General features: G+C 33.1%; 86 protein-coding genes, 9 rRNA genes and 5 pseudogenes (2 of these 100 cut by a window edge). 77 read left to right on the forward strand and 23 right to left on the reverse strand.

The window, feature by feature from the left end; translation table 11 throughout:
• The 9 genes and pseudogenes from G9F70_RS05235 to G9F70_RS05275 form a co-directional block, all read left to right on the forward strand.
• Positions 1-765, forward strand: partial view of an ATP-dependent DNA helicase gene (locus G9F70_RS05235; RefSeq protein WP_224617428.1) — the 3' portion only. 1,194 nt of this gene lie to the left of the window's left edge; 765 of the gene's 1,959 nt are visible here — the last part of the coding sequence; its start codon lies off the left edge, out of view; it ends in the stop codon at positions 763-765.
• 426 nt (positions 766-1,191) lie between these two features.
• Positions 1,192-1,602: pseudogene (locus G9F70_RS05240) on the forward strand (peptide deformylase).
• 132 nt (positions 1,603-1,734) lie between these two features.
• On the forward strand, positions 1,735-2,523 hold the full coding sequence (locus tag G9F70_RS05245) for a tryptophan-rich sensory protein (protein ID WP_164947819.1): 789 nt from the start codon (positions 1,735-1,737) through the stop codon (positions 2,521-2,523).
• Between the two features lie 257 nt (positions 2,524-2,780).
• On the forward strand, positions 2,781-3,362 hold the full coding sequence (locus G9F70_RS05250) for an RQC-minor-1 family DNA-binding protein (RefSeq protein WP_164947818.1): 582 nt from the start codon (positions 2,781-2,783) through the stop codon (positions 3,360-3,362).
• A 278-nt stretch (positions 3,363-3,640) separates the two neighbouring features.
• Positions 3,641-5,023 carry an AAA family ATPase gene (locus tag G9F70_RS05255; protein ID WP_164947817.1) on the forward strand — a complete coding sequence of 461 codons (1,383 nt, stop codon included), beginning with the start codon at positions 3,641-3,643 and terminating at the stop codon, positions 5,021-5,023.
• Positions 5,010-5,708 (forward strand): hypothetical protein, encoded by a 699-nt coding sequence (locus G9F70_RS05260; protein WP_164947816.1) that lies wholly within the window; start codon positions 5,010-5,012, stop codon positions 5,706-5,708. The genes G9F70_RS05255 and G9F70_RS05260 overlap by 14 nt, the downstream gene beginning before the upstream one ends.
• A gap of 391 nt (positions 5,709-6,099) precedes the next feature.
• On the forward strand, positions 6,100-10,017 hold the full coding sequence (locus tag G9F70_RS05265; protein WP_164947815.1) for an AAA domain-containing protein: 3,918 nt from the start codon (positions 6,100-6,102) through the stop codon (positions 10,015-10,017).
• A gap of 534 nt (positions 10,018-10,551) precedes the next feature.
• On the forward strand, positions 10,552-11,778 hold the full coding sequence (locus tag G9F70_RS05270; protein ID WP_164947814.1) for a MerR family transcriptional regulator: 1,227 nt from the start codon (positions 10,552-10,554) through the stop codon (positions 11,776-11,778).
• A 276-nt stretch (positions 11,779-12,054) separates the two neighbouring features.
• Entirely contained in the window at positions 12,055-13,071 is a 1,017-nt protein-coding gene (locus G9F70_RS05275; RefSeq protein ID WP_164947813.1) for an alpha/beta hydrolase, read from the forward strand.
• Between the two features lie 245 nt (positions 13,072-13,316).
• Here G9F70_RS05275 and G9F70_RS05280 read toward each other — a convergent pair whose 3' ends face one another.
• On the reverse strand, positions 13,317-13,778 hold the full coding sequence (locus G9F70_RS05280) for a Fic family protein (RefSeq protein WP_164947812.1): 462 nt from the start codon (positions 13,776-13,778) through the stop codon (positions 13,317-13,319).
• Between the two features lie 284 nt (positions 13,779-14,062).
• Here G9F70_RS05280 and G9F70_RS05285 point away from each other — a divergent pair, with 284 nt between their 5' ends.
• On the forward strand, positions 14,063-14,434 hold the full coding sequence (locus G9F70_RS05285) for a hypothetical protein (RefSeq protein ID WP_224617429.1): 372 nt from the start codon (positions 14,063-14,065) through the stop codon (positions 14,432-14,434).
• A gap of 208 nt (positions 14,435-14,642) precedes the next feature.
• Here G9F70_RS05285 and G9F70_RS05290 read toward each other — a convergent pair.
• Positions 14,643-14,894: pseudogene (locus tag G9F70_RS05290) on the reverse strand (FliB family protein); the annotation flags it as partial.
• A 90-nt stretch (positions 14,895-14,984) separates the two neighbouring features.
• Here G9F70_RS05290 and G9F70_RS05295 point away from each other — a divergent pair.
• On the forward strand, positions 14,985-16,238 hold the full coding sequence (locus G9F70_RS05295; protein WP_224617431.1) for an ATP-dependent DNA helicase: 1,254 nt from the start codon (positions 14,985-14,987) through the stop codon (positions 16,236-16,238).
• A 144-nt stretch (positions 16,239-16,382) separates the two neighbouring features.
• Positions 16,383-16,883 (forward strand): hypothetical protein, encoded by a 501-nt coding sequence (locus G9F70_RS05300; protein ID WP_164947726.1) that lies wholly within the window; start codon positions 16,383-16,385, stop codon positions 16,881-16,883.
• A gap of 927 nt (positions 16,884-17,810) precedes the next feature.
• Here G9F70_RS05300 and G9F70_RS05305 read toward each other — a convergent pair.
• The 3 genes from G9F70_RS05305 to G9F70_RS05315 all read right to left on the reverse strand — a co-directional run bounded on the left by G9F70_RS05305 (position 17,811) and on the right by G9F70_RS05315 (position 23,851).
• A complete protein-coding gene (locus tag G9F70_RS05305) occupies positions 17,811-20,810 on the reverse strand; it encodes a helicase C-terminal domain-containing protein (RefSeq protein WP_164947727.1) in 3,000 nt (999 codons plus the stop codon).
• A gap of 277 nt (positions 20,811-21,087) precedes the next feature.
• On the reverse strand, positions 21,088-21,756 hold the full coding sequence (locus G9F70_RS05310; protein WP_164947728.1) for a hypothetical protein: 669 nt from the start codon (positions 21,754-21,756) through the stop codon (positions 21,088-21,090).
• Between the two features lie 697 nt (positions 21,757-22,453).
• Complete coding sequence (locus G9F70_RS05315) at positions 22,454-23,851, reverse strand: DUF4317 domain-containing protein (protein ID WP_164947729.1); 1,398 nt, start codon at positions 23,849-23,851, stop codon at positions 22,454-22,456.
• A gap of 642 nt (positions 23,852-24,493) precedes the next feature.
• On the opposite strand from G9F70_RS05315, the gene katG reads away from it, so the two are divergent.
• Positions 24,494-26,695 carry a catalase/peroxidase HPI gene (gene katG, locus G9F70_RS05320; protein WP_164947730.1) on the forward strand — a complete coding sequence of 734 codons (2,202 nt, stop codon included), beginning with the start codon at positions 24,494-24,496 and terminating at the stop codon, positions 26,693-26,695.
• Between the two features lie 101 nt (positions 26,696-26,796).
• Here katG and G9F70_RS05325 read toward each other — a convergent pair.
• Both G9F70_RS05325 and G9F70_RS05330 read right to left on the reverse strand, forming a co-directional pair.
• Positions 26,797-26,928, reverse strand: a pseudogene (locus G9F70_RS05325) (DUF5661 family protein); the annotation flags it as partial.
• 38 nt (positions 26,929-26,966) lie between these two features.
• Positions 26,967-28,241 (reverse strand): M28 family metallopeptidase, encoded by a 1,275-nt coding sequence (locus tag G9F70_RS05330; RefSeq protein ID WP_164947731.1) that lies wholly within the window; start codon positions 28,239-28,241, stop codon positions 26,967-26,969.
• A 319-nt stretch (positions 28,242-28,560) separates the two neighbouring features.
• Here G9F70_RS05330 and G9F70_RS05335 point away from each other — a divergent pair, with 319 nt between their 5' ends.
• From G9F70_RS05335 to G9F70_RS05405, 15 genes and pseudogenes are all read left to right on the forward strand, one after another.
• Complete coding sequence (locus tag G9F70_RS05335) at positions 28,561-29,142, forward strand: RQC-minor-1 family DNA-binding protein (RefSeq protein WP_164947732.1); 582 nt, start codon at positions 28,561-28,563, stop codon at positions 29,140-29,142.
• A 44-nt stretch (positions 29,143-29,186) separates the two neighbouring features.
• Positions 29,187-29,729, forward strand: coding sequence for a DUF6155 family protein (locus tag G9F70_RS05340; protein WP_164947733.1), 543 nt, complete (start codon positions 29,187-29,189; stop codon positions 29,727-29,729).
• Positions 29,730-30,143: 414 nt separating this feature from the next.
• A complete protein-coding gene (locus G9F70_RS05345) occupies positions 30,144-30,371 on the forward strand; it encodes a DUF3791 domain-containing protein (protein ID WP_224617432.1) in 228 nt (75 codons plus the stop codon).
• Positions 30,368-30,883 (forward strand): DUF3990 domain-containing protein, encoded by a 516-nt coding sequence (locus G9F70_RS05350; RefSeq protein WP_164947734.1) that lies wholly within the window; start codon positions 30,368-30,370, stop codon positions 30,881-30,883. The genes G9F70_RS05345 and G9F70_RS05350 overlap by 4 nt, the downstream gene beginning before the upstream one ends.
• Positions 30,873-31,103: a hypothetical protein gene (locus G9F70_RS05355; RefSeq protein WP_164947735.1), complete on the forward strand. Its 231-nt coding sequence runs from the start codon at positions 30,873-30,875 to the stop codon at positions 31,101-31,103. The genes G9F70_RS05350 and G9F70_RS05355 overlap by 11 nt, the downstream gene beginning before the upstream one ends.
• A gap of 753 nt (positions 31,104-31,856) precedes the next feature.
• A complete protein-coding gene (istA, locus tag G9F70_RS05360) occupies positions 31,857-33,404 on the forward strand; it encodes an IS21 family transposase (protein WP_224617433.1) in 1,548 nt (515 codons plus the stop codon).
• Between the two features lie 3 nt (positions 33,405-33,407).
• The gene (gene istB / locus G9F70_RS05365) at positions 33,408-34,151 is read left to right on the forward strand and encodes an IS21-like element helper ATPase IstB (protein WP_164948088.1); all 744 of its coding nucleotides are present in this window, start codon (positions 33,408-33,410) and stop codon (positions 34,149-34,151) included.
• Positions 34,152-34,393: 242 nt separating this feature from the next.
• Positions 34,394-35,686: pseudogene (locus G9F70_RS05370) on the forward strand (DUF3427 domain-containing protein); the annotation flags it as partial.
• Between the two features lie 626 nt (positions 35,687-36,312).
• Complete coding sequence (locus G9F70_RS05375; RefSeq protein ID WP_318011012.1) at positions 36,313-36,435, forward strand: nuclease-related domain-containing protein; 123 nt, start codon at positions 36,313-36,315, stop codon at positions 36,433-36,435.
• A gap of 66 nt (positions 36,436-36,501) precedes the next feature.
• Positions 36,502-36,888 (forward strand): topoisomerase DNA-binding C4 zinc finger domain-containing protein, encoded by a 387-nt coding sequence (locus tag G9F70_RS05380; RefSeq protein ID WP_224617434.1) that lies wholly within the window; start codon positions 36,502-36,504, stop codon positions 36,886-36,888.
• 399 nt (positions 36,889-37,287) lie between these two features.
• Entirely contained in the window at positions 37,288-37,551 is a 264-nt protein-coding gene (locus tag G9F70_RS05385; protein ID WP_164947452.1) for a DUF5050 domain-containing protein, read from the forward strand.
• A gap of 628 nt (positions 37,552-38,179) precedes the next feature.
• On the forward strand, positions 38,180-39,007 hold the full coding sequence (locus G9F70_RS05390) for a hypothetical protein (protein ID WP_164947451.1): 828 nt from the start codon (positions 38,180-38,182) through the stop codon (positions 39,005-39,007).
• Positions 38,974-39,843: a hypothetical protein gene (locus G9F70_RS05395; protein WP_164947450.1), complete on the forward strand. Its 870-nt coding sequence runs from the start codon at positions 38,974-38,976 to the stop codon at positions 39,841-39,843. The genes G9F70_RS05390 and G9F70_RS05395 overlap by 34 nt, the downstream gene beginning before the upstream one ends.
• Before the next feature lie 428 nt (positions 39,844-40,271).
• Complete coding sequence (locus G9F70_RS05400; RefSeq protein WP_164947449.1) at positions 40,272-41,192, forward strand: DUF5655 domain-containing protein; 921 nt, start codon at positions 40,272-40,274, stop codon at positions 41,190-41,192.
• Between the two features lie 109 nt (positions 41,193-41,301).
• Positions 41,302-44,202, forward strand: a complete 2,901-nt coding sequence (locus G9F70_RS05405; protein WP_164947448.1) for a DEAD/DEAH box helicase — start codon at positions 41,302-41,304, stop codon at positions 44,200-44,202.
• 8 nt (positions 44,203-44,210) lie between these two features.
• On the opposite strand, the gene G9F70_RS05410 is transcribed toward G9F70_RS05405, so the two are convergent.
• Positions 44,211-44,609, reverse strand: coding sequence for a (deoxy)nucleoside triphosphate pyrophosphohydrolase (locus G9F70_RS05410; RefSeq protein WP_164947447.1), 399 nt, complete (start codon positions 44,607-44,609; stop codon positions 44,211-44,213).
• Positions 44,610-44,768: 159 nt separating this feature from the next.
• Here G9F70_RS05410 and G9F70_RS05415 point away from each other — a divergent pair, with 159 nt between their 5' ends.
• A complete protein-coding gene (locus G9F70_RS05415) occupies positions 44,769-45,194 on the forward strand; it encodes a helix-turn-helix domain-containing protein (RefSeq protein WP_164947446.1) in 426 nt (141 codons plus the stop codon).
• An 80-nt stretch (positions 45,195-45,274) separates the two neighbouring features.
• Here G9F70_RS05415 and G9F70_RS05420 read toward each other — a convergent pair whose 3' ends face one another.
• On the reverse strand, positions 45,275-46,630 hold the full coding sequence (locus G9F70_RS05420; RefSeq protein ID WP_164947428.1) for a homing endonuclease associated repeat-containing protein: 1,356 nt from the start codon (positions 46,628-46,630) through the stop codon (positions 45,275-45,277).
• A 549-nt stretch (positions 46,631-47,179) separates the two neighbouring features.
• Between G9F70_RS05420 and G9F70_RS27230 the strand changes: the two genes are divergently transcribed.
• The 18 genes from G9F70_RS27230 to G9F70_RS05510 all read left to right on the forward strand — a co-directional run bounded on the left by G9F70_RS27230 (position 47,180) and on the right by G9F70_RS05510 (position 59,731).
• Positions 47,180-47,884: a DUF2357 domain-containing protein gene (locus G9F70_RS27230; RefSeq protein ID WP_164947445.1), complete on the forward strand. Its 705-nt coding sequence runs from the start codon at positions 47,180-47,182 to the stop codon at positions 47,882-47,884.
• A gap of 32 nt (positions 47,885-47,916) precedes the next feature.
• Positions 47,917-48,306 carry a transposase gene (locus tag G9F70_RS05430; RefSeq protein ID WP_224617435.1) on the forward strand — a complete coding sequence of 130 codons (390 nt, stop codon included), beginning with the start codon at positions 47,917-47,919 and terminating at the stop codon, positions 48,304-48,306.
• Between the two features lie 41 nt (positions 48,307-48,347).
• Positions 48,348-48,557: a hypothetical protein gene (locus G9F70_RS05435; RefSeq protein ID WP_164947443.1), complete on the forward strand. Its 210-nt coding sequence runs from the start codon at positions 48,348-48,350 to the stop codon at positions 48,555-48,557.
• 89 nt (positions 48,558-48,646) lie between these two features.
• Positions 48,647-48,892: a nucleotidyl transferase AbiEii/AbiGii toxin family protein gene (locus tag G9F70_RS05440; protein WP_164947442.1), complete on the forward strand. Its 246-nt coding sequence runs from the start codon at positions 48,647-48,649 to the stop codon at positions 48,890-48,892.
• Positions 48,893-49,149: 257 nt separating this feature from the next.
• Positions 49,150-49,380 carry a hypothetical protein gene (locus G9F70_RS05445; RefSeq protein ID WP_164947441.1) on the forward strand — a complete coding sequence of 77 codons (231 nt, stop codon included), beginning with the start codon at positions 49,150-49,152 and terminating at the stop codon, positions 49,378-49,380.
• Positions 49,346-49,612: a hypothetical protein gene (locus tag G9F70_RS05450; RefSeq protein WP_224617436.1), complete on the forward strand. Its 267-nt coding sequence runs from the start codon at positions 49,346-49,348 to the stop codon at positions 49,610-49,612. Before G9F70_RS05445 ends, G9F70_RS05450 begins: the two co-directional genes overlap by 35 nt.
• Entirely contained in the window at positions 49,584-52,730 is a 3,147-nt protein-coding gene (locus G9F70_RS05455) for an HI_0552 family protein (RefSeq protein ID WP_164947439.1), read from the forward strand. The genes G9F70_RS05450 and G9F70_RS05455 overlap by 29 nt, the downstream gene beginning before the upstream one ends.
• A 14-nt stretch (positions 52,731-52,744) precedes the next feature.
• Complete coding sequence (locus G9F70_RS05460; RefSeq protein WP_268036564.1) at positions 52,745-53,215, forward strand: nuclease domain-containing protein; 471 nt, start codon at positions 52,745-52,747, stop codon at positions 53,213-53,215.
• A 92-nt stretch (positions 53,216-53,307) separates the two neighbouring features.
• Entirely contained in the window at positions 53,308-53,556 is a 249-nt protein-coding gene (locus tag G9F70_RS05465; protein ID WP_224617437.1) for a hypothetical protein, read from the forward strand.
• A gap of 51 nt (positions 53,557-53,607) precedes the next feature.
• Positions 53,608-53,877 carry a hypothetical protein gene (locus tag G9F70_RS05470; RefSeq protein WP_224617438.1) on the forward strand — a complete coding sequence of 90 codons (270 nt, stop codon included), beginning with the start codon at positions 53,608-53,610 and terminating at the stop codon, positions 53,875-53,877.
• A 790-nt stretch (positions 53,878-54,667) separates the two neighbouring features.
• Positions 54,668-54,829 (forward strand): hypothetical protein, encoded by a 162-nt coding sequence (locus tag G9F70_RS05475; protein ID WP_164947436.1) that lies wholly within the window; start codon positions 54,668-54,670, stop codon positions 54,827-54,829.
• Positions 54,830-55,043: 214 nt separating this feature from the next.
• Entirely contained in the window at positions 55,044-55,643 is a 600-nt protein-coding gene (locus tag G9F70_RS05480) for a type 1 glutamine amidotransferase family protein (protein WP_164947435.1), read from the forward strand.
• Positions 55,644-55,795: 152 nt separating this feature from the next.
• The gene (locus tag G9F70_RS05485; RefSeq protein WP_164947434.1) at positions 55,796-56,038 is read left to right on the forward strand and encodes a hypothetical protein; all 243 of its coding nucleotides are present in this window, start codon (positions 55,796-55,798) and stop codon (positions 56,036-56,038) included.
• 209 nt (positions 56,039-56,247) lie between these two features.
• Complete coding sequence (locus G9F70_RS05490; protein ID WP_164947433.1) at positions 56,248-57,183, forward strand: aminoglycoside phosphotransferase family protein; 936 nt, start codon at positions 56,248-56,250, stop codon at positions 57,181-57,183.
• Positions 57,184-57,291: 108 nt separating this feature from the next.
• A complete protein-coding gene (locus tag G9F70_RS05495; protein WP_164947432.1) occupies positions 57,292-57,759 on the forward strand; it encodes a VOC family protein in 468 nt (155 codons plus the stop codon).
• Between the two features lie 214 nt (positions 57,760-57,973).
• Positions 57,974-58,507: a flavodoxin domain-containing protein gene (locus G9F70_RS05500; RefSeq protein ID WP_164947431.1), complete on the forward strand. Its 534-nt coding sequence runs from the start codon at positions 57,974-57,976 to the stop codon at positions 58,505-58,507.
• 458 nt (positions 58,508-58,965) lie between these two features.
• Positions 58,966-59,484 (forward strand): hypothetical protein, encoded by a 519-nt coding sequence (locus G9F70_RS05505; RefSeq protein WP_164947430.1) that lies wholly within the window; start codon positions 58,966-58,968, stop codon positions 59,482-59,484.
• 64 nt (positions 59,485-59,548) lie between these two features.
• Entirely contained in the window at positions 59,549-59,731 is a 183-nt protein-coding gene (locus G9F70_RS05510; RefSeq protein WP_224617439.1) for a hypothetical protein, read from the forward strand.
• A 68-nt stretch (positions 59,732-59,799) separates the two neighbouring features.
• On the opposite strand, the gene G9F70_RS05515 is transcribed toward G9F70_RS05510, so the two are convergent.
• Positions 59,800-61,122, reverse strand: coding sequence for a replication-associated recombination protein A (locus G9F70_RS05515; RefSeq protein ID WP_164947429.1), 1,323 nt, complete (start codon positions 61,120-61,122; stop codon positions 59,800-59,802).
• 181 nt (positions 61,123-61,303) lie between these two features.
• Here G9F70_RS05515 and G9F70_RS05520 point away from each other — a divergent pair, with 181 nt between their 5' ends.
• Positions 61,304-62,695 (forward strand): transposase, encoded by a 1,392-nt coding sequence (locus tag G9F70_RS05520; protein ID WP_164948120.1) that lies wholly within the window; start codon positions 61,304-61,306, stop codon positions 62,693-62,695.
• 436 nt (positions 62,696-63,131) lie between these two features.
• Positions 63,132-64,010 carry an SPL family radical SAM protein gene (locus tag G9F70_RS05525; protein ID WP_164948084.1) on the forward strand — a complete coding sequence of 293 codons (879 nt, stop codon included), beginning with the start codon at positions 63,132-63,134 and terminating at the stop codon, positions 64,008-64,010.
• Between the two features lie 111 nt (positions 64,011-64,121).
• Here the strand turns inward: G9F70_RS05525 and G9F70_RS05530 are convergent, their stop codons facing one another.
• Complete coding sequence (locus G9F70_RS05530) at positions 64,122-64,331, reverse strand: hypothetical protein (protein ID WP_224617440.1); 210 nt, start codon at positions 64,329-64,331, stop codon at positions 64,122-64,124.
• Positions 64,325-64,720, reverse strand: coding sequence for a MarR family winged helix-turn-helix transcriptional regulator (locus tag G9F70_RS05535; protein ID WP_164948082.1), 396 nt, complete (start codon positions 64,718-64,720; stop codon positions 64,325-64,327). Before G9F70_RS05535 ends, G9F70_RS05530 begins: the two co-directional genes overlap by 7 nt.
• A gap of 865 nt (positions 64,721-65,585) precedes the next feature.
• Between G9F70_RS05535 and ltrA the strand changes: the two genes are divergently transcribed.
• From ltrA to G9F70_RS05560, 5 genes are all read left to right on the forward strand, one after another.
• Positions 65,586-67,208: a group II intron reverse transcriptase/maturase gene (ltrA, locus tag G9F70_RS05540; protein WP_224617424.1), complete on the forward strand. Its 1,623-nt coding sequence runs from the start codon at positions 65,586-65,588 to the stop codon at positions 67,206-67,208.
• Between the two features lie 174 nt (positions 67,209-67,382).
• On the forward strand, positions 67,383-68,180 hold the full coding sequence (locus G9F70_RS05545) for an Rpn family recombination-promoting nuclease/putative transposase (protein ID WP_411956012.1): 798 nt from the start codon (positions 67,383-67,385) through the stop codon (positions 68,178-68,180).
• A gap of 299 nt (positions 68,181-68,479) precedes the next feature.
• A complete protein-coding gene (locus tag G9F70_RS05550) occupies positions 68,480-68,770 on the forward strand; it encodes a nucleotidyltransferase domain-containing protein (protein ID WP_164947760.1) in 291 nt (96 codons plus the stop codon).
• Positions 68,757-69,152, forward strand: coding sequence for a nucleotidyltransferase substrate binding protein (locus G9F70_RS05555; RefSeq protein ID WP_164947761.1), 396 nt, complete (start codon positions 68,757-68,759; stop codon positions 69,150-69,152). The genes G9F70_RS05550 and G9F70_RS05555 overlap by 14 nt, the downstream gene beginning before the upstream one ends.
• A gap of 38 nt (positions 69,153-69,190) precedes the next feature.
• A complete protein-coding gene (locus G9F70_RS05560; protein ID WP_164947762.1) occupies positions 69,191-69,952 on the forward strand; it encodes a serine hydrolase domain-containing protein in 762 nt (253 codons plus the stop codon).
• A 120-nt stretch (positions 69,953-70,072) separates the two neighbouring features.
• Here the strand turns inward: G9F70_RS05560 and G9F70_RS05565 are convergent, their stop codons facing one another.
• Complete coding sequence (locus G9F70_RS05565; protein ID WP_224617441.1) at positions 70,073-70,273, reverse strand: hypothetical protein; 201 nt, start codon at positions 70,271-70,273, stop codon at positions 70,073-70,075.
• A gap of 140 nt (positions 70,274-70,413) precedes the next feature.
• On the opposite strand from G9F70_RS05565, the gene G9F70_RS27235 reads away from it, so the two are divergent.
• From G9F70_RS27235 to G9F70_RS05595, 6 genes are all read left to right on the forward strand, one after another.
• Positions 70,414-71,634 carry a DUF4272 domain-containing protein gene (locus G9F70_RS27235; protein WP_164947763.1) on the forward strand — a complete coding sequence of 407 codons (1,221 nt, stop codon included), beginning with the start codon at positions 70,414-70,416 and terminating at the stop codon, positions 71,632-71,634.
• A gap of 215 nt (positions 71,635-71,849) precedes the next feature.
• The gene (locus G9F70_RS05575) at positions 71,850-73,604 is read left to right on the forward strand and encodes an ABC transporter ATP-binding protein (RefSeq protein ID WP_164947764.1); all 1,755 of its coding nucleotides are present in this window, start codon (positions 71,850-71,852) and stop codon (positions 73,602-73,604) included.
• 251 nt (positions 73,605-73,855) lie between these two features.
• Positions 73,856-74,338 (forward strand): hypothetical protein, encoded by a 483-nt coding sequence (locus tag G9F70_RS05580; RefSeq protein WP_164947765.1) that lies wholly within the window; start codon positions 73,856-73,858, stop codon positions 74,336-74,338.
• A 602-nt stretch (positions 74,339-74,940) separates the two neighbouring features.
• Complete coding sequence (locus G9F70_RS05585; RefSeq protein WP_164947766.1) at positions 74,941-75,819, forward strand: SEC-C metal-binding domain-containing protein; 879 nt, start codon at positions 74,941-74,943, stop codon at positions 75,817-75,819.
• A gap of 18 nt (positions 75,820-75,837) precedes the next feature.
• Positions 75,838-77,031 carry a plasmid pRiA4b ORF-3 family protein gene (locus G9F70_RS05590; protein ID WP_164947767.1) on the forward strand — a complete coding sequence of 398 codons (1,194 nt, stop codon included), beginning with the start codon at positions 75,838-75,840 and terminating at the stop codon, positions 77,029-77,031.
• A gap of 123 nt (positions 77,032-77,154) precedes the next feature.
• The gene (locus G9F70_RS05595; RefSeq protein ID WP_164947768.1) at positions 77,155-78,852 is read left to right on the forward strand and encodes an oleate hydratase; all 1,698 of its coding nucleotides are present in this window, start codon (positions 77,155-77,157) and stop codon (positions 78,850-78,852) included.
• Positions 78,853-78,954: 102 nt separating this feature from the next.
• On the opposite strand, the gene G9F70_RS05600 is transcribed toward G9F70_RS05595, so the two are convergent.
• Complete coding sequence (locus G9F70_RS05600; RefSeq protein ID WP_164947769.1) at positions 78,955-79,512, reverse strand: TetR/AcrR family transcriptional regulator C-terminal domain-containing protein; 558 nt, start codon at positions 79,510-79,512, stop codon at positions 78,955-78,957.
• 529 nt (positions 79,513-80,041) lie between these two features.
• Here G9F70_RS05600 and abc-f point away from each other — a divergent pair.
• From abc-f to G9F70_RS05665, 13 genes are all read left to right on the forward strand, one after another.
• Positions 80,042-81,694 (forward strand): ribosomal protection-like ABC-F family protein, encoded by a 1,653-nt coding sequence (abc-f, locus tag G9F70_RS05605; protein WP_164947770.1) that lies wholly within the window; start codon positions 80,042-80,044, stop codon positions 81,692-81,694.
• A 423-nt stretch (positions 81,695-82,117) separates the two neighbouring features.
• Positions 82,118-83,650 (forward strand): 16S ribosomal RNA (locus tag G9F70_RS05610).
• Positions 83,651-83,966: 316 nt separating this feature from the next.
• Positions 83,967-86,908: ribosomal RNA gene (locus G9F70_RS05615) — 23S ribosomal RNA — on the forward strand.
• Between the two features lie 114 nt (positions 86,909-87,022).
• Positions 87,023-87,139, forward strand: a 5S ribosomal RNA gene (rrf, locus tag G9F70_RS05620).
• Together the 16S, 23S and 5S rRNA genes form the textbook arrangement of a ribosomal RNA operon.
• A gap of 257 nt (positions 87,140-87,396) precedes the next feature.
• The gene (locus G9F70_RS05625) at positions 87,397-87,636 is read left to right on the forward strand and encodes an HD-GYP domain-containing protein (protein ID WP_224617801.1); all 240 of its coding nucleotides are present in this window, start codon (positions 87,397-87,399) and stop codon (positions 87,634-87,636) included.
• Positions 87,637-87,859: 223 nt separating this feature from the next.
• Positions 87,860-89,338: a methyl-accepting chemotaxis protein gene (locus tag G9F70_RS05630; protein ID WP_164948069.1), complete on the forward strand. Its 1,479-nt coding sequence runs from the start codon at positions 87,860-87,862 to the stop codon at positions 89,336-89,338.
• A 476-nt stretch (positions 89,339-89,814) separates the two neighbouring features.
• Positions 89,815-91,333: ribosomal RNA gene (locus G9F70_RS05635) — 16S ribosomal RNA — on the forward strand.
• A gap of 316 nt (positions 91,334-91,649) precedes the next feature.
• Positions 91,650-94,603, forward strand: a 23S ribosomal RNA gene (locus G9F70_RS05640).
• Positions 94,604-94,660: 57 nt separating this feature from the next.
• Positions 94,661-94,777 (forward strand): 5S ribosomal RNA (gene rrf / locus G9F70_RS05645).
• A 491-nt stretch (positions 94,778-95,268) separates the two neighbouring features.
• Positions 95,269-95,958, forward strand: coding sequence for a response regulator transcription factor (locus tag G9F70_RS05650; protein WP_164947985.1), 690 nt, complete (start codon positions 95,269-95,271; stop codon positions 95,956-95,958).
• A 20-nt stretch (positions 95,959-95,978) separates the two neighbouring features.
• Positions 95,979-97,022: a sensor histidine kinase gene (locus G9F70_RS05655; protein ID WP_164947987.1), complete on the forward strand. Its 1,044-nt coding sequence runs from the start codon at positions 95,979-95,981 to the stop codon at positions 97,020-97,022.
• A gap of 198 nt (positions 97,023-97,220) precedes the next feature.
• Entirely contained in the window at positions 97,221-97,910 is a 690-nt protein-coding gene (locus G9F70_RS05660; RefSeq protein WP_125006558.1) for an ABC transporter ATP-binding protein, read from the forward strand.
• Entirely contained in the window at positions 97,903-100,407 is a 2,505-nt protein-coding gene (locus tag G9F70_RS05665; RefSeq protein ID WP_164947986.1) for an ABC transporter permease, read from the forward strand. Before G9F70_RS05660 ends, G9F70_RS05665 begins: the two co-directional genes overlap by 8 nt.
• 765 nt (positions 100,408-101,172) lie before the next feature.
• Here the strand turns inward: G9F70_RS05665 and G9F70_RS05670 are convergent.
• A complete protein-coding gene (locus tag G9F70_RS05670; RefSeq protein ID WP_164948111.1) occupies positions 101,173-102,543 on the reverse strand; it encodes an ISNCY family transposase in 1,371 nt (456 codons plus the stop codon).
• 393 nt (positions 102,544-102,936) lie between these two features.
• Between G9F70_RS05670 and G9F70_RS05675 the strand changes: the two genes are divergently transcribed.
• The 3 genes from G9F70_RS05675 to rrf (G9F70_RS05685) all read left to right on the forward strand — a co-directional run bounded on the left by G9F70_RS05675 (position 102,937) and on the right by rrf (G9F70_RS05685) (position 107,897).
• A 16S ribosomal RNA gene (locus G9F70_RS05675) occupies positions 102,937-104,454 on the forward strand.
• A 319-nt stretch (positions 104,455-104,773) separates the two neighbouring features.
• Positions 104,774-107,699, forward strand: a 23S ribosomal RNA gene (locus tag G9F70_RS05680).
• Between the two features lie 81 nt (positions 107,700-107,780).
• Positions 107,781-107,897, forward strand: a 5S ribosomal RNA gene (gene rrf / locus G9F70_RS05685).
• 79 nt (positions 107,898-107,976) lie between these two features.
• On the opposite strand, the gene G9F70_RS27240 is transcribed toward rrf (G9F70_RS05685), so the two are convergent.
• Positions 107,977-109,383, reverse strand: coding sequence for an ATP-binding cassette domain-containing protein (locus G9F70_RS27240; RefSeq protein ID WP_224617803.1), 1,407 nt, complete (start codon positions 109,381-109,383; stop codon positions 107,977-107,979).
• A 358-nt stretch (positions 109,384-109,741) separates the two neighbouring features.
• Between G9F70_RS27240 and G9F70_RS05695 the strand changes: the two genes are divergently transcribed.
• A complete protein-coding gene (locus tag G9F70_RS05695) occupies positions 109,742-110,308 on the forward strand; it encodes a GNAT family N-acetyltransferase (RefSeq protein WP_164947121.1) in 567 nt (188 codons plus the stop codon).
• A 42-nt stretch (positions 110,309-110,350) separates the two neighbouring features.
• Here the strand turns inward: G9F70_RS05695 and saoL are convergent.
• The 7 genes and pseudogenes from saoL to G9F70_RS05750 all read right to left on the reverse strand — a co-directional run.
• A pseudogene (gene saoL / locus G9F70_RS26910) lies at positions 110,351-111,081 on the reverse strand (MerB-like organometallic lyase SaoL).
• A 70-nt stretch (positions 111,082-111,151) separates the two neighbouring features.
• Complete coding sequence (gene saoA / locus G9F70_RS05715; protein WP_164947118.1) at positions 111,152-111,922, reverse strand: ABC transporter ATP-binding protein SaoA; 771 nt, start codon at positions 111,920-111,922, stop codon at positions 111,152-111,154.
• Positions 111,922-112,740, reverse strand: coding sequence for an ABC transporter permease subunit SaoP (gene saoP / locus G9F70_RS05725; RefSeq protein WP_263484253.1), 819 nt, complete (start codon positions 112,738-112,740; stop codon positions 111,922-111,924). The genes saoA and saoP overlap by 1 nt, the downstream gene beginning before the upstream one ends.
• The gene (gene saoB, locus G9F70_RS05730; protein WP_411955993.1) at positions 112,680-113,522 is read right to left on the reverse strand and encodes an ABC transporter substrate-binding (seleno)protein SaoB; all 843 of its coding nucleotides are present in this window, start codon (positions 113,520-113,522) and stop codon (positions 112,680-112,682) included. The genes saoP and saoB overlap by 61 nt, the downstream gene beginning before the upstream one ends.
• On the reverse strand, positions 113,482-114,606 hold the full coding sequence (gene saoX / locus G9F70_RS05740; protein ID WP_164947115.1) for an ABC transporter substrate-binding subunit SaoX: 1,125 nt from the start codon (positions 114,604-114,606) through the stop codon (positions 113,482-113,484). Before saoX ends, saoB begins: the two co-directional genes overlap by 41 nt.
• Before the next feature lie 177 nt (positions 114,607-114,783).
• Positions 114,784-115,260: a Cys-Cys-COOH (seleno)protein SaoC gene (gene saoC, locus G9F70_RS05745; RefSeq protein WP_164947114.1), complete on the reverse strand. Its 477-nt coding sequence runs from the start codon at positions 115,258-115,260 to the stop codon at positions 114,784-114,786.
• A 43-nt stretch (positions 115,261-115,303) separates the two neighbouring features.
• Positions 115,304-115,343: the 3' end of a permease gene (locus tag G9F70_RS05750; RefSeq protein ID WP_164947113.1), read on the reverse strand. 884 nt of this gene lie beyond the right edge of the window; only the last 40 of its 924 coding nucleotides appear in the window; its start codon lies beyond the right edge, outside the window; its stop codon occupies positions 115,304-115,306.

Here is a 115,343-nt window from a genome sequence, read left to right on the forward strand (position 1 = left end):
GTTCCTCGGAATTTGAGCAATATGCTAGATAAACATTTATTTTTGAAAAAATTGCCTGTGGTGTTTACTTCAGGAACTTTAAGTGATGAGGGGGATTTTGGTTACCTTATGAGGACTCTTGGTTTAAAAAATCCAGCAATATCAACGGTTGGAAGTCCCTTTGATATTGAGCAGCAGGTGGTGGTTTATTTACAACAGCCATCCTTTGAGGAAACTGACAGTGCCAAGTTTTCACGCAAAATTAAACAATTACTATGTTTGCTGAAAGAAAATGGAGGAAGAGCGCTGATACTTGCGAGCTCTTTGAAGGAAGTCAGGAAAATAAGAAAAGAAATTAGTGGATACGCGCTACCTTTTGAAGTTTTATGGGAGGATAAAGGTGAGCGAGGATACCTTGTCCAAAAGTTTCGTGCGGAAGTTACATCTGTATTAGTAGGTTCTACCTTTTGGGAGGGAATTGATGTGCCCGGGGAGTCTTTATCTCTTGTTGTAGTTTGGCAGCTTCCCTTTCCGTCCCTAGACCCTTTGATTGAAATGAGGCGCAAAGAAGCAGAAGAAGAGGGGATGAATCCACTTATAACCGTTGATTACCCTGAAATGGGATTGAAGTTAAAACAAGGTTGTGGCAGATTAATTAGAACAAAGGATGACCGTGGAGCAATAGCTGTCATGGACCAAGTAATAGGAATGCCATGGGAAAAGGTGGTTATGAGGGCTCTACCTAGAGGATCGAAAATCAAAACTTTGGAACATATGGAGATTTAAAATACCACACCTTCTTCAACAGAAGGATCTAACCAGAATTGCGCTGAACAACTATACGATTTGTCGGGTACAGAGTAGAAGATAGTAAGGTATATCTCTAAGATTGGCTCTATTAGCATTCGTGCTTATATTCTTAAGAAATAAGCCAATGATATTAAAAGTGTCATTGGTTTATGTTATAAATTTTTTGAGACAATAAGAACTTTCCTCCATATGATAACAATGATTACTGTTATATTAAAAAGTAAAAAAATTTCCGATTTATGTAATAACTTCGGGGGACATAGCCATCATTTTATCTGGAAGCATTTTTTATTATATAGTAGAAAGTAAAAACTTATAGCTTTTACTATGACCACGTATTAATATGTTGGTAGGTATAGAATAGAACATAATAAAAAAGACAAATATTAAAGGAGATAACATATGGTTAGATCAATTATGAAAGACATATTCTTTCTTAATCAAAAATCAGAACTTGCTACAAAAGCAGATGCTCAGGTGATACAGGATTTGCTTGATACGCTTAAAGCAAATAAAGAAGGCTGTGTAGGAATGGCAGCTAATATGATTGGTGTCAAAAAAAGAATTATTGTGATCAGTATGGGGGATATGAACGTTCCGATGATTAATCCTATGATAGTGAAGAAATCGGGTCAATATGAAACAGAAGAAGGATGTCTTTAACTTATAGGTGTTAGAAAAACTAATAGATTCAAAGAGATAGAAGTAGAGTATTTTGATTCGGGATTTAAGAAGCAAAGGGGAAAATACTCAGGATGGATTGCTCAAATTATTCAACATGAAGTAGACCATTGTGATGGGATAGTAATATAGAAAAAGGGTAGATTGCGGCTAAAGGTGGAATCACAGTCCAAAAGCTAAAAAGCAAGAAGGATATTTATGGTATATTTAAGTAAAATAAGAGTAAAATTATAGATAATAACAAAATTGGAAGGTGAGTTAATAATGTCACAAGAAACATACGTAAAAGTTCTAAAAATTTTCACTGTGCTAAGTTTTATTCTAATGGTTACTGTTAATGCATTAGCAAACATTTTACCCATTAATGGTATAACAACTGGTGGAGTTTCAGATTCATATCCTAATCTATTTGCACCTGCTGGAATTACCTTTGCAATATGGGGACTAATATACCTATTGCTTGCTGGATTTGTAGTTTATCAGCTAGGTCTTTTTAAGGGGGCTGATACTAAAGCTATAGTTAAGCTTATTGGCGGTTATTTTATTATATCTTCAATAGCCAATATAGCCTGGATATTCAGTTGGCAGTATAAAATCATTCCACTTTCTATGATTTTAATGATTGTAATACTGGTTTGCTTAATTAAAGTTAATATTAAAATAAACTCCACACAACTAACATTGAAGGAGAAATTATTTGTAAAACTTCCTTTTAGCGTTTATTTTGGGTGGATAACTGTAGCAACAATAGCTAATGCCTCCACACTGCTTGTTAGTTTAGGCTGGAATGGTTGGAGCATATCTGAACAAATTTGGACAATTGTTATTTTATTTGTTGGGCTTATTATTGGTATGACTACAACATTAAAAAATAAAGATATCCCATATGGCATAGTTATATTTTGGGCTTATTTAGGTATACTCATCAAACATGTTTCCTCAAGTGGGTTTGCAGGTAAGTATCCTGGAATTATAACTACGCTAATCATTTCATTAGTTGTTATTTTCATATGCATATTATATGTTGCAAAGAAGGTAAGGGATATTGCATAACTGTTTTGACCATAACAATTATAATATAGTTTAACATATCTTATTTGAAAAAAAAATATTTATTTGTAGAATAGTTCAGCCTGCATATGTATTTGGACAATAGAATAATTACCACCATTGACTTTAAAAGGGGGAGACTGACTTCTATCCTTTATGGTGAGCCTATGTCCATTAGGCTAGAACTTATTCACTGTTTTTACCATGTTGCAGTTATCTTAATGATGGTTAAAAAAATGTTTTTATAGAAAGGAAATAGTATGAGCAGAAGAGTGCAAAAAGTTAGAGTTAACATTGATAGTAAAGATGTAAGAGAAATACCTATGGAAGATATTAAAGCAATAATTAGGGGAGCGGATGACTTAATTATGAGCGGTGGCAGAAACTTACTTGCTAGAATTTTAAAAGGTTCTAAAGAAAAGAAGCTGTTAGAGTTAAAGCTAAATGAAAGCCCTGTATATGGATATTTCAAGGAATTAAAAATAGATAATATTTTAGCTAGGGTGGATTGGTGTATTGAAAATGAGTACCTGGATATTGAATATGATTATAGACTTCCGCTATTGATTTATACTAAAAAGGGATGGGAAATTGAAAAAGACATATATTCTGATGAATTTCTTCAAAAAATAAATGAAGTATGTTTTACTAAAAATTATGATTTTGTTTTACAACTTAAAGATAGAAATCGAGAATTGATAGTTATGCTTCTTGATAAAATAGTAGCAACAGGGAGTAGACAATACATACCAGTACTTGAGGCTTGGGGAAAGATAGAATATAAAAAGGTACAAAATAAGATTAATGGTATCATTAAAAAGCTTAATGAAAATATTATGTAAAGTGGCCACTTGCCATGTGGGTGGAAGCTCAGTGGATGAATGGGCTGTAGATCAAGTACTAATATAAGAAATAAATATAACTAACTGAAAAATATGTAAAATCACTAGATAGATATAGAGAAAGTTTTATTAAATTAAAAATAAATATCAGTGTGATGAATATAATGAATTTAAATATGGTACAATATAAATATAAGAACATTTTGTATCGATTTAACTAAAAACATTGAATTTTTACAAGGTCTATTATATAATTTGCTCATATGGGAGTTGATTTTATGAAAAAAACAATTATTAGAATACAAAGTATTGAATTAGAAGGTTTCAAGAACATCCAAAAGGGATCTATTGACTTATTAAGTTATAGACAAAAAAAATACTATAGCTCTAAATCAGATATAATTGGAATTTACGGTCAGAATGGCTCAGGGAAAACAGCCATAATCGAAGCATTTAAATTATTTAAAACAATTGCCAGTGGTAATAAATTACCCGAGGATATTAAAAATTATATTCACCAATTAGAAGATATAGCAACATTGAAATTTATCTTTTATATTGAAAGGGAAGAAAAAAAGTTCTTAGTATATTATGATTTTTCTTTAAGAAAAAAAGAAGGTCAAGCTGAATTATATAATGAGAAATTAAGCTATTCCCAAATAGATGAAGATAATAAAAAAAGAAAAATTGATATAATAGAATATACTATGGATTCGAAAGATGCCTCTATTTCTCCTAAATTACGTTATAATGAATTAATAAAAAATAAAAAAGAAAATGAATTTGATATAGAAGTATGCAAAAGGCTATCAATTAAGGAAAAAACTTCATTTATATTTAATGATAGCTTAGAAGAAATTTTTAAAAGCAATTCTAATAATCTTGATTATTTCACTATTATTACTTCTATAAAACATTTTGCAAGAGTGAATTTATTTGTAATAACAAATGAACATTCAGCTACTATTAGCCTTAATTTTATGGCATTAAGTTTTAGAATGGAAAACAATGATGGCGTAACTAGTGGAGATATTGCAATTAACTTATTAGGTCCATCTAACGTAGATAAAAGAAGTTATGATATAGTTATTCAAATTATGAAACAGTTAAATATTGTACTAAGTACAATTATTCCTAATTTACAATTAGAAATTAAAAATTTAGGGAATGAATTATCAGAAAATGGAGAAGAGACTACCAAAATAGAGTTACTTTCTATTAGAAAAGACATAAAAATTCCCCTTAAATATGAGTCAGAGGGTATAAAGAAAATAATTTCTATTTTAAGTACATTGATCTCAATGTTTAATAACCCATCAATTTGTTTAATTGTCGATGAACTTGATGCTGGTATATTTGAGTATTTATTAGGTGAATTGTTAAAAATAATTGAGCAAAGAGGAAAAGGACAGTTTATCTTTACTTCTCATAATCTGCGTGCTTTAGAAATGCTAGACAAAGAGTCATTGGTATTTAGTACTGCAAATCCCAAAAATAGATTTATGAGATTGCCTAGTATAAAAACTAATAACAACCTTCGAAATGTTTATTTACGCGGGGTTGATTTAGGTGGACTTAGTGAGTGTATTTACGAAGAGACTAATAGTTTCGAGATTGCTCATGCCTTTAGAAAAGCAGGTGACATTTTTGGGGAAGAGTAGTAAAATAATTTTATTTATCGTTGAGGGGATTACAGATGAAATATCATTATCTTTGGTTCTTTCTAAAATCATTGAAAAAAATAAAATCTTAAAATTTAAAATTATAAATGGAGATATTACGACGCAAAATGGTGTGGATACAAGTAACATACTTATGAAAATAACAGAAAATATAAAGGAGTTTGTTGCGAGAGATATTTATAAAAAAAGTGATATTTTGAATGTTATTCATTTAGCAGATACAGATGGGGCATATATTGATGATGATTTGATTTTAGAAAAAGATATTGAAAGTATTGAGTATGACACACAAAATATATTTGCTAAGAATGTAGCATATATTAAAAAAAGGAATAAACAAAAATCACAGATACTGAGCAAATTAGCTAATACAAATACCATATATAAAGATTTACCATATAGAGTATATTTCTTTTCTTCTAACCTAGAACATGTGTTGCATAATCGGCAATGTGTTAAAGAAGCAGAAAAGAGCAAATATGCTGATAAATTTGAAGATAGGTTTGACACCAATCCAATTAGGTTTATTGAATTTATGAATAGTCCAGAATTCGCATTAACTGGAGAATATAAAGATACTTGGGATTTTATAAAAAAAGATACTAATTCGTTAAAACGATACACTAATTTTAATCTATATCTCAACAAAATAAAAACTGAATAATCTAGCTAGACACCGTAAATGAAAAGAAAAGGATTAAGGCATAAATATAATGCCGTAATCCTTTTATTTTTATTAGCAATAGATATTGTGCGCTTCACTACCAATATCTAAAAGGTGAGAGGAATCTTTTGAAAATTGGAAATGAATTTCCGGCTTTTGTTGATATTGCTCCGTACCCTGAGGTGGTAGTAATAACAGTGAGTTTTTCCTTTTTAATATTAGCATAGTGAGTGATATCTACTTAATTAATGTACAAAGTAAAATTGAATTTAGAATAATGTAAAATGATTGCAATTAATAAGAACAAGATATAAGATTAAACGGAAGAATTCATATAACAATGATAAAGAATGCCTAGACAAATAAATTGGATTCTAAAATAGGAGATGAAATGAAAGAAATATTAGAGAAATATAGTACACGGTTAGTTAATATTAGTGCAAGAAACCGAAGTCTGGTTCTTAAAAAGCTCTATAAAAAAAGATCCTTTGATATTATGAGACTTAGTGAATTTAATGAGAAAATTAGTGAAGAATTAATTGAATTCTTAAGAGTTAGAAGTAATAAGGAAATACAGATATCAGAAGATCCATATGAATGGTATAATACGGAGTTAAAAAAGCTAAAGGAAGAACATAAGAAAACCAGTGAGAAAGCAGAATGCAAGATAAGGGAATTAGAAGATTTTTCAGAAATGAAATTAATGGAACACCAGCAAAAACATAATGATATGTTTCAGGAATCAGAGCAAAAGTTAAGCAGAAAACAGGAAAGACTAACAGGATATTCTAGTAGCATTAAAACACTTATGAAAGAGATTAAAAGTACAGAAAAAGAAACAGGAAGATATGAATTATATATAGGATATCCTTTTGTAGAAGGGTATTTTAAAGATAAGACCTATACAAAAGCACCAATATTTTTATTCCCTATAGAGGTTAATAAAAAGGGTGATAAATGGTATATAAAAAATAAAGTAGATAGTCCAGTGATTTTAAATAAGGTATTCTTAATAGCATATGCAAAGTTTAATGAAGAAAAAATAGCGGATATTGAAACTGAATATAGCGATTTACTTAATTTTGGGGATGACTTAATCAAAGGTGTAATTGAAGAATTAAAAAAAGTTAATATTATTATATCCTTCGAGGAGTCTGAGACAATTAGGTTTAAAGAGATTTTAAAGGACACTGAGCTTAATTATAAGTTAGGAGAACTTGTAACTAGAAATAATATTGTAATGGGTCACTTTAATATAGCAAACTCTATTTATAATGATTATAAAGAGATGGAAAGTAAGGGTTTAAGCAATGACTTAATGTGTAAGTTGCTTAAAAATGAAGAAACTAGTGAAGCCAACGTAGACGTAGAAATTAATTGTGAAAGTGAAAGAAAAGATATCCTAGAAAAGGATTATTATTTTATTTCGGATTTGGACTATAGTCAAGAAATTGCAGTTAAAAGAGCAGAAGAAAATTCCCAGTTAGTTATTTATGGACCGCCAGGAACAGGTAAGTCTCAGACCATAGTAAATATAGTTTCACAATATTTAAGTCAAGGAAAGAAAGTACTTATGGTTTCTCAAAAGAAGGCAGCTTTAGATGTAATCTACAATCGCTGTGCTAAAATCAATTCAAAAATGATAATGTTCAATAAAGATGTGGATAAAAAACGATTTTATTCAACTGTTGCAAGTAGAATTGAATCCTTAGAAATGAAGAATTTAAACTCAGAGGAAATATTAGCTATGGCAGAGGTTATAGATAAAAGATTAGAAAAACTTGAAGCCTTAGGAAATGTATTAACTAAAGAACAAGCCTTTGGATTAACACTGCAAAAGATGTATAGTACTAATAGAATTGTAATGGAAAAAGAAGATAATTTAGATAAATTCTTTAGGGATTTTAGAAAATCATATCCTTTTGAAAAGCTTGGATATAAAGAGTTAGTTAATATATGCAATTCTTTACTGGTAGAGGAAAAAGCTCATAAGTTCTATAGATTAAAGAATATAGCAGGAGATAATAAATATTCACTATACATAAAAGACAATATTGATATTTATGATTTAGAAGATTCCATACATGAGATAGAAAGTTTATTAGAATTATACGAAAGTTATTTAAAAGAATTAAAAGATAAGGTTAAGTATTTCTCTCATTCAAAGGACTTAGCCATTAATAATAGCTCACTAAATGAAAGTGCTAGAAAGATAAATGAAGGTGAGAATGGTCAACTACTAGAAAAGCTAACTAATGGTTCGAAATTCAGAATAAGCTATTGGTTAAACTTAAAGAAAAATAAAGCTATTGAGGAAGAAAACTTAAGACTATTTGAAGAAAAGCAAAGAGAGATTGTTAAAAAACTTGAAGCTGAAGTTGCCAGCATAAAAAAGGTAACTGAAAAATTTGAATTTTTAAAGACTGTAATAATTTCAGATGAGTTTGATAAAATAGTCTCAAATTTTGATAATAATGTAGAGACTTTAGTGAGTTTAAATTTAATATTTAATATTCTAAGTAAATATGATGAAATAAGTTCATTAAAAGGTACAGTTAACGATATTAAAGAGAATCAAATAATAGTATTAGATTATATTTATTCTAAGGAAGATAAATTTGAAAAGGCCTACGAAATATTATCTAAATTACCTGCACTAGCTACTCAGGTTCATATTTCGAGACTACAACGTGAATATGCTAGAGAACTAGAAGGAATAGAAAATTTTGAAACTATAAGGAAAGAAATATCTGAGGCTATGATTAATAAGAGAAAAGCTGTGCCGCAGTATATAAATCAAAAATGGGATAATATTGCTTTAGAAAATAAGCTGTGTAATGAAAAGCTTTGGAAAGAAATGTACAGACAGTGTACCAAGAAGAGTCAGCTCCTTCATATTAGAGAGTTTGTATCAAGATTTTCTGATAGTATCTTTGAGCTGTATCCCTGCTGGTTATTATCACCTGAGTCAGTTTCAGAGGTATTACCCTTAGTAAATGGTTTATTCGATATAATTATATTTGATGAAGCTTCTCAAATATTCATTGAATCTGCAGTGCCCACAGTATATAGAGGTAAAAAAGTAGTAGTTGCAGGAGATGATAGGCAGCTAAGACCATCATCAACATTTAGTGGCAAATATGATGAGGAAGAAGAAGGCGAGGATATAGAAACTGCTGCAGCATTAGAGGTAGAAAGTCTCTTAGACCTAGCAAAATATAGCTTTGTATCAACGTCGCTCTATTATCACTATAGGTCAAAATATGATGAACTGATTAATTTTTCTAACTATGCCTTCTATGGTGGAAAGCTTGAGGTTTCACCAAATACCTCTAAGACAAATAAAGAAGGAGTTTGCCCTATAGAGAGAATTAAAGTGACCGGTAAATGGATTAATAGAACAAATGCTGAAGAGGCAATGGAAGTTGTTAGATTAGTTAAGGATATTCTTAATAATAGAAAAGAAAATGAAACTATTGGTGTAATTACTTTTAATATTACTCAAAGGGATTTAATTGACGATCTTTTAGAGATAGAAGCAGGCAAAGATCCTGACTTTGGTAAGATGTATTATGGGGAGAGTGACAGAGTAGAAAATAATGAGGACTTTAGCTTATTTGTAAAGAATATTGAAAATGTGCAAGGAGATGAAAGAGACATTATAATATTCTCTACGGCTTACGCAAAGAATGAAAATGGAAGAGTAGTGGCTAGCTTTGGTTCCTTATCTCAAGATGGCGGAGAAAATAGATTAAATGTTGCTATCAGTAGAGCTAAGAAAAAGGTTTATCTTGTTACTTCCATAGAACCAGAGGATTTAAATGTTGATTCATCAAAGAACAATGGACCTAAATTATTTAAAAAGTACCTTCAATATGTAAAAGCAGTTTCAGAAGGTAATGAAAAACAAGCACAGGGGATACTTTATAGCGTATGTGATTCTGGAACTTCAAGAAATGAAGAAGATCATTTTGATTCAGATTTTGAAAACCAAGTTTGTGATGCTCTTAAGAAAGAAGGCTTAATTGTTGATACTCAAATAGGGGTATCTGGTTATAAGATAGACTTAGCAGTATATGACAGGTTAAGTTCTAAGTATATTCTAGGGATTGAATGTGATGGTGCAGCCTTCCACTCATCTAAGTCTGCCAGAGAGCGGGATATTTATAGGCAGCGGTATCTTGAAAGTAGAGGGTGGAATATTATTAGAATTTGGAGTAAAGATTGGTGGACAAGTCCTCAGAGGGAAGTTGAGAGAATTGTGAATAGAGTTGGTGAAATAATGGAGGGAATAAGAATTAACAGGTAATTTTGTATCTTTGATATATTTAAGTATAATGAAAGGCAGTCAATATTATGGTTGGTGCCTTTTGTTATTATTAAGGCGGTTTAGGAAGAGGATATAACGACTCTATTTAAATAGAGTTAATGAAATAATAGAGAGCATAATAACCATCAGGCAACATTAGCAAAACGTGAAAGTAAGTAATGGTATTACCATACTAGATGATACTTCTATTTTAGATAGGCTTATTAACAATGGTGGTCATCTTATGTCTATTAGACTAGAATTTTTTTGCTATTTTTTCCAAGTCACAGTTACCTTAGTGGGTCACATGTTTAAATTAAGACCTTAAAAAGCAAAATAATATTGAAATAACCGTCTAGGGCTAAGATGGCTATTTCTTTTGGCTCAATATAGTTTATAATTATGTTGTATGGGGGTTACTTGTTAAAAATTGGTAAATATAAAGATTTTTTATATAAATTTTTGCTGGCGCTACCTAATTTTTAATATTTCTTATAGCTTTTATAAAATTTTAACTTATCAAAGGAGGAGAAAATGAAAATAGGTAAATTCACTATGCAAAATAATATAACTATTGATGCAGTGAGATACTACATAGAATTGGGGCTAATAATACCTGAAAAAAGTGGAGGACAGTATGACTTTGATGAAAGATGCAAGAGTGATCTTGAAAAAACAATTAAACTTAAAGGCCAAGGGTTTACCCTAAATGAAATTAAAGCAATATTCGTACTTAAGAGGATTGGTAAGCTTACCACATATCAAGAGAATGAATATTATAGGGACATTTATTGTAACAAGAAAATTGAACTTTCTAGTAAAATTAAAGAATTGGAAAGGTTTAGAGATAAATTAGAAGAAACGATAGAGGATCTATCTAAAATAAAATGTATGGATAATTTTAAAATTGGTATAGATATTGAAGCTTTAAAACTATTCACCTGCCTGAAATGTGGAAAAGAGTTGATACTTTCTGATGGAATTATTACAAATAATCAGGTGATGGAAGGCAATCTTAAATGTACTTGTGGTGAAGATTATAAAATTGAAGATGGAATTTTACTAGTTGGAAGCGTACAATCTGAAACTAATTTAAGTGCACAATCTGAAACTAATTTAGATATAGTAGATTATGTTAATTCAACTGATTCAGAATACCTAGATAATGTTTACTCTGGGCTTGAGTATATGAATAAAAAAATACAATTTGAGGAATTAAATAATAAAATTATATTGGAGATAGGTTCTGGTGCAGGTTTCTTTCTAAGGAGTATATATATTGATTTGCCGGATGATTCCTTATATATTGCAGTAGATAATGATTTGAATAGGCATAAATTTTTAAAGTCAATGCTTCAAAAATCTGAGTACAACAAAAGGGTGATATTTTTATGTTGCGATTTTTTAAAAATGCCATTAAAAGATAATTTAGTTGATGTTTTGATAGATTTTAATGGTACAAGTAATTACTCATTTGAACATGAAGAGTTTTTGCTAAATTTAATTGATAAGTCTTTAAAAAGAAAGTTGATTATGATTGCTGCATACATTACATTCAATAATTTTAGCATTGACAGCAGCATTATAGAAAAAGTAAGGAAAAATTTTATTTTAAAAAGTATAAAAAATAATATTTTAAATTTACAATACAATATAATCGATGAAAAAACATCTAAATCAATATCTAAGGGCGGTAAATATGAAAATTATTTTAAGTGCAATGAAGGAATTTCTTCATATATTGTATATGCAAAAAGGTAGCCTTTACACCATGTTTTATTTAAAAAAATGAAAAATTAAGTAAATTAAGCTATTGACGTGGTGTAAAGCCCCTTATCTAAAATATAGATAGGGGGTGTTTTCTATGTTTAAGATATTTTCTTAAGATTCAATTAATAAAAAAGAATTATCTAATTTGTTGATTTTTTCCGGCGCAAAGCTTGTTTCATTATTTGGGAGCGCAATATACGCTTTTGCACTGGGATTGTATGTATTGAAAACTACCGGTTCAGGATTATATTTTAGGGAGGTTATCAGATGGAAATTTACTTTATCTTAGTAATACTAATACTTGGCTTAATATTGACAGGGGCACTTTTCCCAACTTGGACACCTACTATTAAGGGCAAAAACAGTGTTAGGGTATATGAGCAAGTTTCAATAAAAGGCGCTAAACATCAACTTATGATACGAGGTGTAGATAAGAATAACCCTATTTTAGTTTTTGTACATGGTGGGCCAGGGTGTTCGGAAATTCCATATGTAAGAAAATATCAAGATATTTTGGAGCAGAAATTCACCATAGTTCACTACGACCAACGTGGAACTGGCAAATCATATCATTTTTTTGAGGACTACTCAAATTTATCTCCAGAATTACTCGCAGATGACTTAATAGCAGTAACTAGATATATTCGTAAAAGATTTGGAAAGGATAAGGTGCTGTTAGCTGGTCATTCCTTTGGATCTTATATTGGAATGGTGGCTGCTGCAAAAGCACCAGAAAATTATATTGCCTACATCGGAATTGGACAAGTATCAAATTTTAATGAAAGTGAAACAGATTCTTTAAATTATTGCATTGAAGAGGCAAACAAAGCAGCAAATAAAGACGATATTGCAAACCTTGAAAAAATAAGAAGCCAAGTTGAAAAGGGAGATATTTTCGTTCCACGTAATTACATAGGAAAATATGGTGGTGGTTCACGCCTTATTGATGAGGATGGCCTTTATACCAAAGGCCATCTTACAAATCGGGAATACAATTTACTTGACAGAGTTCGTCTTAATTTAGGCGTAAAAAAAAGTGAGGTTATGATTGGTGACTTACTTCAGAATCCTTTGCCAAGTCTTGTTAAAAAGCTTGAAATACCATGTTACTTCCATATGGGACAGTATGATTATAAGGCTTCATCAAAAGCCGCAAAGAATTATTTTGATTCTATTACATCACCTGAAAAAGAATTTATACTATATTTGGAATCAGCGCATTATCCACAATTTGAAGAAAAAGAAAAATTTGCTGAGTGGCTTATTAAGAAATTCTCAAACTAACATATCTTATAAATAATGAGGACTTTCGGTAACTTGAATATATAGAGATATGGGTAGATAGCAAAGAATAACTTCTAGTTATTGTAACGTCCCCCAAGCTAAGATGATTCAAAGACTCATCACAAAATTATGAAAATACAAATTTGGTTATACTTTTAATAAGCTAGGGGTAGCAGTATATTTTAGTTCGATAATAATATAATGTTTCTATTAACGGTTGAGTTTGCTAATTAATTATAAATGCCTTATCTTTTTTCAGAGTAATATTTCTGTTTTGGGCTTGTAGGTTTATCTGGAATTGTTAATTTTAACAAACTACCTTTAATCAAAGGATTCAAAATCGTTGTTCTAAAATATCCTCTATTGTTTAGATTCATAAATGCTTGCATTTCCTCTCTGTTTCTTGGTACTTTACAAAACTCTAAAAGTTTCTTTATTTCATCGGTAGCTTGGTTGGTAACTTGGTTGGCAGCTTGATCATTGACTTCTGAAGTTAATGGAATAATAGTCTTAAACACATCACCCTCAATAAAAGTAGGATCAGCTCCGGAATAAATTTTACTATACTTATATGTATTTCGTACACCCGATCCCAATTCATCCGCCCAGCCTATGTCATTGAAGAATTTTGCTAATGTTGGGTTTTTAGGATAAGGCGAGAAGCTATTAGGATCAATAACCCCGATTTCACGTGCCCTATTATTCATATCCTAATCTATTTGCACCTGCTGGAATTACCTTTGCAATATGGGGACTAATATACCTATTGCTTGCTGGATTTGTAGTTTGTCAACTGGGCCTTTTTAAGGGGGCTGATACTAAAGGTATAGTTAATCTTATTGGCGGTTATTTTATTATATCTTCAATAGCCAATAGGGCCTGGATATTCAGTTGGTAGTATAAAATCATTCCACTTTCCATGATTTTAATGTTTGTAATACTGGTTTGCTTAATTAAAATTAATATCAAAATAAACTCCACACAACTAACATTGAAGGAAAAATTATTTGTAAAACTTCCTTTTAGCGTTTATTTTGGGTGGATTACTCTAGCAACAATAGCTAATGCCTCCACACTGCTTATTAATTTAGGCTGGAATGGTTGGAGCATATCTGAACAAATTTGGACAATAGTTATTTTATTTGTTGGGCTTATTATTGGTATGACTACAACATTAAAAAATAAAGATATCCCATATGGCATAGTTATATTTTGGGCTTATTTAGGTATACTCATCAAACACGTTTCCTCAAGTGGGTTTGCAGGTATGTATCCTGGAATTATAACTACGTTAATCATTTCATTAGTTGTTATTTTCATATGTATATTATATGTTGCAAAGAAGGTAAGAAATATTGCATAACTGTTTTGACAATAACAATTATAATATAGTTTAACATATCTTATTTTAAAAAATTATATTTATTTGTGGTATAGTTCAGCCTGCATTTGGACAATAGAATAATTTCCAGGATTGACTTTAAAATGGGGGTGAAAGGGACAATATTTGTTGCTAGCAATACTTACTCTACTTTTATGAGTGTAGCTAATTTGCTGTACACTAGTCTTTTTTATAGAAGTTTTTTAGCAAATTCCATATTATCCAATTTATTTTCTTTTATATAATTTAGCGAATCAACTAAATATGTTCTATGATGTTCTATGGTCTTTGAGAAAGACTGGACAAATTCAACCATATCTTTTTTGTTATCTTCCTTATTATATAGATATTTCCCAACTAAATAAAATCTAATAAATGAGTATCTTACTAAAAGCAAAATATATCCATCAAATATTGATTCCGATTCATTAAATGGGAACATTACAGATCTTCCAAGGATTTAATTATCGCAGATCATAGTATCTTTTTTCAGGACCTGTGGACAAGGGATGAAAGAATTGCAGATGGTAAAATGCCTATACTTCCAGATTACTCGCTGGTGATTTTTGATGAAGGGCATAAAGTCATACTGCCGGCAGCCATGGGTGCTGGAAGACAAATTCATAAAGAGGATATTGATAATATTATCCTTTCCATAGAGGAAATCCAGGGAGCAAGAACTTCACTGGGTGTAAGTGTAATTGCCTTGGAACAGGCCACTTCTAACTTTTTCGAAAAACTTAATCAAAACGTAATAGATGATGAGCAATCAGAGCGTCTGGCGGTTCGCACCGATGATATACTTCTCAAAGCAGCTGATACTTTTCATAAGGCACTAGATCGGTTGCTCTTAGAGATACAAATCGAGGAAGAGCTATACATAGACGGGCTACCGGAAAGCACGTTACATACCTTTGAAATTCAAATAGAACTATCAATTACAGCCTTAGCTAGGTTTGGTAGGAATAAAGCTAGAGAGGTTATTACTTGGGTAGATAGGGCAGACGGCAGCTTTTGGGTAGTTCCCCGGAATTTGAGCAATATGCTAGATAAACATTTATTTTTGAAAAAATTGCCTGTGGTGTTTACTTCAGGAACTTTAAGTGATGAGGGGGATTTTGGTTATCTTATGAGGACTCTTGGTTTAAAAGATCCATCAATATCAACGGTTGGAAGTCCCTTTGATATTGAGCAGCAGGTGGTGGTTTATTTACATCAGCCATCCTTTGAGGAGACTGACAGTGCCAAGTTTTCACGCAAAATTAAACAATTACTATGTTTGCTGAAAGAAAATGGAGGAAGAGCGCTGATACTTGCGAGCTCTTTGAAGGAAGTCAGGAAAATAAGAAAAGAAATTAGTGGATACGCGCTACCTTTTGAAGTTTTATGGGAGGATAAAGGTGAGCGAGGATACCTTGTCCAAAAGTTTCGTGCGGAAGTTACATCTGTATTAGTAGGTTCTACCTTTTGGGAGGGAATTGATGTGCCCGGGGAGTCTTTATCTCTTGTTGTAGTTTGGCAGCTTCCCTTTCCGTCCCTAGACCCTTTGATTGAAATGAGGCGCAAAGAAGCAGAAGAAGAGGGGATGAATCCACTTATAACCGTTGATTACCCTGAAATGGGATTGAAGTTAAAACAAGGTTGTGGCAGATTAATTAGAACAAAGGATGACCGTGGAGCAATAGCTGTCATGGACCAAGTAATAGGAACCCCATGGGAAAAGGTGGTTATGAGGGCTCTACCTAGAGGATCGAAAATCAAAACTTTGGAACATAGGGAGATTTAAAATACCACACCTTATTCAGCAGATTCAACAGAAGGATCTAACCAGAATTGCGCTGAACAACTATACGATTTGTCGGGTACAGAGTAAGCCTGGCTCCTTTTTTTCTTTTTGTTGGACGCGGGGTTATACAGGGGAGGTATTAATATGTTATATATTGATTTAGAACAAAAATGGAAGCTTAGTATCAGTGGTAGTATGACTACTACGTTAAAAAGGATTTCTGAGGATGAGGATTTTGGTTCTGTGTTTGACTCATGGTACACGGATAAATTTGAAATGAACGATGGAAAGCTACAGTTTGTTAAGAGAATTACTGATGAAAGATTTAATGTAGAGGAGGAGCTCTTAGAGGATATTAAGAAAGTGTTTGAAGAGAGGTACCTTAAAAAGATAGAGAAGTTAAAGGGTAATACTGTAGAGAGGGTTAAAAAGCAAAAGGTGCAGCCAGCTATAGATAAACAGATGAAGTATGCGAGGAAGCTTTACAAAAAGGTTTATGGAGAAGTAAAGGGCTTTGATGATAAAGAGTATAGTGAGCATGAGATGGTTTTGATAATTGGGGATCTAGTGGAAAGAGTGGATAAGATGCAACAAGAGAATTGTGAAGAATGCGCGGTTATAGAGTTGAGTAATTTTAGGAATTAACAAAAGACATTGAGTTACCGATTTTTGCGTGTGTCTCGATATCTTTTATTATATATAGGAGTTTTTAAATCACACCAAACGTAGTTTAGGGCATGTTTTTTGCCCTAAACTACGTTTGGTAGTAGGGGTAAGGAAACGATTTGTGCAAGAAACAGTCATAAGACATCATTTTTTATTTTTAATAAACTGTAAAACAAAAAAGGGTTGTAAGCCTTACTCCCCAAAATTCTTGAATTGTAAACATATTCAAATTAAATGTGCAAAAATAATATAATATTTTCTTATCAAAAATCTTAGTATATAAGATTTAAATTGCTCATAAATACCGTTGGAAAATCCATTAAAATGGTTATTAAAATCAAATTTTGAATGTATAAAATAAGTTTTAATCCGAAAAACCTATAGTATGAATTCTAAGTCAGAATGTTTTGATAAAAAAAATTGGTAATAACTGTATTAACGTATATTTTCCGCGTTTTGCGAGCACTACCCCATTAAGCAATTATATTTACTAGAATCCGTTCATTTGTATTTAATTGATTGAGTACTAGTAAATTGGTACAATGAGTAACAAGCTTAGGCTAGTGACCTTCCTATAATGCAGTAAAATTAATTAAATTTTTGAGTTTACTTTTAGCATGATATTGATATAGTATATATAGAAGTTATATTTTATAACTTGAGGAGCTAATGGATGACGCTCTTTTCCCTAGTGAGGGACAATAATACCATGATCGCTTGACTGTTGGGCGATACACAGTCTGTTATCCCATTATATTGCTTTTAGCAAACAATAACTTCTAGTTATTGTAACGTCCCCCTTCTTGAGGATGTGGTAAAAACTGTAAATTCTTATTTTCTACAAACAAAATATAAATGCAATTATAAAAATGCAAATAATTACTATAAATACTTTGTGGTTTAAATTTATATAATATCTTTAAAATACTGATTTATTTTAGTACTATTTCCTGCATCCAATTTTAACTCTTTACCATTAATATAAATACTTATTTCTTGGGCTAAATAAATATTCACATCATACTTCAAATTTCTTTTGCTATACTCAAAGGCCATAAATTCATTTATAAAATTCTCAATTTCCTTAAGTGATTTAATTTCCTTAAACTTCTTCTTTTCTGAAATAGATTTTTTTAAATAAGGTTTAACTTCCTTCATTATCTTATAAAGATTTATTTGTTTCCATCTTGTTACCCTTGATTTTAAATCCCTAAAGATATTATCGCCATCTTTTCGTATAATAGGCACTCCATGAAGCTGAGTGGCAAGTTTTTTTACTGTGGAGTTATCACTATGGAATTTACTCATAATAAATAGAGAACCATAATCATATTCAGTTCTTATAATTCTTCCATAAATCTGCTTTAAATCAATTGATACAATGGGGAAATTCACCTGGGCATAGGACTGCCAATAAGTTTTGCCCTTTTCAATCATATTATCTATTAATGACTTATAAAAGGGTTCACTACCATTAATATTAGGAACTTTATCTAAAATGACTGTGGTCATAGTGTCCCCTGGAATATCTATACCTTCAAAATATCCCTTTGATCCAAGTAAAATATATCTTTCATCTCTAGATTTTAATTTTTCAATGTCTTTTTTTCCATCCACAACTCTTACTCTAAGGGACAACAAATCTTCTGTAGCAGCTTTCTTAAATGCCATAAGTCTTTTTCTGCTTGTAAAAAGCATAATAATATTACCTTCAACATTATGCAAAAGTTCTAAAACAAAATTTTTCAGTTTTTCTGAAAAAACTTCTACATTATTAGGATCAATATTTTCTATAGAATAAATGGCACTTTTACCTTTATAGTTAAAGATAGGTTCTATAGGAGGCACCTCTACTATTTCTTTGTTGTGGGACTTAGCAATATTAATTCCCAAAGTGTTTTTAAAACTATTATAGCTATCCTCCGTACTTAAAGTAGCCGATACAAAAAGGCAGCTTTTAGCTCCACTTAGCACTTTTTCATAAAAAGCACCTGATACATCTAAGGGGATACTGGATATCTTCCACCACTTAAAGTATTTGTCTACTTCAAAGTAAAAGCAATAATTTTCTTTGCTTTGAATAACCATATCCTCTAGCAAGTTAATATAGCTATTTATAACTTCAACTTTTTCAACTAATATTTTAAAACGTTTATCCTTTTCAATAGTAGAGGTATCCCTTAAAATTGAAACAGATTTATCCAAATTTATATTTAAGCGAGTCATGCCATCTTTAAGATACTCTAAATATTTTATTACCATTGACAAGTTAGGATTGTTTTTATTTACATGCTCTTTAATATTGTACTCCCTACCTATTCCGCTGGTAACTATATAGTTTTCAAAGGCAGCTTTAATATTATTAATACTATTGTTACACTGTTCTATATTTAGTGCTACTTCACTTAGGGGTAAAGCATTCTTTTTAGTTCTTATAGATAAAAAATATAGGTATCCACTCTTTTCTGTGATGTCATATATATCCTTTAGAAATCTTGTGAATTCATAAGAAATCAGAGTGCTTTCAAAGGCGTCATATACTTCATCAGTGAGATTATGAGCTTCATCTACCACAATATTTTCAAGAGGTGCCATACTTTTATAGGGCCACTTTAATAATAAGGAATGATTTATTACAATAACCTGTGCTTCCTTTAGTGATTCAACCTTTGAAGCATAATAACATTGCTCCTTATACTTACAGCTACTCACATCACAAAGTTCTGAGTCACAGCAGCATTGTTCTATTAGGTAGTTTAAATTAAACTTCTCTTTTAGGTCATAGTTTATTCCTTCCACCTCTCCAATTCCCTTTTCTGTTATCAATCTTTTTAAATAAACATATCCAATAAGAGTTTTCATGTCCCTAGGATATTCTATATCTTTAAATCTATCAAAACATAGATAATTGCTTTTCCCTTTTATTAAGGTATAGTTTATATCTCCTTTTAGATTTAAGGTCTCTAGAAGACTCGGAATATCCTTATCCACCAGTTGATTTTGTAATCCTTTAGTGTTAGTAGATATAATAATTTTTTCTTCTTTGAGATAAGTATATATAGAAGCCGGAAGCAAATAAGCCAAGCTTTTTCCGAGACCCGTTGGTGCTTCCATTATTGTGATTTTACCGCCCTCTAGTCCTTCTCGTATAAACTTTGCTGCATCCCTTTGCTGCGGTCTTAAGGTATAACTCCTGCCATTTCTTCTCCAAAGGTCTTTATGCTCAAAAAGTTTTTCATAGTCCTTGAGGGCAAAAATAGGATAAGGTTCATCTGCATTATTTTTAAATACAATAGGTTTATTTTCTAAGAAACCTTTTACATCATCCATATTTACATTTGTAAGATACATGTACCAGTTCCAAGATTCCAGCTCTGTAATGCTCATTGGAAGAGTATAACCATTTTCACAATAAAATTTACTGATTGCATAATTAAGTAGTTTTATTGCATTTTCTGCATCACTAAACCGTGCATGGTTTTCTTCTTTATAATGAGGAATAAATTTATTAAATAAATATTGAAGATTAAATTCTGTAAGTTCCGGAAAAAGTATAGCGAAAAGATCCAATAAATCTAAAAACGCATTGCTTACCTTAAGAGAATTTTCTTCAAAATTTGTATTAAGACAGACTAAAGGTAGGTCTTCAAAAAAAACTAATAGTTCTTTCATAACCTCATTAATCTGTGGGGAGATAGCTAGGTCCTCTTGAGTAATTTCTCTACCGAGAACAAATATACTTAGTGGCATTAATCTATTTGGATTAACTAGAGTGTTAAACTTAGTAACTAACTTATCTTTTATTTTAACAGCACTGATTGCTACAATTTTATCATTTTTACTATCAATGCCAGTGGTTTCTATATCTAAAAATATTAAATTATCTAATATACTGTAGGGTTTCATAAATTCTCCTTGACAAGTCCTTGATTATTAAATTATTTCGATTTAATTATATCATAACTACTTATAAAATAATAAAGAGGAATTAATATTGCTTAGATGATATAGTCATAGTATCTAAGAATAATGGAAAAGAAGCTCCAGAAGAATTTAGCAAAGTCTTATTATAAGATCACATAAGGAGACATAAGACCATGGATTTAGTATAGACTAAAATCCATGGTCTTATATTATATAAAATGATGAAATAAAAATACGTTTTATATTGATTTAATATTTGTTATTTACCAGTAAAATTAGCCATTCCATTATCTCCAGTGTAAGGAGGTGCTCCTTTAACTGTTACATAACAAATTATTAGCATATACTCTGCTCCTCTAGGAATAGCTCTATTGAAAGTTAATATAAATGTTTTTGCTGAGCCATTTTTTGGCTCTATTCTAACCATACTACTGGTAAGGGAATTTCCAGCGTTCACACTATCATTTTTACCAAGAGTACCAATACCTTCAGGGCGAGCATTCATTGTATCTTTGACCCAGTAATTAGTTGCCTTCATTGCTAACCTTACATCAACATCTCTATCGTAGCTAATTTGAATTTGATTAGGTGAAAGTTGTTCCAAGCTTGTTAGCATTGGAATAGGAAATTTCATAGACATAGGATTCATTTGACTCATTTCATCCGTACCCATCATGGAATGCATTCCTTGCATATTCATCATTTGGCACATGCCGTGCATACTCATCATAAGGTACATACTTTGCATACTAATCAAATGATGCATACTCTGCATCATTTCATACATACTCTGCATATCTATCATCTGCGGAGTTCCCATACCACACATCATTGGATACATGTTTTGCATACCCGTCATCTGGGGCATATTGTACATGCCACTCATTTGTGGCATACCTTGCATAGGATTATCTAAATATGTTTTCAATAATTACACCTCATCAATAATTTTTATTTACATAATATTGTATGCATTGAGGTAAAACTTGTGTTAGAGGGAAGTGAAAAATAATGGACATAAAAGTTGTTCTTCATTAAATTTAGGCAGTTTTTTAACTGTATGTAGTGTCATGTATTCATTAGATTATTGCTTATTTACTGTTTTTAACAAGTCACAGTTACCTTAGTGGGTCATGAAGTGGCCCACTTGCTACTAACTGATTTAGGAAAGGAATTCGAGCCAGTATTGAAACAGTTTAGAGTCTGGGGAGATAAATATATTGGATCTCTTAATAAGAGACTATAATAAAATTACAGGTTAAAAAATTAGTAATAATGTGCGGTTATGTTAGTCAACTTCTGTTATGCAATTCTAAGATATTATGCAATTTGTAGATTTGACGTAGTGAATAATAAAACCACTTTTATAATGAACGGCAAATATTGAAAACTACCTTCACTTAAACTGGAGTTATTCTCTAAAATCATAGGATCGTTTTAATTTTCAATATTCCTCCTACGGTTACCAAGAGGTAACTAATATTGCAAATTGTTCGCTATCGCACTTTTTAGCAAGAAGAAACTGTTTCCAGTTTCTTCTATGGGATCAGGTCCAAAGCAAATAATTATAAATTTAATAAGAGGTTATTAAAATGCCTCCGGATAAAATAGTTAATAAAGTTGTTTTAAATCAAATTATCTATGCCATTAACCGTAGTTTGTTCATTGTCATTAATAGGAATAACAATGCATTTTTGGCCATTAATTATTTGAGATTTTATTTGAGATATTTTTTCGGGTTTTACTTGAAGTATAACATCATAATGAGGGGTAACATTATTATCTTCTGAAAATGCATCTGGAACTTTCTCTAAATCAGTTTCTAAAATTTCTTCTAGATTAGCTTCTAAAGTTTCTTCTAAATCAGTTGCTGAAGCTTCTTCTAAAACCACATTATCATCATTAACTGCTGTAGACAGTTGAGTTCTATTATCTATAGTATTCTCTTGTTTAACTTGATCAAGTCTAGCTTGAAGCATTTCTACTTGTTTGTGAAGGCGGTCTTCCTTTTTTCTTTGCACATTTGCCTTAAGAGCCTTTGCGTCAATTAATTTTTTTGCTAAAGGGATATCATCACCAAAGTTTTCTACATAAGAGTTTTCAATCTTAGTAGTAATTTCTTCGGGAACTTCACTTTCTATTAAAAGGTTTTGTATATCCTTCTTTGTTAAGCTTATAGGTTCACAATCTGGATCATCATTTAGAGCATTGTATTCTTCTATCATAGTGCTTAGGTTTTCTTGTATGTCCATAAAAATTTTATCAGCTTTATTTTCATCAGAACTAAAAGAATCTTTAATAATTGATTGGAATGTTTCCTTTTGCACCGTAGCAGTTTGTTTTGAAGGACAACCTAAAGCATTTTCCATTAATTCAGTATGTGTATCCTTTGCATTTTTTGTGTAATACATAATAGAGTTAACATCTGAACTACGATCAATAAAAGCAGGAAATACAAAGCCATTAGTTGGGTACTCAACTACCCAGTCTCTAATACGTGCCTTTATTTTGTTTTGCTCTTCAAAGTATCTAAGACCAGGCTCTGAAAGTGAAACTGGACATATTGCACATAACACATATTCATATACTTCTTCAGATTCATCTATCTTTACATTATCTTTGGTTTTGGTAATAACATCATAAGCATCATGGAAAAAGAGTATTAAAAAATTACCAGTGTAATCATAATTAGATATAATCAAATCATAAAAATTATCGAGAAGAGTATCATCTTTTAATTGACTGTTTTTAAGCTGCATAAGAGAAATTTGTCTTTCATTTATAAAATCTTCATTAGCTTCAAAGTTAAGTTCTAAAATATTATTCCCAATAGTTCCAGACAGTACTTTTTTAGCAATTTCTAAGTATTTAAAGTATTCGTCATCATCTAAATTTAGAAAGCTTTCTCTAAATTTTAAAATAGTATGTTTTTCTCCATTAACATAGCAGCCACACATTTTAGTGAAGGTGCATTGTTCTTTTTTTAAACGTCTTTTTAACTCAAGTATATCTTTTTTTCTCATGTATAAACTCCTCAATTTATAGACAAACCTTACGTGAATTTATATTTGAAGTGGTTTGCCTTTAGTATTTTTTATTTGTAGCTATAATTAATATATTATCGTTATTAATTATAGTATTTTTTTTACATTAAATAAAGGGTTTATATATTAATCAATTTTTTAAATGGTTTCTATCGTATTATGAAAAGAGTACACCCATCTTCTATAAGTGGGTAGTGAATTTTCATTTGGCGTTAGCCAACCTTGTAGTAACCTCTTTTATTATCTTTTTATAAATAAAGTAGATAGCTATATTTTTTTGATATAGTAAATAATATTATTATGAATATTCAAGAGCGGAGGATTCATAATGACTAAAAAAATTACTAAAGCAATCTTATTTGGTGTTCAAAAACAACAGCTTAAACATTTAACTTCTAGTAATTGGATATATAAAGGTAAATTAGATTAACGGATTTTAAAGAAAAGTTATTTAACAAAACTTACCCAATATTATTTATCAATTCACTCATAGTACTAGTTATATATTTATATAATTTACAGTAATAGTATTTATATGAGAAAGGCTACATTACCTTTATGTATATATAAATTAAGTAGTTGTGCAGGTAGGTAAAGAAGAAGGGGAAGGAGGATAGTGTTATGTTAGAAGGGAAATGTCCAATGACAGGAAGAACAAGCAAAGCAGTAGCAGGTGGGGGAACAACTAATGAGTATTGGTGGCCAAAGCAGCTTAAGCTTAATGTTCTTCGTCAAAACTCAGAACTAAGCAATCCTATGTCTAAAGGTTTTAACTATGCTGAAGAATTTAAAAAATTAGATTATTATGGACTAAAGAATGATTTATATAAGTTGATGACAGATTCTAAGGAATGGTGGCCTGCTGATTATGGTCACTATGGACCATTCTTTATTCGTATGGCTTGGCATAGTGCTGGAACTTATAGAGTTGGTGATGGTAGAGGAGGTGGAGGGCAAGGATTGCAACGTTTTCCACCACTTAATAGCTGGCCAGATAATATAAATTTAGATAAAGCACGTCGTTTACTTTGGCCAATTAAAAAGAAATATGGAAATAAAATATCTTGGGCTGACCTTATGGTATTGACAGGTAACTGCGCATTCGAATCTATGGGATTAAAGACAATTGGTTTTGGTGGTGGCAGAGTGGATGTTTGGGAACCACAGGAGGATATTTACTGGGGTAGTGAAAAAGAATGGCTTGGAGATGAGCGTAATAAAGATGATAAAGAACTTGAAAATCCTCTTGCTGCAGTACAAATGGGCTTAATTTATGTAAACCCACAGGGACCCAATGGAAACCCTGACCCTAAGGCATCAGCCAATGATGTAAGGGAAACATTCTCTCGTATGGCAATGAATGATGAGGAAACTGTTGCTCTTATAGCGGGTGGACATACTTTTGGTAAATGTCATGGAGCTGCATCACCTTCATATGTTGGGCCAGAGCCAGAAGCTACACCTATGCAGCAGCAAGGGTTGGGGTGGCAAAATAGCTATACAACTGGTAAGGGCCCAGATACCATAAGTAGTGGGCTTGAAGGTGCATGGAAAGCAGAGCCTACAAAGTGGACAATGGGTTACTTAAAAACATTATTTAAATATGAGTGGGAATTAGTTAAAAGTCCTGCAGGAGCATACCAATGGTTAGCTAAAGATGTAGATGAAGAGGATATGGTAGTTGATGCCTCTGATCCATTAAAAAAGCATAGACCTATGATGACCACAGCAGATTTAGCACTTATTTATGATCCTATTTACAAACCAATAGCAAAGGATTATCTAGAAAATCCAGAAAAATTTGCTGAGGATTTTACCAGGGCTTGGTTTAAATTAACCCATAGAGATATGGGACCAATATCAAGGTATCTCGGACCAGAAGTTCCAACAGAAAGCTTTATTTGGCAAGATCCAGTGCCAAAAGTTAACTATAAATTGATTAATAAGAAGGATATTTTAGAGATTAAGAAAAAGATTCTAGATTCAGGCTTGTCAATATCAGAACTTGTTACAACAGCTTGGGAATCTGCATCAACATTTCGTGGTTCAGATAAGCGTGGAGGGGCAAATGGGGCAAGAATACGCCTAAAACCACAAAGACAATGGCAAATTAATGAGCCGGAAAGGCTTAGCGAGGTTTTAAATACCCTAGAAAGAATTCAAATAAGTTTTAATAGGTCACATTCAAAGGGGAAGAAGGTTTCTTTAGCTGATATTATTGTATTAGGTGGATGTGTTGGTATTGAACAAGCTGCAAAAAATGCAGGGGACAACATTACTGTTCCTTTTACTCCAGGACGAACTGATGCAACCCAAGAGGAAACAGATATAAAGGCATTTGGTGTTCTTGAACCTAAGGCAGATGGATTTAGAAACTATATAAAAGATCTATATGCAGTAACATCAGATGAAATGTTAATTGATAGAGCACAATTATTAACACTAACTATTCCAGAAATGACAGTATTAATTGGTGGTATGCGTGTGTTAAATACTAATTATAGACAATCAAAGGATGGGGTGTTTACAAAGAGGGAAGAATGTCTTACAAATGATTTCTTTGTAAACCTTCTTGATATTAATATCCTGTGGAAGGTGTTACCTGAATGTGAGGAAAAATTTATGGGTTTTGATAGAGAAACAGGTATGAGGAAGTGGACAGCAACAAGAGTTGATCTTATATTTGGATCAAATTCACAACTTCGCGCAGTTGCTGAGGTATATGCATCTAATGGCAACGAGAAAAAGTTCATACAAGATTTTGTAGCTGCATGGAATAAGATAATGAATGCAGACCGTTTTGATGTTGAAGAATATTATTAAATAAAATAATCAGGTCAGTAGATAGTAGTATTAAAACCTCATTACACATTAAGTATCACCTACCTACATAAAAGAGGTAAGTGATACTCTCAATAAATCCTCTAAACTTTCTTACTCCAATACTTCTCAGCCTCAACTTCAAGTTTTTTTAGTCGCTCATAATAATCAGGAAATTTCTTTAAATGTGCATAAGCAATTTTTCCAGATAAAATAGGATCATTATTTGTTATATTGAGCAAGTAAATAAATGGATTTCACTTCGTTACATCCATTATTTAACTGCATCCCCTTTTTCAGGTTCTTTACCAAAGTATTTATCTAATTCCTTTTTCATGTTATCTGGAATCTTTCTTTCCATTGGAAATACTACTGAATTTACAATGGATTCGCTGAATTCTTTTGTTATTATGGTAGTTTTTTCTAAGGCCTCAGCACTTAAAAAATCCATAATATCGTTACGACTGTGGATGAATGCTCCACCCATAGGTGCAAAACGGCAGAATGTAAGAGACGGAATTCCTGCATTTGCAAAGGCTGTGGAATCACTTGAATATATGCTCTGTTCTACCATAAGCGGGAAGCCTTTAATTTTAGCCATATGATCAATATAATCAATCAAGCTTTGCTGCGCGGTAACTAGGGCCTTCTCTTTTCCGAGAATGGAGCCTGCAACGTCTACATTAATCATTAGAAGATGTTTTTGTAGTTCTTCCTCATGAGCCTTTAAATAAGCTTTACTACCAAGAAGTCCAACCTCTTCAGAACCATACCATACAAATTTTAAAGTTCTAATTGGCGGATTTTCTTTAAAATGTCTAAGAAGTTCCATTATAATAACTGAGCCAGCACCATTGTCATATACACCAGTACTGAAAGGAGTACTGTCATAATGAGCACCGAAAGATATTATCTCATCAGGGTATTTTGTGCCTTCTAAGGTTACAACAACATTATGTGAAGTAAGTTCTATATCTTCAGTAATTAGTTCTACTTTCACCATAGAAGCTTTGTTTTGAACCATATGGAAGCCGTCTTTCATACGCATATTTATAGCAGGTACTTTTCCGTGCTCCGTATTCTTTTCACGCATTCTACTTACAGTAATATCAGTTTTATCCTCTTCATCCATGGCAGTACCACACATGGTTATATAACCAGCGATACCAGTTTTTATAAGCTTTTTATAAAGCTTAGGATCTGGACCCATATTTATAAGTACAAATTTTCCTTTAAGGTCTATTAAATTTGCATCAAGCCCATCTTCTATATATACAAAATCTGTAGTTATTCCACCTTCAGGTGTGCTAATTGAGCAGTTATATGGTGTAATGTCATATTCTTTTTCATAAGGTTCAACTACCGTAAGTGTTGCTTTCTTAATATTAGAAGTAGGCACTTTAAAATATTCTAAGTGTCCCGTGCAGCCTATTGAAGATATTTCCTCAATTAGAAGGTTTGCAGCTTTTAATTCCTCTTCTGAACCACTGGTTCGTACAAAACCAATTTTCTTTAAAAGTTCGAATTCTCTTTGACTATTGATTGACATAACGTTTCCCCCTTCGTGTATGTAATTATATATAGTATACCAAATTTAGAAGAAAACTCAAAATGTGGAGAGGAGTACCATAAATAAATGTGAAATCTATGATATTAATTGGTTACGGTTAGTTTTTAATAAAAATTGGGAGTGGAGCTTTCAATCTTTGTTGCTAATTGATACGGAAATATATTCTTGGGGTCTTAATCGCTACTTACAGACGGTGGTGTTTTTGATTAGCAAAACACCATGAAGGTGAAGACGTATTATTATTTATCTATAAGAGATTATCTAAGGTTAAAAAATGTTTTTATAGAAAGGAAATAGTATGAGTAGAAGAGTGAAAAAAGTTTGTGTTACTCTTGATAGTAAAGATATAAGAGAAATGCCTATGGAGGATATTAGAGCAATAGTTAGGGGAGCAGATGACTTAATTATGAGCGGTGGTAGAAATTTACTTGCTAAAATTTTAAAAGTATCTAAAGAAAAGAAACTGCTAGAATTAAAGTTGAATGAAAGCCCTGTATATGGATATTTCAAGGAATTAAAAATAGATGATATTTTAGCTAGGGTGGATTGGTGTATTGAAAATGAGTACCTAGACATTGAATATGATTATAGACTTCCACTTTTGATTTATACTAAAAAAGGATGGGAAATAGAAAAAGATATATATTCTGATGAGTTTCTTCAAAAAATAAATGAAGTATGTTTTACTAAAAATTATGATTTTGTTTTACAACTGAAAGATAGAAATAGAGAATTGATAATTATGCTTCTTGATAAAATAGCAGCAACGGGGAGTAGGCAATACATCCCGGTACTTGAGGCTTGGGAGAAAATAGAATATAAAAAGGTGCAAAAGAAAATTAATGGTATCATTAAAAAGCTTAATGATAATAATATATAACTTTGCCACTTGCCATGTGGGTGGCACCTTCAGGAGGAATTTAAATGGGAAATCTAAAGATTATAGATTTAAAAAAGTATTTAAAGAATAAAAATGAAGAAGAATTGATGCAAGAAATTTTAACTCTTGCAAAGACTTTTAAAGATGTTAAAGAATATTACAATTTAAAGATAAATCCGGAATCAGAAAAAGAAATCTTGGAAAAGTATAAAAAAATAGTAAATAATGAGTTCTTGCCAGATAGAGGCTTTGGAAAAATGAGATATTCAGTAGTTAATGATGCTATAAAAGAATTTCAAAAGATTTCAAGCACACCAGAGAATATTGCTGAATTAATGATATCTTATGCAGAAGTAGGTGTAGAATTTACTAATACATATGGTGATATAGATGAAAAATTCTATAATAATATTGAAAAGGCTTATGATAATGCTCTAGAATATATTCAAAAAAATAATCTAGAGGATATGTTTAAGGAGAGGGCCTCACAAATTCAATATGAGGCGAGTGATATTGGATGGGGATTTGGAGATTATATGAGTGAATTATATTGCAATTATTATGGGTGGGAGGATGAAGAAGAGTAAATAGAGTTATCTAAATTAGGTTAGTAGATAGATTAGTACACACCTAATACGCCTAATATGCATAAGCGCGTAAGAAAATCTTGTAACTCTTGTGAATTGTAACAAAAACGCTATTAAGTAGAAATGAATTTGTAGTAATGAAAGTGCTAGGAAGACAAATGAAGGTGAGAATGGGTAGCTACTAGAAAAGCTAACTAATGGTTCAAAATTTTGATAATAATGGAGAATAGTTAAATGTTGAACTTTTCCTATTTTTAGATGGCTGTCCAGACCCCATAGGAGTTGACTGGAAGTCAACTCCTTGCTAATAGGTCAGTAATTTTCATACGAATTGAATTTTTATTAAAATGTTTCTTTTAATAAGAAAATTGACTATAATAATAGTAGATAAACTAATAGTGGAGAGTGATTAAGGTGTTAAGAGAAAGAGATCTAAATATAGTTAGATATATGGTAGCTTGTGTTAATGAATTTGCAGATAGATTTAATATAAATGGAAAAGAAGCTTTTAATTATCTTAATGAGCATAAAGCTATTAATTTCTTGCTAAATAATTATGAAATAGAGCATACTTTAAGTATTGATGATGCTGTAGATGATATAGTCATAGTAGCTAAGAATAATGGAGGTACTGTACAATGATTTTATATCACGGTTCTAATATTATCATTGAAAACATTGATTTAAATAAATGCAGACCTTATAAAGATTTTGGGAAAGGCTTCTACTGCACAACAATAAAGAGCCAAGCTGAATTGATGGCTAAGAGAGTTGCAGCTATTTATGGAGGAACTGCAGCAGTTACAGAGTTCTGTATGTCAGATAATATTTTCCTAGATGAAAATTTATCTATAAAGGTATTTGAAATCCCATCAAAAGAATGGGCATTATTTGTATTAAATAACAGAAGCAGAAGTTTCTCAGAATTTGATAGTAAAGAATGCAACCATGATTGTAAATATGATATGGTAGTTGGTCCAATAGCAGATGATGCTCTAGCATTACTGTTTAGAAGCTTTTCCAATGGGCTAATAGATATAGATACTTTGGTTAAAGATATGAAATTTAAGAAATTTACAAATCAATACTCTTTTCATACAGTAAAAGCAATTGGGCACCTTAAGGTCATAGGAGGTAGTGTGTATGGAGATTAAAAAGATATTAATGGAAGGCATTATTCAGGATTTGATTGGCTACTTATGTGATGATAAAAAAATTTCTATCCACCAGTCAATGTCTATAGTTTATAATTCAATAGTTTATGCAAAACTATGTGATGAAGATACAGGTCTTTATAGAGAAAGTTCTTCCTATATATATGAACTCTTAAAAGATGAGATTGAAGATGGGTGTCTACATCAGAAAGAGATATAAGTTTAATATATATGATAATACAGAGATGTTTAGAGAAATAATTTTTATAAAAGATAGTAACCTTATATGGAAATATAAAAAATGCCAAGCTTAGCAATGAGTATATTAAGTGAGTAGCTAGTAGAACTAATTATAGTTTACTAGCTATTTTTATCGTATATGGTCTCTTGAATACACTAAAAGGAGCCTGTGCCCTTTCGTAGGAGATTGCTGAAAGTATTCTCCTTGCTAATATTTTCTGGGAATCCGAGGTGTTAATGAGGATTGATGACATTTTTGATATTTACTGTTTTTGCCAAGTAACAGTTACCTTAGTGGGTCACGAAGTGGCCCGCTTGCTACATTGAAACCTAGTAAACAAGCCATTCGCTGAGAGGACAGCCTAAAAAACAAGACTATAGTAGGCTAGAAAGTCAACTTTGAAGCATAAGTAAATATAATTGTTACAAGTGTTACAAGAATTCTATATAGAGTTATTGAAATTAGGTAGATTTAGTATAGGGAATACGCCGAATACGCCTAACACGCATAAGCGCGTAAGGAAATCTTGTAACTCTTGTAACTTGTAACAAAAACGCTATTAAGTAGAATTGAATTTGTAGTAATGAAAGTGCTAGGAAGATAAATGAAGGTGAGATGTAAGTGGTAAACTAAAACCATGAGATTTAGGAAAATAAGAACCCGGAATAATTTCCAAATAACCACAAAAACAAACACCTTTTCTGTACAATAGAATTGAAGAGGTGATGAGAATTGAAAAGATTGAAGGGCTGGAAATTGTTTGGTGAAATTAAAGAAATGAAGGAGAGAGGATTTAATAAATCTCAGACATCAAGAAACTTATTGATTGATTTTGAAACGGTATCAAATTATTGGAATATGACACCTGATGAATATGCTAAATTACTGGAAAAGAGAAAAAGTAGAGTTAAAAAGCTAGACCAATATGAGGAAGAAATTATATCGTGGTTGAGGGATTATCCAGATATGAGTACTTCGCAAATATTTGACTGGTTGGAAGAAAAGTATGGAAGTATGGATTGCACTGATAGGAGTGCTAGAAACTTTTTAAGCTGCATAAGGACTGAATATAAGATTCCAAAAATAAAGCATATACGGCAGTATGAAGCGGTTGCTGATCTCCCAATGGGATATCAAGCACAGGTAGATTTTGGACAAATATGGCTTAAGACAGATAAGGGCAATAGAATTAAACTTTACTGTTTCACGATGGTTCTTTCCCATTCTAGATACAAATTTGCATTATGGATGGATAGGCCATTTACAAGCATAGATTTTGTACAAGCTCATGATATGGCTTTTAAACACTTAGGAGGTATGCCTATTGAAATTGTGTATGACCAAGACAGAATTCTAGCGGTGAATGAAAATTATGGTGATATCATATTTACTGAAGAATTTCAAAAATACATAGACATAATGAAATTCAAAGTATACTTATGCAGAGGATTTGATCCAGCTAGTAAGGGCCGAATTGAGGCCGTGGTTAAATTTGTTAAATATAACTTTGCTGAACATAGAATATTTTCTGACATCGCTACATTTAACGAAGAATGCCAATCATGGCTTGAAAGGACAGGAAATGGAAAGATACATGGAACAACAAAAAAGATACCAAGAGAAGTGTTTGCTCTAGAAAAGGAACATCTTCTTCCGATACCTAATGTGGTTAATGAATTAACATCTAATACAAGTTTAACCTATGTTGTAAGGAAAGACAATACTATTTTGTACAAACAAAACAGGTATGGTGTTCCTAAAGGGACCTACTCACCAGGCAAAAGCGTTAAGCTTGAAATAGATAGTGATTTAGTAATAATCACTGATATAGAAACAAAAATATTGATTACAAAACATAAATTAAGCAAAGAAAAAGGCAAGCTGATAAAGATAACTCATCCAGAAAGAGAGAGGGATACAAAGCTTGAAGATATGTATAAAGAGGTTTTAGTTCTACTTGGCAGTGGTGATGATTCAATACAGTTTTTAAATAGCATAAAAGAGCTAAAACCTAGATATATGAGGGATCAACTAAGTGTTATTAAAAAATCTGTTGCAGCTACTTCCGCAGCAATAATAAGGGACTCTTTGGATTACTGTATTAAAAGAAATCTATTTAGCGCTACTCTTTTTAATGACACAATATTATTTATGAAGGATAAACAAACTACCTCTGAACATGTTAAACAGCCTCAAAGTAATCCTATACCTGAAAAGTACAGAAATATTAAGACACAGGTTAGAGATACCAATGAATACAAACAGGCAATGGAGGGATAAAAAATGAGCAAAATAGAGGATTTAAAGCAGCAGGGACAAACACTTAAGCTTTACAATCTATGCGAGTGTGTAGAGGCATTAATAAAGGATGCGGAGCTTAAGGATAGCTCTTACCAAGAGTTTTTGGAAACAGTGCTTGAAGGGGAAATAAAGACTAAAGAAAAGAGGGCACAAGAGATACGTTTAAAGAATGCCTGTTTCCCAACTATAAAGACTTTGGATAATTTTGACTTTGATTTTCAAAAATCAATCTCTAAGAAAAAAATCAATAGACTTCTTGATATGGATTGGATAGATGACATCTTTAATTTGATTTTTTTAGGGCCGCCAGGCGTTGGTAAAACTCACATTTGTCTTGCTCTTGGATACAAAGCTATTGAGATGGGATATAGAGTTACGTACACTACGATGGATCATCTAATGTACGCGCTGAAGACCTCTGATATATCAAGGAAAAGTAAGAGCAAAGTAAATAAAATTCATTCCTCAGAACTCGTAATTATTGACGAAGTCGGGTATCTCCCTATAACACGTGATGAAGCCAATCTGTTTTTTAAACTTGTATCAGAGCTCTACGAGCAAACATCCATAATTATCACATCAAATAAAGGATTTGAAGACTGGAATGAATTATTAGGTGACCCTGCTTTAACCACTGCAATACTAGATAGACTGACTTATAAATGTGAACTTTTCAACATTACTGGCAAGAGTTATAGATTGGAACATAGACAATTATTGATTTAAATGGGAATTATTAACTGGAAATTATTCAAGGAAATTATTTTCCTAAATTTCACGGAAAGTACTTGCCATTTACAATAGAAGTATCATCTAGTATTGCAGTAATAGAAATACCATACTACTTACTTTCACGTTTTGCTAATGACACCTGGAATTTGTAGTTTCCAAGTTATTAGCAAATTCGCTTCGCTCATAAAAACCCCCGGGGGACGTGAATAAATTGCAAATACAATTTGTTTTGCTAATTAGGACATGGCCTTAGAAAATATAATAATAAAGAATTTGTTGTAATCATAGACTTCGTAGGAAACTATGATAGTAACTTTTTAATTCCTATAGCACTTTCAGGAGATCGAACCTATAATAAGGATACTATTAGAAGATATGCTATGGAAGGGAATAGAATAATTCCTGGTTGCTCTACTGTGAATTTTGATGAAATTTCTAAGAAACGCATTTTTGATTCTATTGATAAAGCCAATTTTAATGATATTAAACTTATTAAAGAGAATTACAATAGTTTAAAACAAAAGTTAGGTAAAATGCCTCGATTAAGTGATTTTAATTTACATGACTCAATTGACCCTATAAGAATTTTTGATAATAATAGCTTAGGTTCATATCATAAGTTTTTAACAAAGTATGAAAAAGAATATATGGTGCAGCTTAGCTCCATCCAAGAATCTTTTATAGAATTTATTTCTAAAAAGCTTGCTTCTGGAAAAAGAATCCATGAGTTAGAAATGATAAGATGTACAATAAATTATAAGGTTGATTTAACATATAAGCTAAGATGTATCCTAAAAGAACAATATGATATAAATTTTAAGCATAGTACAGAGACCTCTATAGTAAATGTGCTTACAAATCAGTTTGCTAGCGGAACTGCTAAAGCAACATATAAGGAGTGTATTTTCTTAGAAAAATATGGTCTAGATTATAAAACCTCCGAGGTTTTCATTGAAAATTTGAAAAACAAAGAGTTTAAGGAAATGATTGAAGAACTGATTCAGTTTGGTATAGATAGATATAAAAAGTTTTATAGTGGCCGTTATATGAATACAGGCTTTGAATTATATCAAAAATATACATACGAAGATGTGTGTATATTATTGGGATGGGAAAAAGGTGAAGTAGCCCTTAATATTGGAGGTTATAAGTTTGATAAAAACACTAAACCCTATCCAGGGTTTATTAATTATAATAAATCTCAAGATATTAGTGATTCTATAAATTATGAAGATAGATTTGAGTCCTCCTCACAATTAATTGCAATATCTAAACAAGGGAGAACAGAAAAGTCTCCAGATGTTGTACAAGCATATAGTGCTGAAAAAGATGGAGTTGAAATGAATTTATTTGTAAGAAAAGATAAGAATGATAAAACCTCTAAAGAATTTTATTATCTAGGGAAAATTAAGGCTATAGGAACCCCTAAACCTATTATTATGGGAAATACTAATAAGACTGCTGTGGAAATTAAATATCAATTATATACACCTGTAAGAGAAGATATTTATGAGTATATTATTTCATGATTTTTATAGCAAACATGCAATTTAATATTTATTCCGTTGCATCAAAAAAAAACAATAGGTACCTCAAGCCATTGAGGTACCTACCTTTGTTATGGGGTGTGGGATAGGAGGCGAACCTGCGACCAACTGGTTCGTAATGTGATGTTTTAAGCAATTTTTAACAGTCCCCAAAGTGGCTTAAATGCTCACTTTGTTTTTTAAACTATACTTGTCTATCCCTATTTATTTTAAACTATAAGGGGCAAAAAAAGGGGCAAAACTTTTCATATACTATAATGTTATTGCAAATTCTTTTATGTCTGTAGTCAGAATTTATGTTATTAGAACCCATTTACCTATAAATGTAAAGAGTGCATTCAGTATAACTAAATGCACTCTTATACTAACCCCTGCCTTTACACTTATTTAAAAGGATCTTGGTATCGCCCTCAGTTAATGACCTGTGTTGTCTTGTCTTGTTGGATATTATTCCGGATTCTTATTTTCCTAAATCTCATGGTTTTAGTTTACCACTTACATCTATCCTTCATGGTGAGCCTATGTCCATTAGGCTGGAACTTATTTACTGTTTTTACCAAGTCACAGTTACCTTAGTGTAGTGGGTCATGAAGTGGTCCACTTGCTAAATAGAAAATAAAACAACACAGATAGATCATGTAATAGTATCTAACTATGGTATTTTTGTTATAGAAACTAAGAATTATAAAGGTTGGATTATTGGGAATGAATTTGATGAAAATTGGAAGTAGGTAATTAATAAGCGTAAAGAAAAACTACATAATCCAATAAAACAGAATTATGGACATATACAAGCTTTGAAAGAGATTTTAAAGGAATATAAAGATATAAATTACATTTCAATAGTAGCTTTTACAACAAAGGCGGAGTTAAAAGTAACCGCTGAAACAGATGTGGTGTACACTATTAAATTACCGAAGACAATAAAGAAATATAATGTAGAGAATATTAGTGATTTAGTCAAAGAAGAAATATATACAAAGCTTCTTTCGTTAAATGTTGATAGTAAAGAAACTAGAAAAACACATGTAAAAGCAATTCATAATACTTTAGTTGAAAAGCGTATCAAAATTAATAGTGGTATCTGCCCTAAATGTGGAGGACTATTGGTATTAAGAAATGGGAAGTATGGTCAATTTAAAGGATGCAGCAATTTTCCTAAATATAGGTTTATCGAAAAATAACAGACAGCTTCATTTAAAACACCTTTTTTAGTTTTTTGTAATGGAATATTTGAATTGGTAATTTTCTGGACCTCGGAGGTGTTAGATGGGACTATCTTTCTATTCGACATATTTAGCTTACCCCTAGGGGTCATTGGCGGAACCAACGGGCCGCCTTGCTATTAGTTCCTAGAGAAAAATTGTATTTTGAAACGGAAAAAATATATGATATAAGCAACAAAACAAAGGATATACGGTTAGGGGTTAAAACGGATAAATTTATTATTTTAATGAATATATTTTTGAAAAAGTTGGGATGATTCATATTTTAAGATGCATATTGCTCATCCAGAAGCAAGAGATATTGTACGCTTCACTACCAATATCTGAAAGGTGCCTGTCACCTTTCAAAAATTGGAAATGAATTTTCGATTTTTGTTGCTTGTTGCTTATGTCTCATATATAAATAATGATAAACAACATATTTATTTTATTGATAACAATAAGAATTGTGCTTTGTATAAGGTTAATATAGAAAATTTTGAAATAAAAGTATTAGAGGATTGTTTTGCGAGCAATATACATTTAATTAATGATTTTATCTACTATTTAAGCTTTAAAGAAGATGAAGATATTTTATGTAGGATACGTAAAGATAGAAATGATAGACAAGTAATTGTATAATGAATTAGTAATTCGATATAACCTCCTTGTTTTGAGGTTATTTACTTTATGTAGCATAAGCTGATCATCTACTAGTACAGGTGAAGTAGCTTAGTAAAAGGGAGTCAGTAGATTTATTTACTGGCTCTATTTTTTATTGTAAATAGCAACAAAAACTGTTCCAGTTTTTGTAGGGGGATAGACCCTCTACAAAGATTGGAAGTGAAGCTTTCAATCTTTGCTGCTGTTTATAGAATACATTCAATAAACACGAATATTAGCAAGCGAAATCTCTTCTCATACGCTTCCCTACTGTTTTAAACGACAAATTAGTACTTATTTACAAAAAAAATATTGCTTTATATAAAGGGAATTGAAAATTAGTGTAGAATTATAATTTATGTAAGTTTAAGTAATTAGGGGGAGTATATTTATGGATGATTTAAAACTAAAAAATATGAAAAATAGTATTAATCAGTTGAAGACCATATGGTAATCTTTATCAAAATAGATTGCGGTTATAAATTGTTTGAGTAATCCGGAGGTTTTTATGAGTGAAGCCAATTTGCTATGATATTTAACGTAGAAATAATAAGACGTAATGGGTTTACAGGCTTTTATTATTAGACTATATAGGGAGGACTATTGTATGAATTTGAGAGCTGTAACGTATAAAATATCATTGAATAGTAGTAATATATTTAATTTAAGAAGAAATCCCACTGAGCTAAAAAAATTAGTATTTAAAAGTATTAATCAGAAACATTCACAGATATTTAAAAAAGGTAAGTTTCAGTATGCAATGCAAGTTATTGAAGATAAACAGTATAATGATAAAAACATAATGACGGGAAGAATAATAAAATACATAGCAATAGATGGAAGTGAAAAATGGCTAGAAAAGGAGCAAATGATAATAAATATAATTGAAGAAAACAGTATAATAGAAAAAGTATATTTTGTTTATGAGGAGAACTCCGAGTATTTATTTATAGAGGAAAGGAGTAAATTGGACATAGATATATTTAAAGATGCTTTTGCTTATATCATTAATTACAATAACATGGAATTGAGTATTGATTTGAATCCAATATTACATGAAGAAGAAATAAACAAAAGAATAAAAAAAATTAAAAAGATAGTATGGGCACATTTTGAAATAATTCCGAATAACCCAGATCAAAGGGCTTGGAGTATGTTTGAAACAATTAATGAGCGAATTGGCTCAACTAGTAGTATATATGAGTTCAAGAATAATGATGGTTTGAATTATTCAGAAGAAATAGATGAACTTATAACAGATGTCAATAAAGGTAAAAGCAGAAGATATTTAATAGGTGGATACAATGAGGAGGATATATATGATGAGGTCAGATCCCATGAATTTATTAAAAGAAGCTATAGAAATGTAAGTCCCACGGATGAAGGGAGAAAAAGAGGAATATGGATGATAATGAAAGAAGTACTGGATTTATAAAGAATAGAGACTTAACTTTTTTTAGCTTGTATAAGAAATATACTAGCGAACAGGAGATTATTTCGATAGTTCACTTGCTAGTTTCATTATTAACAAGTTGTTTTTTTGTGTTTTTATTAAAATATGTTAATGATACAAGTGAATCTATGTCATTTATATTTAACAGCATTCTTTCAGCTTCTATAGGTATTTTGGCGGTGCTAATAGCTGCATTTGGTCTTTTTGCTGCAATAACTGATATAAATTTTTCGCGAAAAATTTATAAGCTGGGGCAATTAAGAAATATATTATTTCCTTTTTGGTTTTGTTCATCAATGTGGGTAATAAATATATTTACATCTATCATATTTATTTTACTGCAAAAAATTACAAATATTAATCCTTGTTATTTAAAAATAGTATTCTATTTATTTTTCGTTTTATTTGTTATTACTATAGGATATACTCTCGCACTTATAGGCGATATTTTAAAGTTATCAATACATAGAATCCAATTAGATATTATTGAAAGTTCTACACATGATAAAAATATAATAGAATTAGGCTTTGGTGAGGTTGAAAATATAAATAAAGATTATTTTAAATTGTATGGTTTTCTTAAAATCATATCATTAGTAGCTACATTTTATTTTTTTATTTGGTTTTATTTATTAAAGAAATATGTAGTAATTACTTTTATTACTGGTGCAGGAGTTTTATTTTTAGCTTATTGGTTTTATAAGTTTTTCATAAAATTAAAAGAAAACAAGCAAAAAACTATTTTGAAAAAATTAAACAACTTAGTTAAATTAGTTATATTTACGTTTTTTAGTTGGATAACGATATTAGTTATATAGTTATGATAGTTAAATTAGTAAGATTAAAGAAAGTCTTTCACAATTAACAATGGGTGCACAATAAAGCTAGTACATGTATTAGCAAAACAAATTGCATTTCATATTTTAATAGAAAATTGATAGTTATCCTACTAAAACAGATAAACGGCTGTTTTAAATTCCTATTTTAAAATGGGTATGAATATTTATGCAACCTATTTGTTAAAATATCTCATAAAAATAGTTTTCGCTCGACCTGCCGGGGATTTCTATAAAAGAAGTGAATTTGCTATTAGTAGTGATCATGGAGATTTTAAAATATAAATAGCTAATATACTATCATTGGTAGATAATGAAATTAAGTAATATACCAGAAAAAATTAAAAAGGTTAATGGAGTGACTTTTAGTTTGAAGGCCAAGAGTTGTGTAAGTGGAAGGGGTAGTCGGTATGTTTTTATATAAAATAGATGGCAGTAATTTAGAAGAAATTAAGGAGAAAACTTTTGCAAAGGAAGTGGAACTTCATAAGTTATGTGAAAGTAATTTGGAAGACATATTCGGGTTAAGGTTTGTTAAGAGAGAATTTTCTTTTAATAATTTTAGGCTTGATACGTTAGCCTTTGATGAGAGTAGTAAATCCTTTGTAATCATTGAGTATAAAAATACTAGTAACTTTAGTGTTATAGATCAAGGTTATGCTTATCTTTCTCTAATGCTTAACAATAAGGCCGAGTTTATACTTGAGTATAATGAAAACTGTAATAGTATCTTAAAGAGAGATGATGTGGATTGGTCTCAATCAAGGGTCATATTTGTATCTCCAGTTTTCAATAATTATCAAAAGGAGTCTATTAATTTCAAAGACTTACCTTTTGAGTTATGGGAAGTAAAGAGATTTACTAATGATACAATGTATTTTAATCAAATTAAATCATCAAAAAATAGCGAGTCTATAAAGACCATATCTACAAACAGTACTGTAGTGGATATTGTAAATACAGAAGTTAAGGTATATACAGAGGAACAGCACTTAAGTAACTCTAGTGAAGATATTGTAGAGCTATATGAAAAAATAAAAGATTTTATATTATCATTAGATGATAATATTGATATAAAGGCTAAAAAATTAGAAGTAGGTTTTTTGTATAATAAAAAGGTAATGCTAGATATACATTTGCAAAAGAAAGGCTTGAAAATGTGGTTTAATACCAAAGCAGGAACTTTAAATGATTCTAGAAATATTGCGAGAGATGTTTCAAATACAGGACATTGGGGCAATGGGGATTATCAGATACAAATAAGTAATGACGAAGATATTGAGTATATATTTAGTTTGATAAAGCAGTTATATAAAATGAAAAATCAATAATTTTATTAGTCTTTTAAATTTGAAGAGTAACTAAATTAGACAATTGAAAAATAACAGTCCAAGGGTCAATATATATTTTTAAAAGATACGTACCAAATTGGGGGACAATATGAATTCAATACTTGATAATATAAATATCAAAGAAGAACAACAACTTAATCTCGTTGACCTTAAACATAAAGAAATAGAAAACACCGAATTTCTAGTAAATAACAAGCTCATAGTGAATTCAGAAAAAGGAAATTTATTAGATGAACTTAAGCGCTGCTTAAGCGAGTGTGAAAAGTTTTATTTTAGTGTAGCATTTATTAATTTCAGTGGACTTCAACTTTTATTAGATAGTTTTAAGGAGCTTGAGGAAAAAGGTGTGAGGGGTAAGATATTAACATCTACCTATCTTAATTTTACTGAGCCAAAGGCACTTGAAAGGATAAATAAGTTTAATAACATTGATTTGAAGATTTTTGTGGCTACCAATGAGAAGGGGTTTCATACCAAAGCCTATATTTTTGAAAATAAAGATGAATATAAAATAATTATAGGATCTTCTAATATAACTCAAAGAGCTTTAAAGAGTAATATAGAGTGGAATGTCAGTGTTATTTCTAAAAAAGATGATAGCTTTACCCGTGAGGTACTAGAAGAGTATTTAAGTATATGGGAAGTAACTTCTATTGTGGATGATGACTTTCTTGATAGTTATAGTAGTTTTCTAAAGGAGATTAAAAAAACTCAAGTAAACAAAAGCTTAGATTTTAGTAGCTATGAATTAATTAAGCCTAACAATATGCAAAAGAGGGCTATGGAAAATTTAAATAGACTAAGAGCTTCTGGTGAAGATAAAGCCTTGGTTATTGCTGCTACTGGTACAGGGAAAACCTATATGTCAGCCTTTGATGCTGTAAGTTATAAACCTGAAAAGTTGCTTTTCTTGGTTCATAGAGAAGAAATATTAAGAGATGCAGAGAGGACCTTTAAGAAATTAGTTAAGAATAAAGATATAACTACAGGACTTTTAACTGGTACAAGTAAAGAATTAAGTGCAGATTATTTATTCTCAACTATACCATCAATGAGTAATCAGCTGGAGAATTTCAAGCAGGATGAGTTTGAATATATAATTATAGATGAGGCTCACCACGCTTCTAGCCCATCTTATGAAAAAGTTATGCAGTATTTTAAACCAAAGTTTTTGCTGGGTATGACTGCAACGCCAGAAAGATGTGATGGAGGCAATATATTTGATATTTTTGGTAATAATGTGGCTTTAGAAGTAAGACTTAGGGAAGCTTTAGAGCTAGAACTAGTTATTCCTTTTCATTATTTTGGTATAACCGATATTCAGGGGATTGACCTAAGGGATGTAAAGCCTCAAGATACGGATGAAATAGCTAAAAGGTTAAAGGTTAATGAGAGAGTTGACTTTATTGTCGATAAGATGGAGTTTTATGGCTATGATGGAGAGAAGCGCAAGGGAATAGGTTTCTGTGCTAGTATTGATCATGCTGAATATATGGCAGCTGAATTTAATAAAAGAGGGATAAACAGTATATGCTTAACAGCAGATAATTCCGTTGATGAAAGAAAAGATTATATAAAGAAACTAGAAGCAGATGAGGATGACTTAGAAGTTATATTCACTGTAGATATTTTCAATGAAGGTGTGGATATACCAGCTATAAATTTAGTTTTAATGCTTAGACCAACTAATTCTCCTATAATATTTATACAACAGCTTGGTAGAGGCCTTAGAAAGCATAAAGAAAAATCTTTTTTAACTGTATTAGATTTTATAGGAAATCATAAAAAAATATTTTTAATAGCCATAGCTTTAAATGGTTCAAGATATTATGATAAAGATAGCTTAAAGGTGGCTGTAGCAACTCAGTTTGGTAATATACCAGGATGTACCAATATTCAAATGGATAGAATTGCCCAGGAAAGAATATTAGAACAGCTAAACGAAGAAAATTTTAATTCCATGAAATACTTAAAGGAAGAATATTTAGAGTTTAAGAACATGAATAGTGGAAAAACTCCGTATTTTCTTATGGATTATATAAAGTATGATGGAGCTCCAGATCCTTTGAGATTTTTAAATAAAGAAAAAACTTATATTGGCTTTGTAGCTAAGATGGAGAATGATGAAGCTTTAAAAAGGTTATTGGAAGAGGAAGTTTTCCTAAAAATCCTTAAAGAACTTTCAGGGAAGTTACCAATAAAAAGAGTATATGAATTTAGTATATTTAAATATTTATTTAACCATGAAGAAATAAGCCTAAAGCAAGCAAAAAATGAAATATTAAAGTATATTGAGGATGTAGATGAAAATAGTATTATTCATGCCTTTCAGTGTTTGAATCAAAACTATTATGATTCAGCTCAAGTTAAAAATAATATTAAATGCTTTGATCTTAATGATGAAGTCTTGAGCAGTACATGGGACTTTAAAAAGGTAATACAGAATAAAAAATATAAACTGTACATTGAAGATGTTATAAATTATGCTCTTATAAGATATGAAAAAGAGTTTGAAAGTAAGTATTATGGAGTGCCATTCTTTAAGTTATATGAACAGTATCAAATGATAGATGCAGCACTACTTTCTAATTATACTAAAATCCATAGCTCATTTAGGGGAAGTGGACTTATAACAAATGGAAAAGAATATTTTCTTTTTATAGATTTACATAAGGAAGAAGATATTAAAGAAAGTATAAATTATAAAGATAAATTTATAGATAGCAAATACTTTCAATGGCAAAGTCCAAATGCTACCTCTCAAAGTTCAGACAGAGGACAAAATATTATACTTAATAAACAAAAGGGGATTAATCTACATATTTTTGTAAGAAAGTATAGAGAAATTGACGGAGCTACAGAGCCTTATATTTACATAGGTAAAGGTGATGTAGTAGAATATGAAGGAGAAAAACCTATAACTGTTAAAATGAAATTAGAAAATGAAATGCCAGTAGGCTTATATACAGAATTCACAAAAAAGGTATAGCAATTTTGCTATACCTTTTCTGCTATAAGCTGCTCTACAGCTTGAATATCCGCTGGAGCCCATTTTAGAGAAAGTAAATTATCTCTATGTAACCATATCAATTTTGAATGTTCGCTTATGGTAGGAATACCAGTTATTAAGCGGCATTTAACAGTAATTAAATTTACTATAAATTTATCATATTCATGAGTATTATCATTAAAGCTATCAATAAATTCAACCTCGCAAGCAAGCTCTTCTTTAATTTCTCTTTCAATAGCCTCTTTTAAAGTTTCACTACCTTCTATTTTACCACCAGGAAACTCCCACATGTTTGGAAGGGACATTTTTGGAGAGCGAAGAGCACATAAGATTTCATTTTTTTCATTTTCTATAATAGCTCCTACAACTTTAATTAATTTCTTCATATAAAACACCTCTAAATAAGTTTAGCATAAAAGGGTAAATTGTAAAGGTAAGGGGTTAGGTTTAATTACTCTCCTTGAATATAATAATAAACTACTGAGTAGATAAGTGGATGTTTGGCCATAATTTCAAATAAGGTTATAGTTATGGAGGAGTTTATTTTGAATACTTTTGGCGAGAGATTTAAGAGTATAAGGTTGTCTAAGAATTTAACTCAGGAACAATTAGTAGATGAAGTTAATGGGCGATATGGATATGCGTTTACAAAAACAACTATTAGTCAATATGAAAATAACAAAAGAATACCAGAGATGAATGCTATTAGAAGGTTTGCAGAATACTTTAATGTTTCATTAGATTATTTGTTGTGTAATGATACACATGTTATTAAAGAATTAGCACAGGGATATTATATGCATAATGATTCTCAATTTATTGAATTAGAAAAAATAGTAACTTTAATAAAAAGTTTAGCTGAAGACAAAAAAATAATTCTTAATGATAAAGAATTAAATAGTGAGCAAAAAAAAATAATATCAAATGGTATTGATATTATTTTTGGTTTAGTAAAAAGGGAAGTAGAGTAGCTATGATAAAATAGTACACATTTAATTTGTGGACAAGGGTGCTATTTTATCATAATAGTGTGGATGAAATGGTTTAAATATTAGATCTTAGTGTCTATAGGATTTTCTAAATGGCTTTTAAAGTTTTCATAACTCCCAAAATGGTCATTGACCCAGTGATAACTAGGAAGGTTGTTTTTAGTGCCAAGCTCATTAATTTCGGGTAAGCGGCTGTGAATAGTTTTAAACTTTATTATAGAGTCAAGTCTTAATGTGACGTTGTTGGTAATAGATAAACTCCTTAATTTTAAATAATCAAGTCCAAGGGAGTTAACACAATCTTCAATACCACGCCAATATTTAAAATAAACTTTTTTACTATAAGTGGTATTAGGGGGACATAAATCTCTCCATAATGGCAACCGTCCAAGTTTATTAATAAGATTTAATAAATCTTCCTTAGCTACTTTTTCATCAAAAGGTAAGTTTGCTAAAGTATTTATATCTAATCCAGCTGCATTTAATGCATTATTAAATGTTCCAAACAGTATAGTGATAGTTGTTGAAGAGGGGTAGTCTGGATTACCTAGAAAGTCCCTAGTACAAGGAGTTCTACCAATTTTAATGTGAAACTCTTTTAACTTTTTAATCACATAGTCTTTTTTATGTTCTATATACGCATCATTGAAATCTTTATACACTAAATGAAGATTTTTGATATCATAACATAATTTATGATAACCTAATGCTGATAATCTCATAATTATTTCATCAGCAAAAACATATTTCAAATTTGGCAAGTTTAAGCCCGGTTTGTTATTTTTATTTAAACACCAATATTCTACTGATGCACCTTTAGCAGTAGCTTTTTTATATTGCTTTTTTTTGTGTTCACAAGCATAGTTTGAAGTGGCTGCATCAATTACTTTATTCTTAAGAGGAATATAGATATCTGGTTTAAAATCTAAACCGAATCCGCAATATTGAAACAAACAGTCACCCTCTAAAATTGATGCTGATATTTCAACTAGATACTGCCATGCAGGCCAAAAGTCTCTATAATCTAAAGGGGATACACCTGCTAATTTTAAAATGCCATTCCAACTAGATACTTTAGTATCAGATTTATAATAAATAAAGTGCCTATAATATGTTTTAAAATGAGGATATTTATCAGTATTTTCGAAATCAGAGGTTGTTGGTGCTCTTTTAAATTCATTAAAGAAATCTTTTATTATTTGTAATAATTCCTCATCACTTACAGTTGAGTATTGCTTGGATTTATAAGGGAGCATCACTTTACCTTCTCTAGAAGCCTTTCTTTCTTTATATCTCCTATTAAGATATTTGTTGCATTCCTTACAGTATTTTTGGTGTCCATCTTTGGAAGAGTTATTTAAATTAAACTCAAGTAGTTCTTTAGTTTTTCTGCAGTATTTACATTGTTTATATTCCATAGTAACTCCAATCTTATTTTATTAATATTTCAAGGTTAGTATTTGCAACTAATTATTTAGTATTCATTAATGTAGTACTAAAATATAAAAGTTTACTTTTAAGTTAACAGAAGTGATATTATTCACATATATGTGAAAACATTCTATCGATTGGGATTTGGCAACTCAGCCTCTAAATAAAGTTAGAAAATATAAGAAGGACGAAAATACTTTAAGGTTATTTTAGGTTATAAAATTTAGAGAAAACATAAAAACAACCTTTAATCTTGTATAATAGAATGAGAAAGAAAAGCTGGTGGATGTATGATGTGTAGTTTGTCATAAAAAACTTCATCATGTGGATTTAAATGGAAAAATGGATATGTTAGATACTTTATTTAAAACAAGAGAGAAGAGATTAAAAATGTGTGGGGTATCTATAAGTTTTGATGAATTACTAGAATTATATAAATAGTGTATTTTAATAGGCGGAAATCCAGAGAAAAAACTTTTGAATTGAAATCAACACAACCCATACTTCATTTATCTTGATGAGATGAACATAGCTAGGTGGAGCATTATTTAAGCGATTGGCTAAGTCTTATTGAGTCTCGTGAAAAATTTTTAGAGATAAATTGTAGTGAATTCTCCTTAACCTTTAGTGGTGAAAGTATAAATAAGAAAGCCAGAGATTTGAGCATTAATATAAATACTACTGCAACGCTTACTGTAGGTTTCGAATATAAAGAAAAAGTTACAGTGAAAACTATTTCAGATAATGGTGAGCTTGTAAATGTTAGTGGAACTCAATTTAAACCCTGCTTTTATGAAAATGGTAAATATAAGATAATATTAGAAGTTAAAGATGAGAGTAATTATGAAGTAATTCACATGGGTAGTAATTTTAATAATAGATTTCAGAAAATAAGTAATTGTTATATTGGAATAGTTGATTTTTCTTCGGATATTGGATTATCTAATTTTATAATTACTAAAGACGGAAAGAATATATTATCTATAAACATAGAGGTATTTCCGTCGAAAATTGATTATCAAAAGGATTATAAAGATATAATTAATGAGGTAAATGATGAGATATATTCTTTAGCTTTTGGTCTTATGGGTAAAACTTATTTGGAAACTAAGTTAGTGGATACTGAGCATCAAACGAGTATAGAATTTATTAATATTTTGAGATGTATATTTGAGGCCCTAGAAAAAGCTATTAAAAGAATTATAAGAAATCCTTGTCGTGTTGTTAGGGGAAATAACTAAAGATAATGAGCATAATCTGTAGCTATAGTAAAATGAATGGAGAAAGAACTATGGCTAAGAAGAAATTAACATGGTATTTAAGAGCAATGTATCATGTCACCAGCAGAGGCAATCGAAGAAGTGATATTTTTAAGGATGAAGATGATTATTTAACTTATTTAGATGTTTTAAAAGAAGCAATAGAATATTATAAAAATAGTCATGAAGTTATAGCATATGCTTTGAGGACAAACCATGTTCATCTACAAATAAAAACTAAAGATAATCATATATGGCAACTAATGAGTAGGATAAATAAAAATTATAAGGGGAGTAGTTATTCTGTGTATTTAGGAAAGAAAAAAGAAAATATTGTCCGTAGTGAAACACTACTAATTAGCGACTTCTTGTCGCATCATTATATATTACCAGGGGTCACCTGAGCTAATAGTATTATATCATAAGCTAGTAAATTTAAAGGGTTTTGCATCCTTTAACAGAAGTTATAGAAAAGACAATATGTGATTGCATAAGATACAGAAATAAAATTGGAATTGATATTGTGAAAGAAGGAATCAATGAGTATTTAAAAAGGAAAGATAGAAACTTTAACAAATTAATGAAATATGCTGAGATTTGTAGAGTTCAAAAAATACTAAAACAGTATTTGGAGGTGATTGTAGAAGTAAGCTAATAAAAGACATTACTGTATCGGTAAGAGAAAGACTTGCGATTATAGCAAAAAAGAAACAAAGAAGTTTTGATTCAGTATTACGGTTATACATGCAAGAAAGAATATTATATAGATTGTCTATTTCAAAGTATTGCGAGCAGTTTATATTAAAGAGTGGACTATTAATATTCATGTTAACAGAGTATAAGGGAAGACCTACAAATAATATAGATTTTTTAGCGGAGCAAATATCAAATGATATAGAAAATATAAGAAAAGTATTTTCAGAAATATGTAATGTTCAGTGTGAAGATGATGGACTAGTTTTGATGGAAGGAAGCTGCAGGATGCTGTAGGTAAAACCTTGCAAACAAGGCACGCAGTGATTGAAAGAGAAAATATTATTTTCACAGAAGACTTTATGAAAGATGTGAATAGAATACAAGAGGAAAGAATGTACTGAAATTAAAGCAAGCGTTGGTACTGAGTATAATACATATTTATTGAAAAGCATTTGAACGACAAATTATTATCTTAGAAAGCATCGCAGCAGTGTTGTAGAGTAATCAAATATTAATATCCTAATAATAACAAAGGAGTAAGATGTAGAATTATGAATAATAAAAGAGTAGATTTTAAAATAGGGGATTATGTTAAGGTGAAAAAAGGGGTTCTAGAACCAGAGAATGCTAAATATAGAATTGGAGATTGGCAAGGGATAATAATTGGAGAATATATAAGCATGGAGAATGAACCTTTAATTGCAATTAAATGGGAGCAATATCTGCTTAATAATTTACAATTTTCATTTGAAGCAGCAAAATACCATGATATTAGAAGTTAAGGCAATAGATAGTATTACCAAAAATCAAATAGGTGTTATATTTTTAAAAATAAATAATGATGATGATTACAAATTAATTAAATATATTAATATTAAAGCTGATAATAGTGGCGAATTAGGATGTCAGTTTACTGAATTAGGTTTTCATGTGTATTATAGCTGTAGTGAAAGTATTGGGGACACATTAACACTAGAAATTAATAATGAGCGAAGCTACTGTAAACAAAAATAGCAACAAGAAATTCTCACTACATTCCAATTTATTGAAGTTCCTCGGGGGAAGTTACAGAAGTTGGAAATGTAATGAACAAATTCTTTTTGCTATAAAACATCATTTGAAGAATTATGGTGGTCAAATATATAGAGCAACGGAAGGAAAGGCTGGATACGATTCAGTGCTACATCCTAAGATGAAAGATTCGGGGCAAAAGGCATTTGAATATTTCAAAGAAATATGTGGTGTAATTAATAAAAAAATAGATAATTCAAAAAAACTACAGTTTAATCAATGGCAAAACTCTGGGAATATGATTGAATATTTTTGGTGTCAATACAAAGATACTTCAAGACTTGACTCAGCATCAAGTATAAGTTTATTTGCAAAGCCAAGTTGTTTTTATTTGTGCATAGAATGGGATTCTAAGAAAGGTACGTCCTCAACAAATAAATTAAATCAACATAATTTATTCATTGATAAAGTACAAGAGTGGGTTAAATTCAAAAATATAGATACTTCGCAATATATAATTGAAGAAGTTAAGCTAGAAATGAATGGGAATGATAAAGAATATCCTTTAGAAAAATATCTAGATGAAAAGATTATAGGTAAGCAAATAAATAAAGGGTGGGTTAGGCTAGGAAAAAAATTTAATGATGAGAATGAAGAAGAGTTGGTTAGTTATATAAGTAGAATGATTAATGAATTGGAGTATTTATACAACCTTACTGATAATGTAGATAAGAGTGAATATAATAAGCAAATAATTGTAGGAAATAGCGTTGAGGAATCATTAAATGAGGAGATTGCCATGGTTGAAATAATAGAAAATATAAAGAATTATATAAATTCAAAGAGTTATATTTATACCAATGAAAGGTTATGCAACTTCTACCTCTCCCTAAAAACAAAACCCTTTGTCATCCTAGCAGGCACAAGCGGAACAGGTAAATCCAAACTTGTAAGGCTATTTGCAGAAGCAATTGGTGCAACCAAAGACAATGGAAGATTCAATATGATCTCTGTTAAACCAGATTGGAATGATAGTATAGAGCTTTTAGGTTACAAAAATATAAATGAAGAGTTTGTACCAGGAAAACTTACTAAAATTATTTATGAAGCTTCTAAGGCTGAAAATAAAGACAAGCCCTATTTTATTTGTCTTGATGAAATGAATTTGGCTAGGGTGGAGTATTATTTAAGTGATTATCTAAGCCTTATTGAGTCTCGTGAAGTTAGCGAAAATGGTGAAATTATAACGGATAAATTATTCTCAAAGGATTATTTAGGTGAGAATAATCCGTATAGTTATCTTTGCATTCCTGAAAATATTTATATCGTAGGGACTGTAAATATGGATGATACTACTTTTGCCTTTAGTAGAAAGGTTTTGGATAGGGCTAATACTATTGAGTTTTCTGATGTTAATCTACAAAGTCTTGATTTTTCAGATGAAGATATTCAGTGTAATGTTTTAAAGAATAACTTTTTAAAGACTTCATTTTTAACTATTAAGGATGCTGTAAGATATGATAAGGATTATGTAAATGAAATCAATAATAAAATTATAGCTATAAATGATATTTTAAAGATAGGAAATAAGCATTTTGGGTATAGGGTTCGTGATGAGATAGTTTTCTATATGCTTGAAAATAAAATTGCTGGGTTACTTTCAGAGGATAATGCCTTTGATTATCAAATTATGCAGAAGGTGTTACCTATAATTACTGGTAGTGAATACATAGTAAAAGAAATACTTATTCAGCTTTTTAATTTTCGTAATCCAAGTTGTGAAATAGCTGATGGTACAGAATATTTAGAAGCTGCTGAGAAGTTTAAAGAGAATGCTTTATATATTGAAAGTGCAGATAAAATTATAAAGATGTTAAGAGGTTATGAAGATGGTTTCGCTCTTTCTGGGGATAATGTAAATATAATTTCTATTAGAACAGATGATTTTACACTAAATTTTATGGGTAGTATAAGTAATAAAAAAGCTGAGGCAATTAAGGCTAATTTAAATATTCCAGCTTTTATAAAGGTCATAAGTGATGAGTATTTAGACGTAGAAACAAGAACACTATGCACAAATGGAGAGCTTGAAGTAAAGGATGGGTATAATATGTTTCCTTGTTTTTTTGAGGATGGAATTTACCAAATTTGGCTGGAGAAAAATACTGAAAGTAGTATTGAGATATACCACATTAGCAGTGACATAAGAAAAAAAATAACCTCTATTGGGAAAAATCTTATAGGGGCTTTCTCCTTTAGTGGAGAGATTGGGTATACTACTTTTAAAATTAAAAAGCAGGGCAGAATAGTCTTAGCGCTGACCATTGAAGTTTTTCCAACAAAAGTGGATTATAGAAAGGATTATTTTGAAATCATGAATGATGTAAATGAGGAAATTGCTTCTTTAGCTTTTGAATTCTTAGGTAAAACCTATCATAGTTCGGGCCTTTCTGATGTTAAACATCAAACGGCAGCAGAGTTTGTTAATATCTTAAAGATTATATTTGAAAACTTGGAGAGGGCTTTAATTCGTATTGAGAGAAATCCAAAGCATATTATGTTAAACAGCGATATGGTTAATAAATTTGAAAAGGCTAAGAAACCATCTAGAAATTCATTGAATTATTTAAGGAAGCATCCTCATGTATTAGTAAAAAGTAGTAGGGGTTTTATAAATATTAGTCAAGATAAGTATATACCTATGCAGTTACTAGAAAATAAGAAGATCACCACCATAGACATATTTGAGAATAGGTATGTAAAATATATTTTAAAATCTATAATAAAAAGGCTCTCTATAATTAGAAATACTGTGCAAATTAATTATGGAGTAGATAATGAATATTATACTTTAATATGTAATTTGAAAAAGAAGCTGGAGTTTCATTTAAATTCATTTTTCAAAAATATAGGCGAGTTAACTGGAAGAAAGAGCATGAGCTTAGTATTTCAGATGGCTCCTGGATATAAACAAGTTTATTATAATTATATGCTTTTGAAAAAAGGGCTTACTCTAAGTGAGGATATTTATAATATAACGCCTAAAAAGCTTTGGAAGCTTTATGAAATATGGTGTTATATGAAACTGCATAATATTTTAAAGAATATGGGTATGAAGTAGAAAACTATGGAATTATTAGAGAAAGAGATAATGGATTATCTCTTTCTCTAATTCAAGATAAAGAAGCGGGTATGACTTATTCTAATAATGAGGGAAAGAAAATAGAACTATGGTACAACAAAAGTTATTCAAAGCTGCCAACTGCAAGCCAAAGACCAGATACGGTTTTGTGTCTTAAAAGTTCAGACAATGATGAAAGAATTTATATATTTGATGCTAAATATAGGCTGTGTGTAGAGAGCAACGGTGATATAGGACCTATGGAGGATGACATTAATGTAATGCATAGATATAGAGATGCAATTGTTGAAGAAATGGGTGAAACTATGCAATTTAAATATAAAACCTTTGGTGCTTATGTTATGTTTCCGTATAGTGATGAGAGTAAATTTTCTCAACATAAATATTATAAAAGCATTGAAAGTGTTAATATAGGAGCATTTCCTATGCTACCAGGTAGCACAAATTTAATTAAAAGCATTTAGAGAAAATATTATGTTTATCAACCATTGAGGCAAAGCATGAGAGGGTTGCAGTTGATGAATTTGATGATTATGCAAGGTTTAAGCTTGAAAATGTGATGGTGGTTAATGTGAAGGATGAAGAGCATTTAAAGGCTTATGTTAAAAATAAGTTTTACCATATCCCTGCAAGTAGATTATCTAATGTTAGGCTGGGCGTTGAGTATTTAGCTTTTTATGAATCTAAAAAGTCCTTTAGTGAAGGTAGCGGCATAAATTTCTACGGCAAAATAAAAGAAATTAAAAGATATAAACGTTGCATGTGCACAGAAATCCCAGTTAAAAGGGGTAATGAGGAAGAGTAATATTTAAGGTTTGAATTAGAAGAATTAACTGAAATTAATAATATTAAACCTGTGGAATATGGAATGCAGCTCATTACATACACCACACTTTATTTGCTTAAAAATGCAGGGAATATCCATGAGCTTAAACTTAAAAATAGGGACGAGATTGAACTTTATAAAATTTTGAAGAAAATATCAAAAGAAAGGGGACTGAAACTTCTGAGGAAGAGGGATTGCTATGTTATTGATGGCAAAGATATTGAAATGCTTGAAAATAGAAAAGTTAGAGTTGATGGGAGGATAGTTGGGTTTGGGGAATTTGATGGTGAGTGGGTGTAAATGCAGCACTTAATTTTCTCGGACAGGCTTGTTTTAATTCAGAATAACTCAAATTTATGCATTAGCACATAATCGAAAGATAAGAAATAGGAGAGAACGATGTAAAAATAAATGTATTGCTTGGGAAATAAAGAATAGATCAAGTATAAGTGATAAAGATGGAGGCCTTACGAATAATAGATTTATAATTTGGGCTATGTTTAAGAAAGATATTAATTATGACAATTTTTAAGAGCGGTCATAAGTATAGGCTTCCCTTAGTTGCTGTGTCTTCATCATCACCAGTAGCCCTACTATTACTACAACCAGTAATAATTAGAAATAACAATCCAAGTACAATACATAATAGTTTTTTCATAGTAAATTACCTTCCTTTCTCTATTCTATAAATTAGACGGGTATATGGGAGAAAAAATTTTTCATAAAGCGAAAGTATTAAATCTATAATACTTGGTCATATGCACAACCACTTTGTCTTATTCAATTATATATCATATACATACAATAATTCAAAATAATGTATTATAAATTTACTTTGTGAATTTAATTTTTTATTTTTGTAGTTCTACTATCTTTTAATAACCATATGCCAATATCTGAAAGGTGCCTGTCACCTTTCAAAAATTGGAAATGAATTTTCGATTCTTGTTGCTTTTATTTGTAAAATATAGAAGATGTGTTATAATTTATTGTAAAATATGCATAATCTAGAAACACAATACACACAACATTGTAAAATATTAAAAATAATTTATATGATTATAGGTATTATTAAATTTAAAAGGGGGAAATGTCAAAGGACTTACAGGTTGGGACAAGCGTGTCGCTTAATTCAGATCTAGTACTGTTGGTTAAGGACAAAAATATTAGTAAGTTTCAAATATTAGGAGCTGTCATTTCGATGCTAGGTGGATTAGGATTGATAATAAGTTTTAAAGATAACACTATATAGTCATAACATTCTTAAGTTGCGTCACAACTGTTAAATATAGCAAAACACTAAAGGGGCAATTTTTATGGATTTAAAAGAAAGAGAAGCGGTTACTGATGAATTAAATTTAGCTTTGATTGCAGGTTTTGAGATTAAAGAGAAATATAGATGTTATAAATGTATACTTAATTATTATTTGTTATAACTAATAAAATTTTAGAAAAGAGGTTATGTAATGAAAAAAACTGTATTATTTGTTATTTTGGATAAGTATGCTGATTGGGAAGCTGCTTATGTATCTTCGCTAATTCTTGCATTGGGTCAAGAGGTATATTCTATAAAAACCGTTTCCTTGACGAAAGATAGTATTAAATCACTAGGTGGATTTACTGTTATTCCAGATTATGATATTAAATCTGCTCCAACTGATTTTGAAGGCTTAGTTCTAATTGGTGGAATGTCATGGAGAACTGAGGAAGCTCAGCAGGTTAAGCCTTTAGTAGAAAACGCTCTGAATAACAAAAAAGTTTTAGGTGGTATTTGTGATGCTTCAGTTTTTTTAGGTGAAATGGGTATTCTAAACAATGTAAAACATACTAGTAATGATTTAAATGATTTGAAGCAATGGGCTGGGGATTCTTATATGGGCGAAGAAAAGTATATGATGCAACCGGCAGTGAGCGATAATAATATTATTACAGCAAATGGCACAGCACCTTTGGAATTCGCTAAAGAAGTAATGATTGCGTTAGAAGTTGCACCTGAAAAAAGTATTCTTGAATGGTACAATTTTTATAAATATGGTTGTTATGAAGCACCTATGCCACATATGTAGATTTTAATAGAGTTATTACTGTATGAAACTGACAAATTCAAGTTTGTAGATTTGATGTAACGTAATTTTATATTCAGTTCTGTCGTATCTTTCATAAGTTGCATCACAACTGTAATATATTGTTCATTCATATAAAGAGGGGGAGAAGTTAAATGAATAATACAAAAAACATAAAATTAATTTGCTGTATTTTAGGTGGTTTTATGCTTACATTACTACAGAGTCCATCTTTTTTTAAGGCAACATATTCAATGTTTGGGGGCGGTTCAGGTGCAAATACATTTACACAGATGATTTATAGACTATTTGGAGTTATTTCTTTTGTTGGAGTTATATTGGTAATAATATTTTCATGTATTCTAATTATAAACAATATGAATTTCAAAAATAAATAATTTAATAAAAGTTATAAAATTGTAACTTCAAATTATATAGTTAGTGAATAATATTCTAATATTGGTTAACAAGTAAAGCACTTTATGGAATTAATATTCAGACTGTGGACGATTTTTACACGTATGTCGGCTGCACTCGAAAATTGGATGTGGGTTCACTTCCAAATGCAGTTGTGTAGGTTCATTTTGATTGCAAAGGAGAAAATCAAATGGAAAATAGAATAAGTGATAACAGTTTTATAGATATACCATCATATTCTGAATGGATTAGCATTGAGCAGATTAATAAAGGTTGGTCGAAAGATAAAAAATATTATATAAAGAATAATATTGACGAAAAATTTTTACTTCGCATTTCAGATTTTGATGTTTATGATATCAAGAAAAAAGAATTTGAAAGCATGCAGGAAGTATACAAATTAGGAATAAATATGTCAAAACCAATTGATTTTGGGATATGTAATGAAGGAAAATATACATATTCTCTTCTATCTTGGATAGATGGACAGTCAGCAGATGAAGTGATATTAAATTTTTCTTATAAAGAGCAGTATAAATTAGGAGCTGAAGCAGGAAAGATACTTAGAAAAATGCACAGTATAGTAGCACCTATTGGTCAAGAGGATTGGGAAAAAAGGATGATTAATAAAATAAGTAATCATCAAATAAGATACGAAAAAAGTGGAATTAAAGTTAGAAATGATGAATTTGCTATAAAGTATATCAGTAATAATTTACATTTATTAAAAAATCGCTCTCAAGGATATCAGCATGGCGATTTCCATATAGGCAACCTTATAATTACACCCAATAATACTATAGGTGTAATTGACTTTAATCGTTGGGATTATGGTGACACAGTTGAAGAATTTTATAAAATGATACTATTTAGTAGAGAACTTAGTATACCATTTGCAACTGGTCAAATTAATGGATATTTTGAAAATAAAATTCCTAAAGATTTTTTTGAAACATTAGCATTATATGTTGCAGATGTAATATTATTTTCAATAGTTTGGGCAATTCCATTTGGTAGTGATGATGTAGATGGGATGATAAAGCGTGCTGAAATGGTATTAGATGATTATAAAAATTTTAACTCAATTATTCCTAAGTGGTTCGATAATAAAGAGAAATACGATTAAAAAACTTACTATAGAAATACTAGACTGGATGTATATACTTAGGACGTCTTAGTAAAAAACAGCGAAGTGAAGATTATTTTTATAATCCCTATGAGGAGGATAAGAAAGATGAAATATACAAGTACACTGATTGTGGTGAAAGATATTGAAAGAGCCAAGCAATTTTATCATGATGTATTAGGCTTAGATGTTATTGCCGACTTCGGAGCAAATGTGACTTTGACAGGTGGTATTGGATTACAGACTGTTGATACTTGGAATGATTTTATCCATAACCAGGATAGTGAAATTGTTTTCTGTAACAATGCGAGTGAACTGTATTTTGAAGAAGATGATATGGATGGATTTGTTGAAAGGTTGAAGGATATAAAAAATATTGACTATGTACATCCACTGATTGAACATTCATGGGGACAGAGAGCGGTGCGTTTCTATGATTTGGATAAGCACATCATTGAGGTTGGCGAAAATATGGTTATGGTTGTTAAACAATTTTTAAATAGTGGTCTTTCTATCGGAGAAACTGCTGTCCGTATGGATGTACCTGTTGATTATGTCAAATCCTGTTTAGAGTAGGAAATGAGCAATATCTGTAATTGAGTTAATTCGCTTTTTTCATTTATTGTTTAACAAGCAAAACACGTACTGGAATTAATATCCATAATGTGGCCGGTTTTTGCACGTATGTCGGCTGTGCTTGTAAAAGGGATTACAAAATTCATTTGCTTTGTTACGGAATCGTAGAATGTTGTGACACATTCAACAATAAATTGGTTAGGGGTTAAAAAGTATGAATACTATTGTAATTTATAAATCTAAAACAGGGTTTGTAAGGAATTATGCAGAATGGATTGCAGAAAAACTATCAGCGGACATTTTTGAGGTTTCAAAAGTTAGTATCAATATGTTAACTAAATATGATACCGTGGTTTATGGTGGTAGTTTGCATGCAGTGGGTATTAATGGTGTCAATTTCATTACGAAAAACATTGATAAACTCAAAGATAAAAAGTTAGTTGTTTTTGCTTCGGGGGCTTCTCCATCAAGCGAAAATGTAATAAATGGAGTTATAACCAATAACTTTACTTCTGACCAACAAAAATATATTAAGTTCTTCTATTTACGTGGTGGATTTAACTATAATAAACTGCCAACTTTTGATAAAGTGCTTATGACACTATTGAAATGGAAAATAAAGAGTAAAAAGAAACAAAAAAAAGAATTAATGCCTGATGAAATAGGTATGCTTGCTGTATTAGAGAACCCAGCAGACTTTACACGAAGAGAGAATATAAATGAAATAGTTATTTATGTTAATTCGTAATGTTCATATACGTCGTCGTAACTACTAAAAATAATAACAACAAAATTTATTATATATGGCACTATTATATTTGAGTATACAAGCCTTAAAAATATATATTAAAAAAAATAAATAAAAAGATTTGATAATGGGGTAAAGTAACGATATTGATATTACTCGATTTAATGTCAACTTATTTATAGGAAAGTAAAAATAAAGTTTAAGAGCTAATATTCATAGCTGGAGACACAAGTAGAATCATAAACCGTATTTCTGAAATATTCAAATAATTGTAAAAAATGCGAAATAAATTATTAATGTGGGTTAAGTTATGGATAATATTATTAATTCTATACCAAGTAAAAATATAGACTATAATTAAAACATTACTATAGACGATGTTGAAAACAATATATTAAAATATAAGGAAGACCATTTATATGAATATCAAATGAAGCTGGAGCATCTAGGAGGCTTATATGCAAAGAAAATGGAGTAAAGTTAAAAAAAATTTAGAAAGTTTTATATGTGAGGCACTTAAAGACAGAGTGAACTTTTTTGTTGTAAATTACAAGAAAGCACATGATGGGTTAGGAAGAGCATATATAACTGTTGATAAAAAAGAAATATTAAGTATGTGTACATATATAGCGGAGGGTAAGCAGAATATCAAATATAATGAATTAAGATTTTCAGATGCCAATTATAATATGGATAACTATGATGAAAACAGAAGAATTTCAGATGAAGCACATGAATTACTTAAAAAAGAAGGGATTTTTGGACAATATGATTTCTTTAACGCATTAGAAATTTATTTTAGTGCATCAATTGAACAATCGCTAAATTCAGACAATATGCTTATTAAAATTTTTGCACTAATTGATAAGCGAACAGGAAAAAGAACGTTAGAGAAATTAAAAGACTTAATTAAAAACGAGTCAGAACTTGTTAACTATTTCTATAAGTTAAGATGTGAAGCCGAGGGGATAATATAAAAGTAAAAATATCGAAGCAATAATAATTCAAAAGAAGAATACAAAAAATTACCATCAGTAAAATTTGACTCAAAAACAATTAGTAGATGAGTTTAATGGGCAATATGGTTATGCATTTACAAAAACAACTATTAGCCAATACGAAAATAACAAGAGAATACCAGAAGTGAAATTCAAGATATTCTATTCTGAGGCAGGTATTCCTGCCTCTTTTATTGTTCCAAATACAAAATGGCATCGAAGATAGAACAGCTGAGGCGTAATCAGTGATTATTCCTCCGACCATGCGAGTTACCATGCAAGCTGATGAAAAAACTACAACTTTGCTTTTACAGTGTTTATATATTCTAACTTTTCATAAACTTTCTTTTCAAGACCCTCTTGGGTGGGCTTATAATACTGTCGGTGTTTCAAATTATCAGGCAGACACTGCATGTTAGTAAGTTTTTCATCTGCGCTATGAGCGTACTTGTAGTCCTTTCCATAGCCAAGGGAATTCATAAGTTTTGTAGGGGCATTTCTTAACTGAAGAGGTACACCCTCGGCAATGGTATTTAAGGCATCTTCTTTTGCACTTTCATAAGCAGTATAAAGAGCATTGGATTTTGGCGCCATTGCAAGGTAAACTACAGCTTGGGTAAGATTTACTGTACATTCTGGCATTCCAATATAGTGAGAAGCTTCATAGGCTGAGACTGTAATTTGAAGAGCATTAGGGTCCGCGAGTCCAACATCTTCAGAAGCAAATCGAATTAATCTTCTCGCAACATACAAGGGATCTTCTCCACCCTCTAACATGCGGGCAAGCCAGTAAACAGAGGCATTGGGGTCACTGTTTCTCATAGACTTATGGAGAGCTGAGATTATATTGTAGTGTTGGTCTCCTTTTTTATCATAAAGGAGAGTTTTTTTGCTTAGACATTCTTCAATTATTTTTTTAGTTAAATTTAGTTTACCTGACTCCATAGGCGTACTACTAATTGCCAATTCCAACAGATTGAGCGATGTTCTAGCATCTCCGTTTGAAAAAACTGCTATAATCTCAAGGAGAGAACTCTCAACAAATATTGGTAGCCCCGCATACCCTCTTTGGTCCAATAGTGCATTCTTTAAAACCTTGATTATGTCATTAATGTCTAGAGGGTTCAAAACAAATACCCTAGAGCGTGATAATAAGGCTGAGTTAACCTCGAAGGAGGGATTTTCAGTGGTCGCACCAATGAGAACTATATTACCTTTTTCTACATGGGGAAGAAAAGCATCTTGTTGAGACTTATTGAAGCGATGGATCTCGTCAATAAACAAAATAGTTCGGATACCTTGTTGTCGATTTTCTGTTGCTTTTGTCATGACTTCTTTAATTTCTTTTATTCCTGAAGTAGCCGCACTAAAGGTAATGAAATTAGCACAGGTAATTTCTGCAATAATCATAGCAAGAGTAGTTTTTCCAACCCCGGGGGGACCCCATAAAATCATGGAAGAAACATTATCAGATTGTATAATATTTCTCAAAACCTTGCCATTTCCTATAATATGCTCCTGACCCACATATTCCTGAAAAGTTCTAGGACGGACTCTATCAGCCAGTGGAGCCTTATGTAACATCTTATCAAATATTGAATTTTGCACATAATCCATTTTAACACCTTCACTTTTTATTAATAAAATACAAGTCTCAAACTTCGCACATAAAAACATGACTTAGACCATTGAAAAATCAAGGATCCACAGTGTTTTAATATAGAAAAATCCTCTCAAAAATGATATAATGTAAGTAGTGACAAATACAAAAATATCATATTTAGGAGGATTCATTCATATGAACAATATACCACAAAACAGTCAAAATGAAAATGATTTTATGAAGTCTATAATGAATTTTATTAAACAATTTAAGGTTATTAGTGCTTTAAAAAAAGCAAATTGTTATAAAGAAAAAGGTATATGTGTTCGTGATATTTTTTGCTATTTACTTCAGATTGTTTATACAGGCAAAAGCATGTATATGAGTTATCAAACTGAAAGTAATGCTCCTAAATTTGGTAAAGATGTAGTATACAGATTCTTAAATTCAATGTACATAAACTGGCAATCATTCTTGTTAAAATTATCAGGAACTATTATAAATGAGAGTTTAGTAAACCTTACTTCTGAAAAACGTATCAACGCAATAGTTGTTGATGATTCTTTTTATGGTAGACTTAGAAGCAAAAATGTTGAATTACTTTCTAATGTAAATGACCATGCAAGCAAAGGTCAAAAATATAAAAAAGGATTTAGAATGCTTACTCTTGGATGGACTGATGGTAATACATTTTTACCTATTTTATTTAACTTACAAAGTTCAGAAAAGCAAAAAAATAGATACTGCGAAATGAAAGAAGGTTTAAACAAGAACACAATTGCATATAAACGTAGAAAACAAGCAATATCAAAGTCTACAGATGTTATGATTGAAATGCTAGAAGCTACTGTAAAGGCTGGCATTCCAGCAAAACATGTATTATTTGATAGTTGGTTTTCTTATCCTGTTACCATAATTAGAATATTTAAGCTTAAGCTACATACTGTAGGTAGGCTTAAAAACACTACAAAAATAAAGTACATTTTTGAAGGTGAAAGAAAAACTTTAGCTCAGATATACAAAGAAAAAAGAAAACGTCCAGGGAAATCAAAATATCTTTTATCAGTAATGGCACAAATATATGATGCTAACAATAATACATTGGATGTAAAAATAGTATTTGTGCGTGACCGTAATAATAAAAAGAAATGGATAGCAATTATTTCTACTGATTTAAGCTTATCCGAGGAAGAAATTATAACACTTTACGGTAAACGTTGGAGCATTGAAGTTTTCTTTAAAGTATGCAAATCCTATTTGAATCTTGGAAAGGAATTTCAAGGTCTTTCTTATGATTCAATGATTGCACATACTTCAATTGTGATGGTTCGATATATGATGCTTGCTGTTGAAAACAGAAATAATAAGGATTCACGTACAATGGGAGAAATATTTTTTCTAGCTTTTGATGAGCTTAAAGATATTCAATTTTCAGAAGTATTAGAAATAATCTTCAACATTCTACAAGAAACGCTGCAAGAATTATTGTTTTTAACTGTGGCGCAAATAGATAGTTTTATTGCCGCTTTTATTATAAAACTACCTAAATATATTTCAAGGAAATTCACTGCTAAAAAGATAGCTTAAAATCAAATTTTATCACTGTTTTAAGCCATCTTACCATTGATTTACAAGGTGTTATAGCTGTTTTTTTCCTGCGAAGTATGAGTACAAGTACATAAGCTAAGTTATTTTTCATTATAACGCTATATTAACTTAATTAGCAAGTGGAAAAATGGTCTCCGCTATGCTATACATATTTTTTTATAAAGACTCCAGATAGACTGAGCAAAAGGGTGTTACTCAGTTAAAAATTTAGAGGGAAGGCCTATTAAAGTCTATGGCAAGGAAAGGATTATTTGCAATATTAGAGTATAATATGAAAATGGAGTTTACTCAGTTGTTTACAATAATGCAGGCAAATGAAAAAAATAAAATATATGGATTAAAAAACACGTAGATAGGAAGTGAAAGACCTGAAACATCATTTAACAAAAAGTATTTCAACAACAAGGAGAACATTATGCATGAAACAGAGGTAAAAGGTATCTTATCGGCTCAAAATGGAATAAATATATATCGTGGATGTACTCATGGCTGCATTTATTGCGATTCAAGAAGCAAATGCTATCAGATGCATCATGATTTTGAAGATATAGAGGTAAAGCTTAATGCACCGAAGGTTTTAGAGGATGGCCTCCGAAGGAAAAGGAAGAAATGTATGATAGGCACTGGGGCAATGAGTGATCCATACATTCACCTGGACGAAAAACTGGGGAATACTAGAAAGTGTATTGAACTTATTCATTCCTATGGATTTGGACTGGCCATACAGACCAAGTCCGCAAGAATTTTAAGGGATCTGGATTTACTCAAAAAAATTAATAAAAAGACAAAGTGTGTAGTCCAGATGACCCTTACGACTTTTGATGAAGCACTGTGTAAAATCATAGAACCCAATGTCAGTACTACAAGAGAACGGTTTGAGGTGTTAAAGATAATGCGTGATAACGGGATTCCTACGGTAGTTTGGCTCAGTCCTATTTTACCATTTATTAATGATACAGAGGAAAATATTCGGGGAATTCTGGATTACTGTATAGAAGCAAAAGTACATGGAATTATTTGTTTTGGCATGGGATTAACCTTACGAGAAGGAAACAGGGAATATTTCTATAAAATGCTGGATGAGTATTTTCCAGGAATGAAGACCCGATATATAGAAAGATATAACTATGCATATCAGTTACCAAGTCCTAGTAACGACAGGTTGATGAATATTTTGAAAACAACCTGTAAATCCCATGGTATATTGTGTGATATTGATGAATGCTTCAATTATCTTCATAAATTTGAGGAAAGAAATGAGCATGAGCAGTTAATGCTGCCTGGACTAGATTAGCTTATAAAACCCACGAGTCATGTGAACATTAAAATTAATTCAATTAAACATTCATTTAACAGTGTCTAGCAAGGCGATGACATCCAGTCATCGCCTAACACATTACGTTCTTCAATCCACCACATTATCATCCACCATAAAGTCTATATCAAGATTCTTCTCCCGAAGTTTACTAATATAAACCACAGCACACCTAAAAGTCTTTTTATTCTTTGGATTTTCTTGTCTAACTGAAAAATTCACAGGCTTATTATATCTATCCAAAGCTTCTACTGCCCATACCCCTGAAGTTAATATTTTGAGGCATTCTATATTTACCAAACGGGTCTTAGCTTCGATGGCAATTTACCTTCACTCGTTTCATAAACTAATTTAGTTAAATCTTTTTTAAGCATTTGCATTCGTTCAGCACCTATATTCTCACTCCAACGTTGCTCAATTTCAGTTAGTATCTCATTTTTTGCTCTCATTACTGATAAACCTCGTTCGGTCAGAACAATAATTTTTCCTCTCTTATCAGTAGGGTGAGTTTTGCGCATTACATAGTTATTTTTTTCAAGATAATCTATTATTTTACTAACAGCTTGCTTTGTAATTCCTAAATATTCAGCTAGTTCTATACCTGTTGCTCCATCAGGGGTGATACAACTAAACATAAAACCATGTACAGGTCTAATATCTTCAAATCCCAATTCCATCAACTTAAACATAACAAATTTGAGGCTTTTTGCATACACTTTTTTATCACTTTTTTCGTGAAAAACTAAAAGTTTATAGAATACAGTGTTTTAGCTATGTAAGGCATAGCTTTTTAGTGTTGCATGAATAATCCGGGATAAAGCAATTTCTATTTATAATAGTGTAGAATAAAACGTAATTTTCTGATAAAATAAAGACAAGTAAGAATGAATAAAACAACGAATAATAGTCAAAGGTAAATATTGAGGATGTGATAAAGTGACTAAGAAAAAAATAAAATCAATAGATGACAATTTCATAATGTCGCCAAAATATGATTTTGTATTTCTGTGACGAGAGGTCGGTTTAAAAGCTGCCTAAGTATTAACTAAACTTTTTGGCTATCCCTACCATTTGGGGTAATGCTACCACAGGTGCATTTTTGGCAACAGAAATGTACTAAGCTGTTGGGACAAAGCGGGAAAAATGGGAAACCTTATCCTATCTACTGCAAGCATAAATGATGTGTTATGAACAGGATAAACAAACTGTTGCAAGGCTCGTTAAGTCAAACAAGCGAAAAAAGGTTGACACGCTTGGACAAAAAAGGTGAGAGATAAGGGCATAATGTCTGAAAATGCAGTATGCAAGATGGTCAGTATCTCCGGGCTATAGACAGGTTCTAAGGCACATTGAATTGGTTTTAAACTGGAACTCGGTAAGCCCTATACAGGCCCTTTTTTTATGGGAAGTAGAGGGTATAGGAAAGTATAAAAAGCGAAAGATCTTCTGTAATGGAAGGTATAACTCTTCAATATTTGGAGTGATCCGAAAGGATGCTGACTTATACTATGGTGCTTGATTACATTAAAGGAATGAATCTTACGAATAAGGGAGATGTGTATACTGTTAATTAAACAGACTGCAAACTTAGACGAAAAACAAGCAAGCTTTTATTGGAAAAGCATTGATTGGAAAAACATTGAAAAATTCGTTAATAAGATTCAAGCTAGGATTGTAAAGGCGACTATTAATAAAAATTGGAAACTTGTAAAAGAATTACAGCGAATGCTGGTTCATTCCCACTATGCTAAACTAATGTCAGTAAAACGTATAACAACAAACAAAGGTAAGAAAACACCGGGCATAGATAATATACTCTGGAATTCAGCAAAGAAAAAATGTGAAGCAGTAAAGTTGCTTAACAGTAAGAACTATAAACCTAAACCATTAAAAAGAGTAAATATACGAAAACAAAATGGGAAATTGAGACCGCTTGGAATAGCTACAATGCATGATAGAGCTATGCAAACATTATATATGATGGGATTGGATCCTGTTGTAGAAAGCATGAGTGACAAAACATCATTTGGATTTCGAAAAAACAGAAGTTGTGTAGACGCTATGTCACAAATATTTATAAACTTTAGTCGCAAGTCATCCCCAACATGGGTTCTAGAAGGAGACATCAAAGGCTGTTTTAATAATATATCACATAAATGGCTAACAGATAACTCTCCTATGGATACTAATGTATTAAATAAGCTTATTAAATCTGGATATGTATATAAGGGGAAACTATTCTCTACAAAAAGCGGAACCGCACAAGGTTCTCCAATTAGTCCTTGTTTAGCTAATTTTACTCTTGATGGTATAGACGAATTATTGAAAAGCACATTTAAAAGAAGTACAAAAATCCGAAATAATGAAAGACCCAAGGTTAATCTAATCCGCTATGCGGATGACTTTATTGTTACAGCTCCCGACAGTGAAACTGCTATAAAAGCAAAAGAAATAATAAAAAGTTTTTTAATCCAAAGAGGGCTAGAATTGTCAGATGAAAAGACAATAATAACTCATATAGATGAAGGCTTTGATTTTATTGGATGGAATATAAAGAAATATAAAGGTAAGTTGCTGATTAAGCCATCTCAAAAATCAATTAAAAGGGTAATAAGTAAAATTAGTGCGATTATAAAGGGGAATAAATCAGTAGAACAGGATATATTAATAATAAAGTTAAATCAAATAATAACTGGATGGAGTAATTACCATCAATGTGCTGTATCAAATGATATATTTCAAAAGATAGACCATATTACATTTCAAATGCTATGGAAATGGGCAAAAAGGAGACATCCTAACAAAGGCAAAAGATGGATAAAATCAAAATACTGGAAAGTACACGGTGCTAGAAATTGGGTATTCAAGGATAATAAGAAGCTGATTTTAATGAGTGATAAGAAAATAATCAGACATATACCACTAAAGCTTAATAAAAATCCATATACTGATACTCAATATTTTGAAGAGCGAAAGTACAAATTGGGAGCAAAGAAGCTAACCGGAATATTTAAAAAATTATGGGTAAAACAGAATGGAAAATGTACTATATGTGGATTATCAATGGACACTGCTGAAGAAAGAAGTATAACATATAATAATAATAATAATCCTATTGGAAATAAACAAAAGGATAAAGTATTATTAGCACATAGGGCTTGTACTTTAACCAATTGACCAATTATTAATAGAAACCGGCATTTTCATGCTAAAGAATGCTTTCAGGGGCTTGAGCCGTATGAAGGGAAACTTTCAAGTACGGTTCTTAGACGGGAAAGTGGAAGTAATTCCTCCTACCTAGTCAGCAAGTATATATTTGGAAACGAAAAACATAAGGACCTACTAATTGCACTGTTAAGTGATGTATTAGGTGTTCCAGAAGAAGAATTTGAAGGAATAGAAATAATAAATAGTGAACTACTAAAGGACTTTAAGGAAGACAAAAAAGGGATACTTGATGTACGAGTGAAAACAAAGGTAGGAAAGCAAATAGATGTTGAGATACAAATACTACCCACAGATTACATGGCAGAACGTACCATTTTCTATTGGAGCAAGATGTATACAAGTCAGATAAAGCCAGGTGATACTTATGACATGTTACAGAAATGTGTAACTATAAACATAGTAGACTTCAAGTGTACGCCACTAAATAGGTTATATTCTAGTTATCACTTAACAGAAGATAAAACAGGTTTTAGATTAACGGATATAATAGAGGTACATTTTCTGGAGATACCGAAATTATTTGATAAAGATATTGAGAGAGATGAAAATGATCCAATAGTTCAGTGGATGGAATTCTTAGATGCAAAATCGAAGGGGGAGATGGAGATGCTGGCAGAAAAGAATAAGGATATAAAGAAAGCCTATAATTTATTGCAAATAATAAGCAAGGATGAAAAGGCTAGAATGTTATATGAGGCTAAGCAGGCAGAAATTAGTGACCAGCTTACTAGGATAAAATCAGCAGAGGAAAAAGGAATAGAAAAAGGAATAGAAAAAGGAATAGAAAAAGGCGCAAATGAGAAAGCAATAAAGGTAGCCGAAAAAATGATAATAAAAGGGCTTTCAATGGATGATATAGTTGAAATAACTGAGCTTACAGTAGAAAGATTACTTGAAATAAAGCGTAATATGGTGCATTAGAACCATAGGGAGCATAATTAAAGGGAAATATCCACCGCCTGGGCAAGATGAATTTATCCAGGCGGTTTTTTATATTAAATTATTTGGAGGTGGTATTGTAGGAATTGTTTCCATATAGTGATGATCCAACCTCTTAGGTGGTGAGTAGTTCACTAATAGTACATTTAGTAATCCCTTATTGATGTTGAAAATATGTTTTAATAGCATTATAATGAATTAGTCAATGTTACAAATTAAATAATTTGAATTATTTGTTTACCGCGTGGATTAAAAATTAAGTGAAATAGGGAGAGAGTATATTGAATTTAGAAAATAGAATAGTTAATAAAATAGTTGATATATCAAAGAAACATAAATATATTGATAAGATTATTATCTTCGGGTCACGAGCGCGTGGTGATAATTTATTAAAAAGTGATATTGATTTAGGTGTGTATTCTGATAAGTCTATTGCAGAATTCAAAGATGAAATTGAGGAGAAAGTTAGTACTTTATTAGAGTTTGATTTTTCACATATGAATAATATTGAAGATAAGTTTTTTATAGAACAAGTTGAAAAAGAAGGGGTAATTATTTATGAGAAACCTTGATTTTAAGTATATGAATTTGAAAAGGGCATACGATAGACTTAAAGAGGTTAGTGATTTATACGACGGTAAAAATGAAATAATAAGAGATAGCTTAATTCAAAGGTTTGAATTTACCTATGAGCTCACTCATAAAATGCTTAAAGAGTTTATGAATTTCCAAGGAGTAACCCTGGAGAACTCATTTCCACGTACAATATTTAAAAAGGCATATGTTAACAATATTATATCAGATGAATTGGTATGGATTAATTTATTAGAAGATAGAAATTCTACATCACATATTTACAATGAAAAGTTAGCTAATGAAATTGCAAAAAGAATAGCCAATAAATATGTTGACTCCATTGGTGAATTAATTAAGAACTTAGAATTATTAATGTAGTAAATGTAGTAAGGTGTAGTAAGGGTACATTCACATCTATGGGAATCGGAATTGCAGAAAATGAGGGGTATTTTAGCCTGAATGACAAAATTGTAGATTATTTTGCAAATGATATTATACAGATGAGTGATAATTTGAAAAAAATGACTATTCATGATTTACTTTGTATGGGCACAGGACATGCAAGATGCCCCGTGACAAAAGCAATGGAGGAAAATAAGCCGCTTGATGATATTAGCAAGCTTTTCTTTGAAGAGCCTCTTGTGTTTGAACCAGGTACACATTTTTTATATAATAACGCTGCAAATTATATGCTTTCAAAGCTTATTAGTATTACAACTGGGCATAGTCTGAAAGAATATTTAATGCCTCGTATTTTTAAGCCGCTGGGAATACCTGAGCCACAATGGGATTCCGATGTAAATGGTATATCATTTGGATGTTCAGGATTATATTTAACGGCAGGAGAATTATCAAAATTTGGTCAACTGTTACTTAATCATGGAGTATGGAACAAAAAACAGTTTATACTTGCAGATTATATTGAACAGGCTACGAAATCGCAAATTGATACATCTGAATTCAATGAATGTTTTGCAACTGCTGATCATAAACAAGTATACGGTTACCAAATATGGATGAATTCATATCCTAATTCCTATCGAATGGATGGATTGTATGGACAATATGTAGTAACATTACCAGATAAAAATGCAGTAGTTACGTACGTTTCAAATGAACCATCAAATATGACAGGAGTTTTAGAATTAACATGGAATACAGTAGTTGATAAACTATAAAAGATACCTTAATTTCTAGAAAATAAAAAAGCCTACCATTTTTCAATAGTTGACTTTCCAATTATAAATCATTTATAGAAGTCTTAAACATTAAAGGATTATAGTTTCCCATTGCATATACTACAGAGTTCGACTTTTAATTAGACTAGGATCTTTGGTATTTATAATGCTTCTTGCAGTGGATTCTAAAAAGGTACTAAAATCTTTGTACAAGTTTTCAGTATACTTTTCTATTATTGAATTGAAACCTTCTTGATATTTTTCAGGTATAAGGTTCTTAGATATAAATTTCAATTCAAAATCTGTTTGCGGAAGTGACATAGGGTATGGGGTATTATATTTATAATTACTTTGAGATTCTGTTGCTGTAAGCACAGAATTTAAAAGATATAAACGTTGGAATTAGGAGTTAAGGTCACCCCCCGGGGGGTAAATCATGAAGCATGATTAGGGAGGCAAATGTGGGAATATTTAATAGGAAAAAGAAGGAAGAAAAAAAGGAAAAAGGAGTACTAACTTTATACTCAATTACTTTAGATAGTCAAAATATTTATGAAATAGCAAAGGAAGAATTTTTAGAACAAACAAAATCAATTACAAAAATAGATGGTGGTATAGAATTTATCTTTAAAGATGGTACAAACTTAGATTTGCATTTGCAAGATAATGAAGATTATATAATTACGCAAACAAATGGAATGGCAAATTTTTTTTCGCAAGCACCATTAGTAAACAAAGAAGTTTTAGAGCAAGCGATATTGCAAATTCAATTGTTTACTTGTATTGTGGGAATTGGGTTTGAACTTAATGGAGATGAAAAAAGAAAAAATTACATTGTAAATACTATTTATGAAATAGCTAAAAAAACTCAAGGTTTTGTACTTTATCCTAGTATGGAATTATATACATCTAAAGGTGAATTACTTATATCAATAAATGGCGAAACAGATTTTGAAAAGTATTATCCAATTGCAAGTTCAGATATATTAAAAAGAGAAGTAAAAGCAACAGCTAAAGATGAGGAAAGATATAAAACAATTATTAGGGAATGCGATGAAAAGAAGATAGCACATACGAATTTTATGTTAGGTACACAAATTATGGAAGAAGAAGTGCTTGTCCCAACTGTAGAAGAAATAGTTAAGAGAGCAGTAGCTATATTTTCGGCTGCTTTATATGCGGAATGTTTGCTAATGGAAGACGGATCTGTAGGACTTGCAAAATATGAATTTGAAGAAATGAATAAAATATATGGAGTTATAAATTATCTTAGTAATAGTGAAAAAGAATATATAGAAATGAATGAGCCAGATAGAGTCACATCTATACAGTTTGCATGGCAATATGAAAGATGTGCTATATTAATATGGGCTCTTGGATTTATAGAATTAAATCCATCAACTGAAATTTGTAATGTTCGTAAAATTGCTGAAGTATTAAGAAGTTATGATTCTTTGAATGGATTAATACAAGCTTCTAATATTATAAGTAATGTAGAGTTATTGGACATGCATACAAGAATTTTATATTATCATTGGGCTTGTGTGGATGCAAGGATAAAAAAACAAGAGATACCAGCAGGAATAGATTCAGGGGTAGTACAAGAACAACATTATGCTTTGAATTGGCTTGTTAGTGCCAATGGAGGCTGTGATTGGGAGAAAATTTGTTCTAACACATAATCTGGGGAATGAATGATAATACTGGAAACATTGGTATATTTATTGTATGAAATATATCAATGTTCTTAAGGAGAAATTAAAAGATATAAATGTTAAAAAATAATTATAAACATTCTTTTCATTGTGTTTAGTTAAATGTTGTTGGTATAATATAATGAATAAAAAAATATAGATTAAATTACTTCATTTTTCAGAGAAACAGAAAGGGTGAAATCATGGACATTTTTAAAAAATTTATTAATTATTATAAGCCTTACAAGCTTCTTTTTTTTGCAGATATGTTTTGTGCACTAGTAGTTTCTGCGGTGGATATATCTTTTCCAGTAATTCTTAGTTATCTTTCGAAAAACTTCTTTACAAAAGATAAACAATTTATTCTTCATAACATAGGCTATATTGGCATAGCATTGGTGTGTATGTATATAATAAAATATTTTTGTCAATATTTTATAGCTACTTGGGGACATATTATGGGGGCTAGAATGGAAAATAATATGAGAAGAGATTTATTTAGTCATCTTCAAAGTTTACCATTTTCATATTATGATGAAAATAATACTGGAGAAATGATGTCTAAGCTAATATCAGATTTGTTTGATATTTCAGAACTTGCACATCATGGTCCGGAGAATGTACTTATATCAGCACTTAAAATCTTAGGCTCCTTTACCATACTATTGTTCATAAATGTGAAAATGACAATCATTTTGCTGGTCGTTACTTTAATCATGGTAGTCTTTTCAACTTATCAAAATTTGAAAATGCGTAAAATATTCTTGGATAATAGGAAAAAAACAGCAAATATAAACTCTGCTGTACAGGATAGTTTATCAGGAATCAGGGTTGTAAAGTCATTTGCAAATGAAGAAATAGAAAAGAAAAAGTTTAATATAAGAAACAAAGAGTATTTAAATTCTAAGGTACAAAGTTATACTGCAATGGGTAAGTTTATTGCTGGAAATAGTTTTTTTGAAGGGATTCTATATGTTGCAATAATAGTAGCTGGATCATTATTTATTATTGAGGGTTCTTTAAAAGTCTCAGATCTTGTAGTCTATGCTCTTTATATAAATATATTTATAAACCCTATAGATATATTAATTAATTTTACAGAGCTATTTCAAAAGGGGTATGCAGGGTTTCAGAGGTTTAGGGAAGTTATAGAAACAGTGCCTGTTATAGTGGATAAAGAAGATGCTGTAACTCTTACCAATGTGAAGGGAAATATAGAATATAAAAATGTAACCTTCAGTTATGGTGATGACCATAATGTTTTAAATGATATAAGCATAAAGATAAAGGCCGGGAGAAACATAGCATTTGTTGGTCCGTCTGGTGGTGGAAAAACTACAATCTGTTCACTTCTTCCAAGATTCTATGACATAACTTCTGGAAGCATTACAATAGATGGAAATGATATAAGAGATCTGACACTTGAATCCCTTAGAAATTCCATAGGTGTTGTACAACAAGATGTATATATGTTTGCAGGTAGCATAAAAGAAAACATTGGATATGGTAAAATTAATGCTTCTGATGAAGAAATTATGGAGGCAGCTAAAAATGCCAATATTCATGACTATATAATGGATCTTGATGAAGGATATGATACCTATGTTGGTGAGCGTGGAGTAAAACTTTCTGGTGGACAAAAACAGAGGCTTTCCATAGCAAGAGTATTTTTAAAAAATCCTCCCATTTTAATTTTAGATGAAGCGACTTCAGCATTGGATAATGAAAGCGAGAGATATATACAAAGTTCCATTGAGAAACTTTCAAAGGATAGAACTACTATAGTTATAGCCCATAGGTTAAGTACAATAAAAAAATCAGATGAGATAATAGTTATTAATGATGAGGGTATACAAGAAAGAGGCAGTCATAACGAGCTTCTTAAAAATGAAGGTATGTATGCATATTATTATAATATGCAATTTGAAGGTTTAGATTCTAATAGTAAAATCTTTTAGTTAGGAGTAAGGGGTCAGACCCTTGTATAAATTTGGTTTAATTGTAATATATTATGATTTAAATGGAAATTAAAGTGAGAAAGAAAAGAATGATTTTTATAACTAACGAAAACCGTTTTCAAGATGCAATTATTTTGAAAGCGGTTTTTCTTTTTACTTTGCAGAACTAAAACATAACAATTTACATGCGGTACTAATTGGTAATTGATGCTATGGATATCGAAAAAAATTAATAGCAAGATGCAAGAACTATGACAAATCCTCCTTTATGGAACTTTTTAAGATTTACGAAGGATATTTGTACAGCATATGCTAAGGAACATAATAATTTTAGTTCAGTATCATATGATAGCTCAATATTTAAAAAAGGTAATGTAAAGGCAAAAGGTGTTAAAGCACCTTATCTTTTAGTAGCTCATTCAATAGGTAGTTTTGATGCTGTTGAATTTACAAAATTGTATCCAAAAGAGGTTGCAGGCATAATTATGGTAGATGGTTCAGGAAAGAATGTTATGGGGGATATGATGAATTTCATTAATTCAAATATGCCAGAAATGAAAGAATCTTTCTTAGGTCAGTTTACTAAAGCGGATGGCACAATAGATGAAGCATTACAAAGTGAGCAGCAGGTGTATCAAGCAGGGGATGTACTTAGAAATGTACCATTAACTTGTTTATCAGCAGTTGACGAAGGTATGGGGCCCATATATCAAGCAGTTGTAAACCCGGAATAAGAAGATTGGCTTAGCTGCTCTAATTATTCTAAAAGAATACCAGTTCCAAATTCTGGACACTATATATACATAGACCAACCTTAGTACGTAGTAAATGCAATTAAAGACATGATTAATACTATAGAAAATAAAAATTCACCACACAAAGATAAGAAATAATAAATAGTGAAATACTAAAGGATTTCAAGGAAGACAAAAAAGGGATACTTGATTACTGTATTCTAGCTTTCATCTGACAGAGGATAAAACAGGTTTTAGATTAACGGATATAATAGAGGTGCATTTCCTGGAGATACCGAAAAAATGATAATAAAAGGGCTTTCTATAGATGATATAGCTGAAATAACAGAGCTTACAGTAGAAAGTTTACTTGAAATAAAGCGTAATATCCTGCATTAGAAATAGCCTAGTATTAATAATAGTATTAAGTAAAGCATTTAATTAGAGTGAAATTTAATGAAATGTTTTTTGTATTTATAGAATGTCCATTATAATGCTTAAGTAAATAGTGAATAATGTAAGAAAAGAGGATATAATAAAGGTAAATTGAAAACTAATGGTTATTAGCAAAGTAAAATTAAAATATAGACTAGGAGAAAAAAATGAAAAATGATGTAGTAAATACGCGTAAGATATCTATAATCAAAAAAGAAATTCAAAAAGAGTTGATAGTTAAATCAAAGTTTTATTCATCCAGCATGATTATAAAAGAAGTCTATTGCACTAATCCCAGGTGTGAGTGTAGAGATTTGACGTTGAAATTCTTGAAGGTTGATGAAATGAATAATGAAGGCGAAATACTTTTTAGTATAAAATTAAACCTTGATACCTTTAAAGTATTAGATAAAGTTAGCTATGATAAGGCTATTAAGGTTGATGAAATAATAACAGAGTTTTTAACTGAACTTGATATCGAAATAAGAGATAGATTTAATGAAAATTATAAAATTTCTAAGGGGTTGGAAGGTGAAAAAAAAGTAAAACCTATTAGTGAGAAGGTGGTAGAGATTACAATGGGTGGGGGTTGTGTATCTTTTAATGAAATTTTTGATAATGTAGAAACAATCAATTTTAGAGATGAAAAAAGCAATTTAATTTATATTGATGACCTATATTGTATGAATCCTAAGTGTCTTTGTAATGAAGCGTATCTTTCTTTTATAGTGGTTAATGAATTGGACAATAATGGTGAAAATGTTTTTACATTAAGATACAGGTTAAAGAGTGGAAAATATGATGTTGAATCTAAGTCATGTACTGATGAATATATGAATGATATATTAAAGGCATTTAATAAAGAAGAAAAACAAATGCGGGAGAATTTCAAAAAACGGTATAAGGATATGAAAGTAATTGGTAAGCAAATACATGATAAAAATAAGATGAATACAGCACCACAAACAGTAACGCTACAAGTAGGAAGAAATGATGCTTGTCCTTGTGGAAGTGGTAAGAAGTATAAAAAATGCTGTGGTTGTTAATGAAAGAGGTGCATAAAAATGGATTCATCAATATGTGAAGAAAATATTTTGCCGCTTGTTCAGGATTTCAATATATTTATGGAGTATATTGAAGAGGAAAAACCTGTTTTATCTGCTAAAAAAGAGGTTCTTGGAAAAAATGACTCTTTTAAGCTTAATTCTAAGCTTAACTTTAATAAGGCTGTGACAGCACCAAATTATAATCAAGACCAATACTTTATTATAGACTTGATGTTTTCATTGGCTGTTGATAGTGGATTATATGTAGTAGCAAATGATGAGAAAGAAAAAGTGAACTTGGTAAAGACTGAAAAAGTAGAGCTGTTTTTAGAACTTAATAATTTTGAAAAATATGTATTTATAATTGAAAACTACTGGTCAAAGTATGACTTTTGTAAAAAGTACCCAAGATGGAGTGGTACAATAGCTTTATGGAATACTATAGCATCTATTGCTAAGGGAAATTTAGGAGAACCTATTTTAAAACAAGAAAATACGCAGATAGTATTTTCAACAGCTGTTTCTTTTCTCTGTCAGTTGTCTTATTTTGGTTTATGTAGCTTGGAACTTATTGAAGGTGTTAAAAATAAGTATGAAGACACAGTTAAGGCTATTATTCCAACAGAATTAGGTATAGTAATTTGTGAAAAGCTATTAACTGAGGGATTTAATTTTTGGAATATGGAAGATGTGGAAACGTTAATGGAATATTTAGGTATAAAAAGAGGGGATAAAAGTTTATTCTTTGTACTTAAAGATATATTTCCAGATAATATAGTACAAAAAACTATTGAAGATGAAGTTCAAATAGATAGAAGTGGTGTATATACTTTCAAAGTTAATCTTTCTAAAAGTTTGTGGAGAAAGATAAGAATGTCACATAGAAGTACTTTTGAGGATTTACACCTTGCAATTCAAAGTGCTTTTAATTTTGATAATGATCATCTGTATGACTTTTATATTGGTGGAAATAGGCGCACTGCAAAAATTACTTATGCTGGGAATCCTCAGGAGGGAATAGTAGATGATATTACTATAGGGGAAGCTAGTCTTTATAAAGGACAGAAGATTAAATACCTTTTTGATTTTGGTGATGAGTGGGAATTTGATATAATAGTAACTGATATTGATAAAAATGCAACATTACCTATACAGCCTGAGGTTATTGAATCAAAAGGGAAATCGCCAGAGCAATATCCAGAATGCTACTAGCAAACATATGATTTTATTGAAAAGTTGCACATTTGATGAAGATTGATGATTTCATTCTTTCTATAATTATATTATCCTATAGTGGAAGTATATAGTAATCAACATTTAGGAAGGTGAATATTTATGGGAAATTATCAAAACATTAATACTTTAAAACCAGAAGGCATTGAAAACAAAAGAGCGTATTTGGTTGGAGGGGGAATAGCCTCTCTTGCGGCTGCCGCATATTTAATACGAGATGGTCATATGGATGGTAAAAACATAACTATTTTAGAACAATCGCATATTATCGGTGGTAGTATGGATGGATGCGGAAATGCAAAGGATGGTTATATTGTTCGAGGTGGAAGAGAAATGGAAGAGCACTATGAGTGTTGCTGGGATTTATATGGCAAGATTCCATCTCTAAGTGCTCCTGATAGAACAGTTTTAGATGAATTCCGAGAGTTAAATGATGCTGACCCTAATGAGTCAACTTGTAGATTGCTTCAGAATTGTGGTGAAAAAGCAGATTTTTCTTCTCTTGGACTTAAGGATAATCACATTAAACAACTTACTATGCTTTTCCTTGCAACCGAAGAAGATCTAGGAGCTGCAACTGTTGAGCAGTATTTTGATCAATCCTTTTTGGAAACTGATATGTGGTGTTTCTGGCGTTCTATGTTTGCATTTGAAAATTGGCATAGCGTTGTGGAAATGAAACGCTATATGCAACGTTTTATGCATTTGCTTCCTGGAATGAGCAGTATGAAGAACATTATGTTTTCAAAGTACAACCAGTATGAATCTATGATTCTTCCACTTGAAAAATGGTTGCAATCTAAAAATGTAGTCATTGACCTAGATTCACAGGTTACAGATTTAGATATTGACATAGAGGCAGGTAAGAAAACAGTTACTGCCATTCACTTGCTGCACAATGGTAAAGATGAAGTAATTCATACAACAGTGAATGATTTGGTATTTGTTACTAATGGATCTATGACAGAAAACTCTACTATTGGAAGTATGCATGAACCTGCAGTAATTAATCCTGGGGCTTCTGGCTGCTGGGATTTGTGGAAAAATATTGCAAAAAAAGATTCCTCCTTTGGAAAACCAGAAGTATTCTGTAGTGACATCGACAAAAGTAAATGGGAATCTTTCACTATAACTAGTACAGATGCTAGAATGGCAGACCTGCTTAAGGAACTCACCGGCAGAGATCCATACTCTGGTAAAACAGTTACTGGAGGTATTATAACTATTAAGGATTCAAATTGGCTTTTGAGTGTAACTTGCAATAGACAACCTCATTTTATTGACCAACCTAAGGATGTTTTAGTAATATGGGCTTACGGTCTGTTCCCTGACAATATTGGTGATTTTGTGAAAAAGAGAATGAGCGAATGTACTGGTGAAGAAATGATGACAGAGCTTTTATACCATTTAGGCATCAAAGATGAGATATCAGAAATTCTTAAAAACGTTAATGTTATCCCTTGCATGATGCCTTATACCACAAGTCAGTTTATGCCTCGTGTTAAGGGTGATCGTCCTGATGTTATTCCACAAGGTAGTACCAATCTTGCCTTTTTAGGCCAATTTGCAGAAGTTGCAGATGATTGTGTATTCACAGTTGAATATTCCATTCGTTCAGCTATGATGGCGGTTTATACATTACTTAACCTTGATAAAAAGGTGCCAGAAGTATATCCTACTAAATATGATATTCGTGTGATTGCAGCAGCTGCAAAGGCATTATATAGTGGACGACCTCTCCCTGCTGAGACTATTGTACGCAAGCTTTTGAAAAATACAACGCTTGAAGGTTTAATTTAAATATATAACAAAAAGAACAAGAAAGTACATGCTTTCTTGTTCTTTTTGTTATATATTTTTATAGTAGCGGTAGTGGCCATAGATTAGTGTAAGCAATTGCTATTACTGCATTTCACATTTTAATAATGCTCTATGGATATCCCCACTAATTATATTAGCTAGATTATCAATAATTTGATCAGAGTTATTAATCATATTGGTTCTTATCCATTCAAGTAATAATCCTACAAAAGCAAATTTATAAAAATTAACCACAAATTCTTTCTTTTCCTGTGAAACTTTCATGTCCACTGCGATTTCATCTACAACGTTAACCACAAGGGTATACACTGCGCTGTATAAATGGGTCTCTAAGTGTTCACGTCCAATGGAGTTATAGGTATTTAACACCATTTTACGATTTTGATCCAAATAGATCAATATCTTCAAAAATCCCTGCTGCCATGTTTGATAAGTTGTATTTTCTTCCATGGCACTAGCAACTTCAGTTCTGAAAATCCATTCTAAAAGTGCATAGATATCTTGAAAGTGATAGTAGAATGTACGGCGATTAACTCCACAGTCCGAAACAATATCATTAATTGTAATTTTTGCTAAGGGCGTGGTATTCATTAGTTTTTTCAAGGATTCTGCTAAAGATTCTTTTGTAGTTTGGTGCATACATTATATCTCCTTTCCATTGGCGTTATATATATTATATTTAAAGTAAACTCTTTAGTCAATGTGAGATAAGTCAATACAGGGCACCTCTTTTTCCTTAATTCATTCCATGGATAAACGTCTTCATATATGAGTAAAAAAATATTGCCTTAATAAAATTGGCAATAGCTATCGATTGTAAGTGGCAATAAAGTTTTAAGTTAACAATTTTTGAGAAAAAACTATCATTGACAATATTTATTCTTAATTCTATAATTAGGTATAATCTATGAAAGGTAAGGTATTTGGAGATATGAGAATATAATTCACTTAAAGAATTTTTTTAATAAAACGATGATAAATTCCCCATTGAGGATTTTTTTGTTGTACATTTTATTGAAATTGTGAGTGGATATTAACTTGTTGATGTGGATATTACCTTAAATGTTATTCCTAAGAGTATTATTTAAAATACTTTAGGGTATTTTTATGATAATTATTAAACTAAAGCAAACTATTATCCTCTCCAAATTAAAGGAGGGGTTTTTTTATGTTATTAATTGAAGGTATAAATATAAAAAAATATTATGGAGACAGACTTATACTTAATATAGAAGATTTTAAAATATACTCAGAAGATCGGATAGGCCTGGTGGGACTTAATGGTTCGGGTAAGACTACACTTATTAATATACTTTGTGGCGAATCTGAACCTGATGAAGGCTTGGTTAGAAGGTACGGAATCCATAGCGTGGTAGATCAACTTGGTTCCAAAGAATATGAAGACATAGACAAAAAAGTAGCTAATCAATTTGGTACTCAGCATAAATGGAACAATAATTTAAGTGGCGGTGAGAAAACAAGATTTAAAATGGCTAAATGCTTTGATAAAGGTAATAATATAATATTCGCGGATGAGCCAACCAGTAATTTGGATGTGGAGGGTATAGAGCTTCTTAATAATAAGTTTAAGGAATATAGGGGCGCCCTGCTAATCATATCTCACGATAGGGAGTTTCTAGACAAGTTATGTAATAAGATAGTAGAGATAGATGAGGGAAAGCTAAAGGAATATAAGGGTAATTATACAGACTTTAAACTTCAAAAGGATTTAGACATAGAAAGAAGTTTATTTGAATTCAATAAGTATGGGAAAGATAAAAAAAAGCTTGAAGATGCCATGGATGAGACAAAACAAAAGGTCGGGGCTATGAGAAAGGCTCCAGCAAGAATGGGGAATTCAGAAGCAAGACTTCATAGTAAAATGGGCAACCAGAAGGCAAAGGCTAATCTAGATAGAGCTGCAAGAAACATGAAAGCTAGAATGGATCATCTTGAGGTAAAAGAAAAACCTAAAAAAATTCAAAGCATAAAGCTAGATGCATTAGATAATGGTGAGCTTTATAGTAAGATAGTTATTTCAGGAAAGAATATAAGTAAGTCTTTTGGAGATAAAATTATATTTAATAATACAGAGTTTGATATTTATAATTGCTCAAGAACTGCGCTTATAGGGCCTAATGGTAGTGGAAAGAGTACTCTTATTAAGATGATTTTAGAAGGAGACATATCAATTAAAACAGCTAAAGGTGCAAAAATAGGTTACTTCAGCCAGGACATGAATATTCTTAATGAGGAGTTTAGCATTCTGGAAAATGTAATGGAAAATAGTGTTTATGATGAAACTTTTGCACGAATCCTATTAAGCAGACTTCTATTCAAAAAAGAAGAGGTTTATAAGAAGGTTAAAGCACTAAGTGGAGGGGAAAGAGTAAAGGCTTCTTTTGTGAAGGTATTTTTGAGTGATATTAACTTGCTTGTTTTGGATGAACCAACAAATTATCTGGATATATATTCCTTAGAGGTTGTGGAAGCGGCATTAAAGGAATACGGGAGAACCCTTCTATTTGTATCACACGACAGAAGATTTATAAGTACAGTTGCAAATAGTATATTATCCATTGAAAAGCACAAATTGATCACTGTTCGTGGCAGTTATGAAGAATTTATGGAGAAAAGCAGTAATAAAACAGATGTAAGAGCAGAAGCTTTGGAAAATCAAATCTTTGTTCTCGAAAACCGCCTGTCAGGGATCATCAGTAAGCTTTCCGTACCGTCTAGAAAGGATGATCCTGAGAAACTGGATAGGGAGTATTTTGATGTATTAAAGAAGTTAAAGGAACTTAAGATAGAAATAGATTAAGGTATATCTAATTTAACGGTAGTTATATTCAATGTTATAGGAGAACAGAAAAATAAGGATACGAAATTGGTATTCTTATTTTTATAATACTTAGCCTTGTGTATCGGAATACGGAATGTAGAAATATTTATACTTATATGTAGGGATATGAAGATAATCCAGTTAGAAGACCTATTGGCCATATTTATGCTCTTATTTATATGATACAATACTCCTTGTCGTCACATGATGGCAAAGCAAATTGGTCTTTGAAAATTAAACAGAGAAATAGGTAAAATAGCGAAATAATATTTCGCAAGGCCAGTTAATTACTTTAGATAAAAAAGTAATTTTAGTCGTAAGACTAAAAAGTATGTAATGAGCTTGCGTAACAACTTAACAGTTGTCGCAGATTATTCATTTCAAATAAAAAGTGTAAACTTTTAAATTGAGAGTTTGATCCTGGCTCAGGACGAACGCTGGCGGCGTGCCTAACACATGCAAGTCGAGCGATGAAACCCTTCGGGGTGGATTAGCGGCGGACGGGTGAGTAACACGTGGGTAACCTGCCTCAAAGAGGGGAATAGCCTCCCGAAAGGGAGATTAATACCGCATAATATGTTTTGGTCGCATGATCGAAACATCAAAGGATTTTTCTTTTAGAAGATTCCACTTTGAGATGGACCCGCGGCGCATTAGCTAGTTGGTGAGGTAACGGCCCACCAAGGCAACGATGCGTAGCCGACCTGAGAGGGTGATCGGCCACATTGGAACTGAGACACGGTCCAGACTCCTACGGGAGGCAGCAGTGGGGAATATTGCGCAATGGGGGAAACCCTGACGCAGCAACGCCGCGTGAATGATGAAGGCCTTCGGGTTGTAAAGTTCTGTCTTCTGGGACGATAATGACGGTACCAGAGGAGGAAGCCACGGCTAACTACGTGCCAGCAGCCGCGGTAATACGTAGGTGGCAAGCGTTGTCCGGATTTACTGGGCGTAAAGGATGCGTAGGCGGACATTTAAGTCAGATGTGAAATACCCGAGCTTAACTTGGGTGCTGCATTTGAAACTGGGTGTCTAGAGTGCAGGAGAGGTAAGTGGAATTCCTAGTGTAGCGGTGAAATGCGTAGAGATTAGGAAGAACACCAGTGGCGAAGGCGACTTACTGGACTGTAACTGACGCTGAGGCATGAAAGCGTGGGGAGCAAACAGGATTAGATACCCTGGTAGTCCACGCCGTAAACGATGAATACTAGGTGTCGGGGGTCGAACCTCGGTGCCGCAGTTAACACAATAAGTATTCCGCCTGGGGAGTACGATCGCAAGATTAAAACTCAAAGGAATTGACGGGGGCCCGCACAAGCAGCGGAGCATGTGGTTTAATTCGAAGCAACGCGAAGAACCTTACCTAGACTTGACATCCCCTGCATAACCCAGAGATGGGCGAAGTCCTTCGGGACAGGGTGACAGGTGGTGCATGGTTGTCGTCAGCTCGTGTCGTGAGATGTTGGGTTAAGTCCCGCAACGAGCGCAACCCTTATCATTAGTTGCTACCATTTAGTTGAGCACTCTAGTGAGACTGCCCGGGTTAACCGGGAGGAAGGTGGGGATGACGTCAAATCATCATGCCCCTTATGTCTAGGGCTACACACGTGCTACAATGGTGAGTACAAAGAGATGCAAGACCGCAAGGTGGAGCCAAACTCAAAAACTCATCCCAGTTCGGATTGTAGGCTGCAACTCGCCTACATGAAGCCGGAGTTGCTAGTAATCGCGAATCAGCATGTCGCGGTGAATACGTTCCCGGGCCTTGTACACACCGCCCGTCACACCATGAGAGTTGGTAACACCCGAAGTCCGTGAGGTAACCTAACACTAACGTGTTTATGGAGCCAGCGGCCGAAGGTGGGATTGATGATTGGGGTGAAGTCGTAACAAGGTAGCCGTAGGAGAACCTGCGGCTGGATCACCTCCTTTCTAGGGAGTAGATGCAAAGACTTCGGTCGATGCAACAAGAAGAATTTAATTATTCTTCAAAAATGTCTACTGTAATTACTCGTAACCTATTCTCTGTTTAATTTTGAGAGACTAATTTTAGTAAACTCTTAAGAGCTTACTAATAATTTAATCTTTCTAAAAATGTTCTTTGAAAATTGCACAGTGAAATTAAAGTTGTTTTAATAAGTTAAAGCCATGTAAATGGTGTATAGATGAATTTAATACAATTTCGCAAAATGAATTAAAACGTTTATGTAAATAGACGAAATTATCTACGTAAGTAGATAAAGATAAAGGTTAAGCTACAAAGGGCGCATGGCGAATGCCTTGGCACTAGGAGCCGAAGAAGGACGCGTTAAGCTGCGATAAGCTTTGGGTAGGCGCAAATAGCCAGTGATCCAAAGATTTCCGAATGGGGGAACCCACATAGTAACAACTATGTACTGCATACTGAATAAATAGGTATGCAGAGGTAGACCCGGGGAACTGAAACATCTAAGTACCCGGAGGAAGAGAAAGAAACATCGATTTCCTAAGTAGCGGCGAGCGAAAGGGAAAGAGCCCAAACCTAGGTCTTTGACCTAGGGGTTGAGGATAGATCATAAATACTGCAATTCCTTAATTGAAGATAGCTGGAAAGCTGCTCCGCAGAAGGTAATAGGCCTGTAAATGAAAAGGAAAAACAGTCAGATCTAATCCAGAGTACCACGAGACACGTGAAACCTTGTGGGAAGCAGGGAGGACCACCTCCCAAGGCTAAATACTACCTAGTGACCGATAGTGAAGAAGTACCGTGAGGGAAAGGTGAAAAGAACCCCGGAAGGGGAGTGAAATAGAACCTGAAACCGTGTGCCTACAACCGGTCGGAGCACTTTTTATGTGTGACGGCGTGCTTTTTGTAGAACGAGCCAACGAGTTACGATATGTAGCAAGGTTAAGTACTTAAGGTACGGAGCCGAAGGGAAACCAAGTCTGAATAGGGCGCTGTGAACGTAAGTTCACGAAGTTGCATGTCGTAGACCCGAAACCGGGTGACCTATCCATGGCCAGGATGAAGCGGAAGTAAAATTCCGTGGAGGTCCGAACCACGTTGGTGTTGAAAAACCATGGGATGAGCTGTGGATAGCGGAGAAATTCCAATCGAACTCGGAGATAGCTGGTTCTCCTCGAAATAGCTTTAGGGCTAGCGTCGATTAATTGAGTAATGGAGGTAGAGCACTGAATGGGCTAGGGGCTGACAACAGTTACTGAACCCTATCAAACTCCGAATGCCATATACTTTTATTTCGGCAGTCAGACTGCGAATGATAAGATCCGTAGTCAAAAGGGAAACAGCCCAGACCATCAGCTAAGGTCCCAAAGTGTAAGTTAAGTGGAAAAGGATGTGGGATTTCTAAGACAACTAGGATGTTGGCTCAGAAGCAGCCACTCATTCAAAGAGTGCGTAATAGCTCACTAGTCAAGAGATCCTGCGCCGAAGATGTCCGGGGCTAAAACTTACCACCGAAGCTATGGGTGTACACTATGTGTACGCGGTAGAGGAGCTTTCTGTACTGGCTGAAGTCATACCGTAAGGAGTGGTGGACGGTACAGAAGTGAGAATGTTGGCATAAGTAGCGAGAGTTAAGTGAGAATCTTAACGGTCGAAAACCTAAGGTTTCCTGAGGAAGGCTCGTCCTCTCAGGGTTAGTCGGGACCTAAGCCGAGGCCGAAAGGCGTAGGTGATGGACAATCGGTTGATATTCCGATACCACCAATGGACGTTATTAGAAATGGGATGACGCAGGAGGATAAGATGTGCACACTATTGGATGTGTGTCTAAGCATTTAGGCGGAGCAAGCAGGCAAATCCGTTTGCTCGGAACGTTGAGATGTTATGGGGAAGGGAATTTATTCCTGAAGTATCTGATTCCACGCTGCCAAGAAAAGTCTCTATCGAGGATATTGGTGCCCGTACCGCAAACCGACACAGGTAGGTGAGGAGAGAATCCTAAGACCATCGGAAGAATTGCTGTTAAGGAACTCGGCAAATTGACCCCGTAACTTCGGGAGAAGGGGTGCCTACGAAAGTAGGTCGCAGAGAATAGGCCCAAGCAACTGTTTAGCAAAAACACAGGTCTCTGCTAAAGCGAAAGCTGATGTATAGGGGCTGACGCCTGCCCGGTGCTGGAAGGTTAAGGGGATTACTTAGCGCAAGCGAAGGTATGAACTTAAGCCCCAGTAAACGGCGGCCGTAACTATAACGGTCCTAAGGTAGCGAAATTCCTTGTCGGGTAAGTTCCGACCCGCACGAATGGCGTAATGATTTGGGCACTGTCTCAACAGCACATCCGGCGAAATTGTAGTGCCAGTGAAGATGCTGGCTACCCGCGATTGGACGGAAAGACCCCGTAGAGCTTTACTGTAGCTTAGCATTGAATTTCGGTATTGTCTGTACAGGATAGGTGGGAGACTGAGAAACATGGGCGTCAGCCTGTGTGGAGTCATCCTTGGGATACCACCCTGACAGTACTGAGGTTCTAACTGGAGGCCATGAATCTGGTCACAGGACATTGTTAGGTGGGCAGTTTGACTGGGGCGGTCGCCTCCAAAAAAGTAACGGAGGCGCTCAAAGGTTCCCTCAGCGCGGTTGGAAATCGCGCGAAGAGTGCAAAGGCAGAAGGGAGCCTGACTGCGACACCTACAAGTGGAGCAGGGACGAAAGTCGGACTTAGTGATCCGGTGGTACCTCGTGGGAGGGCCATCGCTCAACGGATAAAAGCTACCTCGGGGATAACAGGCTGATCTCCCCCAAGAGTCCACATCGACGGGGAGGTTTGGCACCTCGATGTCGGCTCGTCGCATCCTGGGGCTGAAGTAGGTCCCAAGGGTTGGGCTGTTCGCCCATTAAAGCGGCACGCGAGCTGGGTTCAGAACGTCGTGAGACAGTTCGGTCCCTATCCGTCGCGGGCGTAGGAAATTTGAAGGGAGCTGTCCTTAGTACGAGAGGACCGGGATGGACAAACCTCTGGTGCACCAGTTGTCACGCCAGTGGCATCGCTGGGTAGCTATGTTTGGAAGGGATAAACGCTGAAAGCATCTAAGCGTGAAGCCCACCCTGAGATGAGATTTCCCATAACTCGTGCGTAAGCACGGTGTTAGTAAGACTCCTGGAAGAACACCAGGTTGATAGGTTAGAGGTGTAAGCATGGTAACATGTTCAGCTGACTAATACTAATAAGTCGAGGGCTTGACCTTAATATAAGTAAAAATAATGCGATATACTTCTTTTGTAAAAAGAAGCGAAGGCTTTGAGCGTAAGCGAAAAGACTATTTCACTGTGCAATTTTGAGAGAATATATATTTTCTCAATCTGGTGATTATGGCATGAAGGTAACACCCCTTCCCATACCGAACAGGTCGGTTAAGCTTCAATGCGCCAATGGTACTGCAGGGGTAACTTTGTGGGAGAGTAGGTCGTCGCCAGGTAAACAAAAAACCACTAAGTTTAACTTAGTGGTTTTTATTTTGTATTAAGCTTAATTGTACTCTAAAGGCAACTCTATGGAAGATTAAGTCATCGCCAGCTTAAAAAACGCTGTATTATAAAATACAGCGTTTTTTATTGTTACGATACTAGGTATAACATGAATTATGGAATAATAGAGGAAAATTCTTGTTAGAAAAGCTCGTAAAATGGTATAATATGACTAAGGGCTAAAGAGTGCTAGTGATTTATTAAAAGCATTAAATATAACAGAGTTTTAGAAAATGTAACTGCCTTTGAAACTATAAGGATAGGGGGTGCACTTCATCATGAAAAATCAAATGGAAAGGGATATCCTTTTGGATTAAAGGGTGAAGAAATTCCATTGGGTTCAAGAATTATTGCGGTTGCAGATATATTCACTGCTATAAGAGAAAAAAGACCTTATAGAGATCCAATGACAAAAGAAAATACAATAAATATTTTAATTGAAATGTAAAATTCTGGTGAAATCGATAACAACCTGGTTGAAATAGTAAAGAATAATTTTGAAAAACTAGATATCGTTAGAGAAAAAGCACATCAAGATACACTATTTGAGTATGAAGAACTTAATAATCAAGTTGAAAAACATAAAAATAGTAGATTGAATTTAGACTCAATATAATGAATTAAATTTATTTTCATTATATTAAACTTTATAAAAATGGAGGCATATTACTATGAATTTTTTTAAAAAGGCACCTTGTGATGAAGCGATTTGTATAATTAAACATGTTGAAGATAGGATTAATGGAAAAATAGTGGAACCTCTTAAGGTGGATTACCCAATTCACAAAAAATTGTTTAAAACCTTTGATAAGCTTTTAGTAAGTGAAGAGAGAATGTCAAAAAGCTCTAAAAAGATGATTAACATTACATCATCTTTAAGTAACTTCGATGTTGAAATGGCACATTCTTCATATAAGTTAATTAGATTTGCAAATGATATGTCGGTTATAAGTGAATCTAACCTATCTGTAGTAGAGGAGATTACTGCAAATATGAGTGAGGTAAATGAAACAATTATAAATACCACTGACACAATGAATCGTCTCCACAAATCTTCTAAAGATTTAGTTCAAAAGAATGATGAAAGTATATTTCAATTAAATGAAGTTAATTTATTAAAAGAAGATGTTATAAAAGATGCCACAATAATGAGTGAACAAATCAAAATGTTAGTTAATATGGCTACTAAAGTAAATGAGATAGTAGGCGGAGTAGAATCTATAGCAGACCAAACCAATTTACTGGCATTAAATGCGGCAATTGAAGCCGCTAGAGCAGGGGAAGCTGGAAGAGGTTTCGCAGTGGTTGCTGACGAAATTAGAAAGCTGGCGGATAATACTAAAACAAATTTAAAGGATATGAGAAACTTTGTGGATAATATACAGAAAGCAGCCATTGGCGGTCAAGAAAGTATGAATAACACAATAGATTCTACTAATAACATGAATTTAAAACTAGACGCTATATCTCATACAATTAAAGAAAATGTATCTATGTTAAAAACTACAATTAAAGATGTGGACAAAATAACAGAATCATTGGGAGATATAAGTGGAGCAGCTGAGCAGATAAATCAAGCAATGGACGAATCTACTAAAGATGTAGAAAAACTCAATGACATGACACAGGTTATTCATGCTGATGCAATACAAAGTAAAGAAAGTGCTAAACAAATATCAAAAATTGATGAAGAGCTTAGTGATATTGTAAGAGAGATGCTCTCATCTTTAAATGGTGGGAAGAATGCAATAACCAATGAGGAGCTGCTTATCAATCTCTCAAAAGCCAAAGAAGCGCATAACTCTTGGATAAAAAAATTAAAACGAATAGTAGATGAAATGAAAACTTACCCCATTCAAACTAATTCAAAAAAATGTGCTTTTGGTCATTTTTATCACTCTATTAATTTAACCCATTCTGATATAGCTAAAGAGTGGACAGCTATTGATAAAGTACATAACGAATTACATAGTATGGGCACCAAGGTAATAGATGCAATTAATAGTAATAATTCTATACAGGCTAATAGTTTTTACTTGCAAACAGAAAAACTATCTAAAGAAATATTTGTTCTTATAGATAATGTTATTAAAGCTATTGAAAGAAAATCGCAATTAAAAATAGAAATATTAGAAACAGTTAAAGAATAGAGGTAGCAAAACTAATATACTGTTTGTAAAATACAATAAACTAGTCCTAGTGTATCAATGTAAAGGAAACTTAATTATTGGTAGTATTATGAAGGATACTACTAATAATTATCTTATTAAAAGAATTAGTATAAACATATTATATTGGTAGATGATAGAATACTCCTTGTCGCTACGAATGAATAACGACAAAGGTAAAGATTGATAAGTTAGCATTTAATATTTAAAAGATGCATTTAAAAAATATTAAAAAAAGTTGTTGACAAAACAAAGAATACCTAGTAGAATAGTAGAAGTCGTCACATGATGACAAAGCAAATTGGTCTTTGAAAATTAAACAGAGAAATAGGTAAAATAGCGAAATAATATTTCGTTAGACCAGTTAATTACTTTAGATAAAAAAGTATGTAATGAGCTTGCTAACCAGCTTAACAGTTGGCGCAGATTATTCATTTCAAATAAAAAGTGTAAACTTTTAAATTGAGAGTTTGATCCTGGCTCAGGACGAACGCTGGCGGCGTGCCTAACACATGCAAGTCGAGCGATGAAACCCTTCGGGGTGGATTAGCGGCGGACGGGTGAGTAACACGTGGGTAACCTGCCTCAAAGAGGGGAATAGCCTCCCGAAAGGGAGATTAATACCGCATAATATGTTTTGGTCGCATGATTGAAACATCAAAGGATTTTTCTTTTAGAAGATTCCACTTTGAGATGGACCCGCGGCGCATTAGCTAGTTGGTGAGGTAACGGCCCACCAAGGCAACGATGCGTAGCCGACCTGAGAGGGTGATCGGCCACATTGGAACTGAGACACGGTCCAGACTCCTACGGGAGGCAGCAGTGGGGAATATTGCGCAATGGGGGAAACCCTGACGCAGCAACGCCGCGTGAATGATGAAGGCCTTCGGGTTGTAAAGTTCTGTCTTCTGGGACGATAATGACGGTACCAGAGGAGGAAGCCACGGCTAACTACGTGCCAGCAGCCGCGGTAATACGTAGGTGGCAAGCGTTGTCCGGATTTACTGGGCGTAAAGGATGCGTAGGCGGACATTTAAGTCAGATGTGAAATACCCGAGCTTAACTTGGGTGCTGCATTTGAAACTGGGTGTCTAGAGTGCAGGAGAGGTAAGTGGAATTCCTAGTGTAGCGGTGAAATGCGTAGAGATTAGGAAGAACACCAGTGGCGAAGGCGACTTACTGGACTGTAACTGACGCTGAGGCATGAAAGCGTGGGGAGCAAACAGGATTAGATACCCTGGTAGTCCACGCCGTAAACGATGAATACTAGGTGTCGGGGGTCGAACCTCGGTGCCGCAGTTAACACAATAAGTATTCCGCCTGGGGAGTACGATCGCAAGATTAAAACTCAAAGGAATTGACGGGGGCCCGCACAAGCAGCGGAGCATGTGGTTTAATTCGAAGCAACGCGAAGAACCTTACCTAGACTTGACATCCCCTGCATAACCCAGAGATGGGCGAAGTCCTTCGGGACAGGGTGACAGGTGGTGCATGGTTGTCGTCAGCTCGTGTCGTGAGATGTTGGGTTAAGTCCCGCAACGAGCGCAACCCTTATCATTAGTTGCTACCATTTAGTTGAGCACTCTAGTGAGACTGCCCGGGTTAACCGGGAGGAAGGTGGGGATGACGTCAAATCATCATGCCCCTTATGTCTAGGGCTACACACGTGCTACAATGGTGAGTACAAAGAGATGCAAGACCGCAAGGTGGAGCCAAACTCAAAAACTCATCCCAGTTCGGATTGTAGGCTGCAACTCGCCTACATGAAGCCGGAGTTGCTAGTAATCGCGAATCAGCATGTCGCGGTGAATACGTTCCCGGGCCTTGTACACACCGCCCGTCACACCATGAGAGTTGGTAACACCCGAAGTCCGTGAGGTAACCGTAAGGAGCCAGCGGCCGAAGGTGGGATTGATGATTGGGGTGAAGTCGTAACAAGGTAGCCGTAGGAGAACCTGCGGCTGGATCACCTCCTTTCTAGGGAGTAGATGCAAAGACTTCGGTCGATGCAACAAGAAGAATTTAATTATTCTTCAAAAATGTCTACTGTAATTACTCGTAACCTATTCTCTGTTTAATTTTGAGAGACTAATTTTAGTAAACTCTTAAGAGCTTACTAATAATTTAATCTTTCTAAAAATGTTCTTTGAAAATTGCACAGTGAAATTAAAGTTGTTTTAATAAGTTAAAGCCATGTAAATGGTGTATAGATGAATTTAATACAATTTCGCAAAATGAATTAAAACGTTTATGTAAATAAACGAAATTATCTATGCAAATAGATAAAGATAAAGGTTAAGCTACAAAGGGCGCATGGCGAATGCCTTGGCACTAGGAGCCGAAGAAGGACGCGTTAAGCTGCGATAAGCTTTGGGTAGGCGCAAATAGCCAGTGATCCAAAGATTTCCGAATGGGGGAACCCACATAGTAACAACTATGTACTGCATACTGAATAAATAGGTATGCAGAGGTAGACCCGGGGAACTGAAACATCTAAGTACCCGGAGGAAGAGAAAGAAACATCGATTTCCTAAGTAGCGGCGAGCGAAAGGGAAAGAGCCCAAACCTAGGTCTTTGACCTAGGGGTTGAGGATAGATCATAAATACTGCAATTCCTTAATTGAAGATAGCTGGAAAGCTGCTCCGCAGAAGGTAATAGGCCTGTAAATGAAAAGGAAAAACAGTCAGATCTAATCCAGAGTACCACGAGACACGTGAAACCTTGTGGGAAGCAGGGAGGACCACCTCCCAAGGCTAAATACTACCTAGTGACCGATAGTGAAGAAGTACCGTGAGGGAAAGGTGAAAAGAACCCCGGAAGGGGAGTGAAATAGAACCTGAAACCGTGTGCCTACAACCGGTCGGAGCACTTTTTATGTGTGACGGCGTGCTTTTTGTAGAACGAGCCAACGAGTTACGATATGTAGCAAGGTTAAGTACTTAAGGTACGGAGCCGAAGGGAAACCAAGTCTGAATAGGGCGCTGTGAACGTAAGTTCACGAAGTTGCATGTCGTAGACCCGAAACCGGGTGACCTATCCATGGCCAGGATGAAGCGGAAGTAAAATTCCGTGGAGGTCCGAACCACGTTGGTGTTGAAAAACCATGGGATGAGCTGTGGATAGCGGAGAAATTCCAATCGAACTCGGAGATAGCTGGTTCTCCTCGAAATAGCTTTAGGGCTAGCGTCGATTAATTGAGTAATGGAGGTAGAGCACTGAATGGGCTAGGGGCTGACAACAGTTACTGAACCCTATCAAACTCCGAATGCCATATACTTTTATTTCGGCAGTCAGACTGCGAATGATAAGATCCGTAGTCAAAAGGGAAACAGCCCAGACCATCAGCTAAGGTCCCAAAGTGTAAGTTAAGTGGAAAAGGATGTGGGATTTCTAAGACAACTAGGATGTTGGCTCAGAAGCAGCCACTCATTCAAAGAGTGCGTAATAGCTCACTAGTCAAGAGATCCTGCGCCGAAGATGTCCGGGGCTAAAACTTACCACCGAAGCTATGGGTGTACACTATGTGTACGCGGTAGAGGAGCTTTCTGTACTGGCTGAAGTCATACCGTAAGGAGTGGTGGACGGTACAGAAGTGAGAATGTTGGCATAAGTAGCGAGAGTTAAGTGAGAATCTTAACGGTCGAAAACCTAAGGTTTCCTGAGGAAGGCTCGTCCTCTCAGGGTTAGTCGGGACCTAAGCCGAGGCCGAAAGGCGTAGGTGATGGACAATCGGTTGATATTCCGATACCACCAATGGACGTTATTAGAAATGGGATGACGCAGGAGGATAAGATGTGCACACTATTGGATGTGTGTCTAAGCATTTAGGCGGAGCAAGCAGGCAAATCCGTTTGCTCGGAACGTTGAGATGTTATGGGGAAGGGAATTTATTCCTGAAGTATCTGATTCCACGCTGCCAAGAAAAGTCTCTATCGAGGATATTGGTGCCCGTACCGCAAACCGACACAGGTAGGTGAGGAGAGAATCCTAAGACCATCGGAAGAATTGCTGTTAAGGAACTCGGCAAATTGACCCCGTAACTTCGGGAGAAGGGGTGCCTACGAAAGTAGGTCGCAGAGAATAGGCCCAAGCAACTGTTTAGCAAAAACACAGGTCTCTGCTAAAGCGAAAGCTGATGTATAGGGGCTGACGCCTGCCCGGTGCTGGAAGGTTAAGGGGATTACTTAGTCGGGAATTCGTTCCCGCCGAAGGTATGAACTTAAGCCCCAGTAAACGGCGGCCGTAACTATAACGGTCCTAAGGTAGCGAAATTCCTTGTCGGGTAAGTTCCGACCCGCACGAATGGCGTAATGATTTGGGCACTGTCTCAACAGCACATCCGGCGAAATTGTAGTGCCAGTGAAGATGCTGGCTACCCGCGATTGGACGGAAAGACCCCGTAGAGCTTTACTGTAGCTTAGCATTGAATTTCGGTATTGTCTGTACAGGATAGGTGGGAGACTGAGAAACATGGGCGTCAGCCTGTGTGGAGTCATCCTTGGGATACCACCCTGACAGTACTGAGGTTCTAACTGGAGGCCATGAATCTGGTCACAGGACATTGTTAGGTGGGCAGTTTGACTGGGGCGGTCGCCTCCAAAAAAGTAACGGAGGCGCTCAAAGGTTCCCTCAGCGCGGTTGGAAATCGCGCGAAGAGTGCAAAGGCAGAAGGGAGCCTGACTGCGACACCTACAAGTGGAGCAGGGACGAAAGTCGGACTTAGTGATCCGGTGGTACCTCGTGGGAGGGCCATCGCTCAACGGATAAAAGCTACCTCGGGGATAACAGGCTGATCTCCCCCAAGAGTCCACATCGACGGGGAGGTTTGGCACCTCGATGTCGGCTCGTCGCATCCTGGGGCTGAAGTAGGTCCCAAGGGTTGGGCTGTTCGCCCATTAAAGCGGCACGCGAGCTGGGTTCAGAACGTCGTGAGACAGTTCGGTCCCTATCCGTCGCGGGCGTAGGAAATTTGAAGGGAGCTGTCCTTAGTACGAGAGGACCGGGATGGACAAACCTCTGGTGCACCAGTTGTCACGCCAGTGGCATCGCTGGGTAGCTATGTTTGGAAGGGATAAACGCTGAAAGCATCTAAGCGTGAAGCCCACCCTGAGATGAGATTTCCCATAACTCGTGCGTAAGCACGGTGTTAGTAAGACTCCTGGAAGAACACCAGGTTGATAGGTTAGAGGTGTAAGCATGGTAACATGTTCAGCTGACTAATACTAATAAGTCGAGGGCTTGACCTTAATATATATAAAGCGAGAATTTCACTGTGCAATTTTGAGAGAATATAATTTTCTCAATCTGGTGATTATGGCATGAAGGTAACACCCCTTCCCATACCGAACAGGTCGGTTAAGCTTCAATGCGCCAATGGTACTGCAGGGGTAACTTTGTGGGAGAGTAGGTCGTCGCCAGGTAAACAAAAAACCACTAAGTCTAACTTAGTGGTTTTTATTTTGCGTAAATATAATTACAAAGAATTTGTGCGGAAAGCCCACTCTCTTTAGGTGTGGGATGGATAGCACTACTAAAATATACTTAGGTTTTGAAACGAGCCATATACTATCGTTAATGTGTCAATTGTGATGCTTGATAGTGAAATTCTTGAAGAAAATAATTAGTTTTTATATGTTGTAATTTATAGTTTTTATTATAAATGAGAGTATAAAAGAAGTTATTTAGTATTCAAGAACCCCATTCATTTATGTGTGGGAGTTTCAGAATAGTTAATAAAATAGATTTGTATTAAAACCTTACTTTAACACAAAGTAGGGTTTTAAGTTTTAGCGACATTTTAGAAGGAAAGCGTGGGAATTTCAGTTATAACTTGTATGGAATAATACTTTTACTTTTGATACAATAATAAGAGGGAATAATTAACTATTTTGTAATGGAAGGGACTGTGCATATGCAAAACATTCTTATTGTAGAAGATGATGTTATGTTGAATAATGGAATATGCTTTAATATTAATGCAGATGGTTTCAAAACTGAATCCGCATTCACTTTAGAGGAAGCTTACATAAAATTAAAAAATGATAAAATTGATATGATAATACTTGATGTTAATTTGCCAGATGGTAGTGGTTTTGATTTTTGCATAAAAGTGAGAGAAACTTCAAGTGTGCCTATATTGTTTCTTACAGCTTGTGATATGGAAATTGATATTATTACAGGGTTTAAATTAGGTGGGGACGATTATGTTACAAAACCTTTTAATTTAGGTATTTTGAGAGAAAGAATTTTAGCTATATTTAGGAGATATAACATAGAAACAAAGGAGAATACTGATTTTATAATAGATGACATGGTATTTAATTTTGAAAAGATGACAATTTTGAAAGGTGGTAATAATCTTGCATTAACGCCTACAGAATTTAAAATTTTAAAGGTGTTGCTTATTAATAAGGGACAAGTACTAACAAGGCGAGTGTTAATGGAAGAGCTTTGGGATAAGGATTTAAACTTTGTTGATGAGCATGCACTTACAGTTAATATCAATAGATTAAGGGCTAAGCTTGAGGAGGAGCCATCATCACCTAAGTATATTAAAACTGTATATGGCATGGGTTATATTTGGGCAGGTGATATAGTGTGAGGGATCTAAAAAAAAATTCGATGAATAAAATCTATAGTATATATATTTTGATTTTTGTTTCTATAAGTATTTTGTTTTTTTTGTATTTATTTAGATCATGCAATAGAATACTGAAAATTAATCCTAATTTAGTTTATGATTTAAATAATTTTAGAATTTCTATAATAGCTTTTTTGTTTATATTCTTAGTTATAGCTATAAGTTTTGTATGGCTTACAAGCATTAAAGTGGTGAAATTTTATAATAATCTCTGTGAGGTTATTGACAATGTAATAGCTAAAAAAGAAAATACGACTTTTGATACAGATAAAGAAACCTTATTATCAAAATTTGAAAATAAGATTAAGCAGCTAGTAGATATGGTAGAAAGTGAAAGAGCGGAGTTTAATAGCGACCGAAACAAGCTTAAAAGTATAATATCAGATATTTCTCATCAGGTAAAAACCCCGTTAGCGAATATAACTATTATTAATGAAACTTTAATAGAGAGAGAGTTAACAAAAGCGCAAGAAAAAGAGTTTTTGAAAAATATGAAATTTCAAATAGGAAAACTGCAGTGGCTTATAGAAGCTCTTATAAAAATGTCTAGACTTGAAACGGGTATAATAGTTTTAAATAAAGAAAAATTACCGCTTAGTGAAACTATAGCCCAAGTAGTTGGAAGTGTATATCTTAAAGCACAGAAAAAAAACATACATATTGAGATAAAATGTGATGAGGCTATTATGCTATGTCATGATAAAAAATGGACAACTGAAGCTATATTTAATATTGTAGAAAATGCTATTAAATATACTGAGTATGGTGGGAATATAAATATTGAAGTTGTACCTTTAGAAATTTTTACTGAAATTGATATAAGTGATGATGGAATTGGAATATTAGAGGAAGAGATAAACAATATATTTAAACGATTTCACAGAGGGCGTGAAGTGCAACAAATAGAAGGCGTAGGTATTGGACTATATTTAACCAGAGAAATCATAAGTAAGCAAGGCGGATACTTAAAAGTTAAATCTGAAAAAGATATTGGAAGTAAGTTCTCTGTATTTTTGCAGAATTAAATATAACAATATTGTGATATTTAATATATATTTTGTGAGGAGTTTGTTACATTGTTTTGTTAGGATATATTTATAGCCATTATTTAGTAATTAGGTATGAAATCATGATTCATAGTGGTTTTCTAGATTAATAGTTACCGTAAATTTTAAATGTACTAAATTTAATCTGGCTAAAAAATATATATGGGGGATGGGAAGATGTCGCTTTTAAAAACTGAGAATCTAAAAAAACATTATGGTAAGGATAGTAATTTGGTAAAAGCACTAGATGGAGTTAATTTTGAAGTTGAAAAGGGTGAATTTGTTGCGATTATAGGAACTTCTGGAAGTGGTAAGAGTACACTTTTACATATGCTTGGTGGATTAGATAGACCTACAGAGGGCAAAGTTATTGTTGATGGAAAAGATGTATTCAGTATGAATGAGGAACAGCTAACTATCTATAGACGTAGAAATATAGGTTTTATTTTTCAAAATTATAACCTTATACCTATACTTAATGTATATGAAAATATAGTTTTACCTATAGAACTTGATGGAAATAAAATTGATAAAGATTATATTGAGGAGATTGCGAGTATTTTAGGGTTAAGTAGCAAGCTTAATAATTTGCCTAATAATCTTTCAGGAGGACAGCAGCAGAGAGTTGCCATTGGAAGAGCAATAGCTGCAAAGCCTTCTATAATACTTGCAGATGAACCTACAGGAAATTTGGATACTAAAACAGGGCAGGAGGTTTTAGGACTTCTTAAAATCACAAGTAAAAAGTTTAATCAAACAATTGTTATGATAACCCACAATGAAGAGATAGCACAGCTTGCAGATAGGATTATAAGAATTGAGGATGGCAAGATTGTGTCTTCAAGGGGGCAGATTACAAATGTTTAAAAATAATAATAGAAAAATATCCTCTAAGCTTGCCAAAAGGAGCTTTAAGGCAAATAGAACGAGAAATATTTTTGCGCTTTTAGCTATAGTACTTACAACTGTATTATTTACTGCAGTATTTACTATTGGTATGAGTTTAATTGATTCTATGCAAAATGCAACTATGAGGCAGGTAGGTACAAAAGCTCACGGTGGATTTAAGTACCTTACAAAAGAGGAAACAGATAAATTAAAGCAGCATCCACTTGTCAAAGAATACGGAACTACAGTTACAATATCAGATGTAGAGAATAAAGAGCTCCGAAGTAATGCCGTAGAGCTGCATTATGTGGATGAAAATTGGGCAAAATGGGGATTTTGTGAGGCAACCACAGGAAAGTTACCAGAAAATGAAAATGAAATAACTACAGCTACTTGGGTGCTTGATATGCTTAATGTACCCCACAAAATTGGAGAAAAGGTCACAGTAGAGTACACTATAATGGATAAAAAATATACAAAGGACTTTGTTTTAAGTGGTTTTTGGAAAGGAGATAAAGCAATTGCAGGCGCAGGTATTGCAATAGTTTCCAAGGATTTTGTAGATAAAAACCTTAAAGATGTGGATTTAAATAAAAGTATGAAGGATGGAAAGTATACAGGGTTAACTGACCTTTATGTTATGTTTGATAAGGCTTCAGATACTAAAAATAATTTGAAAAAAGTTATTAAAGATACAGGTATAAGTTTTTCAGAGGAAAGATATGCTGTAAATTGGGGATATTTATCTAATCATGATACAGAGTTGTCAAATATAATTCCTTTTATAATTATAGGATTACTTATAATGGTGAGTGGATACCTCTTGATTTATAATATATTTTATATTTCAGTAGTGAAGGATACTAAATATTATGGATTATTAAAAACCATCGGGACTACTAAAAAACAATTAAAGTGCATAATACGAAAACAAGCATTTATGCTATCTTTAATTGGTATTCCTATAGGCTTAATTTGTGGATATTTTATAGGGGCGGTTCTTGTGCCTATATCACTTAGTGCGTCAAATATGAGTGATAGTACAACAATATCGATAAATCCTATTATATTTGTAGGTTCAACATTGTTTTCTTTAATAACTGTTTTTTTAAGTTCAAATAAGCCAGGTAAGATTGCGTCTAGGGTATCACCAATTGAAGCAGTAAGATATACAGGAATAGAAATGAAAGATAAAAAAGGAATAAAAAATTCTACAAGTGGTGCAAAACTCTATAAGATGGCTTTTTCAAATATATTTAGAAATAAGAAAAAAGCAATTATTCTTCTAGCATCGCTTTCATTAAGCATTATATTGTTTAATTTTATTTCTACTCTAATTGGAAGTTTTAATATGGATTTGTATCTTAAAGATAGCATACGAGGTGAATTTGTTATTAGTAATTATTCTAATTTTGGAAAAAATATATTTAATGGTGTAAGTACAGTTGATGAAAAAATGTGTAATGGATTAAAAAATATTCAGGGGGTAAAAAAAGTAGATAAAATTTATTCAGGATTTGCTCGAGACGAGGTTGATGAGCATAAGCTTGATGTTATGAAAAAAGCTTCTGTAAATGAAAAACTGGTAAAAGATAATATGCAGGGTAGAAAAGAAGTAGAAGTTCAGCTTTATGGTTTAGATAATGGTTGCATGGATATGTATAATAAAAATACTATAATAAAAGGTGAATTTAACCTTGAAAAATTTTCAACTGGTAAATATATATTGATACATCAATCCTTTGGATGTGATTACTACGAAGTAGGAGATAAAATAACCCTTAATTTAAAAGATGGAGGAGAGAAAACTTTTGAGGTCATGGCATTGGTAGAAGTAGTGAGGACATTTGATCTAAAAATTTATAATCCAACAGGATATAAAGCCTATATACCATCAAAGGAATTCATTTCATTTATTAAAAAACCAGTAATAATGACAGCACAAATATTTATTGATAAAGAAAAAAGCAGCACTATAGAAAATCATATTAAAAAACTTCAGAGCAGCAATAAGGATTTAGAGTATCGATCAAAAAAGGATTATGAAAAGGAATATAAAAATTTTACAAAGACTTTTTCTGTAATAGGCTATAGCCTTAGCGCTGTAATATTTATAATAGGTCTTATGAATTTTGTTAATACTATGCTTACAAGCATTTTGGCTAGAAAACAAGAATTTGCCATACTTGAAAGTGTGGGAATGACTCGAAAACAGCTTTTGAAAATGCTTATATTTGAAGGACTTTACTATGCTATTATTACTACTGCTATTGTATCGACTGTTGGAATATTTATAACACATTTTGGAATAAGCTTACTTTGTAGTGGAATTACAATTTTTAAATATAATTTTAAAATTATACCTATTGTAGTATGTTCCTTAGGATTAATGATTTTTGCTATTTTTATTCCCAAGTTGTGTTATGGGAGTGTTTCTAAAAACAGTATCATTGAAAGATTGAGAGAAAATGAATAAGGCACACGAAAAGATTTACCTGAAAGGGTAAGTCTTTTTTGCTAGATCAATTTATATATAATCAAAAACAAAGTAAGTTATAAGATAGCCAATACCATAAGATCTAGATAAGTTGGATTAAGTGGCTATGGAGTTATAATACTTAACCATGCGTATCGGAATGCTAAATATCGAATTATTTATACTTATATGTAGTAATATGAAGATAATCTAGCTAGGTGACATGTTGGTTGAAATTATGCTCTTATTTATATGATAGAATGTTCCTTGTCGTCGCAAAGCAGTGGCGAAGCACGCTAAATGTTAATTACTATTTAATATGTTTTCAAATGAAAATTAATTTTAAAAAGTTATGTCAAGCATTTTTGAAAATGTCCTCAAATATTTAAAACATTAGCACCAGTTTTTCTGGTGCTTTTATTAATTTGGGTTACTTAATGAATATTGCACAAAGTGGCTATAAGATTATTTAATTACTTTGAAATTTTCCTAAAATCTTTTCTAAATATCTTTTAGCCGTAGGCTTATAATTGGGGGTCCATTAAAGCTTAAAGGTCATTTTTGAAAATGTGTATGAATCCTTCTATTTATATTAGCGTAGCTAATGGATGAGAATCCATTTCTTTTTATTAATTTGATTTTATTATTTATGACTTCCATTGGTCAGTTTCTTAATCTATTATCAAAGTATATTTTGGGTTCACTTAATAAACCTTTGAAGATTGTCTTTTTCAAAGATCTAAAATGAACAGATTTTTAGTGTTTCTATGCTACATTATTGTTCCGGTGAGCCTGTTTCTTTAGATACCGCTCAAACGAATCTTGTTTCCAAGGGTGATTCATTGGTGGTATGTAGCGTTTGCTAGGTTGGGTATTGGGAACTGCTAAATCAAAGTTTTTGGAGGAGAGTTCATGTCCAGGTAATAAATCTAGCGCATAAACTTTCTCATCTACACACAAGAAAATCTCGCCATTAAATGATTGAATTACCGTTCCAACTGTTCCTTTGCGATAATGTACAGGATATCCATTGCAATCAACAGGCAAATAATAATTCTTTTTAAATTTGATACAACTTCCGTTATCCACCTTCCTACTGGTCAATACGGCAAGAGTTAAGTTGATTTTTTCAATATCTGGTTGCATTTCAAAGACAGATTTGATATTATCAACAGGTAATGCAAACTGAGCATTGAATTCTTTTATGTAGGAGTTTAAGAATTCGTTTGCTTGCTCAATTGTGTTTATACCACTTATCCGCATTTCCAAGGGGAGGCGTGATTGTAACGTCTGAAACATTCTTTCTACGCGTCCCTTGGCTTGTGGAACACTACTGGTTTTAATTTCAATACCTAATTGTTTGCATGCATAGCTAAATTGTGTAAATGTGTCCTCTTCAACTGAAGGGGAATTTTTTTGTTTATATTCAAAGACCGTACGCCTATCAGTGAATAACATGTAGGGAATACCATAGTTAGTAAGTACTTGGTGTAGTACATGATAGTACCCATTTAAAGTTTCTTGCGGATCGAAATAAGCACCCACAATAGCACCAGTAGCATCATCTACTGCGATATGCAACTGACTTTTATCGTTACCGAACCAAAGATGTACCGAAGCATCCATTTGAAGCATTTCGCCTGCATAAGCACATCTTGGACGTCTAGGATGTGCATCCTCGGCAGCAATTATGGAACTTTGAATTTTAGCAATTTCTTTTATAGAATTAGTTGCTTTTTGCAGTTCTTTTAATTCAGCCTTAATCCTTTTTCTTGTAGCACGCTTCGCCTTAGGGGACAGGATGAAATCTTGCATAAGGATAGAACGAATGGTGCTAGTAGAAACCGTTATATTCTCGTGCTTTTTTAGCAATTCGCAAAAATGGGTAATATTAGCTTCAGGGTATTTGGTGCAATATAAATCTAGGATTAACTGCTTGGTATTAGCATCAAGAGCATGTGCGGGCTTTCGCCCTCGATTACCATGAATAAAGAATTCCTTTCCACTTTCTTTATACCCCTTAATCATTCTGTTAATATGCCTAACCGAACAATTGAGAGCAATAGCTGCTCGCTTTTTATTGGCATCTGTTTCTATTAATTTTTTTATAGTAGAGTACTTATCCATTTCTTCCATAGTTAAATTCACCTTTCTTATTATCAGCACCTCATTTCTAGTCATGAGGTTTATTATACAATGTTTTCATATTTGGGACATAATCAAATGTGGTATAGTAAGACATTATCATAAACGGATCATACAAATGAAAATTAATTTTAAAAAGTTATTGACAAAACAAGAGAAACCTAGTAATATAGTAGAAGTCGTCACATGATGACAAAGCAAATTGGTCTTTGAAAATTAAACAGAGAAATAGGTAAAATAGCGAAATAATATTTCGCTTGACCAGTTAATTACTTTAGATAAAAAAGTAATTTTAGTCGTAAGACTAAAAAGTATGTAATGAGCTTGCTAACCAGCTTAACAGTTGGCGCAGATTATTCATTTCAAATAAAAAGTGTAAACTTTTAAATTGAGAGTTTGATCCTGGCTCAGGACGAACGCTGGCGGCGTGCCTAACACATGCAAGTCGAGCGATGAAACCCTTCGGGGTGGATTAGCGGCGGACGGGTGAGTAACACGTGGGTAACCTGCCTCAAAGAGGGGAATAGCCTCCCGAAAGGGAGATTAATACCGCATAATATGTTTTGGTCGCATGATTGAAACATCAAAGGATTTTTCTTCGGAAAATTCCACTTTGAGATGGACCCGCGGCGCATTAGCTAGTTGGTGAGGTAACGGCCCACCAAGGCAACGATGCGTAGCCGACCTGAGAGGGTGATCGGCCACATTGGAACTGAGACACGGTCCAGACTCCTACGGGAGGCAGCAGTGGGGAATATTGCGCAATGGGGGAAACCCTGACGCAGCAACGCCGCGTGAATGATGAAGGCCTTCGGGTTGTAAAGTTCTGTCTTCTGGGACGATAATGACGGTACCAGAGGAGGAAGCCACGGCTAACTACGTGCCAGCAGCCGCGGTAATACGTAGGTGGCAAGCGTTGTCCGGATTTACTGGGCGTAAAGGATGCGTAGGCGGACATTTAAGTCAGATGTGAAATACCCGAGCTTAACTTGGGTGCTGCATTTGAAACTGGGTGTCTAGAGTGCAGGAGAGGTAAGTGGAATTCCTAGTGTAGCGGTGAAATGCGTAGAGATTAGGAAGAACACCAGTGGCGAAGGCGACTTACTGGACTGTAACTGACGCTGAGGCATGAAAGCGTGGGGAGCAAACAGGATTAGATACCCTGGTAGTCCACGCCGTAAACGATGAATACTAGGTGTCGGGGGTCGAACCTCGGTGCCGCAGTTAACACAATAAGTATTCCGCCTGGGGAGTACGATCGCAAGATTAAAACTCAAAGGAATTGACGGGGGCCCGCACAAGCAGCGGAGCATGTGGTTTAATTCGAAGCAACGCGAAGAACCTTACCTAGACTTGACATCCCCTGCATAACCCAGAGATGGGCGAAGTCCTTCGGGACAGGGTGACAGGTGGTGCATGGTTGTCGTCAGCTCGTGTCGTGAGATGTTGGGTTAAGTCCCGCAACGAGCGCAACCCTTATCATTAGTTGCTACCATTTAGTTGAGCACTCTAGTGAGACTGCCCGGGTTAACCGGGAGGAAGGTGGGGATGACGTCAAATCATCATGCCCCTTATGTCTAGGGCTACACACGTGCTACAATGGTGAGTACAAAGAGATGCAAGACCGCAAGGTGGAGCCAAACTCAAAAACTCATCCCAGTTCGGATTGTAGGCTGCAACTCGCCTACATGAAGCCGGAGTTGCTAGTAATCGCGAATCAGCATGTCGCGGTGAATACGTTCCCGGGCCTTGTACACACCGCCCGTCACACCATGAGAGTTGGTAACACCCGAAGTCCGTGAGGTAACCGTAAGGAGCCAGCGGCCGAAGGTGGGATTGATGATTGGGGTGAAGTCGTAACAAGGTAGCCGTAGGAGAACCTGCGGCTGGATCACCTCCTTTCTAGGGAGTAGATGCAAAGACTTCGGTCAATGCAACAAGAAGAATAATTAATTTTATTTTTCAAAATGTCTACTGTAATTACTCGTAACCTATTCTCTGTTTAATTTTGAGAGACTAATTTTAGTAAACTCTTAAGAGCTTACTAATAATTTAATCTTTCTAAAAATGTTCTTTGAAAATTGCACAGTGAAATTAAAGTTGTTTTAATAAGTTAAAGCCATGTAAATGGTGTATAGATGAATTTAATACAATTTCGCAAAATGAATTAAAACGTTTATGTAAATAGACGAAATTATCTACGTAAGTAGATAAAGATAAAGGTTAAGCTACAAAGGGCGCATGGCGAATGCCTTGGCACTAGGAGCCGAAGAAGGACGCGTTAAGCTGCGATAAGCTTTGGGTAGGCGCAAATAGCCAGTGATCCAAAGATTTCCGAATGGGGGAACCCACATAGTAACAACTATGTACTGCATACTGAATAAATAGGTATGCAGAGGTAGACCCGGGGAACTGAAACATCTAAGTACCCGGAGGAAGAGAAAGAAACATCGATTTCCTAAGTAGCGGCGAGCGAAAGGGAAAGAGCCCAAACCTAGGTCTTTGACCTAGGGGTTGAGGATAGATCATAAATACTGCAATTCCTTAATTGAAGATAGCTGGAAAGCTGCTCCGCAGAAGGTAATAGGCCTGTAAATGAAAAGGAAAAACAGTCAGATCTAATCCAGAGTACCACGAGACACGTGAAACCTTGTGGGAAGCAGGGAGGACCACCTCCCAAGGCTAAATACTACCTAGTGACCGATAGTGAAGAAGTACCGTGAGGGAAAGGTGAAAAGAACCCCGGAAGGGGAGTGAAATAGAACCTGAAACCGTGTGCCTACAACCGGTCGGAGCACTTTTTATGTGTGACGGCGTGCTTTTTGTAGAACGAGCCAACGAGTTACGATATGTAGCAAGGTTAAGTACTTAAGGTACGGAGCCGAAGGGAAACCAAGTCTGAATAGGGCGCTATAGTTGCATGTCGTAGACCCGAAACCGGGTGACCTATCCATGGCCAGGATGAAGCGGAAGTAAAATTCCGTGGAGGTCCGAACCACGTTGGTGTTGAAAAACCATGGGATGAGCTGTGGATAGCGGAGAAATTCCAATCGAACTCGGAGATAGCTGGTTCTCCTCGAAATAGCTTTAGGGCTAGCGTCGATTAATTGAGTAATGGAGGTAGAGCACTGAATGGGCTAGGGGCTGACAACAGTTACTGAACCCTATCAAACTCCGAATGCCATATACTTTTATTTCGGCAGTCAGACTGCGAATGATAAGATCCGTAGTCAAAAGGGAAACAGCCCAGACCATCAGCTAAGGTCCCAAAGTGTAAGTTAAGTGGAAAAGGATGTGGGATTTCTAAGACAACTAGGATGTTGGCTCAGAAGCAGCCACTCATTCAAAGAGTGCGTAATAGCTCACTAGTCAAGAGATCCTGCGCCGAAGATGTCCGGGGCTAAAACTTACCACCGAAGCTATGGGTGTACACTATGTGTACGCGGTAGAGGAGCTTTCTGTACTGGCTGAAGTCATACCGTAAGGAGTGGTGGACGGTACAGAAGTGAGAATGTTGGCATAAGTAGCGAGAGTTAAGTGAGAATCTTAACGGTCGAAAACCTAAGGTTTCCTGAGGAAGGCTCGTCCTCTCAGGGTTAGTCGGGACCTAAGCCGAGGCCGAAAGGCGTAGGTGATGGACAATCGGTTGATATTCCGATACCACCAATGGACGTTATTAGAAATGGGATGACGCAGGAGGATAAGATGTGCACACTATTGGATGTGTGTCTAAGCATTTAGGCGGAGCAAGCAGGCAAATCCGTTTGCTCTTAACGCTGAGATGTTATGGGGAAGGGAATTTATTCCTGAAGTATCTGATTCCACGCTGCCAAGAAAAGTCTCTATCGAGGATATTGGTGCCCGTACCGCAAACCGACACAGGTAGGTGAGGAGAGAATCCTAAGACCATCGGAAGAATTGCTGTTAAGGAACTCGGCAAATTGACCCCGTAACTTCGGGAGAAGGGGTGCCTACGAAAGTAGGTCGCAGAGAATAGGCCCAAGCAACTGTTTAGCAAAAACACAGGTCTCTGCTAAAGCGAAAGCTGATGTATAGGGGCTGACGCCTGCCCGGTGCTGGAAGGTTAAGGGGATTACTTAGCGCAAGCGAAGGTATGAACTTAAGCCCCAGTAAACGGCGGCCGTAACTATAACGGTCCTAAGGTAGCGAAATTCCTTGTCGGGTAAGTTCCGACCCGCACGAATGGCGTAATGATTTGGGCACTGTCTCAACAGCACATCCGGCGAAATTGTAGTGCCAGTGAAGATGCTGGCTACCCGCGATTGGACGGAAAGACCCCGTAGAGCTTTACTGTAGCTTAGCATTGAATTTCGGTATTGTCTGTACAGGATAGGTGGGAGACTGAGAAACATGGGCGTCAGCCTGTGTGGAGTCATCCTTGGGATACCACCCTGACAGTACTGAGGTTCTAACTGGAGGCCATGAATCTGGTCACAGGACATTGTTAGGTGGGCAGTTTGACTGGGGCGGTCGCCTCCAAAAAAGTAACGGAGGCGCTCAAAGGTTCCCTCAGCGCGGTTGGAAATCGCGCGAAGAGTGCAAAGGCAGAAGGGAGCCTGACTGCGACACCTACAAGTGGAGCAGGGACGAAAGTCGGACTTAGTGATCCGGTGGTACCTCGTGGGAGGGCCATCGCTCAACGGATAAAAGCTACCTCGGGGATAACAGGCTGATCTCCCCCAAGAGTCCACATCGACGGGGAGGTTTGGCACCTCGATGTCGGCTCGTCGCATCCTGGGGCTGAAGTAGGTCCCAAGGGTTGGGCTGTTCGCCCATTAAAGCGGCACGCGAGCTGGGTTCAGAACGTCGTGAGACAGTTCGGTCCCTATCCGTCGCGGGCGTAGGAAATTTGAAGGGAGCTGTCCTTAGTACGAGAGGACCGGGATGGACAAACCTCTGGTGCACCAGTTGTCACGCCAGTGGCATCGCTGGGTAGCTATGTTTGGAAGGGATAAACGCTGAAAGCATCTAAGCGTGAAGCCCACCCTGAGATGAGATTTCCCATAACTCGTGCGTAAGCACGGTGTTAGTAAGACTCCTGGAAGAACACCAGGTTGATAGGTTAGAGGTGTAAGCATGGTAACATGTTCAGCTGACTAATACTAATAAGTCGAGGGCTTGACCTTAATATATATAAAGCGTAAGCTTCAAGCGAAAGCGAGAAGATAATTTCACTGTGCAATTTTGAGAGAATATAATTTTCTCAATCTGGTGATTATGGCATGAAGGTAACACCCCTTCCCATACCGAACAGGTCGGTTAAGCTTCAATGCGCCAATGGTACTGCAGGGGTAACTTTGTGGGAGAGTAGGTCGTCGCCAGGTAAGAAAAAACCACTAAGTCTAACTTAGTGGTTTTTATTTTATATAAAGACTAAAAGGTTCATTAAATTGATGGAAAAATTCAAGCTCTAACATACCACTGAGCTTGAGCTTCATACATTTCAGAGTATTTACCACCCAGATTTATTAACTCCTCATGTGTTCCTATTTCGGCGATTCTTCCTTCATCCATAACTATAATTCTGTCAGCTATTTTAGCTGAGCCTATTCTGTGGGTAACAATGAAGGAAATATAATACTTAGCAAAATCTTGATATACTACTGAACATAGGGCTTTAAGGTAGCTCTGGCTGTATTCCCTTATATTGTCACCATCAATTAATATATCGCCTTCATACTCATCATAAAGACCAGTTATAAGCTTTGTTATAGTTGTCTTACCTGCTCCATTTGATCCTACAAAGGCATAGTGTTTTCCATGTTCTATAACAAAGGACATTCCATCTAATATATAATTTTCAGTTTGTGGATACTTAAACCTTACATTCTTAAACTCTAAACTCTTAAATTTAACTGGGGTTTCTAGAGGATTATCAGTAGCTCCTTTTTCTTCCTTAAGAGAAGAGAAATTAGTTAAATCTTTTAAATACTCTATGTTTTTTGTAAGTTCACCTACAAGAAAGGAAAGATTCCAAGATAATATTTGAATAAGTGAAGTTACAGCATTTACAAGTGCTATAAACATACCAATAGTTATCAGTCCTGATGTAACAGGTTTTATAAGCACGATTATTATAAAAATAGATATAAAAGATGTAATAATACCGCCTGCCTTCATTCTTATAAACCACTTAGCTTCAGTCTTTAGAATTATCTTTCTAGAAATTTCATATTGCTCCCACCACTTTTTGTTTATGTTATTACTAAATCTAAATAGACTCCTTTCATCAACACTTTCCCTTCCCGTGAGCACTTCTTTAAGATATTCATATTTTCTTTTGTATTTCGATGTTTCTTTATCAGCTTCATAGGTAGCCTTTCCACTCTTCATAGATAACATAAATAGTGGAACAGAGACAGCTAAAATAATTAAAGCAGCCCACCAAACCTGAGCTATAAGTATAAATAAAAGACCAGCAACTTTTATGATCATTGATATTAGCGCTAGAAAATTAATATAGGCTTTGCTTAATTTGCTTTCTGGATCTTTGCAAACCCTTGAAATTAAATCCCAACTCTCACTATTTTCTATGTATTTATAAGATAATCTTGCTCTTTTTTTTACCATACCTAATCTAAGGTCTTCTCTAAGCTTAATTTCTAGCTTAATTTCCACAAATTTTATAAGTCTTACTGAAATCCAGCTATACCCAACTAGTGCGACTACAAGGAATATTGATGGGAAAACTTTTTTAAGGTCTCCACTAGAAGATACTACTGAAATTGAAATATCTATAAATTTTGCAGTAGCAAGTATTAGTAAACTAGGAATTATACCATCTAATATTTTTGAAATTGCTATTAGTATCCCATAAAGTGGTGAAGAGTTTAATGGAAGTCATACAATATCAAGTGCAGTATACTTTTTATTTTCAATTAGCATATTTAATCCCCCTAAACCTAAATTATGTATATAATTAGATTAATTCATACAAGTAATATTATAAGTATATTACAAATTATATGCAAAATCAACAAATTTAACCAATGTAATTATAATACCAATATTGTAAAATTAGTTTAAATATGATATAATTTATTAAGAGGGAGTCAACTGTTGAAAAATGGTGGGCTTTTTTTGTTTTCCCCAAATTAAGGCATCTTCAAAAACATCTAATTAGAAGCTATTTACAAGATGCTTAATATAAAGAAGGAGTTGTAAAAAAATGCTCAAAATTGATTCTATATTTAATGAATTTCCTAAACTTGAGACTGAAAGGTTTATATTAAGAGAGGTAGTAGAAACGGATTATCCAGCTATATATGATATATATTCTGATGAGGATGCAGTAAAATACCAGCAAATAAAATCTATGGCAACTATTGAACAAGCAAAGAAGTCAGTGGAGTTTTTTATAAATGGATTTAAGACTAAAAAGTTCATTAGGTGGTGTATTACACTTAAGAAAAACAATCATGTTATAGGGTTGATCACACTTCATGATTTTGACACTTGGAATTCAAAATCAGAGATAGGTTATATGCTTAACAAAAAATATTGGGGACAAAATATAATGAGTGAAGTTTCGAAAAAAGTAATATGTTATGCATTTGAGGTTATAGAACTTAATAGGATAGAGGCATTGATAGATCCTGAAAATACTGCTTCAATTAAATTAAATATAAAACTTGGATTTGAAAAAGAGGGTTTAAAAAAGGAAGCAGCTTATAATAGAAGAACAGATAAATATGAAGATAGGTTGGTATTTGGAATTATAAAAAGTAAAAGATAAACCATAACTTTTGTGTAAGTTATGATTTTCTATTTTTAAACATCAAACGTTAGCATAAGGAAAGTCTTTTGAAAAGCTTGAGTTAAATATCATTTTTGCAACTAGTATGGCCTCTTGAATATCCAGACAGAAAATATCTTCTTCTGGAATTTGCATTTTATTAACCCAAGTATCATAATGTTTCTTCGTACAGAAGAAATTCATAATATTTCAGCAGTTGCCTGACCAGTTTTGGTTTTTATTTAAATCTACATGGAGTACATGTGTAAGCTCTGGACTATAATTAGCGAGTTGTCCATTTTTAATCTCAACAAAGATATCCTCTCCACATTCGCTACACTTAGAATTAATTTTTATATTTTGATTAAATGTAAAAGAAGATCCCATAGCATCAACTGCACTGCACTAAATACGCGTCCATCTGATAAATGAACTTTATGATTAGTATTAAAAGCTGAAACTGGATAAATAAAATTCACATTATTATCTTCATCCATTACCATAGCATTTTTACTAACTAAACTATCTAAAATTTGCTTAAATTTTTCTTTACTGATATTTAGTTTTTCTAATATAATAGAAGATGTCTCTTTTGAATTAAAAGGTATGGCATTATATATAATATAATCCATTATTAATCTTCTTACCTCATTTTCTATTAAAGATAATCTTGAATAAATACTATCAATATATAATCTTTCTGAGGGATAATTTTTGAAAGTAAAAGCATTACCATCTATATCTTTAACTATAGTATTTTTCATATAACTCATAATTATTTTCTCCTATTCATTTATTGCTAACTAATATTTCAGAGTTAGCACCATAAAATTCACTGTAACTCTACACCACCTTAGAATCGTCTCTATTTAGTGCTTTTTTCAGTATATTTGTAAGAGTGTCTTTATATTTTTTATATTTTTCACTCTCGCGATCTCGCGATCTTTCAAGGTCAATATTCATATCTTCTAGTATTTTTCCTTTTTCAGTAGACATAACAATAACTCTATCACTCATATAAACAGCCTCATCAACATCATGAGTCACCATAATTACTGTGGTTCTGTCTTTAAGCCATAAAGCTTCCAATTCTTCTTGAAGTATTTGTCTCATTTGAAAATCTACAGCGCCTAAGGGCTCATCCATTAATAACACTTCTGGTTTACATGCTAGGGCACGTATAACCGCTGTCCTCTGTTTCATTCCTCCAGATAACTGGTGAGGAAATAAATTTTCTTTTCCCAGTAGCTGAGCCATTTCTAAAAGTTCTCCAAGTTTTTTTTCTCTTTCTGCCTTGGGAATTTTTTGTTCCTTCATAGGAAACAAAATATTATCGGCTACAGTCATCCAGGGAAATAGTGCATAGTTTTGAAATACAAATCCTCTATCTGAACCCCCGCTAGATACGTATTTACCACTAACTGAAATTTTACCTGATGTTGCTGGCTTAAAACCTGCAATTATTGTTAAAAGAGTAGTTTTACCACAGCCTGAAGGTCCAAGTAATGAAATAAACTGTCCTTCTTTAACATCAAAACTTATATCTTTTAATACCTCATGAACTTCTTTATTATTATTAAATGTCTTACATACATTCTCAAGTCTAACCTTCATTACTGAGCATACCTCCATTTTGTAAGCCTTTTATTTAAAAGTTGTAATATTCTATCAATACCGAAACCTACAAGTGCTGCAAAAACCATTAGTGCTATTAACATATCTGTTTGCATTCTTGTTTGAGCTTCAACCATAGAGAAACCTAAGCCGGCACCTGCCGCTATGTACTCCGCTCAGATAACGGACATCCAGCCAGTACTAATAGCCAGTCTAGATCCTGTCAAAATATCTGGTATAGATGCTGGTATAACAATATTTTTGAAAATGCTTAAGTGGCCAGCTCCCATACTTCTTGCAGCATTATAGTAATCCTTTGATATACTTTTTACACAGTGTATAGTATTTAAGATTATAGGGAATATTCCAGAAAAAGCAATTAAGAATATTGTTGGACCATCTCCAATACCAAACCATACAATTGTAAGTGGTACCCACGCCATAATTGGAACCTGTCTTACAGAGTACACTATCCAACTAATTAACTCGTTTGCTAGTGGAAAGCTTCCCATTAAAAATCCTAGTGGCAAACCCAAGGCTAATGACCACAAAAATCCTTTTAATACATGTCCTAATGTAATTAATATATTGGTTACTATTTCAATGCTAGTAATGCAGTGAAAAAATGCAATTGCTGTATTCTTTGGATAGGGTAATATTATTTCTTTATCATAATGCATAGCAGTTAATTGCCATATTCCTATTAAAGCTAAGCCAACCAATATCTTATAAAAAATATATTTAGTATTTTTATTTTTTAGTTTACTAGGTTTGTTTGTGGAATTATAGGTACAAGATTTATATTCCATCTTCGCCATTCAGCTAGTCCCCTTTCAGTAATACTACTATTTACATAACCTTTTAATTCTTCTAACAATACATCTTCTGCTTCTAATTCCTTTACGGATTTTTTATATGCAGTTATAAACTTTTTATAAACAGGATTTTTTTTAAAATCATTTCTGACTAAAAGTACATATGTAACATAATCTCTATTTACTGAAATTTTATCTTTGACTCCATTTAGCATCCATCCTTTAGTAACATCTAATATAACCCCATCCACTAGGTTATTTTCTAATGCATAAGGCAGGGCGCGTCCAAGCATAGGAACTATTTCACATTTGTTACCAAATCGGTCTTTCACTATTTGTTCTTGATATTTTTTATTTTGAGTAACACCTATTTTTTTAGGTGTTACTCCACTTTTTGTTACAAATATATCTGAGTTTTCAACACAAACTCCAACAATTTCAAATCTTGGATCCTTTTCAATGAATTTTTCGGCTGCATTTACACATACAATTGCTAGGTCTAAAACATCAGAGCTCAATGCCCATTGAGCAGTGTTACTTCAGCAATCATTCATTGTATAGCTTTCAAAATCCTCATGAATATCTGCATTATTTAATCTTTTATTTTTAATCATATAGTCAATAACCATGCCAGAGATATCATTAGCCACTCCGATTTTTATTTTATCCTTAAGCTTTTCCTTTGGCATAAAGATAATTCCTATTATTAATAAAATTATAGTAATAAAAGCTAAAACTATATTTTTATTTATCGATTTCATTGGATTTAGCTTTCCAATTTTCAAAAGACATCCCTAGTGGGAATACAGCATTTACTTTTTCTTTTATAAATTTATCGAAATCATCAGCACCAGATTCATCTAAATATTTAGTAATAACAATGTCCTCATATTTATTTGAATCACTATATAATCCTTTGCTTATTTCAAACTCCATTTCATGCTTAAATTTTTTAGGGTCAACTTTCCAAGAAAGAGTTCTTCCTTCTCCTACTGTCTTTTTATACACAGTTAATAAAGCCGCTTCTTCAGGTACATTATAGTTTTTTGCAAAGATTTTTGCTGCTTTTAATGGATGTGTATAAATGTATTCTATTGCTTTTGTATGAGCTAATACCATTTTCTTAGCAAGTTCAGGATGTTCCTTCGCAAACTTCTTATTTAGAGAGAATACACAGCAATTCCCCAGCTCTTTTCCAGTCATTAAATGTGTACTTAAAATGCGTCCTGTTTTTTCAAATTCAGCCATGGATCCCCAAGGGTCACAACATACATAGCCTTTAATTTTTCCTGTTTTCATAGCAAGATATTTAGCTTGATCTGAATCAAAATTTATTCCTTTATAATTTTCGCCTTTAACAGGTATACCTGCATCGTTAGCCATTTGTTCCCAATTATAATCTGTTTGTTCTGGCTTTGAACCAATTCCCATAGGTTGTCCTATTAAATCCTTTGCTGGATTCTTAATATCATTTGACACTACCAAATAGTATGAACCGCCATCATGATTATTAGCAGCAACTATTATAGGAGACCCTTTAGCATAAGCCGTATTTAAACCTTTAAATCCTATATATCCAGCATCCATTTGTCCTGTTGCCATAGCTTGTGGAATTTTACCATTACCAGTAACTTCAACCTTTAAACCAAGTTGGTCAAATATTCCTGCATCTTTTGCTACACATGCTGCAGTCATATGATCACAGTTATAGTACCCAAGCTTTATTGTGTAATCATCCTTACTCTCAACTTTTGTACTATTTGATGAGGTAGTTTTAGCTGTTTCCCCCTTATTTCCACAAGCTATTAATGAAGATGCCATTACAGCTGCTAATGATACTACTAATGCAATTTTCTTTAATTTTAACATTTTTTTAGTCCCCTTTACTATTTATGATTTTTATATTTAATGATATTTCAGAAGGAAAGTCTCCCGTTTTTCATAAGTGGGAGGATAACAATTGAGAATTGTTATCTGCTACAGAGATTTACAAGGAGGTAAATATCATTGTGAAGTCGTTAATATTGCCTCTTTGAAGAAGATGATTTAACAACAGTCTTCCATGTCATTTCCAAATAAATTAACAATCTTCATATTTTGGAGTCTAAAAATTGCATATCCTACTTGTCCATTCTTAGAACCCGAAACAATAACCTCTATTTGGTCTTTATCATCTATATTTTTAAACTTTATTATTTGATTTTCCATTGGAGCAGGTACTTCATTGCTACATTTATAATTATGCTCTTTAGCAATAACTATTTTCATAGCGTTTTTAGTTTTGCTCACTCTATATATGATCACTAAATCTTTAGTATTATCATTATTTACATCTTCTTGTCCACATAAAATAATTTCATTATCAGGATGTAGTTTAGTGAAATATTGAAGTAATGGATTATCCCTGGTCACTCCAATATTCTTTAATTCTTTATTTTTACAAGGCGCGCCAACGCATGCACTAAACATAAATGTAATTATGATTAATACTAGTACATATAAAATAATTTCTTTTTTCCTCATAATACAAATAACCTCACAATTTAATAAAGATAACTCTATTTGTCTAAGCCTCTTTGCTAGCAAAAAAGTTTTTAATATTTGGT

It is taken from the genome of Clostridium sp. FP1 (assembly GCF_011065975.2).
In the GTDB taxonomy this organism is placed as follows: Bacteria; Bacillota; Clostridia; order Clostridiales; family Clostridiaceae; genus Clostridium_AD; species Clostridium_AD tagluense.

Coding starts and splice junctions, on each gene's coding strand:
- G9F70_RS05495 (WP_164947432.1), top strand. CDS start 57,292: ATGAAATATACAAGTACACTGATTGTGGTGAAAGATATTGAAAGAGCC.
- G9F70_RS05270 (WP_164947814.1), top strand. CDS start 10,552: ATGAAAATAGGTAAATTCACTATGCAAAATAATATAACTATTGATGCA.
- G9F70_RS05255 (WP_164947817.1), top strand. CDS start 3,641: ATGAAAAAAACAATTATTAGAATACAAAGTATTGAATTAGAAGGTTTC.
- G9F70_RS05275 (WP_164947813.1), top strand. CDS start 12,055: ATGGAAATTTACTTTATCTTAGTAATACTAATACTTGGCTTAATATTG.
- G9F70_RS05405 (WP_164947448.1), top strand. CDS start 41,302: ATGAATTCAATACTTGATAATATAAATATCAAAGAAGAACAACAACTT.
- G9F70_RS05355 (WP_164947735.1), top strand. CDS start 30,873: ATGGAGATTAAAAAGATATTAATGGAAGGCATTATTCAGGATTTGATT.
- G9F70_RS05410 (WP_164947447.1), bottom strand. CDS start 44,609: ATGAAGAAATTAATTAAAGTTGTAGGAGCTATTATAGAAAATGAAAAA.
- G9F70_RS05295 (WP_224617431.1), top strand. CDS start 14,985: ATGCCTATACTTCCAGATTACTCGCTGGTGATTTTTGATGAAGGGCAT.
- G9F70_RS05655 (WP_164947987.1), top strand. CDS start 95,979: ATGAATAAAATCTATAGTATATATATTTTGATTTTTGTTTCTATAAGT.
- G9F70_RS05630 (WP_164948069.1), top strand. CDS start 87,860: ATGAATTTTTTTAAAAAGGCACCTTGTGATGAAGCGATTTGTATAATT.
- G9F70_RS05585 (WP_164947766.1), top strand. CDS start 74,941: ATGAAAAATGATGTAGTAAATACGCGTAAGATATCTATAATCAAAAAA.
- G9F70_RS05315 (WP_164947729.1), bottom strand. CDS start 23,851: ATGAGAAAAAAAGATATACTTGAGTTAAAAAGACGTTTAAAAAAAGAA.
- G9F70_RS05480 (WP_164947435.1), top strand. CDS start 55,044: ATGAAAAAAACTGTATTATTTGTTATTTTGGATAAGTATGCTGATTGG.
- G9F70_RS05420 (WP_164947428.1), bottom strand. CDS start 46,630: ATGGAATATAAACAATGTAAATACTGCAGAAAAACTAAAGAACTACTT.
- G9F70_RS05440 (WP_164947442.1), top strand. CDS start 48,647: ATGCAAGAAAGAATATTATATAGATTGTCTATTTCAAAGTATTGCGAG.
- G9F70_RS05535 (WP_164948082.1), bottom strand. CDS start 64,720: ATGTTTAAGTTGATGGAATTGGGATTTGAAGATATTAGACCTGTACAT.
- G9F70_RS05490 (WP_164947433.1), top strand. CDS start 56,248: ATGGAAAATAGAATAAGTGATAACAGTTTTATAGATATACCATCATAT.
- G9F70_RS05385 (WP_164947452.1), top strand. CDS start 37,288: ATGAATTTTCGATTTTTGTTGCTTGTTGCTTATGTCTCATATATAAAT.
- G9F70_RS05300 (WP_164947726.1), top strand. CDS start 16,383: ATGTTATATATTGATTTAGAACAAAAATGGAAGCTTAGTATCAGTGGT.
- katG (WP_164947730.1), top strand. CDS start 24,494: ATGTTAGAAGGGAAATGTCCAATGACAGGAAGAACAAGCAAAGCAGTA.
- G9F70_RS05670 (WP_164948111.1), bottom strand. CDS start 102,543: ATGGAAGAAATGGATAAGTACTCTACTATAAAAAAATTAATAGAAACA.
- G9F70_RS05245 (WP_164947819.1), top strand. CDS start 1,735: ATGTCACAAGAAACATACGTAAAAGTTCTAAAAATTTTCACTGTGCTA.
- G9F70_RS05250 (WP_164947818.1), top strand. CDS start 2,781: ATGAGCAGAAGAGTGCAAAAAGTTAGAGTTAACATTGATAGTAAAGAT.
- G9F70_RS05595 (WP_164947768.1), top strand. CDS start 77,155: ATGGGAAATTATCAAAACATTAATACTTTAAAACCAGAAGGCATTGAA.
- G9F70_RS05445 (WP_164947441.1), top strand. CDS start 49,150: ATGAATAATAAAAGAGTAGATTTTAAAATAGGGGATTATGTTAAGGTG.
- G9F70_RS05565 (WP_224617441.1), bottom strand. CDS start 70,273: ATGTCACTTCCGCAAACAGATTTTGAATTGAAATTTATATCTAAGAAC.
- G9F70_RS05350 (WP_164947734.1), top strand. CDS start 30,368: ATGATTTTATATCACGGTTCTAATATTATCATTGAAAACATTGATTTA.
- G9F70_RS05280 (WP_164947812.1), bottom strand. CDS start 13,778: ATGAATAATAGGGCACGTGAAATCGGGGTTATTGATCCTAATAGCTTC.
- saoC (WP_164947114.1), bottom strand. CDS start 115,260: ATGAGGAAAAAAGAAATTATTTTATATGTACTAGTATTAATCATAATT.
- G9F70_RS05600 (WP_164947769.1), bottom strand. CDS start 79,512: ATGCACCAAACTACAAAAGAATCTTTAGCAGAATCCTTGAAAAAACTA.
- G9F70_RS05340 (WP_164947733.1), top strand. CDS start 29,187: ATGGGAAATCTAAAGATTATAGATTTAAAAAAGTATTTAAAGAATAAA.
- G9F70_RS05505 (WP_164947430.1), top strand. CDS start 58,966: ATGCAAAGAAAATGGAGTAAAGTTAAAAAAAATTTAGAAAGTTTTATA.
- G9F70_RS05330 (WP_164947731.1), bottom strand. CDS start 28,241: ATGTCAATCAATAGTCAAAGAGAATTCGAACTTTTAAAGAAAATTGGT.
- G9F70_RS05305 (WP_164947727.1), bottom strand. CDS start 20,810: ATGAAACCCTACAGTATATTAGATAATTTAATATTTTTAGATATAGAA.
- G9F70_RS05485 (WP_164947434.1), top strand. CDS start 55,796: ATGAATAATACAAAAAACATAAAATTAATTTGCTGTATTTTAGGTGGT.
- G9F70_RS05590 (WP_164947767.1), top strand. CDS start 75,838: ATGGATTCATCAATATGTGAAGAAAATATTTTGCCGCTTGTTCAGGAT.
- G9F70_RS05580 (WP_164947765.1), top strand. CDS start 73,856: ATGACAAATCCTCCTTTATGGAACTTTTTAAGATTTACGAAGGATATT.
- G9F70_RS05695 (WP_164947121.1), top strand. CDS start 109,742: ATGCTCAAAATTGATTCTATATTTAATGAATTTCCTAAACTTGAGACT.
- G9F70_RS05500 (WP_164947431.1), top strand. CDS start 57,974: ATGAATACTATTGTAATTTATAAATCTAAAACAGGGTTTGTAAGGAAT.
- G9F70_RS05390 (WP_164947451.1), top strand. CDS start 38,180: ATGAATTTGAGAGCTGTAACGTATAAAATATCATTGAATAGTAGTAAT.
- saoA (WP_164947118.1), bottom strand. CDS start 111,922: ATGAAGGTTAGACTTGAGAATGTATGTAAGACATTTAATAATAATAAA.
- G9F70_RS05520 (WP_164948120.1), top strand. CDS start 61,304: ATGAACAATATACCACAAAACAGTCAAAATGAAAATGATTTTATGAAG.
- G9F70_RS05575 (WP_164947764.1), top strand. CDS start 71,850: ATGGACATTTTTAAAAAATTTATTAATTATTATAAGCCTTACAAGCTT.
- G9F70_RS05335 (WP_164947732.1), top strand. CDS start 28,561: ATGAGTAGAAGAGTGAAAAAAGTTTGTGTTACTCTTGATAGTAAAGAT.
- G9F70_RS05650 (WP_164947985.1), top strand. CDS start 95,269: ATGCAAAACATTCTTATTGTAGAAGATGATGTTATGTTGAATAATGGA.
- G9F70_RS05560 (WP_164947762.1), top strand. CDS start 69,191: ATGGGAATCGGAATTGCAGAAAATGAGGGGTATTTTAGCCTGAATGAC.
- G9F70_RS05665 (WP_164947986.1), top strand. CDS start 97,903: ATGTTTAAAAATAATAATAGAAAAATATCCTCTAAGCTTGCCAAAAGG.
- G9F70_RS05515 (WP_164947429.1), bottom strand. CDS start 61,122: ATGGATTATGTGCAAAATTCAATATTTGATAAGATGTTACATAAGGCT.
- G9F70_RS05430 (WP_224617435.1), top strand. CDS start 47,917: ATGAATGGAGAAAGAACTATGGCTAAGAAGAAATTAACATGGTATTTA.
- saoX (WP_164947115.1), bottom strand. CDS start 114,606: ATGTTAAAATTAAAGAAAATTGCATTAGTAGTATCATTAGCAGCTGTA.
- G9F70_RS05660 (WP_125006558.1), top strand. CDS start 97,221: ATGTCGCTTTTAAAAACTGAGAATCTAAAAAAACATTATGGTAAGGAT.
- ltrA (WP_224617424.1), top strand. CDS start 65,586: ATGTGTATACTGTTAATTAAACAGACTGCAAACTTAGACGAAAAACAA.
- G9F70_RS05475 (WP_164947436.1), top strand. CDS start 54,668: ATGTCAAAGGACTTACAGGTTGGGACAAGCGTGTCGCTTAATTCAGAT.
- G9F70_RS05455 (WP_164947439.1), top strand. CDS start 49,584: ATGAGCGAAGCTACTGTAAACAAAAATAGCAACAAGAAATTCTCACTA.
- G9F70_RS05395 (WP_164947450.1), top strand. CDS start 38,974: ATGGATGATAATGAAAGAAGTACTGGATTTATAAAGAATAGAGACTTA.
- istB (WP_164948088.1), top strand. CDS start 33,408: ATGAGCAAAATAGAGGATTTAAAGCAGCAGGGACAAACACTTAAGCTT.
- abc-f (WP_164947770.1), top strand. CDS start 80,042: ATGTTATTAATTGAAGGTATAAATATAAAAAAATATTATGGAGACAGA.
- G9F70_RS05525 (WP_164948084.1), top strand. CDS start 63,132: ATGCATGAAACAGAGGTAAAAGGTATCTTATCGGCTCAAAATGGAATA.
- G9F70_RS05555 (WP_164947761.1), top strand. CDS start 68,757: ATGAGAAACCTTGATTTTAAGTATATGAATTTGAAAAGGGCATACGAT.
- G9F70_RS05265 (WP_164947815.1), top strand. CDS start 6,100: ATGAAAGAAATATTAGAGAAATATAGTACACGGTTAGTTAATATTAGT.
- G9F70_RS05400 (WP_164947449.1), top strand. CDS start 40,272: ATGTTTTTATATAAAATAGATGGCAGTAATTTAGAAGAAATTAAGGAG.